Genomic DNA, 115,343 nt, shown 5'->3' on the forward strand with positions numbered 1-115,343 from the left:
GGGCAAGACCAGCGTGGTAATCCCCGTCGGGATTGCGATTGCGTTTGAGCTCACGGGAGATGACGCTGGCGTCGCGGTCGAGCTCGTCGGCGATCTCGACCTGGGTGAGGCCCTTGTCCAGACCCCGCATAATCACCAGGCGTTCATCGAAACTGAGCCGGTGTCCCCGCGCGCCCGGCCGGGTCAGATCACCTGGTTCGGCAAGGCCGGTATCAGAGCCCGTACCACTTCGTAATTGCATTGATCCAGCGTCATGCCACCAGCTCCATCCGGTCTGGATCGACACACCGACCTGACGGCCGGCTTCACGCAATGATTCCCCTGCACACACCCGATCAAAGAACTCTCGCCGCATCGAACGCGGATAAGCAACTGACACCTGCAACCTCCTCAAACGTGGAAATTGCATTGACCGTATGAATCTGCCGCCGGTTTTTCCGCCGCAGCGTTACGCTCGGCGCAATGCCAGGAGCGCGGGAGCGGAGGCGTGATGGGCGACGCGGCGGAAGGTCAAGCGGTCGAGCGTTACCTGCAATGCCTGACCGATCACGACTGGGACGGACTGGCCGGCACCCTCGCCGAGGACGGCCTGACCCGGGAGGGTCCGTTCTGCGACGTCGTCGAGGGCAAGGCGCACTACGTCGCCTACCTGCGCAAGGTATGCACCGCTCTGCAGGGCCACCGGTTGCAGGTGCGGCGGATCTCGCACGTCGACGCCCGAACCTCCTACGCCGAGCTGTCCGAGACGTTCGAGATCGATGGCGTCGCGACCACGTGGCCCGAATGCATCCTCTTCGAGCGGGACGACGACGGATTGATCGTTCACGTCAGCGTGTTCTTCAAGCAGCGCCAGGCCGACGCCGCCACGTAGCGGTCTATTCCCTCGCTTGCGGAATTGACCTAACGTGTCATGGATGGAGGCAGATGGAACTCCGGAGTCGGTGCCGGTCGAGAAATTGCACTCGGGCGACCCGATCACCGATTGTGGTCAGCGGTACATAGTTCTCGAATCGAAGGCGCTCAGCGACTGCGTGGTCCTCGAGCTCGAATCCCGGGTGGATCACCAACTGCAGGTCATCGAGAAATCGTTCCCCACCGGCTACCAGGTCGGCAGGGCGAACCACCGAATTTTATAGCCGACGAATTCTCGGCGGAACAAATGCGCGAGTAACCGTTCGACGGCTACCGCGCATTCGTGTTTTCGGGCCGCGCCAAACAGCCTGTGCCACTTAACTCTTCGGCGGCCGGATGTCGTTGGGGTTGTTCGGGTCGGGGTCACCGAACCAGCGTGAGGGCTCGTGCTCGCCGTACGCGTCGTGCCAGTCCCACCACTCGTAGGGAGCGGTCTGCGGATAGCCCTCCGGCGAATCCTCCCAGGTTTCCTGGCGTCCGAGCGCGGTCATGTCCAGGAAGCTCCAGGTGGTCCCCAGCGCCTCGTCGCCGCGGTTGTTGATGAAGTAGGTGCGAAACACCCGATCGCCGTCACGGATGAAGGCGTTGGTGCCGTGCCATTCGTCCACGCCGAAATCCGCGTCGAAGCCGTCGGTGATCGTGTACCAGGGCATCTTCCAGTCCATCCGCTCCTTGAGGCGCGCGATGTCGGCCTGCGGCGCGCGTGAGGCGAACACCAGCGTGGTGTCGCGGGCGTTCAGGTGGGCCAGGTTGCCGACGTGGTCGGCCATCATCGAGCAGCCCCGGCAGCCGCGCTCGGGCCAGCCGTCGATGTCGGGCCCGTAGAACGCGCGGTAGACGATGAGTTGGCGCCTGCCGCCGAACAGGCCCGCCAGGTTGACCGCGCCCTCGGGTCCCTCGAACCGGTAGTCGGAGTCCACCTCCATCCAGGGCATCCGGCGCCGCCGGGCCGCGAGCGCGTCACGGGCCCGGGTGAGCTTCTTCTCCTCTTCCAGCAGCTCTCGATGCGCGCTCGCCCATTCCTGGGCCGTCACGATCGGGGGTGTGTTCATCGCTGTGCGCCTTTCGAACTCGGGTGTTTTCAGGTCAGCGGCGCGAGGCCGGCGGAGGTGAGCAGGTAGGCGTCGTGGTCCGGGCCGGCGGTGGCGATCTCGAGCACCGACTTGCCCACCTGTTCGGCGGTGAGCGCGGGCCCGGCGGCCTGTAAGAAGGTGTCGACGTCGACGCCTTGGCGCTCGGCGTAGGCGGCGACGGCGGCCGCGCCGAGGCCGGTGGCCGGGGTCAACCGCGGCAGCACGGCGGTGAAGCCGATCCCGAGCCCGGCGCGTTGCGATTCGAGGGCGGCATAGCCGGCGAGGAACCGTACGGTCGCCTTGGCGCCCGCGTAGCCACCGGACAGCGGTGATCCGGCCAGGGCGGCGCCGCTGGACATCACGATCACCGAGCTGCCCGGCGCCAGCGGGCGCCGCAGCGCGTCACGAACCCAGTGAAACGCCTGCGCGACGTCGGAGTTCCAGTTGTCGCTGAACGACTCCCAGGTCTGATCCTGCAGCGGCGCCATCCGCGGCGCCGCCCCGGCGCACAGCACCAGGGTGCGCGGCCGGTGCCGGTCGATGAGCCGGCCGGCCGTCGCCGGATCGGCGGCGTCGGCCACCACCGGGGTGAAGGTGACGCCCAGTTGGGCGCGCACCTCCTCGAGCTGCGATCGGGTGCGCGCGACGCCGACGACCTCGGCGCCGGCGGTCGCCAACGCGGTGGCGATCGCGCGGCCGAATCCGCGGCCGGCCCCGGTCACGATCGCGGTGCTGCCGGCGAACCCGTCGGCGCCGGGGTTTGGGGTCTGGTTCATGTCGTGCTCGCTTCCTCGCGTGGACTGCGGCCGTGCCGCGACTTCACTGATTGAGATACGGGGGGGCGGCCGAATTCATCGCTGCCGGCCGATGAATTTCGGCGGCCGGATGTCTCTACAGGAGTAGGTTCACCACGCGGCCGAGAGGAGAGGGCATTGCCGGCGCAGGAGGAGTTCGTCGAGCGGGCGGCGCCGTTTCGTGCCGAGCTGATCGCGCATTGCTACCGCATGCTGGGCTCGGTGCACGACGCCGAAGACCTCGTGCAGGAGACGTATCTGCGGGGCTGGCGGGGCTATCAGGCCTTCGAGGAACGCGCGGCGTTGAAGACCTGGCTGTACCGGATCGCGACGACGGCCTGTCTGCGCGCGCTGGAAAACCGCGCCCGCCGCGTGCTGCCGGCCGGGCTGGGCGAGGGCTCGATGGACCCGGACGCCGACCTCGGTGCGGCGGGCGCGCACGCGTGGCTCGAACCCATCCCGGACGACATGATGTTCAAGAGCCCCGAGGAGGACTTCACCGCGAAGCAGAGCGTGCGGCTGGCCGTGATGACCGCCCTTCAGGAGCTTCCGGCGCGCCAGCGCGCGGTGCTGATCCTGCGCGACGTCGTGCAGTTCAGCGCCGCCGAGGTCGCCGAGCTTCTGGAGACCACGCCGGCCGCGGTCAACAGTTCGCTACAGCGCGCCCGGGCCCACCTCGCCGAGCTGTCCCCCAGCGAGGAACAGATGGCCGAGCCGGGCAACGCCCGGCGGCGCGAACTGCTCGACCGGTATTGCGCGGCATTCGAAAACGCGGACATGGCGGCGCTGACCGCGCTGCTGCAGGCGGACGTCAAACTCGAAATGCCGCCCCTGCCAGTGTGGTTCGCCGGCCGGGACACGGTGCTGAAGTTCCTTGCCGAGCGTGCCGTGGCGCAGCCCGGCGACATCGCGATGGTTCCGACCGCCGCGAACGCGCAACCCGCCGTCGCCGAGTACCGCCGCGCCGCCGATCACGTGTTGCGGGCCCATTCGATCCACGTCTTGACCCCCGGTCGCGACGGGATCGCCGGCATCACCGTCTTTCTCGACCCCGACTTGTTCAGCGCGTTTGGTTTGTCTTCAACCCGGTAATGTTTGTCCCAGGGACGTGATCGCAGCCCTTGCCATCTTGGGAAGCCCGACCTGCATCGACCCGCATCGTCATCGATGTCGTCGGACGGTTTACCTTCCCGCCCCACGTGTGGACAGGTCCTTCACACGCCAGGATCATTAGGCGCGGGAGACGTAGTTGAAGGGTGACGAGTGAAGATTCCCGGCGTTTCCGACGTCGTCGCCGGTGTGGCCGGCGGAGCCGCGCAGGTGGTGCGGGCAGGCGTGTCGACTGCGGCGGGGGCCGCCGGCGCGCTGCAGACGTTGGCCGGCCCGGTCGCCGAGCTCGCGGGCCCCGTCCTGCAATCGGTGGTTCAAACCACGGGCCGGGCAATCGGTGCCGACACGTCCACCGACAACGCCGCCGCCCCGATCACGCCGCCGGTGCGCTGGCGCAGCGGGCAACGCGTGCACCTGGACCTGGACCCGTTGCTGCCGTTCCCCCGCTGGGGCGAGTACGCGCCCGCCGTCGAGGAGCCGGTGCGCCGAATCCCGGGCGTGGCCGAGGCGCACGTCGAGGGTGCGTTGGGCCGGTTGGTGGTTGAACTGTCCGACGGCGCGGACCACGACGCCGTCTTGGACGAGGTGCGCTCGACCGTCGCATCCATCGCCGCCGATATCACCTGGTCGAAGTCGGAGGCGGCGACGCCGTCCGCGCCCTTCGCCGACCCGGGCAACCCCCTGGCGATTCTGGTGCCTCTCACCGCGGCGGCACTGGATCTGATCGCGATGGGCGCCGCGGTGACCGGATGGGTGACCCGGCTGCCCGCGGCGCCGCAGACCACCCGGGCCGCGGCCGCGCTCATCAACCATCAACCGCGCATGGTCTCGATCCTCGAGGAGCGGCTGGGCCGGGTGGGCACCGACATCGCGCTGGCCGCCACGACGGCCGCCGCCCATGGCCTGACGCAATCGTTCGGCACGCCGATGCTCGACCTGACCCAGCGCACCCTGCAGGTCTCCGAGGCGGCGGCGCACCGCCGGGTGTGGCGGGACCGGGAACCCCACCTGGCCTCGCCGCAACGGCCACAGGCCCCGGTGGTCCCGGTCATCTCGTCCGCCAAGTCGGAGGTGCCCCGGCACAGCTGGGCGGCCGCGGCGGCCGGCGAGGCTTCGCACGTCGTGGTCGGGGGAACCATCGACGCGGCGATGGACAAGGCGAAGGGCTCGATGGCCGGGCCGGTGGAGAGCTACGTCGATTCCGCGGCGAACGGCTCGCTGATCGCCGCGGTCAGCGCGCTGGTGGCCGGCGGCGGCACCGACGACGCGGCCGCGGCCATCGAAGCCGGGGTGCCGCGGGCCGCGCACATGGGCCGACAGGCGTTCGCGGCGATTTTGGGCCGCGGGCTCGCCAATTCCGGACAGCTGGTTCTCGACCCGGGCGCGCTGCGCCGCCTGGATCGGGTGAAGGTGGTCGTCATCGACGGCGCCGCCCTGCGCGGCGACCATCGCGCGGTCCTGCGGGTCCGCGGCGACGCGCCCGGCTGGGACGACGACCGGGTCTACGAGGTCGCCGACGCCCTGCTGCACGGCGAACAGGCGCCCGAGCCCGACCCGGACGAGTTGCCGGCGACCGGTGCACGACTGAAATGGGTTCGCAATCAAGGGCCTTCGGCCACGCCCGCGCAGGGCCTGGAAAGCGCCGACCTGATCGTCGACGGCGAATGCGTCGGGAGCGTCGACGTGGGCTGGGAGGTCGACCCGTACGCGATCCCGCTGTTCCAGACCGCGCACCGCACCGGCGCGCGGGTGGTGCTCCGCCACGTCGCGGGGACCGAAGACCTGACCGCCAGCGTCGGCGCGACGCACCCGCCCGGCACCCCGCTGTTGAACGTGGTCCGCGAGCTGCGGGCCGATCGCGGACCGGTGCTGCTGATCACCGCGCTGCACCGCGACTTCGCGTCGACCGACACCCTGGCCGCGCTCGCGATCGCCGATGTCGGTGTGGCGCTTGATGATCCGCGCGCCGCCACGGCGTGGACCGCGGACATCATCACCGGTACCGACCTGGCCGACGCGGTGCGGATCCTCTCGGCGATTCCGGTGGCCCGATCGGCCAGCGAGTCGGCGGTGCACCTGGCCCAGGGCGGCACCACGCTGGCCGGGCTGCTGCTGGTCACCGGTGAGCAGGAGAAGACCACCAACCCGGTGAGCTTTCGGCGCTGGCTCAACCCGGTCAACGCCGCGGCGGCCACGGCCCTGGTGGCCGGAACGTTCTCGGCCACCCGGGTGCTGCGGCTGCCCGACCCGACCCCCCAACCGCTGACCGCCTGGCACGCACTGGATCCCGAGATCGTCTATTCGCGGCTCGCCGGCGGCGCGCGGCCGCTGGCCGTCGAGACCGAACCCTCGTGGCGGCGCCGTCTCGACGACCTGTCCTACAGCCCGGGCCTGGCGCCCCTGCGCAAGCCGCTGCACAACATGGCCCGGCTGGCGTCGGCGACCCGGACCGAGCTCGCCGATCCGCTGACCCCGATCCTGGCCGTCGGGGCGGCCGCGTCGGCGATCGTCGGCAGCAACATCGACGCGCTGCTGGTCGCGGGAGTCATGACCGTCAACGCGATAACCGGTGGGGCGCAACGTCTGCGGGCCGAATCCGCGGCCGCCGAGCTGTTCGCCGAGCAGGACCAGATGGTGCGCCGGGTGGTCGTCCCCGCGGTCGCAACGACGCGCCGCCGGCTCGAGGCGGCCAAGCACGCCACCCGCACGGCGACGGTGTCCGCGAAGTCGCTGCGGCCCGGCGACGTCATCGATCTGGCCGCCCCCGAGGTGGTGCCGGCCGACGCCCGCCTGTTGGTGGCCGAGGACCTCGAGGTCGACGAGTCCCTGCTCACCGGCGAGTCGCTGCCGGTGGACAAGCAGGTGGACCCCGTCGCCGTCAACGACCCCGACCGGGCCAGCATGCTCTTCGAGGGCAGCACCATCGTGGCCGGCCACGCCCGGGCGATCGTGGTGGCCACCGGCGTCGGGACCGCCGCGCACCGCGCGATTTCGGCGGTCGCCGACGTCGAGACGGCGGCCGGAATCCAGGCGCGGCTGCGGGAACTCACCAGCAAGGTGCTGCCGCTGACGCTGGCCGGAGGTGCGACGGTGTCGGCGTTGGCGCTGCTGCGCCGCGCCCCGCTGCGCCAGGCGGTGGCCGACGGCGTCGCGATCGCGGTGGCCGCCGTGCCGGAGGGGCTGCCCCTGGTGGCCACCCTCTCCCAGCTCTCGGCCGCCCAGCGGCTGACGGCCCGCGGCGCGCTGGTCCGCGCGCCGCGCACCATCGAAGCGCTGGGCCGCGTCGACACCATCTGTTTCGACAAGACCGGCACGCTCACCGAGAACCGGCTACGCGTGGTGTGCGCCGTGCCGGTCGGGGTCGACCCGCACGACCCGCTGCCCCAACTGACCGATCCGCAATCGGCGGGGCTGCTGCGGGCCGCCGCGCGGGCGTCCGCCCAGCCGCAGGACGGCCAGGGCCATGCCCACGCCACCGACGAGGCTATCCTCACCGCCGCGAATTCGCTGAACGGCCATGGCGATTCGGACTGGACGATGATCGCCGAGGTGCCCTTCGAGTCCAGTCGCGGCTTCGCCGCCGCGATCGGCGCGCTGGGTAGCTCCAACGGGCATCCCGCCGACGCGCCGGTGCTGATCCTCAAGGGCGCGCCCGAGGTCATCCTGCCGCGCTGCCGGTTCGCCGACCCGCAGGCCGACCAGGAACGGGCCGAGGGCGTCGTCCGCGGTCTCGCCGAACAGGGCCTGCGGGTGCTCGCGGTGGCGCAGCGCGGTTGGAAGCACGAGACCGACGACGACGACACCGACGCCGACGCCGTGGACGCCGCGGCCGAGGACCTCGAGCTGCTCGGCTACGTGGGCTTGGCGGACACCGCCCGGGCGTCGGCGCGCCCGTTGATCGAGGCGCTCACCGACGCCGACCGCGACGTCGTGCTGATCACCGGCGACCACCCCATCACCGCGCGGGCGATCGCCCGGCAGCTGGGCCTGCCCGCGGACGCGCGGGTGATCACCGGCGCCGAACTCGCCGGGCTCGACGAGGACGCGTGCTCCAAGATGGTCGCCGACGTGCAGGTCTTCGCCCGCGTCAGCCCGGAGCAGAAGGTGCAGATCGTGGCCGCGCTGCAGCGCTGCGGGCGGGTGACCGCGATGGTCGGCGACGGCGCCAACGACGCCGCGGCGATCCGGATGGCCGACGTGGGGATCGGGGTGAGCGGGCGCGGTTCGTCGGCCGCCCGCGGCGCCGCGGACATCGTCTTGACCGACGAGGATCTGGGCGTGCTGATGGACGCCCTGGTCGAGGGCCGCAGCATGTGGGCGGGCGTCCGGGACGCCGTGACGATTCTGGTCGGCGGCAACGTCGGTGAAGTGCTGTTCACCATCATCGGCACCGCCTTCGGCGCCGGCCGTGCACCGGTGGGCACCCGCCAGCTGCTGCTGGTCAACCTGCTCACCGACATGTTCCCCGCGCTCGCGGTGGCGGTCACGTCGCAATACGTCGAGCCCGACGAAGCCGAGGAGGCGTCGCCCGAGGCGGCCGAGGAGGCGCGCCGGCAGCACCGGCGCGCGGTGCTGACCGGGCCCACGCCTTCCCTCGACGCGCCGCTGATGCGCCAGATCGTCACCCGCGGCGCGGTGACCGCGGCCGGGGCGACGGCGGCCTGGGCCATCGGGCGCTGGACGCCGGGCACCGAACGCCGCACGGCGACAATGGGTTTGACCGCCCTGGTGACGACGCAGCTGGCGCAGACGCTGCTGACCCGCCGGCACAGCCCGCTGGTGATCGCGACCGCGCTGGGCAGCGCCGGTGTGCTGGTCGGCATCGTGCAGACCCCGGTGCTCAGCCAGTTCTTCGGCTGCACGCCCCTGGGTCCGGTCGCCTGGTCGGGGGTGCTGGGTTCCACCGCGGGCGCCACCGTGATCTCGGCGCTGGCGCCCAACTGGCTGGCCAAGCAGGTCGCCGCGTTGGAGCCCGCCGAGGAGTGATCGCGCGGTCCGGCGACGGCGAGCGCCGTGGAGCGGCGCGAGTAAGGAGCCGGACGATCCTGTTCAGCCGGACAGCTCCCTGCGCAGCACCTTGCCGGTCGGGTTGCGCGGGATGCGGTCTACGACGTTGATGTCGCGGGGTTGTTCGAAGCGCGAGACGCGGCTCTTCAAGTACTCCCGGAGCTCCGGCACGTCGATGTCGCTGCCGGGCCGCGCCACCACGAACGCCACCAACCGTTGGCCGAACCGCTCGTCGGGGACGCCGATCACCACGTTGTCGGCGACGGCGGGGTGGCGGGCGAGCGCGTTTTCGACCGCGCGCGGATAGACGTTCTCGCCGCCCGAGATGATCATGTCGTCTTCGCGGCCGACGATGAACAGGCGGCCGGCGTTGTCGAGGTAGCCCATGTCGCCGGTGCTCGTCATGCCGTCGACGACGGCCTTGGCTTCCCCGGCGCCTTCGGTGTAGCCCTTGCCGGCCAGGTCGCCGCCGACGAAGATGCGTCCGGTCACCCGCGGCCCCACCGGTCGGTCGCTCTTGTTGAGGATCCGCACCGGGCAGCCCGCCACCGGCCGCCCGACGGTTTCGGGGGCCTCGCGCAGGTCCGCGGGCGTCGCAAGGGATCCGATGCCGACCTCGGTGGAGCCGTAGCCGTTGTAGAGGATCTCCCCGTAGGTGTCCATGAACCGCTGCCCCAGCGTGGGATCCATGCGGTCGCCGCTGGACATCACCACGCGCAGGTGCGGCACCGGGTTACGCGCCCGAACCCGCTCGGGCAGGTCGAGGATGCGCGCGAGGACGACGGGCACCGCGGTGAAGGCGTCGGCGCGGTGCAGCGACGCCTGGGCGAGCGCGGCCTCGGCGTCGAACTGGCGATGCGTGAGCACGGTGCCGCCGAGGGCGATCGTCAGCATCAGCATGCCGAGCCCCAGGCCGTGAAACATCGGCATTGCCACCGAGATTCGCGAACCGGTACGCAACCGGGTGCGGTCAAGGATGGTTACCCAGACCCCCACGGCGGAGCGCAGCTGCGGTGCGCGCGGCACCCCTTTGGGTTTGCCGGTGGTGCCCGACGTCAGCAGCACGATACGGCCGGGCGCGGCCACCCGCGGCCGCCGGGCGCCCTCCTCGGCGGTGACCGTGGCCGGGTCGACCGTGGCGACCGAGTCGTCGGCGGCCCGTATCCGCTCGGCGAATTCGTTGTCGGCGACCATCGTTGAGATGCGGTGGGCCTGCACGGCGGCCGCCAGCGCGTCGCTGCGGAACTCCGTACTGACCGGGACGACGTCGGCGCCCAGCAGCGCGGCGGCGAAGACACCGGCGACGAAGCCGCGCCCGTTGCGGCACATGACCCCGACCGCGCGGCCGGGCGCGACCCCGTCCGCGGCCAACCGCCGCGCCAGGGACTCGGTTTCGCGTTGCAGTTCGCGGTAGCTCAGGGCGCCGTCGTCGTCGACGATCGCCGTGCGGTCGGGCCAGCGGGCCGCCGTGACCGCCAGCAGCGTGTAGGGGTTCGTGCCGCCCCGGCGCGCCTCGCGAAGCAGCCGCACGCCCGCCGTCGGCGACGGCGGGGTGAGCAGGCCGGAGTGCACCAGGGCGCGGACGGCGGTGGTGGCGACGCGGTCAGTGGTCACGGTCGCCCCCGTCGGCATCGGTGAGGAATCGGCGGTGCCATAGCCGGGCGGCGTGGTCGGCCGGCCCGGCCAACAGCACCGAGGCAAACTCGGCCGGCAGCACCCAGGGCGGCTCCAGGGTGCGGGGCCGCTCGATGACAGCTTTCGCGATGACGTCGGCGGCGTCATCCGGTGACAGGCCGGGGAACCGGCCGAGGAGGGGCGTGGGCGCGATCATGCGGGTGCGGACCAGCGCGAAGTAGATGGTCGTGACGTCGACGCCGTCCGCGTGCAGCTCCGGAGCCACGCTGCGCAGCCAGCGGTCGAACGCCCCCTTCGATGCCTGATAGGCGCCCCACTGCGGGCCCGGCGCCACCCGCACGCCGACGCTGGACACGTTCACGATGTGCCCGCTGCCGTTGTCGCGCATCGCGGGCACGAGTCCCAGCAGCAGCCGGACGGGCCCCAGGTAGTTGATGTCGATGGTGCGCTGGAAGTCGTGCGGGCGGTCGTACTGGTGGTGCAGCGAGCGGCGCAGCGACTTGCCCGCGTTGCTCACCACGATGTCGAGCGGGCCGTGCTCCTCGGTGATCTGCTTGGCCAGGCCGCTCACCGCGGATTCGTCGGTGAGGTCGGTCGGGTAGGCGACCGCGTGCCCGCCGCCGGCGTTGATCGACGCCGTCAGGTCCCCGAGCCTCTCCTCGGACCGGGCGACCGCCAGCACGGTCGCGCCGGCGGCCGCCAGCCTGCGCGCGGTCGCCTCGCCGATGCCGTAGGAGGCGCCGGTCACCAACGCGGTCTTGCCGGAGGTGGCGGCACGCAGCTTGTCGGGATCCGACACCCGCGCCGGATTTGCCACGTGGTCGCCCGCCGCGGTGAGGACCGCGTTGAGGGCCTGGGCTACTGCGTTCAACATCGCTGCCGCATTCATTCGAGCCGCTGGCCGGGACGTGGCTGCTGCTCAACCGTGTCCCGACCCGTAACTACAAGTAGCAGACCACATTGCGGCCCGGGTCCGCGCTTCGGCCCGGCCGTGACGACCCGGTGGCACTCGCAGTGAGGGGCGGGACGCAAGGTGCCGGGCGCTCATGCCGGATGAGCGCCGCGCACAACCGATCTCGCTCCGACCGCAGCAGCGGCGGTTCTTTTATGAGAACACGGTAATTTCGGCGTTTCCTTTGTTTAGGCCGCGTGTCGAATGGGCACAATGGCGGCATGTTTGCGCGTCACATGGTTCGTTCCGTTGGTCCAGCAGTAGTTATCGCCGCGTCGGGCATGGCCGCCTCGGCCGTCTCCGGTTCCCTCATCCCCACCGCCGCGGCCCAATGTCCCGACGTGCAAGTGGTCTTCGCCCGCGGCACCGGCGAAGAACCCGGCGTCGGCCCCACCGGCCAAGCCTTCGTCGACGCCCTGCACCAACGCGTCGGCGACCGCTCCTTCGACGTCTACCCCGTCAACTACCCCGCCACCGACCAATGGGACACCGGCATCGACGGCATCCGCGACGCCGGCGCCCACGTCGTCTCCATGGCCCATGACTGCCCCAACACCAAAATGGTCCTCGGCGGCTACTCCCAAGGCGCCGCCGTCATGGGCTTTGTCACCTCCGCCGCCGTCCCCGAAGGCATCGACCCCGCCACCGTCCCCAAACCCCTGTCCCCCGACGTCGCCAACCACGTCTCCTCAGTCGTGCTCTTCGGCATGCCCAACGTGCGCGCCATGAACTTCCTCGGCGAACCCCCCGTCGTCATCGGACCCGCCTACCAAGACAAAACCCTCAAAGTCTGCGCCACCGAAGACCCCGTCTGCTCCGACGGCATGAACTTCGCCGCCCACAACACCTACGCCGACGACGGCTCCATCATCGACAAAGGCGTCGCCTTCGCCTCCAGCCACCTCGGCATGGGTAGCCCCGGCGCGATGTCGGTCGCGTCGCCGCACGGCGGTTTCGGAGAGTGAGCGGCTAACCCGCTGGCGGGGTTTTATCGCCCTGTGTCACACGGGGTCTCGGCCCGCGCCCCGCGGGCGTACAGGGGGCGGCGCTAGCTGCCGAACATGGCGGTGATCGTCTCGTTGAACCGCGGATAGATGTCGTCGTAGGTGCCGTCACGCTCGGCGTAGCGGAACATCTTGACGCGCTCCACCACGATCTCGTTGGCCTGTGGCTGCGTCTGCAGCAGCGTCATCGTCTCGGTGATGTACTCGTCGAGCGGCATCGCCCTGGGATCGAATCCCCGCTCGCCCTGCAGGGCGGTGCGCACGTGCGGCGGGATGATCTCGATCACCTGGACCGAGGTGTCGCGCAGCTGGAAGCGCAGCGATTCGGTGTAGGAGTGCAGCGCCGCCTTGGAGGCGCAGTAGGTGGGGGTAAGCGCGCTGGGCATGAACGCCAGGCCCGACGTGACGTTGAGGATGGTGGCGTGCGACTTGCGCAGCAGCGCCGGCAGCAACGACGCGGTCAGCCGCATGGGGCCCAGCAGATTGATGGCGACGGACTGCTCGGCCAGGCCGACATTGCCGCTGGTGAGGTCCTCGACCCGCTGGATGCCGGCGTTGTTGATCAGCACATTGAGGTCCGGGTAGTGGTCGGTCACCTCGGTGGCGAACCGCCGGATGTCGGCGGCGTCACCCTGATCGAGCGACAGGGTTTGGATGCCCGGGTTGGCCTCTGCGACGGCCCGTAGCTGGTCGCTGCGTCGGGCGGCGATGATCACCTGGTTGCCCAGCCGGTGAAAAGATTCGGCCAGACCGCGGCCGATTCCGCTACCACCGCCGGTGACCAGAACCGTATTGCCCGTCATTTGCATCGCGGTTCTCCTTCGGATTCGCTCGACCGGCACACCCGACCGACGCAGCGGAATGCCCCGTTGGGAAGCCGGCTAACCACGATGCCCTATCCACCCGCGCGATGTCACGGCCGGCACCCTGGGAGGGCGGGCCGCCGGAGGCGGGATTATGCCGCGGCGGCCCGGTTGTGCAACTTCCGCGGGTCGACGCCGGCGCGGGCCCACGCCCGGGCCGCCCAAGGGGTGTAGAGCGCCTTGACGGGGAGTCGGTTGATCAGCGGGTTGAGCGCCCGGATGACCCCGGCGAAGCGCTGGAATCGCTTCTCCTTCTTGGCATCCCAGTGCAGCTGGCACACCTCGCGCATCTGCGGCGGCAGCGTTCCGACGACGACCAGCCTGGTATAGGCGTTCAGCGGAGCCGACACCACGTTCCAGATCGGCTTGGGCATCCAGCGCGGGCCCGGGATGCCCTTGCGGATGTAGCCGGTGCCGTACAGCACGGTCTTGTGCGGGACGAACCGGTCCAGCATCTCGTCCCAGTAGGCCACGAAGTCGTCGTAGGTCTGCGGCTGGCCGCGGTCGCTGACGCCGTAGAGGCTGTACCAGACCTTGCCCTCGTTGAAGATCTGCTCCTTCTCGGCGTGTGACAGCCGCCGGATGAAGGTGTCGGTGTTGTAGATGACCTGGTCGACGAAGCTGGCGTGGGCCCAGTAGAATAGCTCCGGGTTCAACGCGTGATACCGCGAGCCGTCGCTGATCGTGCCCTTGATGGTCTTGTGGAAGTCCCGCACCTTTCGCCCCCACTCGTGGGGGTCCTCGGAGTAGACCGTGTTCATCAGCGGAGGCGCGGTCCGCTTGGCCCGGCCCAGCGTGTCGCTGAAGATCACGGAGTGGTCCAGCACGCCCTGCGCGAGCTGCTCGATGCAGTTCTCGACCCCGGCGGTGCGCTGGAATCCGAACAGCTGGGTTCGGTTGTCTCCGTAGAACTTCCAGATCAACGAATCGGGCCCCAGGCGCGGTGACGTGTCGTCGGTGGCCGACCAGTCGGGGCCGTCGGTGGGCATGGGCACGGCCTCGCGCACGCCGCTGTCGAAACGCGATCCCGCGCTCGGGGCGGCGAGTTCGTCGTTCTGGGCGGTCATGCCCACCTCCTCATGCACGCGCTGAGCCGGCCACGCGTTGTGAACCAGTGACACAAAGTCGTATCTTTGTTTCAGAGCCTAGCAGCCGTCCCGCGGCCTCGCACATCGCCGGTGGGCCGCGCCGCTTTCCTCGCGCCGAAAAGCGCCGATGAACCGTGCCGGAGAGTTGATACGATGCCGCCAATCATGCAGTCCGAACCGGGCTCGGCCTCTCACTCCGCTTCCGCCGAGGCGCTGACCGATCTCGATCGCACCATCCTGGACACCGCGCGCGGCGTGTTCGAGACCTACGGCGTGCGTCGGGCCAATATCGACGACGTCGCCACCCGGGCCGGGGTCAGCCGCAGCACCATCTATCGCCGTTTTCCGACCAAGGAGAAGCTGTTCGGGCAGGTAGTGCGGCGCGAGGCCGAGCTGTTCTTCAGCACGCTCGATCAGGCCACGGCGGGGTGTGATCCGCGGGAGGCCGTGGTCGAGGCGTTCGCGCTCGGGGTGCGCCTGGTGCAGGACTCGCCGCTGTATTCGCGGATCGCCGAAAGCGAGCCGGAGCTGTTCGGGATGTTCTCCCGGTCGCACGTGTTCCCGATCCGCCAGTTCGCCGACGGGATCGCCCATACCCTGCGGCGGTGCGGCGCCGAGATGTCCGGGACCGACCTGGACAACGTCGCCGACATCCTGCTGCGCGTCGCGCTCGGCATCATCGTCTTTCCCACCGACCGGCTCGACACCTCGGACCCGGCGGCAGTGCGCGAGTACGCCGCCCGCTATCTGGTTCCGATCATCGGCCCCTGAAGGCCGTTGCGGTGTCGGTGCCCTGAACTACGCTCGACCCGTGGCTGGGAGTTCTGCGGCTCCACGGACCCGGTATGCCAGTTGCGGCGAGATCGACATCGCCTATCAGGTCTTCGGCGATGGCCCGATCGACCTGCTCGTGCTGCCGGGCCCGTTCATCCCCATCGACTGCGTCGACAGCGAGCCGTCGATGTACCGCTTTCATCGGCGCCTGGCGTCCTTCTGCCGGGTGATCCGCTTCGACCAACGCGGGATCGGGCTGTCCTCCCGGGTCCCGTCGCTGGACATGATCGGCGCGGAATCCTGGGCCAACGACGCGATCGCGGTCATGAACGCGGTCGGATGCGAGCGCGCGACGATCTTGGCTCCGAGCTTCACGTCGCTGGCCGGGGTGGTTCTCGCCGCCGATTTCCCCGAGCGGGTGAACAGCCTGGTGATCGTGAACGGCCAGGCGCGCACGCTGCGCGCCCCCGACTACCCGTTCGGCTCCGATCTCGCCGAGGCCGACCCCTACACCACCGTCGCCATCGAGCCGGACGCCGTCGAGCGGGGCTTCGACATCCTCGGCATCATCGCCCCCAGCGTCGCGCACGACGACGCGTTCCGGTCGTGGTGGGACATGGCCGGCAACCGGGCGGCGTCGCCCAGCATGGCGCGCGCGTTCATCGGCAAGATCCGCGAGGGCGACGTGCGCGACCGGCTGGACCGGGTCGGCGTGCCGACGCTGATCCTGCACCGGGACAACCCGCGGTTCAGCCCCGTCGGGCACGCGCGCTACCTCGCCGAGCGCATCCCCGGGTCGCGCCTGGTCGAGCTCCCCGGCGAAGACGTCCTGTACTGGGTGGGCGACACCGGGCCGATGCTGGACGAGATCGAGGAGTTCATCACCGGGATCCGCGGCGCCTCTGACGCCGAGCGGCTGCTCACGACCATCGTGTTCACCGACATCGTCGGGTCGACCGAGCGCGCCGCCGAGCTCGGCGATTACCGCTGGCGCGACCTGCTGGACAACCACGACAGGATCGTGCGGCACGAACTGCAGCGCTTCGGCGGCCGCGAGGTCAACACCGCCGGGGACGGATTCGTCGCGACGTTCAGCAGCCCGAGCGCCGCGCTCGCCTGCGCCGACGCTCTCGTGGACGCGGTGCAAGTGCTGGGCATCGAGGTGCGGGTCGGCATCCACGCCGGCGATGTCGAGGTGCGCGGCGCCGGCAAGGACGACATCGCCGGCATGGCCGTGCACATCGGCGCGCGGGTGGCGGCCCTCGCCGGGCCGAGCGAGGTCTTGGTGTCCTCGACGCTGCGCGACATCGTCACCGGATCGCGGCACCGCTTCGGCGACCGGGGCGAGTCCGCCCTCAAGGGCGTGCCGGGCTACTGGCGCCTCTACGCCCTCGTCCGCGAGCACGCCGCCGTCCGCCGGTAACCCCGCGCGCGGCGTAGGCTGCCCAACGGGGGAATCTTCGCCAGCCCACTGTGCGATTTGGCGTCCAGCTCGGGGCTGCTGCCCGAAGGAGTTACGCATGACCGACGTGGACATCACGCTGCCTCCCGCGCTGCGGCGGGCACTGGACCTGCTCATCGATCCGCCGGCCGATCCCGACGTCAGTCACGGCTATCTCGACCTGCTCGGCTCCGGTTCGGCCGGCGACGACGGCGTGGGGAAGAACACCGGCCCGATCCAGGCCGCGTGGGCGTCACGAGTCGGGTCGATGCTCTACGACAACGCCCAGGCCTTCGCTCGCCAGTGGATCAGCGCCTGGCAGCTGCCGCTCGAGTGGTTGCAAATCCCGCCCGGCGGTATCGCGCTGGACGTCGGCTCGGGACCGGGCAACGTCACCGCGTCGCTGGCGCGGGCCGCCGGACCCGACGGGCTGGCCCTCGGCGTCGACATCTCCGAGCCGATGCTCGCCCGCGCCGTCCGCAATGAGGCCGGGCCCCAGGTCGGCTTCATCAAGGCCGATGCGCAGCGACTTCCGCTGCGCGACAACACCTTCGACGCGGCGGTGTCGACCGCCGTGCTGCAACTGGTTCCGGACCCGAAGGCCGCGCTCGCCGAGATCGCGCGGGTGCTGCGGCCCGGGGGCAGGGTGGCGATCATGGTCCCGACGGCCGGGCGGCTGGCCCGCTATTGGCAGCTGCTGCCCAACGTCGGGGCGCACGCGTTCGACGACGACGAGATCGGCGACACCTTGGAAGACAACGGATTTAGCAGCGTTCGGGTCAAGAACGTCGGCACCTTCCAGTGGGTGCGCGCCAAGCTGGGCTGACTTTTCCGGGCGGCTTGTTATTCGGCGCTCTGCGCCAGCGCGGCGAGCCGATCCATCGACTCGCGCAGCATGTCCGTCGTCGTCGCGCGGGCGCGCTCGAGGCGGGTGGCGTCGGTCAGCTCCGTCCAGTCGTACGTGTGGGTCACCGTGGTCAGCTCGGCGTTGACCGGGCTGAGCTCCCAGCGCCACAGGTGACCGGGCGGCTGCTTGCCGGGTTCGGCTGGGCGCCAAGCGATTTTGCTGCCCTCGACGAACTCGGTGACATGGTTCTCCCGCACCGCGCCGTTGGTCAGCGTGGTCTTGAACACGTCACCCACTGCGCGCACGCGCTGACCGGGCGCCGATGACGCCAGATTGCCGTTGCCGTCCCAGCTCGGCTGGCGCGACGGGTCGGCGATCAGTTCGAAGATCCGCGCGGCGTTGGCCGACATGACCCGGGTGGCGGTCACGATGCGTTCGGTATCGGACATACCGCTATCCAAACACGGAGCGCCGCCCGCCGCGCCGGGCCACGTCGAGCCGGGCGGTTCACGGCATCCGGGGCAGCGCCTCGACCGGTCCGGCCAGCGCCGCCTTCACGTAGCGGGTATCGTCGTCGGCCAGCACCTCCTTGTCGTCCGCCTCGATGCCGTCGACGATCGCGCGTGCCACCTGGCGCGGGTCGTTCTTGGGCGCGTCGAAGCCGGAGGTCATGTCGGTGTCGGTGAAGCTGAGATGCGCGGCAATGACCAGGGTGCCCTGCTTCTCCAGTTCGGCACGCAGGGAATTCGTCATCGACCACAGGGCGGCCTTGGAGTCGCCGTACCCACCGGATCCGGGCATCCAGGACAGGATCGAGGCGATGTCGACGAGGGCACCACCGCCGTTGTCGGCCAGGACGGGTGCGAATGCCTTGGCGACGCGCAGCGCGCCGAAGTAGTTCGTCTCGAAGACCGCTCGCACCTCTTCGATGTCGCTGTCGAGCAGGGTCCGGGCGCCGAGAACGCCGGCATTGTTGATGACGATTTCTGCGTCGGCCGCCGTCGTCGCCAGCGCGGCCACCGAGTCCGGCCGGGTAACGTCCAATTCGACGCCGATCACGCGGGGGTCCTCACTGGGCTTCGGCACCCGCGCCGTCGCGTAGATCTTCGCCGCGCCCCTGTCCAACAACTCGGCCACGATGGCCTTGCCGAGACCGCGCTGCCCGCCGGTGACCACCACGGCCGCTCCGTTGACGTTGACCATGATCCTGCTCCTTTGACTGAGGCAAAATTGCTTTGATTACGTCAAGCTAGTTGTCGGCAGCGACGCAGTCAAGTAGTATTTGCCTATGTCTTCATCGTGGATTGCGTCACAGCGATACGGCTGCGCCGCGGCGCCTGGAGGCCTGGGCTTGGTCCAGGACTTCCTCAACACGAGGGGCGTCGACGGGTACGGACCGGACCTGCTGGCCGACCCGGGCCAGGCGCGCGAGTGGGCGGACGCCGCGGTGCGGGCCTGGTCGTCCGCGCGCGGCGTGGACGTGTCGCCACCGGAGCTGGGTGAGGCGGATTTAGGCAGGCTTCGCGCGGTGCGGTCCACCATCGAGCGGATGGTGGACGGCGAACCGCCGAGGTCTCGGGGCGCCCACGGTGTCGTCGCGTCCTTCGGGCTGTCCGATGCCGGTGAGGTGCGGCTTGATCCCAGCGGCAACGGGTGGCGCTGGTTGGCCTCGGCGTTGTGGGGCGAAATCCTGCTGAGCCAGCACGCCGACACCTGGCGGCGGATCAAGCGCTGCCACAACCACCGGTGCGGGTCGACGTTCTACGACCGCTCGAAGAACAACAGCGGGGTCTGGCACGACGTCAAGACGTGCGGCAACGCCGTCAACCTGCGGGCGTCCCGGGCGCGCCGGCGCGAACGCGAAAAGGCAACGCGCTCAGCGGTTTCGCCACAGTAGGCGGTAACGGTAATAGAGGCCCCGCCGGATGGCGGCCCCGGGTAAGACGTCGGCGGCGACACGCCGGATCTCGTCGAGGCCCTCCCGGGGATCGGCAACGGGCACCCCGATGTCGCGGGTCTCCCGATGCAGTAACCCGCCGACGCGCGCCCCCGGCACGCACAGGCCGGCCCACACCCAGTCGGCGATGCTCTTGTTGGCGGACAGCCCGACGACGGCCAGTTGCCCGGCGGGCCGCAGCATTTGACGCGCTTTGTGCAGGGCATCGCGCAGCGGCAGGTGATGCAGACTGGCCACAAAGGTGATCAGGTCGTAGCGCCGCTCGGCCCCATCGAGGTCCTCGAACCGCCCATGTTCCACCGACGCGTTGTCGATGGACTGCAATCGCTGCGCCGCGCGCCACACCGAGACCGGGTCGGCATCGATGCCGACAACGCTGCGGGACACCGCGGCCAACCGCTGGGCCAGCAGCCCTTCGCCGCACCCGACGTCGAAGACATCGCCGTGCCGCCGCGCGGCGAGGCCGACCAGCCACGGGTGATAGGCGGAATTGTGGTTCCAGTAGTCGTCGTGCTTCGCGTATTCAGGCACCGTTGCCAGTCTGACCGACGGACGTCAGCAGCGTTCGACGCCCCTGGGCATGATGCGCGGGGCGGTGGCCCCCGGGCGCCGCTTGCTGCCGAGGACCGCGTACAGCGCGTCGCAGGCGCGCGCCTTCAGGGGCGCGCCCACGTCGAGGTTGGCGGAGCCCTGGCTGACCCAGGACGGAAGAGTGGTCACAGTTGATCCTTTGTTTTTCGGCCGTGCGCCGATTCATTCAATTGCACCACAGCCGTTTTGCGTGGACGCCGCGCCGAGGTAAACGTCACGAAAAGCCGCGCTGTGGGATAGCGCACATTCCCGGTATATCGAAAGGCACGCAACAGCAGAATTTATGGAAAGGCCCTGAACCGGCGCAGGTACCCGGACAATCGGCCCACCGGCACGGCCTTCGGCCAGTCGTCGGACCGGAAATAGGCATCGGTGCCGCCGTCGACGAATATGACCGTGCCGCACAGGAAGTCGGCGGCGTCCGACAACATGAAGCACATCCACTCTGCCATCTGCCCCGGGTCGCCGAAACCACCGACCGGGACCGGAAACGATTCGACGGCCTTGGCCTGCCGCGGGTCCGACAACTGTTCGGCCAGAAGCGGAGTCATGATCGCACCCGGCGCCAGGGCGTTGAGGCGCACGCCGGACCCGGCCCACTCGGGCAGCACCGCATGCCGCCGCACCCAACGGCTGACAGCGATTTTCGAGGCCGCGTACATCATGGTCGGCGCGGCCGGTCCGAACAGCCGCACCGAGCGCAACGCCTTGTCGGCGTCGTGCGCGAGCAGGGACCTCACGGCCCGGCGGGGCACCGCGGGCACGGTCGTCGTCGAATTACTGGCGACGACAACGGCTTTGGCGCGCCCGGAGGCCGCCAGCGCCGCCCGCCAGGCGGTCAGTAAGTCGACGACCCCGAAATAGTTGACCTGGGCGATCTGGCGAAGGCGATCCGGCCCGGGACTGGGCCCGAGTCCGGCCGCAAGCACGGCGCCGTCGAGCCTGCCGCCCGATGCCGCCAGGACGCGCTCGACGGCCTCGCTACGCCCGTGTGGCGTCGACAGATCGGCGACGACGTCGGCGTCCTTGATGTCGACTCCGATGACGGTGTGCCCGCCGTCCCGGAGGCGCTGCGCGGTCTCGCGCCCCATCCCGGACGCCGATCCGGTGATCGCGTAGGTCCCCATCGAGGTCCTCCTTCCCCAGGCAGTATGCCCAGCCCGCCGGACGCTTCCGAGGGGCGCCGCCCGCTGGGTGGACACCTGAGTTAAGTTGCGAAGATGCATGACCAAACGCCCTGCATCGACTTCGGCGAGCTCGAGTCGGTCTACGCGCCGCTGGCCGAATCGCTTCGCCGGCTCATCGATATCAGCATCCGCACCGAGGCCGGCGCCGCGGCGGTGGCGGCGGCCACGTCCAAGATCGACAGTGCGGCAGCGGAATTGAGCGGGGCGTTGAAGCCCGGGCCGTTCGGCGTGCACCGCAATCCCGATGGCCAGACCATCGCGTGGGGCAACGCGGTGGTGGGCCTGCGCAACCCGATCGCACCGCCGCTGGTCATCCATCACGAACCCGACGGACTGGTGTGGTCGGAGTTCGTGCTGGGCGCCGCCTACGAGGGCCCGCCGGACACCGTGCACGGCGGCGTGTGCGCGCTGGTGCTCGATCATGTGCTGGGCGCGACCGCGCACCAGCCCGACAAGCCCGCGTTCACCGGCACGCTCACGCTGCGGTACCGGCGCCCCACGGCGCTGGGACGGCCACTGCGGGCCCAGGCTCATGTCGAGCGTGTGGAGGGCGTCAAGACGTTCGCCGTCGGTCACCTGGCCGACGAGCACGGCGTCACCGTGGAGGCCGAGGGTATTTTCATTCATCCCAGGCCGGCCGCGGAATAGCGGACCGTGCCGCAGATTCAGGTCCTGGTCGCGGCCCGCTCGACGTCGAGCAGCTGCTCGCCGCGCCGTTCCGCGTCGTAGGCCCTGCGCCCACCGCGCAGGCCGAACAGGCGTTTGGAGATCAGCAGATAGATCACCGCGGCCACGTTGATGGTGAACGTCACCACCCGCGTCATCGTGATGCCCTTGGCCAGGTCGTGGATCTCCAGCGGTAGGAAGACCGAGGTGGCGATCACCGCGAAGTATTCGCCCCAGCGTTTCAGCAGCCACAGGCCGACGCCTTCGACGACCTCCAGCAGTGCATAGCCCGCCAGCATCAGGGTCAGCAACGCCAGGGTGGACGGCTTGGCCGCCAACGCCTTTTCCAGTTCGTGCACGATGGTCATCTGATCGACCTTGAAGCCGGCGGCGCGGAAGATCGGCAGGTCCCGGTCGAGGGTGGCCTGAATGGCGCCCCGCGCTCCGCGAAACTTCCACACCGCATAGGCCGCCAGGACGATCACGACCGCACGGAACAGGCGTTCCACCGCCAGGGCCCGAATGATGATGGCCTGGCGTAAGGCCTTGCCGCGCATGATCATCGGCGCGTCCTCGGCGTGACCGCGTCCGTGCGGCGGGCCGACGGTGAATTCACCGCACCGCAGACAGCGCCATGCCTCACCCAGACCGGTGGTGCCGCTCAGGCGCTGCGCGAGCGCGTGCTCGTCGGGCGCGTAGGTGACGTGTCCCGCGAGCGCGCAGGTAACCAGCTCCCACCGATTGAGGCCACGTTCTTTGGGCATGGCCGATCATCGACCGCGCGTGCCCGGACGCGCAAGGGGGCGCGCGTCAGAAGCGCGGCCCGCTGCGCGGTCGCCGGGCGGTGGGGCTCACGGCGCCGAGCAGTCCGGTGAGCGTGGCGACGGGAATCTCGTCGAGCCGTGCGACCGCCGCGATGATCTCGTCACCCAGCGCCCGCTCGCAAAAGGGCCCGGTGAGCCACCAAAATTTGTCCACCACGCGATCCCAGGACATCGGACGGGTGGGTGATCCCTCGTAATCGTCCTGCTCGCGGCTGAATTCGCGTCCGTCGTGCGTCCTGAGGTGCACCCGCGCCGCCGTGCGCTGCGGATAGTCCGCGGTCAAATCGTCGGCCGCCGTGACGTCCACCCGCGACAAGAGGTCCTGAACGTCGGCGCGCAGAACCCGTTCGGTCTCAAGCTGTTCGGGACCGACTCCCCCGTCGAGCAGGGCGACCGCGCTCAGGTATTTGAGGTTGTAGTCGGCCTGCTCCTTGGTGCGCGGGTGCTCCTTGTTGCCGTACGCACCGCCGCCGGCGATGTCGAATGCGCCCTGAAAGACCTCGAGGCTGACCCGCGCGACGTCCTCGCCGCGCAGACTGTTCTCGGCACGCAGCGCCAGGACCGCGTCGATCACCACCTGGCCGTGGATGAGCGAACAGTACTGCTTCAGATAGGTCTGCTCGACGCAGGACAGTGCCCGGTCGGCGGTGTGGAAATCGATTGGCTGACCGAATAATTGGACCAGCCCGTGAGGGCCGTCGAACAGCGACTTGGGACCGGTGACTCCGCGCGCCGCCAGCATCGTCGTGTAGACGGCGCGCATGCCGGTGCTGGCCGGGGAGATGCCCTTCCAGTGGGAAACCGGTTCGGCATGCACGCCCGCCAGCGACACATTGTCGGCGGCGGCGGCCGCGATGGCGTTGGTGGTCTGTTCGGCACTGAGCCCGAGCAGTTTCGCGGTGCCCGCCGCCACCGACATCGCCAGTTGCAGCGCATGGTTGAGTCCGCGCGCCATCACGGGAACCTGTGCGCTGAAACGGCATTGGACCTCGTAGGCGACCGCCAGTGCCAGCAGGAAGTCGGCGCCGCCCGCGCCGGTGTGCTCGGCCACCGCCAGCACGGCACCGAAGTTGTCGGCGGGATGGCACAGACCTCCCACCGTCAGATAGGTGTCGAGCAGATCGGGGTAGCGCACCAGCACCGCATTGAAGAACGCGGCCTGGTCCACCGATGCCCGGCCTCCGCCGACCAGCGTTGCCGTCGGGTCTCCGCTGAATTGGGCGGTGTGTTCACGGATCGCCCCGATGAGCTCCCCGTTCAACGAACCGACGGCGCACGCGACGCTGTCGAGCACATTGCGCGTCAGCAGCGCTCGGGGCCGCCCGGTCAGGTCAGACGCCTGTGCGCCGACGACGAATTGGGCCAGCTCGTCCACAAGATAGTTCTCTGCCACGACTTTTCGCCTCCGAGGCGAGGCTACCCGGCTGATGGTTGTGATCCGCTCAGTGCCGTCGTCTCGTCGGTCAGATGCGCCCCGATGTCCCGGATCTGCCGCGCGCTCAGCGGGCACAGTGGGTGCACGGCCACCATCAGGGAAACGCGTCCACTGTCGTCGAAGACCGGTGCGGCGATGGTCACCACGGGTTGCTTCCGCCGCCCCGGGTTGTCGTCGGAAAGGAACCCGATGGTGGTGAATTCGACGAGCAGCTGGTCCATGATGTGTCGCACGGGCGTCGGCATCTCACTGCTGTCCAAGGTGCCGACCACCTGGACGGCCTGGGCCAGTGCGGGCGTCGTCCAGTCGATGTCGAATCCCCGTTCCCGCGTCCGTGCGAGGACCTGTTGCAGGCGCTGCATGCGATCGGCATTGCTGCCCGCGCCGCGGCGGATCCAGGCGCGTTGTTCCTCGTCGGTGTCCCAGGCCGCCATCGCCACCCCGAAGGGTGGTGCGTAGGGGATGCGGTCGCCCGGTATGCCCGACGGCTGGGTGGCGGGTTCGCCCTCAAAGGCGGTGACCACCAGGGAGTCTCCGAACTTCTCGACCACCGAACAGGCGTAGCCGACTGCACGGGACAGGCGCAGCGCGGCCGAGCGCGCCGCGTGGGCCAGCGGGCGGGCGGTGTCCGTGCGGGCGGCCACCACGGCGAGCGCCGGCCCCAGCGCGAATGTCTTCGCGATCGGATCGCGACTGGCCCAGCCGCGGTCGCACAAGGTCTTGAGGATGGCGTGCGCCGTCGCCTGCGTGAGATCGAGCTCGCGCACCACGTCGGAGAACCGCAGCCGCGCGCTTCCGGACCGCGCAAGGAGCTCGACGACGTCGAGCACCCGCGCGGTCGGCGCTGACGTCGATCCGCGAATCGCTTGACTCCTCCGCTACGCGATTTTTACAGTTGTACGAACATTCGAGATCTTATGTCGATTATTCGAGAAAGCTACCGTATTGCGCGCAGTGGTGTTGCGAGACGGTCGGCTGCAGGTCCGCGAGACCGCGGACCCCATCCCCGGCCAGGGCGAGTTGTTGCTGCGCACGTTGAGCACCGCCATCTGCGCGTCCGACGTGCATTTCATGGACCACCCGGAACTCGCCATCGACGACCCGACCGGCCGCTCGCTGTATGACACCGAGCGCGACATCGTGCTCGGTCACGAATTCGTGGGTGAGGTCATCGGGCACGGTCCCGGTTGCACCGACCAATTCGCCGCCGGCACGCGGGTGACCGCCATGCCCGTGCGGCTGGTCGACGGCGGCGCGGGCGGAATGCGCATCATCGGCCAGCATCCCGAGGCGCAGGGCAGTTTCGGTGAGCTGTTGGTGGTTTCGGAGGTCGCGGCCAAGCGCGTCCCGGGTGACGTGCCCAGCGACGCCGTCGCCTTGACCGACGCGTTCGCGGTCGGCGAGTTCTACGTGCGGTCGGCGCGGTTGGGACAGGGTGAGGTCGCGATCGTCATCGGCGCGGGGGCGATCGGACTTTCGGCCGCCGCCGCGCTGGCCGCCCGCGGCGTCGAGCCCATCATCGTGGCGGACTACAAATCCGACCGGCGCGAGCTGGCCCGCGACCGCTTCGGTGCCCACGTCGTGGTCGACCCTTCCGAGAAGTCCCCGTTCGAGGCCTTCAACGAGGTCCGCGCGCAGCGCGGATTGCCCGGGCCGGCCGTCGTATTCGAATGCGTCGGCGCCCCGGGGCTGATCCAGAAGCTGGTCGAATCCGCCGAGATGGGCACCCGAATCTACTGTGCGGGTGGCTGGTACACCGGCGACACCCTCGACATCACCACCGCCACCCGCCAGGGCGTGACCATCCAGTTCGGCGGCGGCCCGCACCCGCAGGACTGGTACGGCACACTCGACGCGATCGCGTCGGGGCGGCTGGACCCGCTACCGAGCGTAGGGAAGATCATCGGCCTCGACGAGGTCCCCGACGCCCTCGAGCTGGCCCGCAGGTCCGACGGTCCGCCCCGGATCATCGTCCACCCGACTGGAGATCGCCCGTGAGCGAAAGAGAAGACCGGCAAGACATTTCGGACCTGCTGGTGCGTTACGCCACCGGCATCGACAGGCGCGACTGGCCGCTGTTTCGCACCGTGTTCACCGACGACTGCGAGCTCGACTACGGCGAGATCGGCCGCTGGAGCGGTGTGGACGAGGTCACCGACTTCATGGACAAGACGCACGCGATGGCGGGCCACACCCTGCATCGGCTATCCAACCAGGTCATCGCCGTCGAAGGCGACAATGCCACTGCCCGAACCTATGTCGACGCGGTGATCATGTTCGGTGACAACCAGGCCGGCGTCAACGCGTGGGGCTTTTACGACGACGAGATCGTGCGGACCGGCGAGGGATGGCGCATCGCGCGGCGCCGCTTCACTCAGGTGCGCGTCGCTACGTTCGGGGCCCCGTAGATGACGTTCGCGACGAAGTACGGGCCGTGGGCGTTGGTGGCCGGCGCGTCCGACGGTGTGGGGGCGGCGTTCGCCGAAGGACTGGCCGAACGCGGTGTCAACGTGGTGCTGCTCGCCCGGCGGCAAAGCGTTCTCGACCGCGTCGCGGCCGAGATCGAGAACACGACGTCGGCGCAAACCCGCACTGTCGCTATCGATCTCGCGCAGCCCGGCGCCGCGGCGGCGATCGCAGCCGCCACCGGCGACCTGGAGATCGGGATGCTGGTCTACTGCGCCGGCGCCGACCCGAAGTTCACACCGTTCCTTGCCAATTCGATCGAGGCCGCCGAGGCGATGGTGCAGCGCAACTGCATGGTGCCCATGCAGCTGTGCCACCACTTCGCGCCCGCGATGGTCCGGCGAGGCAGCGGCGGCATCGTCCTCTTCGGCTCCGGTGCCGGGTTGGCCGGTGGGCCCAACATGGTCGCCTACGGCGCCTCCAAGGCTTTCGACATGGTGTTCGCCGAGGCGCTCTGGGCCGAACTGCAACCCAAGGGCGTCGACGTCCTGGGGCTCATCCTCGGCAAGACCGATACGCCGGCCCTGCGCGCGCTCGAATACAGCCGCGGCCAGATCGGCTCGCCCGACGAGCCGCCGGCGGACGCGGCCCCCGTCTCCGAGGTCATCGCCGAGGCCTTCGAGAACCTGGGCAACGGCCCGACGCTGATGGTGGGCGACACCATGCGCGCCGCCGCGCAGCTGCTGGCGTCGCTGAGCCGCAATCAGGCCGTCGAGCTTTTCGCCCAGGCCGCCGCCGCGGCCATGGGGCCGGACCACTAGTGGGAACCCGAACCGTTCGCTGCGCGTCGAACCAGTCGTGGCGAGGTTTGCCAAAATTCGAAATCAGGGCTGCCTAACTTTCGCTTCCATAGGCCCCTGTACAGCAAATATGGGCGTGGGCACGTCACCGACTTTGCCTACCCACCGCGTTGCTGACGGTGTGGGCGACGGGTAGCTTGGGTAATCAGTTCGTCACGGCAACCGAGCCGAAGTACCACCACCCGATCGCCGCCTCCCGCGAAGGATGACGATGCTCGCCATAGACAGGCCCGCTGCCGACGTCACGATGACGGCCCAGTGGCGGCGCCGCACCCTGACGCGTTCCGGGCTGATCACCGGGGCATTCGTCGCCCCGGCCGTGGCCATCCGGATCGCCGGGCTGCACGTCGGCGCCGTGCCCGCGCTGCTGATCTTCGGCGCCGCGGTGGTGGCGGCCAGCTTCCTGCTGGCGTGGGCCGCCGAGGCCGCCCAGATCGATGTGTCCGGCGGCCTGGCGACGGCGCTGCTCGCCTTGATCGCGGTCCTGCCCGAATACGCGGTCGACCTGTACTACGCGTACGTCTCCGGCCACAACGCCGAATACACGCAGTACGCGGCCGCCAACATGACCGGGTCCAACCGGCTGCTGATGGGGCTGGGTTGGCCGGTCGTGGTGCTGGTCAGCATCGTGGTGGCGCGCAGGTCCGGATCAGGGAAACCCACCGGGCTGACGCTGGAGCCAGCAAACCGCGTCGAACTGGGATTCCTGTTGATCGCCGGCGTCATCGCGTTCGCGGTGCCGGTGGCCGGCGAGATTCATTTCGGGCTGGGGCTGGCGTTGCTGGCCTGGTTCGGGTTCTACCTGTACAAGCTGAGCCACGGCGAGGTCGAGGAGCCCGACCTGATCGGTACCGCCGCCGCGCTGGGCGAACTGCCCGACGTCCGTCGTCGCGTCGCCGTGGTCGGCCTCTTCGCCGCCTCGGGCGCGGTGATTCTGCTGTGCGCCAAGCCGTTTGCCGACAACCTGGTGGCCGCAGGTACCGAACTGGGCGTCAACCGGTTCCTGCTGGTTCAGTGGCTGGCCCCGCTGGCGTCGGAGGCCCCGGAGTTCATCATCGCGACCATCTTCGCCACCCGCGGCAAGGGCACGGCGGCCATCGCCACGCTGATCTCTTCCAAGGTCAACCAGTGGACCCTGCTGATCGGCTCGCTGCCCATCTCCCACCTGCTCGGTGGCGGCGGGTTCGCCCTGCACCTCGACTCCCGCCAGGTGGAGGAGATGCTGCTCACGGCGACCCAGACGATGATGGGCGTGGCGCTGATCCTGGCGCTGCGCTTCCACCGGGGCGCGGCGCTGGCGCTCTTGGGAATGTTCGTCGTGCAGTTCCCGATCGCCTCGACGCACGGCCGCCTGCTGCTCTGCGGCGTCTACGCGGCGGTGGCCGTCGTCGCGCTGATCCGCTACCGGCGCCACCTGCCCGCCACGGTCCGGGCGCCGTTCTTCGGGACGGCCGTCCGCCACACCGGCCACCCGTTACATCCAGTGCCAGACCCGTAACGTCCCGCGATCGCGCGCCGTATACCGTCCAGGTATGAATCGAGTGTCCGTAATCACAGGCGGCGCGGGTGGCATGGGCCTGGCCACCGCGAAGATCGTCGGGCGCGACCACACGGTGGTGCTCTGCGACGTCCGGCAGGACCGGCTGACGACCGCCGCCGCCACGCTGCAAGAGCTCGGGATCAACCCCACCGTCGTGAACTGCGACGTCACCGACCGGCGAGCCGTCGTGGACCTGCTCGGCACCGCCACGAACCTCGGATCGGTCGTCTCGGTCATCCACACCGCGGGCGTGAGCCCGAGCATGGGACCCGCCGATTACGTCATGCGGACCAATGCGGTCGGCACCGTCAACGTCGACGAGGAGTTCTACGCGGTCGCCGGCGAGGGCGCGGTGATCGTCAATGTGGCCTCGATGGCGGCGCACATGCTGCCCGCGGAGATCATTCCGACAGGCCAATTCCCGCTCGCGCTCGACGACGCCGACGCCTTCATGGGCGCCATGATGACCGCGTGCGACATCGCCCCCGAGGAGGCGCGGTCCGGTCTCGCGTACGCCCTGAGCAAGAGCTTCGTGAAGTGGTACAGCCAGTCACAGGCGGAGCGCTTCAACGCGCGCGGACTGCGCATCGTCTCGGTGTCCCCCGGTTCGATCGACACCGAGATGGGCAGGCTGGAGGAGCAGGCGGGGGCGGGCGCGATGGTGGCCGACGCCGCGGTCCCGCGGTGGGGCAAGCCGGAGGAAATGGCGGAGCTGCTCGCCTTCTGCGCCAGCGAGAAGGCCGGCTACCTCACCGGCACCGACATCCTCAACGACGGCGGGGTGATCGCCTCGATGACCGAGCGGGCGAGGGCGGCCGCCGCCAGCTCAGCCTGAAGGTGCTGGTGCACATCGTGTTTCACCATCGACCGGGTGCGCGTCATCCCGTGGTGGCGCGCCGCAGCGGTGGATCCAATCTCGGCGTCGCAGCCGCCAGGTCCGGCGGGCGTAGTCCAGCTCGGTATAGGGCCATTGGGTGACGATGCGGCCGGTGGGCGAACGGAAATAGCTGTCGCACTGCGTCCAGATGGTCCGCGCCAGGTCGGCGGAAAGCTGGTCGTTGTATCGCCTTTCGGCCTCGGGACGCACGTCGAGGTAGCCGCCACGGCGCGCCAGGCGGCTCACCGCGCTGGCGACCAGCCGCGCCGCGGACTCGAGGATGTAGACGATCGAGTTGCCGCCCTGGTTGGTGTTGGGGCCGTACAGCATGAAGAAGTTCGGGAATCCGCTGACCGCCACCCCCAGGTAGGCGCACGGATCGTCACCCCAGTGCTCGTGTAACCGGCGGCCACCCGTTCCGGTGACGTCGATGCCGGACAGGTAGCGGGACGTCTCGAAGCCGGTGGCGAGCACGATCGCGTCGCTGGCGATTTCGCGGCCCGACGCGGTGATCACCGACGTCTCGCCGACCCGCGCGATGGGCTCGGTGACCAATTCGACGTTGTCCCGCTGCAGGGCCCGGTAATAGTCGTCGCCCAACAACACTCGCTTACACCGGAACGGATAGTCCGGGGTCAGCGCTCGGCGCAACGGCTCGTCGTCGACGGTGCGGTCCAGGAACGACGTCGCGATCTGCGTGCGCGCGGCCACCACGGGATCGTCGGCGAACGTCGCGGTGTTGTCGTGCTGGAATTTCCAGATCTTCCACCGGGTGCGGCGCAGCGCGACCGGGCTGCGCCTGAACCGCGCCAATTCGCTTGCGCTGTACGGGCGGTCGTCCTTGGGCACCATCCACGGCGGGGTCCGCTGGAAGACCGTGACGTGTCCGGCGGTCTTCGCCAGCTCCGGCACCAACTGCACCCCGCTGGCGCCCGTCCCGATCACCGCCACGTCGCGCCCCGCCAGGTCGAGCTGGTGATCCCACTGCGCGGTATGCAGCACCGGTCCGGCGAACCCCGTCAGCCCGTCGATGTCGGGCAGCTTGGCCGAACCGAACAGCCCGACCGCGCACACGACGACGTCGGCGACCAACGTGGCGGACTCGCCGTTGCGGTCGACTCGGCACTCCCACGTCCCGGCGCCCGGGTTCCAGTGCAGGGACCGCACGGTCGTGTCGAGCATGAGGTGGCGTCGCAGATCGAAATCGTCGGCGACCGATTCGAGGTAGGCCAGGATCTCGGGCTGCCGGGCGTACGTGCGGGTCCAGGATGCGTTGGGCGCGAAGGAAAATGAGTACAGATGGCTCTGGATGTCGCAGGCGGCGCCGGGATAGGTGTTGCGGCGCCAGGTGCCGCCGACGCCGTCGGCGCCCTCGATGATCACCAGGTCGTCGATGCCGGCGCGGCGCAGCGCGACGGCGGCACCGAGACCGCCGAAGCCCGCGCCGATGATCGCCACCCGCGGCGATCGCCCGCGCCGCGTCGTCGCGCGCAGCCGCCCAACGGCATAGAGCCAGCGGGCTTTTCGGCTGGTCACGGGCCGCCCTGCGCGCGGCGTTCTTCGGCGTGCCCGCGTCGTGGCGCGTCGACGCCTATCTCCTGGCCAACGGTCTCGGTCACGGCCTCGGCTTCCTCTCCGTGGCCACGACTATATAGTCACTCGCTGCGGGCGGGATACGGCCGTGCGGTGACGCCGCCCGCGGACAGCGAGTCGCCCAGCGTCCACACGGCAACCCCGAGCAATACCAGGTCCTTGAGCAGAAACTGGCCGGGCAGCGCCGAGAGCACCGGCATGCCGTGGGCATGGGTTGCGATCACGCCGGGGGTGGTGAACAAGAAACTCACCGTGCCCAGGAACAGCACCACCGCCAGCGCGCTGCCCGCCGCCGAGACCCGCGGCCGCCATGGCCGCAGCGCGATGAGCAGGGCCGCAACGATTTCCATCGTTCCGAGCGCCCGCGCGACGAAGGTGACGCTGAAGACGTCGTAGAGCCAGCTCATCAGGGGGCTGTGCTCGATGAGCACGCGCGATTCCATCTTCACGTACTTGCCCACTCCGATCCACACCAGCACCACCACCAGGCCATAGCGGCCCACGAGTTGACCCCAGCGGCTCAGCGTGTTTGCGATCATCGAGCGGTGTCCTTTCGGGCGCGGTCATCCACCCAAGCCACGGTTGGCGCCGCGAAAACGTTCACTCGCGCAGTCGTTCGAGCCCGGAGACGATGAGCCGCAACCCAAAAGCGAACTCGTCGGCCAGCGGAACGGGAAGCTCGTCGGCGACGGTGACGGTCGCGGGATAACGCGACGGATCGAGCCGATGAAACGCCGCCGACAGCTCCGCTTCACCGCCCCCATCCGTCGCTCCGGGCAGTTGTAGCGCGAAACCCAAGACGTAACGGGCCAGCGTGGCGTAGGCATGGGCCGCGACCGCCGGCGCAAAGCCGTTGTCCAGCAGGATCACCAGGCAGCGCTCGCGATTGGCCAACGCGCTCGGCCCCGTCGGCGTGTATTCGATCAACAGCGGCGCGACATTGCCATGCCGGCGCAGCGCGTCAAACATGTGTTGCGCGAACGTGATACACGCCTGCTGCCACGGTAGGGCCGCCAGCGCCCGCGCATCGAGGTCGACTTCGCCCAGTATGTGGTCGATCACCTGCGACACCAGTTCGGATCGATTGGAAAAGTGGCGGTACAGCGTGGCGGTGCCCGATCCCAGGCGCTGGGCAAGCGACCGCATCGACAACGCGTCCGCCCCCTCCGCGTCGAGGAGTTCGACGGCCGCGCCCAGGATGCGGTCCATCGGCAGGGCCGGGCGGCCGCGGGACCGCCGCGGCCCCCGGTTGACATCGTCACGCATTACGGAGACACTGTATCCGTAATTATCGCGCGGATCAACTCCGTTGACAGCAAGGAAAATTCGTCATGCTCCTCCCCCTGGCGGCAGAGCCCTTCACCGCTCCGGCCGACCGCGACATGCTTCCCTCCGAACGACGGGAATTCGTGCGCACGCATCGCACGTGCGTGTTCGGCTACCGTCGCCGCCACGACGGCCCCGCCATGTCGGTCGTGTACTACATCCCCACCGACACCGACGACTTGCTCGTCTCCACGATGGCCGGCAGGGGCAAAGCCCGGATCGTTCAGCGCGACGGCAAGGTGAGCCTGTGCGTCCTCGACGAGCGGTGGCCCTTCGCCTACCTGCAGGTCTACGCCGACGCCGCCGTCGAGGACGACCGGGATCTGGCGATCGACGTGATGATGGCGGTCGCCGGCCGAATGTCCGGCCAGCCACTCGGTGACGAGGCGCGCCCGCACATCGAGGCGATGTGCGAACGCGAGAACCGCGTCGTCATTCGGTGCCGGCCCTACTCCACCTACGCGACGCCTCCACGCCATCTGCACCGCAACGACCAGGCCTCGGAACTGAGCCACTGGGTGTCCGGCGTGATGCCCTGGGACGCAGCCGATCCGGTGGCGAACTGATCACCCAGCGTAGCGATCCCGCAGTTTGGTCAGCGTCGCCTCGATGCCCGAGGCGTTCGCCTTGACGAAGCCCATCCGCTCGTAGTACTTCAGTTTGTTCTTCAGCGCACCGGCATCCCGGTAGTCGAACGTCTCGGTGACCTGCGTCAGGTTCGGTGACAGCGCCTCGAATTCCCACCGCCAGCGATGACCCAGCGGGTGGCGCCATTCGACCACCTCGTTCGGCGTCAGCGCGGTGATCGTGCTGGTGATGCGGTAGGGCACGCCGAACATCTTCATGCTCGTCGAAAACTTCGAGCCCTCAAGGAGTTGCGGCGGCATGGTGATGTTGTCGCGCACCGTGCCCGACCCGTCGAGTTCGTGGTGACGCCGCGGATCGGCGACGATGGCGTACAGCTCGGCCGCCGGCGCGGCCACTTCGACTCTGCGGCTCACCTGGCGGGGCCCCCGGTCAACAACGGTGACGGTCATTGCGAATCTCCTTTCCGCTAACCGGCAGCGTAATCCCGTTCAGTTCCGCGGCTCGGGGATGTTGGGGTCCCATACCGGTGACGGCTCGAAACGCGCCGGCCAGAAGCCGGATTTGGTCAACCGCGCCACCTCTTCGCGCAACACGATGCCGATCTTCGCCGCGAATTCGCGGGGCAGTTCCAGCGCCGCGGTGGCGGCCACGCCGAGTTGTTGGTCGATCGGGGGTTCGTGGATCGACGTCCACCGCAGCCGCCCCGCCTCCACATCGGCGCCGCACGCCGCCATCGGCAGCACCGCATAGCCGAGCCCCGCGGCGGCCAGATGCTTGGCCACCTCCACCGAATCGGTCGAAAAGCGGGCCGTGATCGCAACTTTGAGCCGCAGCGCGGTGTTCTCCAGGGTGTTTCGAATGCCGGTCAGCCCGCTGGGCATGACCAGCGGGAGCTTGGCGAGATCGGTGAAGCGGATCGGGCTGGCGGGCGAGAGCTCCGACGCGGGCCCCCCGACCAGCACGAGGTCCTCGGTCACCAGGTGCCGGTGGAAGAGCCGGTCATCGGAGACCGGGTTGATCACCGCGAGGTCGATCGCGCCCTTGAGGAGGCGCTCCACCAGGTCGTCGGTCTCGGCCACGGCGACGTGGAAATGGACATTCGGGAACGCGGCGCCCACGCTTGCCGCCAGCGGCGCGGCCAGGACGCCGGCGGCGGTCGGCACGATCCCGAACAGCAGCCCGCGCTCGATGCGCGCCAACGGCGATCCCGCATACCGGACCGCGAGCTCGAGCTGACGCAGCGGCGCGGCGGTCGAGGAGCGCAGCCGTTCGCCCTCCTCGGTGAGGTGCACGCCCCGGCGGGTCCGCTCGAACAGCGTGATGCCGAGGTCCTCCTCCAGCAGCCGGATCTGGCGACTCAGCGCCGGCTGGGCGATGCCCAACACCGCGGCCGCGCGGGTGATCGAGCCTTCCTCCGCGATCCGCAGGAAGTACTTGAGCCGGTGGGTGTCCATCGCCTCCACATCTACCAGCCATATAAATGCGGCATGACTGGTTTCCCGAATTGGTATTACCTGCTGGCCGTGAGGCCGTCATATCGTCAGCGAGGTGGGGCGGCGATGCCGTCCCGGTCTGGCTGAGGAGGGGTCGACGATGACGGTTCAGGACGACCAGGACTGGGTGCAGCTGCTCGGGTTGGACCGCCTACCGGAGCACATCGTCGGCAAGCGCGTGACCGAGCTGATGGACCTGTCCGGCAAGAAGGCCTTCGTCACCGGAGCCGGCGGCGACGGCCTGGGGCAGGCGATCGCCAACCGGCTGGCCGGCTGCGGCGCCGAGGTCGCGCTCATCGGCCGCACCTTCGAGAAGGTCGAACGCCGGGCCGAGGAAGTCGAGCGGCGCTGGGGCGTGCGGGCCATCCCGGTCAAGGCCGACATGTCCGACTGGGACCAGGTGCACGGCGCGGTGCGGCAGGCTCACCACGAGCTCGGCGGCCTCGACATCATGGTGAACAACCCGGTGATGGTGGCCGCGGGTCCGTTCGAGAAGCAGACGAAAGAGGACATCGACTACACGGTGCTGGGCAGCCTGACGATGATGATGTACGGGGCGCACGCCGCGCTGGCGTACATGCTCGACCAGGGTTCGGGGAAGATCATCAACATCGGGTCGGTCGGCGGCCGCATTCAGCAGCGCGGCCTGGTCGTCTACAACGCGTGCAAGGCCGGCGTCATCGGGTTCACGCGCAACCTCGCCCACGAGGTCGCGCTGCGCGGTGTCAACGTGTTGGGCGTGGCGCCGGGCATCATGATCAAACCGGAGATGCGGCAGTACCTGCTCGATCCTCAGGACGACAAGCAGCGCGCCGGCCGCGGCGCCATCCAGGAAGCGATCACCCACCAGGTCCAGCTGGGTCGCGCGTCGTTGCCCGAGGAGGCCGCCAACATGGTCGCATTCCTGGCCTCCGAGGCCGCCGACTACCTGTGCGGTCAGACCATCGACGTCGCCGGCGGGCAGTGGATGGGTTGAGCGCCGCCGCAAGGACTTTGATCGAGGAGACGCCGTGCTGACATCCGGTGAGCTGATGGAGGAGGCCGCGGCGCAGACCGGGCTCACCGACTTCGGCGACGACTCCTTCACCGAGGGCCTGAACGTCCTGTTGTCGGCGTTGCGCGACGAGGCCCACCTGAACGAGCGCGGGGAAGCCTTTCTGCGCCAACGCATCGCGGGCTATCTCTCGCAACGGCTGCAGGTCGAGGACTGGTTTCGGCGGCACCCGGAGATCGGCGACGTGCCCATCCGCGAACCGCTGGTCGGCCTGGGATTGCCCCGGACCGGATCCACCGCCCTGTCCATGCTGCTGGCCCAGGATCCCGAGGTGCGCTACCTGCGCCGGTGGGAGTCGACGCAACCGTGCCCCCCGCCCTCGACGGTGCACGGCGTCGATCCCCGCGTCCCGGCCGACCGGGGCGAGATGGTCGGCACCCGCCGCCACGTTCCCGGCGACACCCATGGGCCCATGGAGTGCCACGAGCTGATGGCGCTCGATTTCAAGTCGCACATCTTTCAGTCGTTCGCCGAAATCCCCTCGTACTCAACGTGGCTCGTGCACCACGCCGACCTCACCCCGACGTTTCGCTATCAGCGGCGGGTGATGCAGCTGCTGCAGTGGGGCGAGCCTGAGCGGTCGTGGCGGCTGAAGTGCCCGTCCCATGTGTTGTGGCTCGACGCGCTGGACGCGGTGTTCCCGGACGCCCGATTCGTGATGACCCATCGCGATCCCACCGACGTCCTGTTGTCGGTGGCCGACCTGTACGCCGACATCATCGGGTCGTTCAACACCCGGATCGACCGCCGCTACATCGGCCGGCTCAACGTCGAGCATTGGTCGCTGGGCATGGAGCGGGCGCTGCGGTTCCGCGCGGCCGGTACCGACGATCGGTTCTACGACATCGACTTTCGGGCCATGCAGGCCGACCCGGTCGGCGAGGTCGCCGGGCTGTACGCCTGGCTCGGGGCCCCGGTGTCCGACGAGTTCGAAGCGCGGATGCACAGTTGGTGGGAACACGCCGCCGCGCAGCGCGAGCCGAGCTCGCACGCCGACCCGGTGGAGTTCGGCATCGATCTCGACGAGGTTCGGCCCCGGTTCGCGCGCTATGTGGACAGCGCGCGGCGGTGGACGCGGCATCCAAAGGTGAGGAGCGAGGAAAGCAATGGCGGTTGATCTCACCGGCGGCATCGACCCGTCGCGCGAGTACGTGCTGGCGCAGCGCCCCGAGGATCCGGAGATGCGGGACTCGGTCAGTTTCTGGGTGGTCGACGACCGCGGCGAGATCGGCCTGCCCCGCGTGGGAATCGAGGCGGTGGGCGCCAATTGGGACTCCCACGACATTCAGATCAATGCCGCGTTTCCCGACGGGCGCGTCTACCGGCTACGCACCAACGGGCCGTCGCTGCCGGCTCGCGGCGCCGACGGGCGGCCCACCGTGCTCGGCGCCGGCGGCCTGGCATTCCAGTGCCTCGAACCCTTCGACACCTGGACGATGTCCTACGACGGGCCGGCCGTGCAGACCTCGTCGGTCGACCTGGTGGCGGGCAGGAAGGACGGCCCGACGACCAACATCGGCTTCCACGTCGAGGCGAGGATGGCCGTGCCCCCGTGGGTCCAGGGCGCGCTACAGGCCGACGCGGGCACGCAGCTCCAAACGACGTCTGTCGGGGCCATCATGGGCGGGCCCCGCTACGAGCAATTGTTCACCGCCACAGGGGAATTCCGATTTGGGGATGAACGCCACACCTTCACCGGGAGCGGCCTGCGGATCCGTCGCACCGGGGTGCGCAAGCTCGCCGGCTTCTGGGGACACTGCTGGCAGTCGGCCGTGTTCGGCAGCGGCCGCGCCTTCGGCTACATCGCCTATCCGCCGCGCCCCGACGGCCAGCCCACCTTCAACGAGGGATTCGTCTTCACCGGCGACGGCGGCCTGGTCCCGGCGCGGGCGGTGCGGGCGCCGTGGCTGACACGCCTGCGGCCACTCGGCGAGGATGCCTCGCTGGTGCTGGAGACCGCCGACGGGCTAGTCGAAATCGCCGGCGAGACAGTGTTTTCCACGCACGACGTGCACCACGACGACGACATGTACTCCATGCACGCCCTCAAAGAGGAGATGGCCGAGTTCCCCGCCGTCCAGCAGGCCGGCGTGCGCTACCGATGGGACGGCGAAGAAGCGTACGGCATGCTGGAACGCTCCAACCCGCTCGACAAGCTCGCGCGCGACTGAAAGGAACCCAGACCACACATGAGCCAGTCACTCTCGGGAAAGGTCGCGCTGATCACCGGCGCCGCGCGCGGGCAGGGCCGGGCACACGCCGTGCGTCTTGCGGCCGAGGGCGCCGACATCATCGCGGTCGATCTCGCCGGGCCGCTGCCGCCGAGCGTCCCCTACGACTCGCCGACGTCCGACGATCTGGCCGAAACCGCACGGCTGGTGAGCGAAGGCGGCCGGCGGGTCGTCACCGCCGAGGCCGACATCCGCGATCTTGACGCGCTGTCCGCCGCCGTGGACAAGGGGGTCGGCGAGCTGGGCCGGCTCGACGTCATCGTCGCCAACGCCGGGATCTGCAGCCCCGCGCCCTGGGATCAGATCACCGCGCAGGCGTTCCGAGACACCATCGACACCAACGTGATCGGCACCTGGAACACCGTGATGGCGGGGGTGCGGCACATCATTGACGGCGGCCGCGGCGGCTCGATCATCCTCATCGGTTCGGCGGCCGGCATCAAGATGCAGTCGTTCATGATCCATTACACCGCAAGCAAACACGCGGTCGTGGGGATGGCGCGGGCGTTCGCCGCCGAGCTCGGCCGGTACAACATCCGCGTCAACAGCCTCAACCCCGGCGCCGTCGCCACCCCGATGGGCACCGGCCGGATGCGGGAAGCGTTACAGGCCGCCGCCGACGACTACCCACACCTGCGGGGCATGCACAAACCGCTGCTGCCCGAGGGCATCGCGCAGCCCGAGGACATCGCCGACGCCGTGGCCTGGCTGGCCTCCGACCAATCCAGATTGGTGACCGCGACCCAGGTGTCGGTCGACATCGGCGTCGGGTACGTGTGATGCGCGGCCTGACCGGCAAGACATTTGTGGTCGCCGGGGGCGCCACCGGGATCGGCGCGGCCACCGCCGAACGCCTCGCCACCGAAGGCGCCCGTGTTGCCATCGGCGACAACAACATTGCGGGCGCCGCCGCCACCGCGCAGCGCATCGTGTCGGCCGGCGGCCGCGCGATCGCCGTCGAGTTCGACCTCGCCGACGAGCAGTCGGTGCGGCGCCTCGTCGAGACGACGCTCGACGAGTTCGGGGCCATCGACGGCCTGCACAACGTGGGCGCCGATCTGTCCGAGGGAAACCTGGGACGCGACACCACGATTCTCGACACCGACATGGACGTCTGGCAGCGCACGCTCGACGTCAACCTGCTCGGGTACGTCCGCACGATCCGCGCGGTCCTGCCGCACCTGCTCGCCCGGGGTGGGGGCAGCATCGTGAACACCTCGTCGGGCGCCGCGCTGGGCAGCGACCCCATGCACGTCGCCTACGGCGCCTCGAAGGCGGCGGTGAACCACCTGACCCGGCACGTGGCCGTCAACTGGGGCAAACACAACATCCGCAGCAACGGGGTCATGCCGGGCCTGGTGATGGGCGAGACCCAGGAGCGCCAAAACGACGTCGCGCTCCAGCAGGCCTTCCTGACGTTCGGCAAGACCAGCCGGCTGGGCAAGCCGGACGACCTCGCGGCGATCACCGCGTTCCTGCTGTCCGACGAGGCCGAGTGGATCACCGGCCAGGTGTGGTACATCGGCGGCGGGTCGCACCTGCGCCAATAGCCCGAACCCCCCGGCAGGCAGAATGGTGGGGTCAAGTCCGCGGCGGGATCGAGAAGGAGCGGCGTGCCCACCAGCGAATATCGGGTGAGCGGGATGAGCTGCGCGCACTGCGAGGCCGCCGTCCAGGGCGAGGTCGCCGGGATTCCCGGCGTCGACGGCGTGACGGTCAGCGCCGACACCGGCCGGCTCGTCGTCACCAGCGCGGTGCCCATCGACGCGGACGCCGTCCTCGCCGCGGTCGACGAGGCGGGCTTCCAGGCCGTCCAGGTCGCATGAGCACGCCCCCGCGAAACATCGACGAGGGCACCCTCCCCGAGGACACGCCGGCCGCCGCGCCCCCCATCGAGCTCGAGATCACCGGGATGACCTGCGCCTCCTGCGCCGCCCGGATCGAAAGAAAGCTCAACAAGCTCGCCGGCGTCTCGGCCACCGTCAACTATGCGACCGAGACGGCCGCCGTCAGCGCCCCCGCCGGGTACGACCCACGGATCCTGATCGCCGAGGTCGAAAAGGCCGGTTACGCGGCCGCCCTGCCGCGACGTTCGCCGGTGCGCGACGCCGAGCTGACTTCGCTGCGCCGGCGGCTGATCGCCGCCGCCGTGCTGGCCGGCCCGGTTATCGCCATGGCCATGGTTCCCGCGTGGCAGTTTCACCACTGGCACTGGGCGTCGCTGGCGCTGACGGCGCCGGTCGTCCTGTGGTGCGGGCTGCCCTTCCACGCGGCCGCCTGGGCCAACCTCAAACACGGCGTCGCCACCATGGACACCCTGGTCTCGATCGGGACCCTGGCCGCGTTCCTGTGGTCGCTCTACGCGCTGTTCCTCGGGACCGCCGCCCAGCCGGGCATGCAGCACGACTTCGAGCTCACGGTCGGGCGCGATGACGCCCCGTGCCACGTCTACTTCGAGGTGGCCGCCGGCGTCACGCTGTTCGTCCTGGCCGGCCGTTATTTCGAGAAGCGGGCCAAGCGGTCCGCCGGCGACGCGCTGCGCGCGCTGGTGGCGCTGGGCGCCAAGGACGTCGGGGTCTTGCGTGACGGCACCGAGACCCGGCTCCCGATCGAGCGGCTCGCGGTGGGTGACCAGTTCGTGGTGCGTCCCGGGGAACGGATCGCGACCGACGGGGTCGTCGTCACGGGTTCCTCGGCGGTCGACGCATCGATGCTGACCGGCGAGTCGGTGCCCGTCGAGGTCGGAGCGGGCGACGCCGTCACCGGCGGCACCGTCAACGCCGGGGGCCGGCTTGTCGTCCGGGCCACCGGGATTGGCGACGACACCCAGCTGGCGCAGATGGCCAAGCTCGTCGAACGGGCCCAATCGGGCAAGGCACGGGTGCAGCGCCTCGCGGACCGGGTCTCCGGCGTGTTCGTTCCCGTCGTCCTGGCGCTCGCGGTGGCGACCCTGGGCGGCTGGCTCGCGGCGGGCTTCTCGCCCACCACCGCGCTGACGGCCGCCGTCGCGGTGCTCATCATCGCCTGCCCGTGCGCGATGGGCCTCGCGACTCCGACCGCCCTACTGGTCGGCACCGGCCGCGCGGCCCAGCTCGGCGTCCTCATCCAGGGGCCCGAAGTGCTGGAGTCCACCCGCAGGATCGACACGATCGTGCTCGACAAGACCGGCACCGTCACCACCGGCCGAATGGCCCTGGTCGACGTGGTCGTCGGGGCGGGAACCGACCGCGCCACGCTGTTGCGCTACGCCGGTGCCCTGGAGGCCGCCTCCGAACATCCGGTCGCGCAGGCCATCGCCCGGGCCGCCGCGGCGCAGCTCGGCGCGCTCCCCACGCCCGCCGATTTCGCGGGTGTCCACGGCATGGGCGTGCACGGCACGGTCGACGGCCACGCCGTCGTCGTCGGGCGCGCGAGCCTGATGGACGAGCGCGGTGCGCGCCTCGACGCCGCGCTCGCCGCGGCCAAATCCCGCGCGGAGGGCGACGGCAAGACGGCCGTCGTCGTCGGCTGGGACGGCGCGGCGCGGGGGCTCCTGGTGCTCGCCGACACCGTCAAGCCGTCCAGCGGCGACGCCGTGCGCCAGTTGCAGCGACTCGGCCTGACCCCGGTGCTGCTCACCGGCGACAACCACACCGTCGCCGCCCGCATCGCCGCCGAACTCGGCATCGCCGAGGTGATCGCCGAGGCGATGCCCGACGACAAGGTCGCGGCCGTCAAGCGTCTGCAAGCCGAGGGCAAGGTGGTCGCCATGGTCGGCGACGGCGTCAACGACGCCGCCGCGCTGGCCGCCGCCGATCTGGGTCTGGCCATGGGCGCGGGCACCGATGTCGCGATCGAGGCGGCCGACCTCACCGTGATCCGCGACGACCTGCGGGCGGCCGTGGACGCGATCCGGCTCTCCCGCCGGACGCTGGCCACCATCAAGACCAACCTGGTGTGGGCGTTCGGCTACAACCTCGCCGCGATCCCCCTCGCCGCGCTCGGCATGCTCAACCCGATGCTGGCCGGCGCCGCCATGGCGCTCTCCAGCGTTCTCGTCGTCGGCAACAGCCTGCGGCTGCGCTCATTCACCAGCGTCGTCACGGACACGTGAACCCGGCGGAGCGTAGGCCGGCGGGCCGCGATCGTATGGGATAGTGAGTCCGGCCACCGGCCGCCGAGACGCCGCCCGGCCCCTTGACGATCACGACAATCACCGCACCCTCGCGCAGCGATCGATCTAGCAAAGGTCACGACCGTTGGAGCAGTTCTTCGGGCAACTGTCCCTGCTGCATGGCTGGTTTCCGCCCGCCGTTCAGGGCCTCGCGTTGCTCGTGCTGATCGTCGCGATCCAATGGCGCGCGCGAAGTTGGCTCAAGCGAGTGCTGCCCGTGGCGCTGATCGCGGCCGTCGCGGTGACCGCGCTATCGCGCTGGTACATCACCTCGCTCGGGGTGGCCGGTGATCCCGCGCCGACGACGCTGTGGTTGTGGATCGCGATGAGCGGGCTGGCCGCCGCGGTGTTCCTGGTGGGCTGGCGGGGCGTGCGCTGGTGGCGCCGCGGGCTGGCCGTGCTGTCGATACCGCTGTGCGTCCTGTGCGCGGGCATGGCGCTCAACGGCTGGGTGGGCTACTTCCCCACGGCGCTGGCCGCGTGGAACCAGCTGACCTCGGTGCCGTTGCCCGACCAGGTCGACCGCCTGCGCGTCACCGAGATGCAGATCGCGGGAACGAGGCCCACCAAGGGCGTCGTGGTGCCGGTCGACATCGACTCCTCGGGCTCCCATTTCGCCCACCGGCGGGAATTGGTCTATCTGCCACCGGCATGGTTCAACAGCAATCCCCCGCCCCGGCTACCGGCCGTCATGATGATCAGCTCGGCCTTCAACACCCCGGCGGATTGGCTGGGTCCGGGCGGCGCCTTCACCGCCATCGACAACTTCGCCGCCGCGCATCACGGTTTCTCGCCGGTGCTGGTGTTCGTCGATCCGACCGGGTCGTTCGACAACGACACCGAGTGCGTCAACGGCCCCCGCGGCAACGCCGCCGACCACCTTTCCAAAGACGTCATCCCGTTCACGGTGTCGAACTTCGGCGTCAGCGCCGATCGGGCCAACTGGGGCGTCGCCGGCTGGTCGATGGGCGGTACCTGCGCCGTCGACCTGGCCGTCATGCACCCGGAGCTGTTCAGCGCGTTCGTGGACATCGCGGGCGACCGCGGTCCCAACGTCGGCTCCAAGGACCAGTCCGTCGCGCGGCTGTTCGGCGGGGATCAGGCCGCGTGGGCCGCCTTCGACCCGGTCACCGTGATGACCAAGCACGGTCACTACGCCGGCCTGTCCGGATGGTTCGACGTGCCCGTCTCCTCGGGGCCCGGCAACGTCGCCGAACAGGCCAGTCCGACCCTCGTCGCGTCCAGCGATCCCGCCGCCAACCCCGAGGGCCAGGACGCCGCCGCGAGGTCGCTGTGTGCGGTCGGCGCCGCGCACGGCATCGCATGTGCGGTGGTCACCCAGGAGGGCAAGCACGACTGGCCGTTTGCCGCCCAGGCGTTTGCCACCGCCCTGCCGTGGCTGGCTTTTACGCTTGGAACTCCCGCCGCCGAACCCGTGCAATTGCCGCAACGCGGCGCCGGGGAACCGCATTGATCCTCGCTGGTCGGGTCGCCGTCAGCGGCCGCGATGTCCGCCGAGAGAATTCACAGCTGACCCTCCCGTAACGCAGCCGACTATTTGGGCCTTTGAATGGTACGGTTCGCTGCTGTGGCCTCGGTGTTTTGCGCGAACGGCGGTCCCTGCGGGGACCCGCCCGGTACGCAACGCGCCGCCATCCGTTTCCGAATGACCGGGCCAAATTCTCCTTTTCTGCGCCCATCCCTTTTGATCGACGTCGCCCCTTCGCAGCCATGAACCGCCGCCAGTTTCTTGGATCGCTCGCCGCGTCGGTGGTTGCCGGCGTCGGGACGGCGCGGCTCATCGTCGACCCGCAGCCGCGCACGTTCGCCCAGACGCCCGGCGTCGACATACCGACTTCGGGCCCGACCGCCCCGCAGGCCCTGCTGCCGCCCCCGCCGCTCAGCGCCCGCATCCCCCTACCCGGCGGCGGCGCATTGATGAAGCTCCCGGGCGAAGGCGACCTGCTCGCGCTGACCGTCGACGACGGCGTGAACAGCGAAGTGGTCCGCGCCTACACGCAGTTCGCCAGGGACACCGGCGTGCGGCTGACGTACTTCGTGAACGGGATCTACGACTCGTGGACCGAAAACTCCGAACTGCTCCGGCCGTTGGTCGACAGCGGGCAGATCCAACTTGGCAACCACACCTGGTCACACCCGGACCTGACCACACTGACCAAAGAGCAAGTCGCCGAACAGCTCACACGAAACGACACGTTCTTGAAGAAGACGTACGGCATCGGCGCGAAACCCTATTGGCGCCCGCCCTACGCCAAGCGCAACGCCGCCGTGGATGCCGTGGCCGCCGACCTCGGTTACAAGGTGCCCACCTTGTGGTCGGGTTCGCTGTCGGATTCGACGTTGATCACCGAGGACTACATCGTGCAGATGGCCGACCAGTACTTCACGCCGCAGGCCATCGTGATCGGGCACCTCAATCATCTGCCGGTGACGCACGTCTATCCGCAGCTCGTCGACATCATCCGCGACCGCAACCTGCGCACCGTCACGCTCAACGACGTGTTCCTCAAGACGCCCTGACGGCGGCTACCGCCGGCGCCGGGAGCGGACTCGTTGGCCGACAACGTTTTCGACGTCTCGCGTGGATCCCCCAGCCGGCGCTCGCGCAGAAGCCGCGCTCCGGTGAGCCGAGCCCCTGGGCGGAAGAGGCGGCCGGAATTCCGTTAACCGCGAGATCATCTCTAAAAAATTAGAGATTGCTCTTCCGCTGGCGGGCGGTCCATTGTTACCGTTCCGTAATGCATCGGGCCGGGGGAGTATTCACAGTACTGCTGATAATTGCTTCGGCTCTGGTGGGCACCGGAATTGCGCGCGCCGACGGCGGGGACGAGCCGCAGTACGCGGACTTTTATGCCGCGCCGGATCCGCTGCCGCCCGGTCAACCCGGCGACCTGATCCGCACCGAACCGTCGCGGCTGGTGCTGGAGCCCTCCGGCCAGCTGGGTGCGATCATGGCGACCGGCACGCGAATCATGTACCGCAGCACCGACACCCGGGGCAACCCGATCGCGGTGACGGGCACCTACTTCGAGCCCTACAACGACTGGCCGGGCGCCGGGCCGCGCCCGTTGATCAGTTACGCGCCGGGCACCCAGGGGCAGGGCAATCAGTGTGCGCCGTCGCGAATGTTCAACCAGGGCATCCACTATTCGGGTGGCTGGGACATCATGTTCAACTACGAGGAACTGTTCGTCGCCACCATGGTCGCGCGCGGCTTCGCCATTGTGATGACCGACTACGAGGGCCTGGGCACCGCGCCAATGCACACGTATGTGGGGCGGGTGGCCGAGGGACAGGCGGTGCTCGATGCCGCCCGCGCCGCCATGCGCCTACCCGGCACGTCGCTGGATCCGCATGGGCCCGTGGCGTTTTGGGGCTATTCGCAGGGCGGCGGCGCGACCGCGTCGGCGGCCGAGCTCGCCTCGCAATACGCCCCCGACCTTCACATCGTGGGCACCTACGCCGGGGCGCCACCCGCCGACCTCAAGGAGCTGTTGCCCTACGCCGACGGCAGCGCGCTGGTCGGTGTCGTCGGGTACGCGCTCAACAGCGTCATGGCCGCCTATCCCGAGTTCGCCGACATCATTCGCTCCAAGATGACGCCGCGCGGGTTGGCGATGCTGGAATCGGTGTCACGCCAATGCGTCGGACAGACGTTGCTGGACTTCATGTTTCGTCACATACAGCCCTACTTCACCGAGGACATCAATCAGCTGGTGAACGAGGAGCCGTTCAACAGCCTGTTCGAGGCGCAACGGCTCGGCCGCTTCAAACCGAACGCGCCGGTGATGATCGACAGCAATCGCTACGACCCGCTGGTGCCGTGGACCGCGGCCAACCAGCTCGGGCGCGACTGGTGTGCCCAGGACGCCGACGTCGAATTCCGCACCAACGAAGAGCCGCCGTTCCTCAACAAGCTCGTCATCAACCACGCGCTGCCGATGCTGGTCGACGGCGAACCGGCGATGCAATGGATCGCCGCCCGCTTCAACGGGGAGCCCACCACGCCGAACTGCGGTCAGTTCTAAAGCGCGGGCTAGGTCGGCGCCGATAAACTGGGGCGCATCGCTGCACGCAGAAAGCACAACGCGCCGGAGCGGCGCCGCCAACTCGCCGACGCCGCGATCGAATTGCTGGGCAGCAATGGGGTGCACGGGGTCAGTCACCCGAAAGTCGACGACCGCGCGGGCGTGCCGGCCGGCACCACATCGTTTTATTTCCGGACCCGCAGGGCGCTGGTGCACGCCATCGCCACCCGGCTGGCCGAGCTCGACGTCGCCGACTTTTCGATGATGGCCGAACTGGCCGAGGATCACGCCTCCCAGTTCACCGGCACCGCCGGCCTGGCCCGCATCGTCATGTACGTCAACAGCGAACCCTGGCTCACCCGCGCCAAGGCCCGCTACGAGCTGGCGCTGCTGGCCGGCCGGGACCCGGAACTGGCCGCGGCCCTTAGTGAGTCGGCGGACCGGCTCTACGCCCTGGCCCGCGACGTCGTCACCCAGTGGCACCCCGAGGGCAGCGCGCCGGATCCGGCATTGGTCGACGACCAGGCGATCGCCACCCTGGCGTTCATCAACGGGATCATGCTGACCTTCGTCGCGGGCCAGCCCGCCGTCGACGACCCCGAGCACCTCGACCGGCTCATCCAGGGCGTCATCGCCGGCGTCGCGCAGGTGCGCGGTGACTGACCGCCTCGTCAGCGCGCGTCGAACATCCCGTCGATGAGCCGGTGCAGCACTTCCCGGGTCTCGTCGCGCGTGCGGTCCGGGTCATCGGCGGTGGCGATGACCATCGCGGCCTCGTCGAGCGCGCCGATGAGCACGTGCGCCAGCGGCCGCACCGGCTGCTCGGCCAACTCGCCGGCCCGGATCGCCTCGGTGAGCATCTGCTCGGTCATGCCCAGGCTGTACCGCTGTGCCACGTCGCGGAATGCCGCCCAGCCGAGCACGCTCGGCGCGTCCAGCAGGATCAGTTGCCGCACTTCGGGATCGGCGGACACCTCGAGCCAGGCGTCGACCGCGCCCCGGACCGCGGCCGTCGGCGTCGCCGCCCCCGACTCGGCGACCACCACGGCCATCCGCGCCATCACATCCTGCTCGACGACCTCGACGACCTCACGGAACAGCGCCGCCTTGTCGGCGAATTGGTGATACATCGCGCCGCGGGTGACCCCGGCGGCCGAGGCGATTTCGGGCGTCCCCACGTCGGCGTATCCCCGCAGGCCCCAGAGTTTGCGGGCAGCCGCGATCAGCGCCTCGCGGGTGGCCGCGGAGCGCTCCTCCTGGGTGCGTCTCTTGCTTTCCATACAACCTGTTGGTAACTTACGAACAGACAGCCTGTTTGTAAGTGTATCTCTGACGTAGGAGTCCTCATATGTCGACGATCGACATTAGTGCCGGAACCATCCATTACGAAGCAACCGGACCCGAAAACGGCAGGCCCGTGGTCTTCGTGCACGGTTACATGATGGGCGGCCAACTGTGGCGCCAGGTCAGCGAACGGCTGGCCGCCCGCGGATTGCGGTGCATCGCCCCGACCTGGCCGCTGGGCGCGCACCCCGAGCCGCTGCGCCGCGACGCCGATCGCACCATCACCGGCGTGGCGGCCATGGTCGCCGAGGCGCTCGCCGCGCTCAACCTCGAGGACGTGGTGCTGGTCGGCAACGACACCGGCGGCGTCGTCACCCAGTTGGTGGCCGTGCACCACCGCGAGCGGCTGGGTGCGCTGGTGCTCACGAGTTGCGATGCGTTCGAACACTTTCCACCGCCGATCCTCAAACCGGTGATCCTGGCGGCCAAGTCGAAGACGACGTTCCGGGCCGTCGCCCAGGCCATGCGGGTGCCCACAGTGCGCAAGCGCGCGTTCGACGGCCTGGCGCACCGCAACATCGACGACCTCACCGAGCTCTGGGTGCGCCCGGCGCTGTCGCTGCCGGCGGTCGCCGAGGACCTACGCCAGTTCACCCTTTCCATGCGCCCCGAGGTGACGACGACGGTGGCGGCCAGGCTGTATGACTTCGACAAGCCGACGCTTGTCGCGTGGTCGGCAGACGACGTGTTCTTCGAGCAGGAGGACGGCGCCCGGCTGGCGGCGACCATCCCCAACGCCCGCCTCGAGGTCATCGCCGGGGCGCGGACGTTCTCCATGGTCGACCAGCCGGACCGCCTGGCCGATCTGCTGTCGACGGTCGCGGTGCGCGCGTAACGCCTTCTGCTTCGCGGTCGTGACGCCGCGGCGGAGATCCGAGCGGGATTTCGCCGTGGCGTTACGCTCGCGGGCATGGAACATGTCCTGCAGGGCCGGCGGATCCTGGTGACCGGCGCCGCCACCGGCATCGGCGCCGCCGCGGTGGGGGTCCTGATCGAGGCGGGCGCCGAGGTGGCCGCGACCTATCACCGGACGCCGCCGCCGGAAGGCCTCGCCGCCAAGTGGTTTCAGTGCGACGCGCGTGATCCCGACGGCGTCTCGGCGACGGTCACGGACGCGGCGCACCACCTGGGCGGGCTCGACGTGCTGGTGAACGCCGCGGGGCTCTGGCAGGCGGGCATCCCCGGCTATATCGGCGCCGACGACATCTCGTTCCTGCTGGACACCAACGTGAAGGCAACCATCCTCACCAACCAGGCCGCCTACGCCGTGATGAGGGACCAGCACCCCAAGGGCGGACGGATCATCAACTTCGGCTCGTCGGAAGCCGTTATGGGCAGCCCGATCTCGGCCGTCTACGCCGCGACCAAGGGCGCGGTGCAGGCGTGGACGCGGTCGGCCGCCAAGGCCTGGGCCGCCGACAACGTCACCGTCAACGCCCTGGCTCCCGCCGTGCAGACGCCGGGTGCCGACCGGCTGCGCGACTTCCTCGGCCCCGACGCCGCCGCCCTGATCGACCAGCAGATGAAGATGATGATCCCCCTGGGAGGGACGCTGGGGGACCCCACCCGCGACCTCGGGCCAATGCTGGTGTTTCTGGCCGGCCCCGGCTCGGGCTTCATCACGGGGCAACTCCTGGCGGTGGACGGCGGCCTGATGATGGTGGGTGGATAGGCGGCACGCCGACCGCCGCCGGCCGCTACTATAAGACGGACCGTCTCGTCTCGTAGGGCAGGCAGAGTGAGGGTGAATCGGACCGATGGCTGACGACACGATTCAAGCGCTGCTGCGCAAGCGCCTATCCGATTCATCGATCGCGGTGAAATACGGTGATGCGCAATGGAGTTGGCGTCAGTATCTGGAGGGCTCGACGGCGCGGGCCGCGGCCTTGCTGGCCGCCGCCGATCCGTCCCGGCCGGTGCACGTCGGCGCCCTGCTGGGAAACACCCCCGAGATGCTGAGCCAGATGGCGGCGGCCGGGCTCGGCGGCTACGTGCTGTGCGGCCTGAACACCACCCGCCGCGGCGAGGCCCTGGCCGCCGACATCCGCCGCGCGGACTGCCAGGTCGTGGTGACCGACGCCGAGCACCGCCCGCTGCTGGACGGCCTGGACCTGGCGGACACGCGCGTCCTCGACACCTCGACGCCTCAGTGGGTCGAGCTCATCGACTCCGCAGGCGAGCTGACGCCGCATCGGCAGGTCACCGCGATGGACGCCTTCATGATGATCTTCACGTCGGGAACGAGCGGAAATCCCAAGGCGGTGCAGGTATCTCACTTCATGGCAACGGTCGCCGGGCTCAGTCTGGCCGAGCGATTCACCCTCACCGACCAGGACACCTGTTACGTGTCGATGCCGCTGTTTCACTCCAACGCGGTGGTCGCGGGATGGGCGCCCGCGGTGTGCTCGGGCGCCGCGATCGTGCCTGCGAAATTCTCGGCGAGCAACTTCCTCGACGACATCCGCCGCCACGGCGCCACCTACATGAACTACGTCGGCAAGCCGCTGGCCTACATCCTGGCCACCGCCGAACGCGACGACGACGCCGACAATCCGCTGCGGGTGGCGTTCGGCAACGAGGCCAACGACAAGGACATCGAGGAGTTCGCGCGCCGGTTCGGTGTGCAGGTCGAGGACGGCTTCGGGTCGACCGAGAACGCCGTCATCGTGATCCGCGAACCCGGCACGCCCAAGGGCTCGATCGGGCGGGGCGCCGACGGGGTGGCCATCTACCACAGCGATACCGTCACCGAATGCGCGATCGCCCGGTTCGATGCCGACGGGGCACTCGTCAACGCCGACGAAGCGGTGGGCGAGCTGGTGAACACGGCCGGCTCGGGTTTCTTCACCGGCTACTACAACGACCCGGACGCCAACGCCGAGCGCATGCGCCACGGCATGTACTGGTCCGGAGACCTGGCCTACCGCGACTCCGACGGCTGGATCTACCTGGCCGGCCGCACCGCCGACTGGATGCGGGTCGACGGCGAGAACCTGGCCGCCGCGCCCATCGAACGGATCCTGTTGCGCCACAGCGCGATCAACCGGGTCGCGGTCTACGCCGTCGCGGACGGCCATGTCGGCGATCAAGTGATGGCGGCCGTCGTGCTCAACGACGGCCACACGCTGGCGCCCGACGAATTCGAAGCGTTCCTCGACGCCCAGCCCGACCTGTCCCCCAAGGCGCGCCCACGCTACGTCCGCATCGCCGCCGACCTGCCCAGCACCGCCACCCACAAGGTGCTCAAGCGCCAGTTGATCGCCCAGGGAACCGCGATCGGGCAGGGAGAAGTGTTGTGGGAGCGCGAATCCCGCGGGACAGCCTATGCGGTCACGGGCTCCGGGGCTCCCTACGGCGGATCTGCCCCTTCGACCGTCGCACCCGTTTGACCGGATCGCGGGTGGTGCCGGCGGCGATCTCGTCGCGCAGCTGGGTGATGTTGGAGATCTCCGCGTACAGCCCGCGGATCGCGTAGTCCAAAACGGCGAAGGAGTAGCGCTGTTCGGGGTCGTCGGTGATGCCGAGCTCGCGGGAACGCTGCCGCGACCACAGCGCCTCGTCGAGGCGGGCCCGGGTCGCGTCGAGATGGCGGTCCAGGGTGTCCAGGACGTGTTCGGGGTCCTCGCCGCGGGCCAGCCAGGTTTTGAGGATGACGGGATGTTTGATGACCACTTGGTCCTGCCCCGGGAAGTGCTGCACCCAGCGGCGCAGCGCGTCGAGCCCGGCCTCGGTGGTCTCGTACAGGGTGATGGCGCGCTTGCCGGACTGGGCGCCGGTCTCGCTGACCATTCCCCGGGCCAGCAGCCGGGTCAGTTCGCGCCGCACGTGGCTGACCGACGGGGACCAGTAGAAGTGGCCGACGGACAGTTCGGCGCGCATCTTGATCTCGCCGGCGGTGAGTTGCTCGTCGTTGGCCGCCAGCACGCCCAGGACCAGGTAGGCGGTGACCGGAAGTCCGTTGCTGGTACGGGGACTCACGAACTGTCGGTTCCTTCCGCGGTGAAGTACGGAAGCGTCACGCCGGGGCCGACGTCGTGGAATCGCACCCGCACGCGCAGGCCGACCTCGATGTCCTCCAGGGGCACACCGACGACATTGGTCAGCATCTGATAGCCCTCGTCGAGCGTGACGATCGCCGGCGCATACGGCGGTTCGAATTCGGGTGTCACCGGCCGATAAACCACCGTCCAGCTATAGATCTCGCCGCGGCCGCTGCCCTCCCGCCAGGCGATCTCCTGCGAAAGGCATTGGCGGCAATGCTCGGTCGGGGGGAAGTTAGCCAGGCCACACCCCGCGCAACGCTGATAGCGCAGCCGCCGCGACCGACAGCCCTCCCAGAACGGCACGCTGACCTGGCTGCTCGCGTGCGGGACGGGGCCGGTTTGGGGTCGCAATGGATCAGAGGTCACCGTGGCTCGTCTCCCAAAATCAGCACCGTCGTGAACAACGCCCCCGCTCCCCCGTTGCTACACAACGCGATATGCGCATCGGGGACTTGAAGATCGCCGGCCTGGCCACGCAACTGCTGAACGGCTCGGATGGCGCGCTGCATCATCTGCGGGTTGGAGCCCGCGTGGCTGAACGACATGGTCCCCCCGTCGGTGGTGATCGGATGGCTGCCGTCGATGGCGATGTGGCCATCGGCGACGAACGGCCCGCCCTCGCCGTCGCCGCAGAAGCCGAATGCCTCGAGCTGGCGGATGATTTCGAAGGAGAACGGGTCGTAGAGTTCCAGCACGTCGACGTCTTCGCGGCGCAGCCCGGCGTGGGTGAATGCGCACTCGGCCGCGCGCCGGCCCACCACACCGTTCACGTGATCGCCGCGCCGCCCGGCGAGGTCGTACGCCGGCGGGTGCTGGTAGGAGGGGCCGTGAAAGTCCGCGCCGCTGCCCAGGACGTAGATGGGTTGACTCTTGACGTCGATGGCGTCGACGTTGGCCACGACGAGCGCGCACCCGCCTTCGGACGTGGTCGCGCAGTCCAGGAGATGGAACGGGTCCGCGATGGGCCGCGACGCGGTGATGTCCTCGGGCGCGAACGGGCCCCGCTGGTAGTAGACGGCTTCGGGGTTGCGCGAACCGTTGTTGCGGATGGTCGCGGCGACGAGCGAGAGTTGTTCGCGCGTCGTGCCGTAGACGTGCATGTGGCGCCGGGCGATGAGCGCGAACTCGGCGGTGGTGAACATGCCCCAGGGCGCGACGAATTCGTTTTCGGGCCGGGTCCACGGCGCGGTGGCCTCGTGGTCGCGGTATTCGCCGGCCTGCGCCGCGACCAGCACCACCACGTCCGCCATGCCGTGCTCGATCGCGGTGACCGCCTCGGTGATCATGCCGACCCCGAAGGCCAGGCCCTGCCAGGCCGGGCCGATCCGCAGGTCGTAGATCAACGAGGTCGACTGCGGGCTCGCGCTGATGCCGTCGACGTCGTCGAGGGTCAGCCCGGCATCGTCGAGCGCGCCCAGGATCGCCTTGATCGCCAGGCCGCGCGACGTTTCGCCGTCCAGCCGACGTCCCTGCCGGGTGTTGTGCACCCCGACGATCGCCGCAGTGCGCCTCGTCGCGCTCACCGATGTTCCATTCCCGTTACCGCCGTTCAGTTTTCGTCCGCGACGACACCCAGGTAGGTGCCCCTGACCTCGTATCGTCTCCCGTCGCGGGTGATGGTGCCGATGATTGTGCCGGGCGCGGGGCTGTGATCGGTGCCGGCCACTTGCACGACGTCGATCCGCACGTCCACCGGTCGCGCCGTCTGCGGGTCGGTGATCTCGACGACCATCGCCACCGCGTGTTCGACCTCGTCCCACTCCACACTGGTGATGCGGTGGCGGGCGGTCAGCTCCATCACCACGGAATCCCGGCGCACCAGGAAGCGCACCGGCGCGCACAGCTCCCCGGCGCGGGGCGGCACGCACAGGCTGACCGCCATGTCACAGGCCCGCCGGCCGGTCGCTGATGGTGCCCGAGCGCCGCAGGTCGGCCAGGTCCGCTTCGCTGTGCCCGAGAAGGTCGGTGAGTACCTCCTTCGTGTGCTGACCGTAGAGTGGTGGCACCCGCCGGATCCAGCGCCTCGGCCGGTCGGGGAACGCGAAAGGCATTCCGGTGCATAGGAAAGAGCCGGCGACGGGATGGTCGACCGTCTCCCAGAAGCCGCGTGCGTGCAGGTGCGGGTCGGTCAGCAGCGCCGCGGCGGGGGTGACGCGCGCGGCGGCCACGCCGGCGGCGCGCAGCGCGGCGACCGCTTCGGTCACAGAGCGCGTCGCGGCCCAGGCGCAGATCAATTTGTCGATGTCGTCGGCCCGTTCGTCCCACGCGGTTTCGTCCATGTCAGGCTGGTCGAGCAAACCGGCCAGCGACGCCCGGGCGGCGGCGTCCAGCGCGGCGAGCGCGACCCATTCGTCGTCGCCGCGGCAGCGGTACACGCCCTGGGGGGTCGCGCCGGGGCCGCGGTTCCCATTGCGCCGCAGGGCGATTCCGTTGCGCGAGTACTCGACCAGCATTTCGGCGGCCACGTTGAGCGCCGCCTCGACCATGGTCGATTCGACCTGCATGCCGGCACCCTCGCGGTCGCGGATCGCCAGTGCGGCCACGGCGGCGAAGGCGGCGTGCAGGCCGGCGATCGGGTCGCACACTCCGCGCGGAATCACGGGCGGACCGTCGGCGTGGCCGGTCATCCACGCCATGCCGGTCGCCTGCTCCATCGTCTGCGCGAAGCCGACGCGATCGCGCCACGGGCCATCGAGGCCGAAGGCGGGCATCCGCACCATGATGGCGTGTGGGTTGGCGGCGCGGACCGCGTCCCATTCCAGGCCGAAGTTCGCCATCACCCGCGGCGAGAAGTTCTCGATGACCAGATCGCTGGCGGCGATGAGTTCCAGCGCGACGGATCGCCCGGCATCGGTGCCCAGATCGATGCTGACCCCGCGTTTGTTGTTGTTGCTGCACAAGAAGACCGGGCCCCACTCCCACCATTGATCCCAGTCGGGTGGGCGGCCCGCGGAGAACCGCATGCCGTCGGGCCGCCGGACGCCCTCGACCTTGATCACGTCGGCGCCCAGGGCGCCGAGCAGTTGCGTGGCGACCGGGCCGGCCCAGAACGCGGTGAAATCCGTGATCCGCACGTCGGACAGCGGAAGCGCGTCGGCCTCGTCGGTGCGGAGTCGCTCGGGTCTCGGCCGCCAGTGCAGCCGTGCGTTGTCGGCGCCGAGCGCCGGGGGCTGCCTGGGCGGCCTGATCGCCATCGCCTCGCTGCGATACGGCACCCGCGGCGCCAGCACCCCGTCCCGCGATTCGACGAACACGCCGCGTTCCACGAAATGGTCCAGTTTGGGCAGCATCTCGGGAGACGCTATGGGGGCGACCGGGATCCGGAAGGCCACGGCGACGTCGACGATCTCCTGGGTGGTGCGGCTTCTGGTCCAGGCGGTGACCATGTCCAGGAACTCGTCGCGGCGCGCGACCCGTCCGGCAAAGGACGCCAGCTCGGCGTCGCCGACGAGATCGGCGCGGTCGATCATCACCAGGAAATCCTGGAACTGCTGCGCAGTGATGGTGCAGAAGCCGACCATGCCGTCGGCGGTGGGAACGATCGAGGGCAGTTCCAAACTGCGTTCGTGTAGCAGCGAATCGGCGCCCAGCACGCTCGCCGACATCGCCGACAGGCCGCCCATGGCGATCACCATGGCCTCGTACGTCGAGACGTCGATGACCTGGCCGCGGCCGCTTCGGGCGGCGTGCCGCGCCGTGGCCGCGGCGGCCGCTGCGGCGAACGTGCCCGCCAGCCATTCCCCGAGCCGCCCGCCGGCTTGCACCGGCTCGTCGTCCGGCCAGCCCCGCCCGGCGATCGATCCGCACAGTGCCTGCAGGATGAATTCGTTGGCCGCGACCTGGTTTTCGGCGTAGGGGCCGGTGGTGCCGAACGGTGTCACGGCCACCACCACGGCCGAAGCGGCGGTGTGCGCGGTGATGCCGTCGAGCGTCCATCCGTCGGTCAGGTCGGTGAGCACGAGGTCGGCGCCGGCCAGCAGCGACGCGACCTCTGCCTGGCCGCGGTTGATCACCGACATCTTGCCCGCGGCCAGGTATCCGAACAGCGCCCCCGGTGGTCCACCCGCCGCCGACCAGGCGCGCAGCGAATCGCCCTGCAGGGATTCGATTTTCACCACCTCGGCCCCGGCGTCGGCGAACATCTTCCCGCAGTAGGACACGGCCAGTCCGTTGCACAACTCCAGCACGCGCCAACCCGCGAACGGCGCCGCACCCGCCACGTTCAGTTACCCAGGGTGGTGGCGCGTCCGGCGATGCCGGCCGCCTCGGCCGTCACGGGCGCGGCCGCTCCGGCCTGCAGGGCGAATTGCGTCATCCGGGTCCACGCGTCCCGGTCGCGCTGGCTGGCGCGGCGGCCGACGTGGGTGACGACGTCGACATCGGTGGCCTGCGCGCGCAGCCGGCCGGCCCGCGCCTGTTCCTTCGGGATGTGTTGGAACGGGTCGAATGAGTATGCGGCCATGGCATTTTCGTGGGTGATCTTGTCGATGACCCGGTCGTCGAGGTGGCCCATGGTGGCGATGATGTCCTCCGGCGCGAACGGCCAGTTGCTGTCGGAGTGCGGGAAGTCGGACTCCCAGCACAGCATGTCCTCGTTGAACCACTCCATGTTGTGGACGCCGACCTTGTCACTGATGAAGCAGGTGTAGAAATGCCGCTTGAACACATCGGTGGGACCACTGTAGCCGGGCGGGAACGTCGCCAGCGTCCACCCCGAGTGGCGGTTGTACACATGCTCGGCGCGCCAGAGGAAGTACGGTATCCAGCCGACGTCGCCCTCGGTGAGCGAGAACTTCAATTGCGGGAAGTACGCCCAGAATTCCGCCCAGATCAGTTCGGTGAAGGTGAACATGCTCATCATCGACGACGCCGTCATCTGCACGCTGGGCGGCGCGTCGGTCGACACCTGCGGGGAGCGGGAGGCGGAGCCGACGTGCGTGCACAGCACCGTCTTGTTCTCGCAGGCGGCCTCGAACAGCGGATACCAGTACTTGGTGTGAATGCTGGGCATCTGCAACGCTTCCGGATTCTCCGAGAACGTCACCGCGTGACAACCCTTGTCGGCCAGGCGTTTGACTTCCTTGGCGGCCTCGGCCACATCAAATAGCGGCAGGATGCCGCACGGGATGAACCGGCCCGGGTACGCCCCGCACCATTCGTCGACGTGCCAGTCGTTGTAGGCCTTGATCATCACCAGGTTGACCTCGCGGTCGGGACCCTGGTTGAGGACCTGGCCGGAGAATCCGGTGAAGTTCGGAAAGTTCAAGCCCGCCAGCTGCCCGCCGGCGTTCATGTCGCGGACCCGCTCGTCGACGTTGAAGCAGCCCGGCCGCATCTCGTCGTAGCGCGAGGCGTCGATGTTGTACATCTCGCGGGGCTTGCCGGCCACGGCGTTCAGGCCCATGTTTCGGCCGCGGACCTCGCCGTAGTACCACTGCTGGACGCCGTCGGGTTCGAGGACCACCCGCGGGGCGCGGTCCTTGTACTTGGCGGGAACGTGGGCGTCGAACATGTCGGCCGGCTCGGCGATGTGATCATCCACGCTGATCAGGATTAGATCGTCCTTGTTCATGCCGCGCTCCTCGGTCAATTTATAGTGACTAGTAGATAATGGTGCCGATCACAGTGTCAACGACGCGCGGTGCGTTGGTCATAGCGCGCCGCCCTCGCGTCTTGCGCTGCATCGCAACGAGACAAGGCGCTGACGGGCTTCGCGTCCTGTTCCCGGCGGCTCGGCTACGACGTTCCCGGCGCATGTGGACTAATAGTCCACGTGATGCGGCTCCACCACACGACATCCTGCGGTGCCGGTGGGTCTCGCATGCCACCATGGGGCATGACCGGGCCCGGAAGGTGACGGAAGTTGAGCAGCAATAAGGCGGCGCGTCCGACCACCGCGGACGTGGCCCGGTTGGCCAGCGTGTCGACCGCCACGGTCAGCTACGTGCTGAACAACGCGCAGGGCCGGCGGATCTCCCCCGAAACCCGCGACGCCGTCTACCGCGCCGCCAAACTCCTCGGTTATCGGCCAAACCTCGCCGCCCGCAACCTTGCGCGCGGCAAAAGCGGTGTGGTGCTCTACGTGGTGCCGCACGTGGCCGTGGGCGAGATGCCGATGCAGGCGGGCAGCCGCATGACCACGGCGCTGGCCCGCCAGGGCCTGCTTCAGGTCCAGGTTTTCGAGACCGACGACGATCATCATGTCGTCGATGCGATCGAGAACCTGGACCCGGTCGCGATCACCAGCCTGTTCCCGCTGAGCGCGGCCGCCCGCGAGGCGGTGGCCAAGGCCGGCATCCCGCACATCGAGATCGGGACGCTGCCCGCACTCAACAACCCGCATCTTTCGGTCGGCGAGATGCGCGTCGAGCACCTCGTCGAGCGCGGCCATCGTCGAATCGCCTTCGCGTACACCGGGGTTGACCGCTGGAGGCCGCTGGGCGACTACTGGTTCGAAGGCGTGTCGCGGGCCGCGCGGGCGCGCGACCTGCCACCCGTGCGAGTCGACCAGGTCACCCTGGACAACGCCGCCGACGTGGTCACCGGATGGGTGGGCGACGGGGTCACCGCCGTCTGCGCCCAAAGCGACGAGATCGCCTGCCTCGTCCTCTACGGCATCCATCGGGCGCGGCTGCGCTGTCCGAGCGACCTCGCGGTGATGGGTGTCGACGCGAGTCCCATGGGCATGGTCAGCACCCCACCGCTGACCACCGTTCAGTTCGACCCCTGCGCGGTCGCCGACGCCGCCCTCGCCGCCGTCTTCGAGCGGCTGGGGCAACCCGCCCCGCCCTCCCCCGAGCTGACGGACATCGCCCACCTGGTGGTGCGGGCGTCGACGTGAGCGTCAGTCGGCGGGCTCGTAACGCAGGAGCGTGACGTCGTGTTCCGGGTAGTCGCAGAACACCGGCTTCACCCGCATCCCCACCCGCAGGCGGGCCGGGTCGACCCGATCGCTGGGCAAGACCATCTCGGTGGAAAACCTTGGGCCCTCGTCCCATTCGACGATGGCGAGTAGCTGGGGCACGGCATCGGCGAAGTGCGGGCTGACCGGCCGGTGGGCCACGGTGTAGGAGTACAGCGTCCCCATCCCGGAGATCTCGCGCCATTCCAGGTCGTCGGCCAGGGTGCGCGGCGCGCGCACCCGCGGATAGAACACATACGCCTGCAGCGACGGCGAATACTGGATGACGATGCGGTGCCGCGCGAGCGCGTCCCAAAACGGCGCGCTGGTAGGGGTTTTGACGGGCATCGGCCGCTCGAAGGTGGTCATCGGTGATCAGTCTCCCTCGAGGATGAGCGCGGTCTGCTCGGATAGGATCCCGCCGTTGCCGGACACGAAGGCGCGGTGGCAGTCGGCGACCTGCGCCGCCCCGGCGCGGCCCATGATCTGGCGGGTGGCATCGCAGACGTGGTGCATGCCGCCGGCCAGACCCGCCTGGCCGAAGCCCAATTGGCCGCCGGCGGTGTTGAGCGGGAAATCGCCGCGGAACGTGAGGTCGTGGCCGGCGACGAACTCCATCCCCTTGCCCTTCTCGCAGAACCCGGCGTCTTCGAGGGAGAGCAGCACGGTGATGGTGTAGCAGTCGTAGATCGAAACCATGTCCATCTGCTCCCGGGTCAGGTCCGTCATGGCGAAGGCCGTGTCGGCGGCTGCGGCGATCGGGGTCTGCAGCAGGTCCTGGGCGTAGGTCGGCGTCTTGAACGGCACATGCTCGCCAAATCCCTTGACCCACACCGGCCGATTGCGGGAGCGCCTGGCGACGTCGGCGTTCGCGACCACGACGGCGGCGCCCCCCACACACGGCATCACGATCTCCAGCATGTGCAGCGGGTCGGCGATGACCGGGCTGGCCAGGACGTCATCGACGGTCAGTGGCTTGTCCTTCCAGATCGCGCCCTCGGTGTGGTTGGCGTTGGTGCGCTGGTCGACGACGATCTTGGCCATCGCCCGCTCGTCGTAGCCGTAGATCGCCGCGTAGCGTTGGGCAACCTGGCCATACGGTCCGTTCTGGCCGAGATTTCCGTAGGGGATCTCGAATTCGGCCTGGGGAGAGCCGTATTGGTTGCTCGACGACCCGAAATACAAGGCGTCGCCGAGCGATCTGGGTTTCTTCGGCGACATCGGGGTGATGTACCGGGCGGGCAGCGCGCACAGGACGGCGTCGCAGATGCCGAGTTCGACGGCGGCGGCGGCTCGCCACACCATGGCCGCGGCGCTGGCGCCACCCAGGTCCACGTGTTCGGCGAACCTCGCCCCCACTCCGAGGTATTCGGCGATGGTGGAGGGGACGAAGATCTCCGACTCGGCCAGGTGTGACGCCACGATGCCGTCGACAACCTCGAAGGGCAGTCCCGCATCGGCGAGCGCGGCGGCGCCGAGTTCGGCCCATTGCTCGATGACGAAGGGGGCGGGCGACGCCTTGGTCATGCGTTCGGGTGGCAGTTCGACGTACCCGACGATCGCGGCCTCGCCACGTAAACCCATGAGCTGTCCTACTTTCGGGGTAGTCCGAGGATCATCTGCGCGATGATGTTGAGCTGAATCTCCCTGGTTCCCCCGCCGATCAGCTCGGCCGGCAGATGCAGATAGGGCTCCACGACCGCGGTGTCGGGGTCGTCGACCATCGCGACCTGCCCGGTGAGCTGCAGCGTGGCCTGGAATGTGCGCCGCAGCAGCACATTCATCGCGACCTTGGCGATGCTGGATGCCGGGCCGGAGGCCTGACCGTCGAGCAGCCGAATGGTTTCGCGCACCCCGAGTGCCCTGATCGCGTTGGTGTAGGCGTCGAGCTCGCCGAGCTCACGCAACGCGTCGTCACGGTCCGGTCCGGGTTGAGCGGCGAGCCGGCGCAGCGCGACGGCCCGGTCGAACTTGACGTATCCGCTGATGGCCGAACGCTCTTCGGCCATCGTCGCGATCGCCAGGCTCCAGCCATCGGTGGGGCCACCCAGCAGCATCTCGTCGGGAATGAACACGTCGTTGAGGAACACCTCGTTGAAATGCGCCTGCCCGGTCGCCGTCTTGATCGGCTGGATCTCCACCCCGGGGGAACGCATATCGAGAATGAAGTAGCCGATGCCGCGGTGCTTGCTGGCTTCGGGGTCGGTGCGCGCAAGGAGCGCACCCAGGTCGGCGTATTGGGCCAACGACGTCCAGATCTTGTGGCCGTTGATCCGCCAGCCGCCATCGACCTTGGTCGCGCGGGTGGTCAGCGACGCGAGGTCGGAGCCGGCTCCCGGTTCGCTGAACAGCTGACACCACAGGATGTCGCCGCGTTGGGTCGCCGGGATCAGCCGCTCCTGCAAGTCTTTTGGCGCGGCAGCCAACACCGAGGGCAGGATCCATTCGGCGATGTTCAGCGAGGGTCGAACCAGGCCGGGTCGCTTGGCGAACTCCTCGTCGATGATGAGCTGTTTCAACGGATCCGCATCGACGCCCCACGGCGCCGGCCAGTGCGGCGCCATGAGGCCGGCGTCGGCGATCAGCGTGCGTTGCGGCCCGGTGGCGAGGTGCTCATAGTCGCCGTGCGGCGCGGGTTTGTCGTTGCACAACTGCAGAGCCGCATCGAGCGTCTCGGCCACCCAGGAACGGAATTCGGGCTCGGCGTCGCCGAGGTTCACCGACATGTCGCGCGTCTGGGTGCAGGTGAGCTCCCCCAGCCGCCGCGCCCAGCGGTTCGCCGGGCCGATGGATCCCGCCAGGCTGATGGCCCGCCGCCAGTACAGGTGCACGTCGTGCTCCCAGGTGAAACCGATGGCGCCGAGCATCGTCAACGCGTCGAGCACCAGGTCCGGGGCGGGCGAGATCGCGATCACGGCCGCCCCGGCGGCGGCCATCCTGTGCTGATCGAGTGATTCGTCGACGGCGCGCACCGCGTCCCAGGCCGCCGCGGTGGCCAATTCGCTGTTGACCAACAGCATTGCCGCGCTGTGTTGCAACGCCTGGAACGTGCCGATCACCTTGCCGAATTGTTCGCGGCTGCGCAGGTGGGCGGTGACGGCCTGCAGGCACCACTGGACGATGCCGGCCGTCGTGGCGGCGACGAGACCCAACAGCACACAGCGCGCGCGTTCCGCGTCGATCCCGGTGAGTGCCTCGTCGTCCGTCGCCGTGTAGTCGTCCAGACGCATGATCCCGGCATCGGCGACGAGGTCGGTGCCGCGGACGGGTTCGACTGTCACCGCGCGCTTTTGGGTGTCGACCGGCACCCAGACGACGTCGCCTTCCCGGGTCGGCGCGCCGACCAGGATGATCCGCGCCGCGCACACGCCCGGTGTTACCTCCGACGCCCCGCTGAGGGCCCACCGCCCGTCCACGGCCCGGGCGTGCAGGTCCCCGTCGCCCGGAAGCACGACGGCGGCGGTGACGCCGGCCGCGAGGTCACGCACCAGTGATTGCGCGCTCGGTGTCGGATCGGCGAGCAAGGCGACCGCACCCGCGGCCACCGTCGGCAGTAGCGGGCCGGGCAACAGCGACTTGCCCGCCGCCTCCAGCACGCACGCGGCGTCGATCAGCCGTCCGCCCTGGCCGCCGAGGTCCTCCGGCAGGTGCACGGCATGAAACCCGTTGCCGACCAGCGCATCCCACCATCCGGGTGGGCGGCCCGCCGCGAGCTCGTCGAAGCTGCCGCGTGTCGTGGCGATGGGGGCATTGCGGGCAGCGAACTGCCCGACGGCGTCGCAGAGCTCCTGTTGTTCCGGGCTCAGCCCCAGGGTCATGCGGGCGGCCGCATAGTGACTGACGATGGCCGCACTGATTGCTACCCTTTCGGCTCCGGATGCGAGTCTGACAAGACGGACCGTCTCGTCTTGTGGCAGACTACCGGGGGTAGTCAGGATATGTAAAGCGGGCCAGCGCCGCAGTGAGGACCACCAGATGCCAAGCGATCTCACCGAGGTGGGCACGCCGGCGAACACGCCCCGGCGTCGCAGCGAGAAGTCCCGCACGGCGATCGTCACGGCGACGCGCGAACTGCTCCTCGAGCGCGGGTTCGACGGCCTGTCCATCGAGGCCGTCGCCGCCCGCGCCGGCGTGGGCAAGCAGACCATCTACCGCTGGTGGCCCACCCGACCCGCGCTGGTCGCCGACGTCATGCTGGAAGACGCCGACACGCTGCTCGCGTCGGTCAACCACAGCGGCGATCTGGCAGCCGATCTGGTGAGGTGGGTCGGCAAGCTGTTCGCCAGCCTGACGACGCCGCGGGGTTCGGCCATGCTGCGCACCCTGACCGTCGCCTGCATGGAACACGAGGACACCGCCGTCAAGTTGCGCGCGGGATTCAGTGCGCCGCTGCACGATAGCGTGCGGGCCCGGTTGCTCGCCGACGGCATCGACGAGGCGGTCGCCGAATCGGCCGCGGACGCCATCGTCGGCGGCGTGGTGTATCCGATCCTGTCCGGCGCGCAGCCCTACTCCCGACGGCGGGCGGAACGGACCACCCGGCTCATCGTGAACGCACTCACCCGGGGCTGACCGCCGCCGCGCGGTCGACCGAGATTGCGGCCAGCCCCCGGCTCACCCGGTCGGGCAACGAGCCGCCGTGGCTCAGCCAGTCGTCGAGGGCGATGCGCACCGCCGCCATCGCCAGCGCGCCGATCAGGCGCGGCCGCGGATCGTGGGCGGCCAGCCCGGCCATCCGCGGCGCGACGAGCTCGGCGATCGCCACCTCGTAGCGGACATAGACGTGCAGCGTCCACGCGTCCAACGTCTCGGATGACCTTGTCAGCGTGGCCAATTCGCGCACCTGGTTCTCGATCTCGGCGAAGTTGCGGGCGAGTTCGCCGAACGCGCCGATGACCGCCTCGATCGCGTCGAGCTCCGGCGGCTGGGCCGCGAGGGCGGCGGTGATCCGGTCGAGCCAATGGCCATTCATGCCCTCGGCCACGGCGTCTTCTTTGGAGTTGAAGTACCGGAAGAAGGTCGCGCGGCCGATGTCGGCGGCGTCGGCGATGAGGTCCACGGTCGCCCCCGCCAGACCGCGACTGGCGACCAGGCGGGCGGCGGCGGTGGCGATGCGCTGACGCATGGCCGCTCGCTTCCGTTCGGCCAGCGACGTCACGGCCTCCGAAGCCGGCACCGAGGCGGACGTTGCAGACATGCCCCCACCCTGTTCTCCCAAATCGCCACCAAGAGCCTAAGACATAGTCTTAGCATGAGACGATGTCTCAGACTGGTGTTCCGTCCGTCCAGGCCGCCCCGAAGGCCCGCGCCGCGCTGGAGTTCTTCCAGCAGATGCTCACCGACGTCAGCAAGATCGTGGCCGAGGACGCCGAGTCCGAACGCGAACTCGCCGAAGGGTTGCGGGTGGTGGCGCGGGTGTCCTCGCTGTGCGCGCAAATGTCGGTCGAGGCCGACCCGGAACGGCCGTCGTTCTTCGATATGTGTTCGGACAACCGGATGGTGGGCGGCCCCAACCCCGACGGCAACTACTACCTGGCCATGATCCGCGGGGATCGCCGCTACCGGATCACCGGCTCCCGCGGCACCAGCGCCTACCTCGGCTTTCAGATCCTGGCCGGCACCGGGCTGACCCCGCGGCGGATGGCGGGCTACGTCAGCGACACCGACCTGAAGCTGGACTCGGGCGACTTCACGCTCGTCCTGTCCGCCGACGAACCGCCCGACCTGGCCGGCGCGCAGTGGGTGAAGATCCCGGCCGACGCGTCGTCGGTGGTCGTGCGGGAGTACATCGGTGACCGGACCGCCGAGAAACTCGCCGCGCTGCGCATCGAAGCGCTGGACCCGGGCCCGCTGACGGCGCTGACCGACGACGAACTCGCCGATCAGTTCACCGCGATGGCGTGGTCCCTGATGAAGCTCACGACCCTGCACCGCACCATCAAGCCCGAACTCCTGGAAGCCCCGAACACCTTGCTGACGGCCCAGGCCGCCGATCTGGGCGCGGCCGACACCACGCCCGACAACCTCTACATGATGGGAACCTTCCGGCTCGAGCCCGGCCAGGCCCTCGTACTCGACATCGCACCACCCGACACGCGGTACTGGAACGTCACCCTGGAAAGCATCTGGCACGAATGCCTGGAGCCGCGCCGCCGGCACAGTTCGGTGACCAACCGCGGTGTGCGACCCGGCGCCGACGGCCGCGTGCGAATCGCGGTCCCCGACGAGGATTTTGGGCTCGGTCATTGGCTCGACACCGGCGGCCGGCAGCGCGGGTTCATCGTCCTGCGCTGGCTGGACAACCCGAGCCCACCCGACGTGACGGTGTCGGTGCACCAGGGACGGCAGCGGTGATGACGCTGCAGGACCGGTTCGCCCCCGAACGGCTGATCGCCGCCGCCTGCGAGGAAGTCGGCAGCGACGACTTCGGCGCCGAGGGCTGGCGTCCCGGGCTGCACCGCGTCACCGACGGGTTGATCAACGATGCGCGGCTATCGGATATCGGCGTCGAGATCGCTCACCTCGACCTCATGCGCGCCCTGAAGAACCGGCTCGGCGTAATCGCTTGGCGCAAGCAACATCCCGAGGTCGCCGAGCAGAAGATCACCGCGCCGATATTCATCGTCGGCCAGCCACGCACCGGCACCACGATCCTCTACGACCTGCTCGCCCAGGATCCCGAGCTGCGCGCCCCACTGACCTGGGAGGTCGACGAGCCCTGCCCCGTCCCGCAGCCCGAGACCTATCACGACGATCCGCGTATCGCCCAGATTCAGGCCAGCATCGACATGTCCGAACAGATCATGCCGGGCTTCTTGGCTTTTCATCCGATGGGCGCCCTGGTCGGGCAGGAATGCGTGCGCATCACCGCGGCCGAGTTCGTCAGCATGATCTTCTCGGTGCAGTATCGGCTGCCGGGCTATTACCGCTGGCTGCTGTATGAAGCCGACCACGCGGGGGCGTATCGCTTCCATCGAATCTTCCTGCAGCACTTGCAGTCCGGTGTGCCCGGCCAGTGGTTGCTGAAGTCGCCCGCGCACCTGTGGCAGCTGGACGCGTTGCTGGCCGAATACCCGGACGCGCTCATCGTGCAGACACACCGCGATCCGGTCAACGTCATCTCGTCGATCGCCGCGCTCACCCATCACCTGCGCCGGATGTGCAGCGACGAATCCAGCATCACCGAGTGTGCGGCCCAGTCCTACGAGGAGATCGTCGTCGGCCTGGACCGGGAGATGGCGTTGCGCGACAGCGGCGCCGTGCCCGCGGGGCGCGTCATCGACGTGCGGTTCGCCGATTTCATGACCGACCCGTGGACCACGATCAAAGACATCTACCGGCGGCTGGACCGCGAGCTGCGGCCCGACACCGAGCAGAAGATGCGCGAGTTCCTCGCCTCCCATCCCTCCGACGGTGGGCACGGCCGTTACACCTGGTCGGACACGGGGCTCGATGTCGGTGAGGTCCGCGAGCGGGTGACCGCGTATCAGGACCGCTACGCGGTACCGGCCGAACCGCTGCGGTGAGGCGTCCGGACGGCATCGAACGCGCCTGCGGTGCATAGCCTCTCCGAGCGGTAGGCTCGCCGCAAGGCGATGGGAGCGGCGGTGGATGAAGATTGTCTGAAGCTCACCACCTATCTGGCGGAGCGCCGGCGGACCGGCGACGGCTTTGTCTCCGATGTGCTGCTCGGCCTTTATGAGCGGCACCGCATCGCTGCCGGCGTGGCGCTGCGCGGCATCAGCGGCTTCGGCACGATGCGCCATTTTCGTACCGATCAGTCGTTGACGCTGTCGGAAGATCCGCCCGTCGTGATCGTCGCGGTCGACACCAGAACGAAGATCGAGGCACTGCTCGACCCCGTGCTGACGATCAAACAACGCGGCCTGGTCACCCTGGAGCGTGCGCGGCTCCTGCACGAGGACATCGGATCCCCGCAGCTGCCCGAGGACCTGCACGACGCCGTCAAATTGACGATCTACGTCGGCCGCAAGCAACGCGTCAACGGGACGCCGGCCTACATCGCCCTCTGCGACTTGATGCACCGGCGCGGCCTGGCCGGCGCCACGGTGCTGTTGGGCGTGGACGGTGTCGCGCACGGAGAACGCCAGCGCGCCAACTTCTTTGGCCGCAACGCTGACGTTCCGATGATGATCGTCGTCGTCGGCTCCGGTGAGCGCATCGGCCGCGTGTTGCCCGAACTCGCCGGGCTGCTGCGCACGCCGTTGTTCACCCTCGAACGGGTCCGCGTCTGCAAGCGCGACGGACAGTTTTTGGAACGACCGCACGCCCTGCCCGGAACGGACGAACACGGCTTGCCGCTGTGGCAGAAGCTGACGATCTATACCTCCGAGTCGGCGCAGCGCGGCGGCGCGCCGATACACCGCGCGATCGTCCAGCGGCTACGCCAGGCCGGGACCGCGGACGGCGCCACCGTCCTGCGTGGCGTGTGGGGGTTTCACGGCGATCACCCGCCCCACGGCGACAAGCTGCTCTCGCTGACTCGCCGGGTACCCGTGGTGACCATCGTGATCGACACCCCGGCCAACGTCGCCGAATCCTTCGCTGTCATCGACGAATTGACGAGCGAAGAGGGACTGGTCACCAGTGAAATGGTGCCCGCGTTGGTGTCCGACGAAGGCGACAGCGGGCAGGGGCCGCCGCGCATGGCCCGGCACCGCTATTAGCGGCGATCGCGAGCACGGCGCAACAGCGGCGATCGCAAGCGCGGCGTCGCCGGGCGCAGCGGGTCGCCGCCATCGGAATCGGTCAGCCGGCGACCGAGGCGTCGTAGATCGACTGGATCGCCTTGTCCAGCGTGGTGTTGAACTGCTCGTCGGTCTGGTCGACCGAAAGCCCCTCGGTGAGCGCGCGGCTGAAGCTGGCGATCAGGCCGGTGTTCTTGGCGAGCAGCTCGTTGGCCTCCTCGCGCGAGTAGCCGCCGGAGAGGGCCACCACCCGCATGACCTTCGGGTGTTCGATCAGCGGACGGTAGTAGTTGGCCTCGGTGGGCAGGCTCAGCTTGAGCATCACGCGCTGCCCGTCGGGCACGCTGTCGAGCTGCTTGGTGATCTCGTCGCGCAGGATGCGCTCGGCCTCGGCCTTGTCCGAGATCGAGATGGTGACCTCGGGCTCGATGATCGGCACCAGGCCGTGCGCGAGCACCTGACGGGCGACCTCGAACTGCTGGGCGACCACGGCGGCGATGCCCTCGGCGTTGGCCCCGCCGATCACCGACCGCTCCTTGGTGCCGAACACGCCCTTGCCCACGGCCCGCTCCAGCAGCTCGTCAAGCCCCGGCATGGGCTTCATCAGCTGGACGTCGTTCGACGCGTCCGCCAGCCCTTTGTCGATCTTGAGGATCGGCACCACGCCCTTGGTCTCCCAGAGGTAGGTGGTCGACGGCTTGCCCTCGATGTCCCGGTCCATGGTCTGTTCGAACAGGATCGCCGCCAGCACCCGGTCACCGGTGAACGACGGGGCGGTGATGATCCGCGAACGCATCTCGTGGATGAGGTCGAACATCTCCTTGTCGGAGGAGTACGCGCTGTCCTCGATGCCGTACAGGCGCAGCGCCTTCGGCGTCGAGCCGCCGCTCTGGTCGAGCGCAGCGATGAATCCCTTGCCCGACGTCATCCGGTCCGCTTGCTGCTGGTTCGACATTGAACTCTTCACTCCCTCGTAATGGGCGCACCCGGCCGGGGAGGCCACGCACGCTCAAGCCTGAATCGTGCCGATCATATTCGGCCAGCCCCGACCGGAAGAGACAGGCCGTCGCGGGACCGCCGGGCGGCGGGACTCGTGCAGCATTTTGAGGCGGGATTGGTGCGTGTCCTACCATTGACCAAACACTTGTAGCTGTATCTGCACTGAGCGGCGCAGATCGACCGGGGTGATCTCCCGCGTAGGCAAGCGTGTTCCCCGAGGGGTTGAATCAGCAGCCCCCGGATATGGCAGTGGCTGTACCAGAGCTAGCGGTGTCCCGCACGGGACCGAATGTGAGTGATAGACCATGGGCGAACAATCCGGCGATGTCGTCGACCCAACCGCTTTTGAAGTGGGCAAACACCAGGTAGATCAGGCGGTCGTGCTGACCGTCTCGGGTGAAGTGGACATGCTGAGCTCGCCGCAGCTGGCCGACGCCATCCAGACCGCGCTGGCCACCAAACCCGCGGCGCTGATCGTCGACCTGTCCAAGGTCGGCTTCTTGGCCTCGGCCGGCATGACCGTGCTGGTGAGCGCGCAGGCCGAGGTCGAACCGCCGACGAAGTTCGCGGTCGTCGCCAACGGCTCGGCCACGAGCAGGCCGATCAAGCTGATGGGGATCGACAGCGTGCTCGCGCTGTACAGCAGCCTGGACGGCGCGCTGAGCGGTATCGCCGGGGAATGAGCCTCGACGCGAGTGCGAACACACCTGGGGGCGATGGGTCGGTTCGATCGACCGCATAACATGTCGAACCTCGATGACCGCACTCTTTTCGTCCGAACGGGCGTGGCGGCCGACGCACGCAGCGCCGCCCGGACCCGCGTCGAGTTCGGCGCCTGGTTGAACCGGTATTTCTCCCTGTGCGCCGATCGCTTCAGCGACCTGCTCCTCGCGGTGAACGAAGCGATCGCCAATGCCGCGGAGTTCGCGTACGTCGACGCGACGCAGCGAGGGACCGTGGATGTGCGGGCGGCCTACGACGCCGACTCCGACACCCTCGCCGTGACCGTCGATGACCGGGGCCGTTGGCGGCAGAAGGTGCCCGCACAGCGCAGCGCCCAGATGCGTGGCCGCGGTATCCCGTTGATGGAGGCCCTCGCAGACGAGGCGGCCATCGCCCGCACTCCGCAGGGCACCCGCGTCACCCTGGTCTGGACCGGCCTGACCCGGTCGGCCTGCACCGCCTGAACGCCTATCCGGACAGCACCTGCGCGATGCGGTCGTCGCGCGGCAGCACCGGCCCGTCGTCGAGGGGTTCGTCGATTCCGAGGTCGGCGAGCCCGGCTCTGGTCAGCAGCGAGGTGCCGTAGGCGGCGAGCACGAGTTTTTGATCGTCGCTGTGGCCGTCCTCGACGAGCATCGCGCCGATGAGGCAGATGACGGCCATCTTGTAGGCGTTGAACGCCCGGTACCAGGGCCGGTTGACAACGCTGATCCCGCTGGCCGATTCGTAGTGCGCCAGCAGGGCGTCGATGGACAGGGCCGCGGGGTGGCTGTTGATCCCGACCGGCTGCATCCACAGCATCTCCAGCCAGCCGATGTCGGTGAGCGGGTCACCGACGGTCGTCATCTCCCAATCGAAAACGGCGCTCACCTCGCCGGCGGTGAAGGCGAAGTTTCCCGGCTTCGCGTCGCCGTGCACCAGCGAAACCGTGGGGCACGGGTCCGGCTTGCCGGCGAGCAAGGCCCCATGAAGGCGCTCCAGGGCGGGCAGGCGGTCGCGCTTGACCCGGTGCATCTCCGCGGCCCAGTGGCCCAGTTCGCGCTCCAGGTGATCGGCGCCGTCGTCCAGGGTGGCCAGCCCGGTCCGGGTGAGGTCGACGGTGTGGATGGCGGCAAGTTGTTCGACCAGGCTCTGGCACATCCGGACCACCGTGTGGTCGGCCGCACCGGCGGGTGGCTCCATTTCGTACACGTCGCCGGCGACGTGTTCCATCACGAAGAACGGCCGGCCGAGGACCTCGCCGGTCGGTTCGAGCCACAGCGCCGGCGGGACCCGGACCGGCGTGCCGGCCAGGGCGCGCAGGATGGCGAACTGGCGCGCGAGGTCGTAGGGCTCCAGCAGCGCGGGTGGCCGGGGCCGCAGCCGCAACACCACGTCGCGGCGGTCGTCGCGGCCGGCGCGCCGGGTGACGACGCTGAGCGTCATCATCTCCGCCGAGTGCCCGAAGCTCACCCGGTCGATGCCCTCGAGGCGGACGTCGGCGGCGTCGGGCACCTGGGTGCGCACCCAGTCGGTCAACCGCCGTTCCCGATCGGCGTCCAGGGTCATCGCCGAACCCCGTCGCTGTCCTCCTGCAAGCGATCGACCGGGGTCTTGTCCTGGGTGAAGGCGGACATGTCCATCGCGGTCCAGTTGGGGTAGCGGGCATAGCCCTGCCCGCCGAGCAGCAATTCGAAGATGCCCCAACCGGTCTCGCCGTCCCGCTCGAATCGCATCAGCTGGTCGAGCGCCATCGATTTGCTCTCGGTCTCGGACAGCTGGTCGGGATCGCTACTGTCCCAAGCGAAATGGATGAAATAGGCGCCCCCACCGAGGTCTTCGTATTGGCAGTGCGCCATCGGCAGGCCGTAGTAGGCGTTGACCTGCTGATGGGGTGCCTCGGCGATCACGCGATGGGCGTGGCCGTCTTCGTCGGTGAACACGAGAGCGGCGCCGGTGGGTCGCTTGCGGTCTCCGTCGAATTCGACATCGTGCTCGATCTTGACGAATCGTTTCGACAGCCTCCCATCCGCGTAGGTGATGCCGCCGTCGACGTAATTGACTGTGCCGTCGGCTGATTCGATGATCCACGCTTCGATGGCATGGTCGTCGAAGCCGGCGTCGAGCCACAACCAGAAGTCGATCTTGTCCGAGACCCGCACGCCGAAGGTGCGGTCGCGGCCACCGTGAAAGCCGTCGACGCTGACACGTTCCCCATCGATCGTCACCCAGCCGCTCCATCTCCCGGGTTCTTTCATGTGGTACATGTCGGCGAGCAGCTCGCCGTTTTTGCCGCGCACCTTCATGGGCAACAGCTCCCACATCGGGGCGGTGGGTTCGTAGTAAAGCTCGCACTCGATTCCGGAGTTGTTGGGCTCGACGTCCAGCCGCCACTTCTTCAGCGGCTCGACGCAGGTCCAGCGCATCGGTCCGGCGCTCAGGTCGCCGCGGTCGTCGCCGGTGACGGGCCGCCCGGACAGCAGGTCCCAGTGCCGGCCGTCGGCGAGGCTGACCTTGACGTAGCCCAGCCCGGTGCCGGTGTTCGGGTTGTTGCCGTAGCCGCTGGCCAGCAGCAGGGTGCCGTCCGGCGACGCGGCGAAGAAGTAACAGCGATCCGACCACGTCGGATCGGCATTGTGCACCTGGTCGAACGTGCTGGGGAGCTGATGGGTGAACGATTCGTCGGCGGCGGAATACGCCATCATTCGGCCTTTCTGGCGAGGTTTGTCGTTGCGCTGCAAGGCGTTTCGGCGAAGGACTGCGGCCGGGGCGAATTGGCATCCGATACCGAAGCAGCACAACGCATCCCGTAACATCGCCGCCATGGAACCGAGCCGGCGGTGGGGCGACGACCGCGCGATCCTCGACGACGAGGAGGCCCGTAGACGGATCCTGGATGCCGCCGGGCGCTGCATCGTCCGGCGCGGCAACACCCAGTTCCGCATGGGCGAAGTCGCCGACGAGGCCGGGGTGTCGCGCTCGACGGTGTACCGCTACTTTCCCGGTCGCGACGACGTCCTGCTGGGACTGATGCTGGCGCGGATCGACACCGCGCTCGGCGAGTTGGTGCGCTCGCTGCCCGCGCCCGACGACCCCGTTCGGTCGGTCCCCGAGATGGTGCTGGCAAGGGTGGAATCGGTGGACGGCAACCCGCTGAACGAAGCGCTGTTCGCGGCCGAGAGCACCGCGGTGGCCTCGGCGCTCGAGAAGGGTTCCGAACCGATCGTCGAACTGCTGTTGCGGCATTACGGGCCGTTGCTCGACCGTTGGAAGGCGGCCGGGCTGCTCTACCCGGATGTCGATTTCCGCTCGATCGTCCAGTGGCTGCACGCCGCGACCCTGTTCCTGCTGGCGCCCTCGTGGCGCTACCGCCCCGCGGCCGACAAACGCGAATTCGTCGAACAGCTCGTGGTGAGGGCCCTGGTTCCACAGATCAGACAATAATCGTATATTGTCTGATGTCCAGACGTTCGATTGGTTTTCTCCGACGGCGTTGGTGTCGCTGGCGCGGCGCCGGCGTCGGGTTGAGAGCCGGGATGGATGGGCATGAAAAACCCTGTGGGACACGCGTTTTCCTTCGTCGGCCTGGCCGCGCACCTGGGCCGGGGCGCGGGTCGGGTGGCGACCGACGCGGTGGTGGGTGGCCGGTTCGGCTTGCCTCGGTCGGCCGACGAGATCACTCCCGCGGTCCTGTCCCGCGTCATGGGAACCACCGTCCGGTCGGTGCGCGTGCTGAGCAGGGACGCGGGCACGTCCTCGCGCGCGCGGCTGGTGCTGACCGGCAAGAACGTCCCGGAGTCGGTGTTCGTCAAGGTCGCGGCGCAGACCGCCGCCACCCGCCTGATGGGTGAGCTCGGCCGGCTCGGGCACACCGAGGTGCGTTTCTACCGCCAGCTCGCGCCGCAGGTCATCGGCGTTCCCTACTGCTACGGCGCGGCGTTCGACCCGTGGACGGGCCGGTACCTGCTGGTGCTGGAGGATCTCCCGGCAGAGTCGTGCGAGTTCCCCGACACCTTGCACCCGCTGTCGACCGACCAGGCCGGCCTCATCGTCGAACTGCTCGCCGAACTGCACGCCACGTTCTGGGGCCGGCTGCCGCGCGACGGGCGCGGGCCGCTGGGCTGGCTGTACACGCCGTCCGGCGACGTGACGTCGTTGTTGACCGGGTCGCTGATGCACACCTCGATCAAGCGCCTTGCCGAGCGCGCTTCTTCAGTCGACGTCCCCGTCGACGCGGGGGCGTTCATCGCCGACAACTACCGTGCCGTCGCCGCGCTCATCGACACTCCCCCGCACACCGTCATGCACGGCGACGCCCATCCCGGCAACATGTACTTCCACGGCGGCAAGGCCGGGCTGCTGGACTGGCAGGCGGTGCGGCGCGGGCACCCCAGCCGCGAGCTCGCCTACACCCTGATCACCAGCCTGACCCCGGAGGACCGGCGGGCCAGCCAACGCGAGCTGCTCGACGACTACCGGCGGGCGCTGGTGGCGGCGGGCGGCCCCGAGCTGGATCGCGACGACCTGTGGCTGCGGTTCCGCCAGGGCGCGCTGTACGCCTATGTCGCCCCGCTGATCACCACCGGGATGGGCGGCATGCAGGTCGACGACATCGCCATGGAAGGCCTGCGCCGGGGCGTCGCCGCGCTCGACGATCTGGAAACCGTCGCCGCGCTGAAGAGTTCTTTGTAGGGCTTGCGAATTCGGCCGAAGCTATTGCCTTCGCCACGCCACGAGTTACGCTACCTACCGTAGCGAAATGCTGTGCGCCTTCCGCTCAGCCCTCCGAGACAGCCCGCGGCGGCGAAGAGGAGTCTCATGTTCGACCTGAAGATCACCGGTGGAACCATTGTCGACGGCACGGGCGCCGAGCGCTACCGCGCCGACATCGGCATCAAGGACGGCAAGATCGTCGACATCGTCCGCCGCTCCGCCGACGGCCCCGAGATGAGCGGGGAGGCGGCCGAAACCATCGACGCCACAGGGCATGTGGTGGCCCCCGGCTTCGTCGACATCCACACGCACTACGACGGTCAGGTGACCTGGGACGGCCTGCTGGAGCCGTCCAGCGGCCACGGCGTCACGACGATCGTGACGGGCAACTGCGGCGTCGGCTTCGCCCCGGTGCGGCCCGGCACCGAGCAGTGGCTGATCGAACTGATGGAGGGCGTCGAAGACATCCCCGGCACCGCGCTGACCGAGGGCATCACCTGGGGCTGGGAAACCTACCCCGAGTACCTCGACGCGATCGACAAGCACAAGTTCTCCGTCGACGTGGGCAGCCAGGTCGCGCACGGCGCGATTCGCGCCTACGCGATGGGCGAGCGGGGGGCGCGCAACGAGCCCGCCACCCCCGACGACATCGAGGCAATGGGCCGGCTGGTCCGCGAGGCGATCGAGGCCGGCGCGCTCGGCTTCTCGACGTCACGCACGATGGGGCACCGCGCGATGGACGGCGAGCCCGTACCCGGCACGTTCGCCGCCGAGGAAGAGCTGTTCGGCCTCGGCCGCGCCATGGCGGCCGGCGGCCAGGCCGTGTTCGAGCTGGCCCCGCAGGGCGCCGCGGGTGAAGACATCATCGGCCCCAAGAAGGAGCTCGATTGGATGCGACGGCTGAGCGGCGAGATCGACCGCCCGGTGTCGTTCGCGCTGATCCAGGTGGACGCCGATCCGAACCTGTGGCGCGAGATGCTGGACCTGTCCGCGGACGCACACGCCGCGGGCGCGCGCCTGTATCCGCAGATCGCGGCGCGCCCGTTCGGCATGATGATCGGTTTCCAGGGCCACCACGGCTTCAGCCACCGGCCCACGTACCGCCGGTTGAAGGCCGAGTGCAGCCGCGAGGAGCTCGCACGGCGGCTCGCCGATCCCGCGGTGAAGGCGGCGATCCTGTCCGAGGACGACCTGCCGGTGGACCCGACCCTGTTGTTCGACGGGATGTTCGCTTTGGTGCAGCACTCGCTGGGGCGGCTCTACTCGCTGGGTAACCCGCCCGACTACGAGCCCACCCCGGACCGCACCGTCGCCGCGATCGCCCAGGCCCGCGGTGAGGACCCGCTGTCCACGCTGTACGACCTCATGCTCGAGTCCGACGCGACCAACATGCTGATGCTGCCGCTGTTCAACTACGCCGACGGAAACTGCGACGCGATCCGCGAGATGATGCTGCACCCCGCCGGCGTGCTCGGGCTGTCCGACGGCGGCGCGCACTGCGGGATGATCTGCGACGCTTCCTATCCGACGTTCCTGCTGACGCACTGGGCGCGGGACCGTAAGCGGGGCGAGAAATTGTCGCTGGAATACGTGATCCGCAAACAGTCCCGTGACACCGCGCATCTGTTCGGCCTCACCGACCGCGGCACCATCGAACCCGGCAAGAAGGCCGACATCAACGTCATCGACATGGACGCGCTGAGGCTGCACCCGGCGGCGATGGCGTTCGACCTGCCGGCCGGGGGAAACCGGATCCTGCAGGGCGCCAGCGGTTATGCGGCGACCATCGTCAGCGGGACCGTCACCCGCCGCAAGGACGTCGACACCGGGGCCCGCCCCGGACGCCTGGTTCGCGGAGCCCGCTGAGAGCTCCGAACCATGGCAACGGCCGCCCGCAACCCGACGCGCACCCGCTCGCACGTCCAGGAGGATGCGATCGGCGCGCCGCCGGAGAACCCGACGCTGGTGCCGGCCGAGCGGTACTACTCCCCGGCCTTCGCCGCACTCGAGGTGGAGCGGATGTGGCCGAGGGTGTGGCAGCTCGCGTGCATGGTCGACCACATCGCGGCGCCCGGTGACTATTTCGAGTACCGCTGCGGGCCGTACGGGGTGCTGATCGTCCGCGACGACGACGGGGAGATCCGCGCGTTCCAGAACGTGTGCCGGCATCGCGGCAATTCGTTGTGCACGGGCTCGGGTTCGGGCCTGCGCGAACTCAAGTGCGGCTATCACGGGTGGACCTGGGACCTGGCCGGCGCGCTGAAACGGGTGCCGAACCGCAAGGGCTTCGGCTCGCTGCGCATGTCCGACTTTCCGCTGATACCGGCCCGGGTAGAGACGTGGGCGGGACTCGTCTTCGTCAACCTCGACCTCGACGCGATGCCCCTGATCGAATACCTGGAGGCGGTGCCCGACGACATCGCCTGGTGCCGGCTGGAGGACTTCCGCTGCTACGCCACGCTCACGGTCGACGTCGACGCCAATTGGAAGACGATCGCGGACGGCTACAGCGAGACCTACCACATCCAGACCCTGCATCCCGAGCTACTGCGTTGCGTCGACGACATCCATGCGCCGCAACGGATTTGGGGCCATACCGGAAAGTCGGATCAGCCCTACGGCGTGCCGAGCCCTCGCCTGGGCGGCGCGCTGACCGACGAAGAGGTGTGGGACGCCTACGTCTACACGCAGGGAGCGCTGATGGGCGCGGCCGAGGGCACGCCCTTTCCCGCCGACGAACGCCGGCCCGGGCAGACGGTGGCCGAACTGATCGCCGAGCGAACCCGGGCCTTCGCCGCGGGCCGCGGCGTCGATCTCAACTGGGCCGACACCGACCGAATGACCCGATTGCACCAGTACAACGTGTTCCCCAACATGACCCTGTTAGCCAACGCCGACCACCTGACCGTCATGTGTTCGCGCCCGGGCGCCGACCCCGATAAGGGCGAGCTGGTGATGTTCTTGACGACCCGGATGCCGCCGGGCGCGCCGCGCGCCAAGCCGGCCGATGTGCGCATGGCCGCCGACGCGGCCGAGCCGGGCGTCGTGCTCACCCAGGACATCGCGGTGCTCCCCGGCCTGCAGCGCGGCATGCACCAACCCGGCTTCACTCACTTGGTGTTGTCCAGCGAGGAACGCCGCGTGATCAACATGCACCGCAACCTGGAGCGCTACCTCGACCTGCCGGCCGCCCAGCAAATGAGCGGCGGCGCGGCGAAATGATCTGTCGCAACATAGTTCGTGTACACAGGGCGAAAGTGCCCTCGAGCGATTTAGAATCCCGCTTGTGATGACCCCGTCTTACCCCTGGGGGGACGATCGAGGGCAACTTGCGCGGCAGCTACGGCTGCCGTATCACACACTCCGCCGCAGGCGGGAGCGACGCCTGTGCCACCGTTTCGCGCGGGTGGGCGTCCGCACGGCGCCGGAGCGGTTGCGGGCAATGCTGGAGGGCGCGCCGCTGGCCGCTCACGAAATGATCAACCTGAATTTTGCGTTGATCGCGATCCGGCTCGACCGCGAGTCTCGCGCCGCCAGGTACAAGCGGCTCCGGCAACGCGGCGCCCGATCGCTGATGTTCGCGGGCCTGGTCATGGTGGTGCTGAACTTCCTGGTGTGCATGGCCTACCTCCTGCTGAACCTCGCGGAGCCGACGGCGCCGCTGTAGCTCCTCAGCGCGGGGCGACGATGCCGTTGTCGTACGCATAGACGATCGCGGCCGCGCGATCGCGCAGGTCGAGCTTGCCGAAGATCCGCCCGATGTGGCTCTTGACGGTGACGCCGGAAATGCAGAGTTTGCCGGCGATTTCGGTATTGGACAGGCCCTGGCCGATCAATGTCAGGACGTCGAGCTCGCGGGTCGTCAGCTCGGCGATCGCCGCGCCGCGCGGGCCGGGAGCCGCCTTGCGGTAGGTGGTGAGCACCCGCGAGGTCACCGCGGGATCCAGGTAACTGTCTCCCCTGGCGACCGCGCGCACCGCGCGGATCAACTCCTCGGCCGAGGAGTCTTTGAGCACGAAACCGGCCGCCCCGGCGCGCAGCGCCCCCGACAGCAGCTCGTCCTCGTTGAAGGTGGTGAGCGCCAGCACCGGCGGCCTGCCGCCCAGCCTGCGGGTCGCCTCGATGCCGTCGACGCGGCGCATCCGCAGATCCATCACGACGACGTCGGGTCGATGCTCGGCCACCGCGGCGGGCACCTCGTCACCGTCGGCGCACTCCGCGACGATGACGAAACCGTCTTTGCGGCGCAGGATTCGGCGCAGACCCGAACGCACCAGGTCTTGGTCGTCCACGAGGAGGACGGTGATCTCGGGCGCCGGGTCGGTCACAGCTTGCACCATCGCGGGCGCCAGGTGGTGTCGCCTTCATGCAGCGGGATCTCGGCGCGCACCGACCACCCGTCCCGGGTCGGGCCGACGTCGAGGGCGCCGCCGAGCAGGTCGGCGCGCTGGCGCATGCCGCGCAAGCCACGCCCCTCCGCCGACTTCGCGGCCAGCACGGCGGCCGGGAGCAGATTGCTGACCGCGAGCCGTGCCGACACCGGCGAAATATCGAGCACCACACTGGCTTTCGACTCCGGCGCGTGCTTGGCGATGTTGGCCAGCGACTCCTGGGTGATGCGGTAGAGCGCGAGGCCCACCGCGGCCGAGACGTGGTCCGTGGGCCCTTCGACGCACAGCGTGACGGCCAGGCCCGCTTGCTGAAAGCCCGCGACGAGCGCCGGGACGTCGTCGATGCCGGGTTCGGGCGTGGTCTGCGCCGTTTTGGTCGGCCAGTTGTCGAGCAGGCCGACGGTGCGGCGGATGTCGGCCATCGCCTGCCGGCCGAGCTTCTCGGCCTGCTCCAGCGCATCGACCGCGTCATCGACGTCGCGATCCTGCTGCAGCGCGCGGCGCGCGCCGGTCACGTGCAACAGGGTGATGCTGAGCGAATGCGCGATGACGTCGTGCACTTCGCGCGCGATGCGGCGGCGTTCGTCGGCGGCGGCGTGCTCGGCCAACAAGTTCTGCGCCTCGATTTGTTCGGCCAGCAGCAACCGCTGGGCGCGCATCACGTAGCCGAGTAGCCAGCCCACCGCGATGAAACCCAGGTACAACGCGATCGCGTCGAGGCGGTGCAGCGCGGACGCCGTGAGCAACAGCGCGGCCGCCGACACGGCCGCCAGCAAGCCGGCCAGAACCGAGGCCAACGTCGCGACGACCAAGACCATCAGGATTAACAACGCCGGTGCGAAATCGGCCTGTATGGGCGTCGACGTGCCGAACAGCGTCAGCGCGGTGGCCGCCGACCAGGTCGCCCACAACGGCCCCGGCGTGATCTTCATGTTGAAAACGAAGAACGCCAGCTCGGTTGACAGGGCCAGGGCGAACGCGGACAGCGACACGGGCAGGTCGGCCGCGGGCCGCTGCAGCGTCCCGATCACGCCGCCCAGCACGAGGCTGACATCGACGGCGATCAGCGACGTCCACGTGATGCCGACGGGAAGCAGCTCGCTGCGTCGGCGAAGCTGCTCCCGCAGGTGATCGGCTGCGGCGCGCAACATCGTCCAATCCTAGAAGAGCTGGGCGCCCCGCCACATCCTGCTGGGGTCGGCGCCGGTCTCCGCCCGTGGTAGGAGACAAAGACTGCACTTCGGCACGACGCGCAGCCAAGGCCCGCATTCCTAACGTCGAGTCATGACATGGACACTGCTGCACGACCGCATGGCCTTCATGGCCGAAGTGATCAAGGCCGCCGACACGGACCCGCAGGCGGCACTTGCGTTGATCGACAACTCATCCGAGGTGCCCGAGCTGTTCGGCGACGAGGAAGGCCTGATGCTCTCGCTCGGCCAGCGCTGGATCACCATGCTGGTGGCCAAGCTGGACCAGGCGGCCTACGAGGGCGCATCGGCCGAACAGGTGCGGGCCGATCTCGAAGCCGCCGAGCCCGGCCTGCACGCGCTGGTGAAGATCGGCTCGCGCCGGTCGCTGCGGGTGCGGTCGCTGTCTCGCGGCGAACACGTGGCGGTGGGCCTCTTCGGCGGCCCGACGGGCGATCGGCAGACCGTTGCATGACCGCACCGGATTGCTTGCGCGACTGACCGGTCGGTACGCGGTTCTGGTCGTCGGTCTATGGGTGCTGGCGGCCGCCGCCGCCAATCTGGCGGTCCCCCAACTGGAGCGAGTCGTCGACTCCCACGCGCGCTCCTTCATGCCGCCCGAGGCACCGAGCGCGGTGGCCGCCGCCCGGGCGGCCCAGCTGTTCAACCAGACGCCCAGCAACAACTTCGTTTACGTTGTGCTGGAACGCGATCAGCGGCTGGCCCCGGGCGACCGCCAGTTCTATGATGCGCTGACGACGAAGCTGGGTTCCGATCACCGTCACGTGTATGCGGTGACCGATCTCTGGTCGCAACCCGCGACGGCCGCCGGCGCGCAGAGCTCCGACGGTCAAGCCGTCAGCGTGATGGTGCGGCTCGCAGGAATGCTCGGCACCTCCCAGGCACGCGACTCGGTGGATTCCGTGCGCGCCGCCATCCAGACCCTGTCGCCGCCGGCCGGCCTCGAAGTCCATGTCACGGGTCCCGGCGCCACGATCGTCGACGAGTTCTCCGCGATCGACCGGCAGATGCTCGGAATCACCGCAGCCACAATCGGTCTCATCCTGCTGCTGTTGCTGATGGTGTACCGCTCGCCGGTAGCCGCCGCGATTCCGCTGATCTCGGTCGGGCTGGCGCTGGCGCTGGCCCGCGCGATCGCCGCCGCGCTGGGCCGGGCCAATGTCGTTGAGGTGTCGCTGTTTTCGGTGGCGCTCATGGCGGCGATGACGTTGGGCGCCGGCACCGATTACGCGATCTTCCTGGTCGGGCGCTATCACGAAGGCCGCCGCCACGGCATCCCGCCGGAGCGGGCGCTGACGCAGGCCTACCGTTCCGTCGCGCCCGTCGTGATCGGATCGGCGCTGACCGTGTCGGTGGCGCTGGCATGCCTGGTGTTCGCTCATGTGGGCGCTTTCCGCAGCGCCGGATTGCCCTGCGCCATCGGGATTCTGGCGACGATGGTGGCCGCGCTGACCCTGACGCCCGCGCTGATGGGTCTGGCCGTGCGACGCGGGTATCTCGAACCGCGCCCATCGAGAACGGCGCGGCGCTGGCGCCGGGTCGGCACCGCCGTGGCCCGCTGGCCCGGGCCGATTCTGGTTGCCGCGCTGGGATTGACCCTGCTGGCCGCGCTGCCGCTGGCCGGGATGCGCGTCGGCTTCAACGAGCCCGCGGCCACGCCGTCGTCCACCGACTCCAACCGCGGCTATGCCAGCGCCGACCGGCATTTTTCGGCGAACGCGCTGTTGCCGGACGTCATCGCGATCCAGGCGGATCACGACCTGCGCAACCCGGCCGGTTTGATCGCGATCGAGCGGGTCACCCGCCACATCATGGCCGTACCGGGTGTGCGCGCGGTCCAGTCCGCGAGCCGCCCCGACGGCAAGGTGCCCGAACAGGCCACGCTCAGCTATCAGGCGGGCGTGCTGGGCCGTCAGTTCGGCGACACCATGGACTCGCTGACCCGTCGCCTGCAGCGGGTCTCCGAGCTGGACGGCGCGCTGGCGCAGACTCAGGCTGCGGTCGACGGTCTCGGCAATGGGTTGCGCGGAGGCAGTGCGGGGCTGGCCGACATGTCGGGGGCCGCCGAAGACATGCGCGCCGGGATGGACGGCTTGCAGCGCAATGTCACGACGGTGTCGGGCTATCTCGACCCGCTGCGCGACATCGTCGGGCGGACCCCCGACTGCGCCGCCAATCCGATCTGCTCGACGGTGGACCGGGTGCTGCAGCCCGTCGACAGCCTGGTGCAGACCTCCGCGCGGCTCGATGCCGGCGCGACGAAACTGACCAGCGGCTCCAGCACGGCCGCCACGGCGATGGCCGGCCTGCCGCAAAGTGTGTCGGCGATGAAAGGGGCTTTGGGGCAGGCACGTTCGGCCACCCATGACCTGCTCGGGCTCACCGACACGCTCGGCCCGCAGATGCGTCAGTTGACCGACTACATGAACGAGATCGCGACGCAATTTCAGGGCAGCGCCGCGGCGGATTTCTACATGCCGCAGCGAGCGCTGACCGATCCGCGCTACACCGCCGTGCTGGGCCATCTGATCTCCGAGAACGGGCGCGCCGCTTACCTTCTCGTCTACGGCGACGGGTCGGAGTGGGGCGCCGACGGCGCCAACCGGGCGGACCAGGTTCGCGCCGCCATCAAGGAGGCCACCAAGGAGGGAACCCTGACGCCGCTGGAGGTCGACCTCGCCGGCGTCGGGCCGGTGACCGCCGATCTGCAGCGCTTCGTCGCCAGTGACACCACCCTGCTGGTCGGCGCCGCGCTGGTGCTCATCTTCTTGATCGTCACCGCGATGCTGCGCAGCCCGGTCGCCGGACTCGTCGTCGTCGGCACCGTCGTGTTGTCCTACGCCTCGGCCGTCGGTGCCAGCGTGCTGATTTGGCAGCACCTGCTTCATCAGGATCTGCATTGGTCCGTCGCCCCGATCGCGTTCATCGCGCTGATCGCCGTCGGCGCGGATTACAACCTGTTGCTCGCCTTGCGCATCAAGCAGGAGGCGGCGGCGGGCCTGCGCACCGGCATCATTCGCGCTTTCGGCGGCACCGGCGGAGTGGTCACGGTCGCGGGCATCGTCTTCGGTCTGACCATGCTGGCCTTGCTGAGCAGCAGCGTGCTCAGCATCGCCCAGATCGGCACGACGATCGCGGTCGGGCTGTTGCTCGACACCCTGGTGGTGCGGGCGTTCGTCGTGCCGTCCATCGTGGCGCTGCTGGGCCGGTGGTTCTGGTGGCCGAGCCGTCCGCCCCGCCGCGCCATGGCCGAGGCGGTGAACACGCCTGAGCCGCAGCTGCTTACTGCGGCGGGGGTGTGAACGTCGACGGCAGCCCGACCAGCACGCCTTCGACGTCGCCGTCGGCGCTCACCAGCAGGCCGCGTCCCGGTGGGAGCGCCTGGGCGCGCACGTTGCGGTTGATCCGGTTCTGCGGGTCGTTGTCCATGTAGAGCTGGGCGACTTTCGCCGAGTTCTGGAACCTGATCCATGGATCCATTTGCAGCGTCGCCCAGTTCGCGCTGTTGCGGGTGGTGAACACGTGCAGGCCGATCTGGCGGGCACGTTCCATCAGCTTCCACAACGCGGCTCCCACCGGCGGTTTGGGCGGGTAACTCTGATCCGGGCGCAGGTCTCCGATGTCGTCGATGAGCACGAAGTGCCGCGGCCCTTCCCACGGCTTGAGCGCGCGCAGCTCCTCCTGGCTCAGACCCTTGGGAGGCAGCCGGGGCAGCAGCACCTGCTGCGCCAAGGCGGTGATCACCTCGTCGATCTCGTCCTGGTCGTACGCGTAGGCCCGCACGTAGCCCGGCCCGTGCAGATCGCGCAGGCCGTGCGGGGCGGTCTTGGGGTCGATCAGGGTCAGCTGCGCTTCCTCGGGGCTGAAGCGATTCATGATCGCCTCGCCAATTGAGACCAGCGACAACGTTTTTCCGCAGCCCTGCCGGCCCAGGATCATCACGCCCGGGCTTTCGCGCAGCTTGATCGGCACCGGCCCGAGTTCGTGGCGCTCTCCGATGGCAAACGAGATCGACAGATGGTCGCCGGTCGGGTGGGCGGCCTCGTATTCCAGGATCGCCTTGAGTTCCACCCGCTGCGGCAGCCGCTGCAGGGTTGCGTGCTTGGTGACGCCGGCGACGTCCGCGATGCGGGCTCCGACGTCCACGATGCTGACCATCGCGCCGGTCGCAGGGTCGGACAGGGCCGGCACGCCGACGCGCAGCTCGTGCAGGCTGTCGGTCAGACCGAAGCCGGGGCGGTTCAGTGTCCGGCGGGCCGCGTCGCGCGACTCGAGCGACGAGTGCCCCATCTGGCTTTCGCTCGGATCTGCCAAGCGCAATTGGATTCGCGCCGTGGCGTTTTGCAGCAGGCTTTGCCGTTGCCCGTGAATCCAGCCGCCGGCGCTGCACATGACGTGCACCCCGTACTCGGGACCCCGGCTGCTCAACGAGATGATGCGGTCACCCAGAACGGTGTCCTTCGAATACAGGTCGTCGTAGTCGTCCACCACCACGAAGACATCGCCGAACGGGTCGTTCGCGTCGGTGCCGCCCAGCCCGTCGCTGCCGGGCGCGAACCGGCGCTCGCGGAACCCGTCGAGGTCGATCTTGAGCCGCCGGAACGAATCTTCGCGGGCATCGATCAGCGCGTCCATGCTGCTCAAAATGCGTTCGATGCCCTCGGCGTCCTTCGGTGACACGATGTCGGTGACGTGCGGCAGCGACGCGGCTTGGGCGAGGGTCGCCCCGCCGATGCAGAAGAACGTGACGCGGGCGGGGCTGTACATCGTTGCCGCCGAACACATCAGCGTCATCAAGGTGGTCGTCTTGCCGCGCTGCTTGGCGCCGACCACGATCACGTTGCTGCGCAGCGCGTCGACCGCGTGCACCACCTGCTTGGACTCTTCGGGGATGTCCATGACACCCACCGGGAACATCAGGCCCGGGTTTTGCCCGTAGTCGACGTGCCAGGGCTTGCCCCGATACCCCGCGACCAGAACGTCGATCGGCTCCGGATCCTCCAGCGGCTCCAGCCACGGCCGGCGCGGCGAGCGGTGCGGCACGTTGTGCAACGACTCCCGCAGCACATCCACGATCTTCTTCCGTTTGAAACCGTCGTCGTAGTACAGGAATTCGTCGGGCTCGGCGTCCACGGCGGCGGCGGCTTCCAACGCCGTGGCGTCCGCGGCGTCCAACGGCTGGAACTGCCAGTTGTACAGCCGGGGCTTCGTCAGCGTCATGTCGACCGTCTCGGCGACTTCCTTGGTCTTCGGCACCACGAACGGGGCAGAGAGGTAGAAGCAGCGGAACGGCTCCAGATCGCGCGGCCCCACCTTCAGCAGGCCGAAGCCGTTCTCCTTCGACGGCAGGTGGTAGGCGGCGTCCGAGCCGATGACCTCGCGGCTGTCGTCGCCGGACTCGGCGCGCAGCGCGATGCGGAAGGCGATGTTGGACTTGACCTTTTGCAGCGAGGACAGGTCCAGGCGCTGGCCGCCCAGCATGAAAAACACGTTGGCGCCGCGGCCTTCCTGACCGATGTGGATGATGAGGTTGATCCACTTCTCGTGGTTGGCGAACAGCTCCAGGTACTCGTCGACGATGACGAGCAGCACCGGTACCGGGGGCAGGTCGCGTCCGGCCAGGCGGATCTCCTCGTAGTCGTTGGCGTCGCGGGCGCCCACCGAGGTGAAAAGCTCGTAGCGCTGTTTGATCTCACCGTCGATGACCCGGCGCATCCGTTCGGCCAGGTGGCGCTCATCCTTGCCGAGGTTGGACAGCGCGGCCACCACGTGGGGGATGCCCAGGATGTCCTGGGCCGCCGACTCGAACTTCATGTCGACGAAGATCACGTTGAACGTCTCCGGGGAGTGGGTCAGCGCGATGCCGTAAACCAGCGACAAGAAGAACTCCGACTTGCCCGACCCGCTGGTGCCGATCACCACCGAGTGGAAACCGAAGCCGCCGAAGTCCTTGGCGCGGATGGTGATGTTCTGTAGCTCGCCGTTGGGTTTGGCGCCGACCGGAACCTCGCACCAGCGCTCGTCGCCGCGGCCGCGCCGCTCGGCCCATAGCCGGTCGACGTCCAGGTCGCGCGGGTCGCTGATCCCCAGGGCGCGCAGCAATTCTGTTGCGCCGCTGACGGAATCGGCGATCTCGCTGCGGCTGGTCGGTGACCAGCGTGCCATCGCGCGCGCGTAGCGGTAGGCGCGGTGCACCGACAGCTGGTCGGCGTGCGCGAAGAACTTGTTGCGCACGCGCAGCAGGGGCGCGGGGCGGCCGTCTTCCCCGTCGGAGTCCGAACCGTTGCGGTGCAGGGCGACTTCGCCGTTGACCGATCCGTTGGGTGAGCTGTGCCGCTCGCTGAGCTCGAACACCTGGTCGGTGGCGAAGCCCACGCCGGTGCCTACGCGTGAGGCGATGCGCAGCAGGGTGATTCCCGCCTTGCCGACCTGGCCGACGACGCTCTCCCAGGCGTCGGGGCTGCCGGTGTTGTCATCGACGATCACCAGGTGCGGTCCCAAATCGACGGTGTCCGTGGCGGTTTCCAGCGCCGAGCCCATGGCGGTGGGGCTGGCCGCGGCCAGCGGAGTCCAGGCGCCGCGCTTGCCCTTCATGTGCAGCTCGGCGCCCAGGGTCTCTTCGAGTTCCTCCGGCGTGGCGAAGACCAGGCGCCGAAAACCGCACGCGTCGAACAGCTCGTCGTGCAGGTTGTGCGGCAGCCACACGATCCACGACCACACCTCGGGGTTGCGGGTCACCACCATCAGCTTGACGTCGCGCGGGTTGTGAAACACCGCCAGCGAGCACAACACGGAGCGCATCAGTGACCGCAGCCGGTCCAGGTCCTCGCCCACGAAGCTGAATCCCGGCGCCGACCGCAGGTTCACCACCTTGGCGATGTCGCGAATCTTGCGCTGCTCCAAGATGAAATCGCGCAGCGCCTGCCCGGTGACGGGTTCGAGCTCCTCGTCGGACGCGATGTCGGGCCAGGTCACCGACAGCACCGAGTCGGGCGCGTGTTGCACGCCCGTGCCGAGCCGCACCTCCAGGAAATCCGCGTCGGCGCGGCCGCGTTCCCACATGCGTGGGCCGCCGATGATGGCGCCCAGGCCGCGCGGGTCGGAGTGCACGGAGTTCTGCCATTCGCGTTGCGCGCACACGGCGGTCTGGATTTCGTCGCGGTTGCTGTCGAGGTCGCGAAGGTAGCGTCGGCGGCCCTTTTCCATTTCGCCCCAGGTGATCTTGCGGGCTCGGCCGAAGCGCCCGGAGAACGCCAGCATGCTGAAGGCGCCGATGCCCATCAGTGGGAAGAAGCCGGTGGTCAGGCTGCGGACGCCGGAGACATAGAGCATGACGATGGTGCCGATGAGCGCGACGATCAGCGCCGGCACGCCGATCATCACCCAGATGTTGCGGGGCTCGCGTTCCGGCAGCGCGATGGGCGCGCTGGGGGCCACCCGAACCGGTTTCGGCGGCTCGATCTTGACGCGGTTGATGGGGAACGCTTTCTTGGACATTCTCTAGCCTCCCGGCTTCGCCGATGTCGTCACCACAGCCACCTTGCCCAGCGCCGGCACGGTGTCGCGCGCCAAAAGCGCTGCCTCCCTGGACAGCGCGGGACCCGCAGCGAAAGTCCGCAGCAGCGGCCAGGGCGCCTGGACCGCCGAGCCCGGGTCAAGCCCGAGCGCCCGCAGCGTGGTCTCGTCGTTCGCGATCCCGAACTGAACCCCGTTGTCGGACACCCAGAACAGCGATTCGCGCGAGTCCGAGGTGACCACGCCGCTGGTCGATGTCACGAAGTTCGCCGCGCCCGGCAACACCAGCACCTGGTTGGCGACCACCGATGCCGGGTCGTTGTCGTCACGCACCAAATGGACGATGCGGTTGTCCAGGTAAGAGGGTGTCGGCAGACCGCGCCCGTTATAGACCACGACGCGCGCCCGCGGATCCGTCGACGCCTTCTCCCAGCCGACGCAGGTGGTCGGATCAGCCGCCGTGTCAATGAAATTCAGACGCTTGGTCGGGTAGTAGTCGACGGCCAGCGACGTCACCTCGGGGATGTTGACCAGCACGTCGGGGGTCACCACGCGCGGCGCCGTCGACCCGTAGGAGTTGGCGCTGCGCAACAGGTCGGCCACGAAGCTGGTGATCTTTTGCACGCCCTCGGGCAGCAGCACGTAGAACTGCTTGCCGCCGCTGGCGGTTTGGGCCTGCAGCACCGCGCCCACCTGTGATCCCGAGACCCATGTCGACGGGGTCCCCGCCAGGGGCACTTGCGGGACGCCGAGCGGTTCGGTCGCCGGCAGCGCGTCATACAGGGCCCGCGAAATCTCAACCGGCAGCGTCACTCCCGGGTCGAGCCCCAGACTCAGCGTGACCGCCCGGTTGACCGGATCGATCTGGGAGCGTTTGCCGCCCCAGATGACAAAGGTGTTGCCCTCGAACGTGACCAGCAGCCCCGCGTCGTCGCGCAGCGGAGTGGCGCGGTCGTAGGCGTCGAGCTGGCCGGCGATCGAGGTCACGACCGGTCTTTCCGGGCTGCGCGGGCGTCCCGCTGTGTCGCACACCGCCCAGGCCGAGGTGGCGCCCCGATGGACCGGCATCGCCGCCGGCGCGCCGGGGATACCGACCAGCGGCCCGGTCGGATACTTGGCTATCTCAGCGGGTTTCACCCACGTCGGCTGGTTCGCCGTTCCTGTCGCCAGTCGCGCGGACGTCAAATTCAGTGCCGGGTAGAGCCGACCGTCGATCTTGGCGTAGAGCGCCCCGGAGTCGCGGTCGCCGATGATCGCCGAATCACCCACGATGCCAGTGGGTTTCAGCACGTTCAGCAGAAGCATCCAGCCCGACGCGATGGCCACGAGGAGTACGGACAGCACCAGCGCGGCCGTCTGCTTGCGGTCGTCGTGTTTCATGCGGACCGAGAACCGGGTGGTCGCCGCCCGCAGCCGCCGGTTGTAGAACAGGTGCCCGGAGTTCTGGTCGCGATTAGACAAACTCAGCGGCATGCTCAGTACCCCTTGGGTGATCGGCGAGGATCGGCCTGCTGAATCCGATCGGCGAGATTCGACGCGTCGACCGCGACCCCGTAGCGGCCCATCGCGTAGTTGATGAACGCGCATGCCTGCGCGACGAGGTTGTGAATGTCGCGCGAGGTTCCCGGCTGGTGGTAGGCCGCGAACGTGGGCGCGATGAATTGAAAGGCGCCCTTGCTGGGGGTTCCCCGCGCCGCGTTGGAATCCCAGTTGTTGATCGCGTTTGCGTTGTAGTTGGACTCGCGGCGGGCGACCAAGTCCATGCCGCGTTCCCAGCGGGCGCGCGCCGCCGGATCATGAATGCCTTTGATATCCAGCGCTTTACGGATGGCCGCCAAGACTGTTTGGCGGCCGCTGGAGTGATTTCGATGCATCGACCGCCCGTGCGGGTAGTGCAGACGTCGCAGTCGCCGCGCGAGCAGCTTTGCGCGCCGTCGTGCTTTGGTGACATGGCGGTGTTGGGTCCGCAGCCGTGTCGCCGTGCGCGCCATGGCCTCCCGCCGGCCCATAGGCGTATCGGCGGCCGGGGTCACGTCCGATTCGGCGGCGTCGAGCACCGCGCGCGTCGCCGCCCGAGCGTGCGCGTGATCGGCGCGCGCCGCCGCGATGATGTCCCCCACCGTCCGGTCGGCGTGGCTTGAGTGGTTCAGGAGTTTTATCGAGGCGCCCGAGCGTGCGGACGCCGTTTTCGGTAGCCCCGCGGCGTGGCGCGCCATCGCGTGCGTCTGCTCAGCCACGTCACCGATGTGCGGGCTGATCGGGGCGCCCGGAAACAGATTATGGGCGCGGACCAACGCCGCGACCGCTTGCATTCTCAGGGGATCGGTCATCGACGTCCCCGCCCCAATCCACCTGTGCGCCGCCACGGCGCCGCATCCTTGCCGGACACTCGAGCTAGTACTCCCACACCCTCCTGGCCGCGGATTCCGCGGTCGCTGCAGACGTACCTCATAGCATGCACGTATCGACAGTTCTGCTGTCAATAACGGGCAACCCAATATGACTTGGGGCCGGCCGGCCGCGATTACGTAGCGACACTACTGCTGGGCGATCTACCCGACCACTCACCTGTGGGTCGGCTGGTGCTAGTCCTTCGGTTCGTCCTCGGACGGCATGATCACGATCCGGCGGTTGGGCCTGTTGGTGACCACCGTCGGCTTGGCCTCGCCGGATTTGCTGCCCGGCGCGCTCGGCGGGACCGTCAGGCGGCCCTTGACCGGCTGTCCGTTGGGCACGCCCGGGGCGGTCACCCGCTTTTCGACCGGCTTGTCCTTGTTGCCGCCTTCGCCACCGGCGCCCATAGCACCCGGCGGCATCATCGGCATTCCGGTCATTCCCGTCTGTCCGGGCATGGCGGGCATGCCGCCCGTTGGCGGCGCGATCGGTACTTTGGCGCCAGCCGGTGTGGTCGGCGGCGACGATGTCGGCACGGGTGGCGGGCCCAGCGAGCTGGCCGGAACCGTGCCGCCGCCGCCGAGGCCTGCGCCGCCACCGGAGCCGCCGCCCAGTCCGGCGCCGCCGGATCCGACACTGTCGACCAGGTGCGCACTGTCGGCGAGGGAGGCGGCGCCGTGCGCGCCCTGAACGGCGCTCATCAGCGGCTGAAGCGCGCTCTGGCCGGCCTGCATCGCCTGCTGGGGAAGCTGAGTCATCGGCCCCATGACTCCGCCCATTGCGCCGCCCATGGCGCCCGTCACGCTGGACAGCATTTGCTGAATCATCTGCATCTCTTGCTGCCCGTTTGCCTCATTGGCCGGGAACTTCGCCGCGGCATCGGCGGCGTGCGCGCGGCGGTCCGCGTCGGCCGCTTCGGCGTCGGCGGCGTCTTGCGGGACGCCGGCGTTGCCGGCTGCTCCGATTGCCCCTTGCATACCGCCGACCGGCGATGGGTCGCCCGGCGCAGCAGGACCCGGCCTCGGAATCGACGCCGGGGGTCCGCCGACTAGGCCGTTGGTAGAGAACGGGTCACTTCTGATTCCGCCGCCCACGTCTCACCTCCACCCCATTAGGCAGTTTCGACTGCTCGTACCGTCATTTTGGCACAAGACGCCGCGAACGGTATTCACCCAACGATCGAGATGCGCTATGAGCCACCTCGGTGGCTGATCGCCTCAAACCAGGCCAGGTGGTAATTCGCAAGGTATTCGTGGCCGTCGATCAGCGCCTCAATCGCCGCTAAAAGCATCCAATCCCCGACGGCCGCTGGATCGTGATGAGGATATGCAGTCATGACCGAGTGCTGAATGTCGGAGACGCATTCGCGCAACATTTCGATTTCGCTTTCCAGCACACCTGTCTTTCGCACCGCGGGCGCCGCGACGGCCTGCGCAATTCGCGGCAGACCGTCGCGTCGGCGCACCGCTTCGACCAGGGTTGGGCCGAGCTCGTCGACCGGCGGCGCGGCCGACCGAGCCGGCCGATCGCCGCTGAGCGCGGGTTCGTCGGAACCGGGCTCTGCGACATAGGTGTTGGCGTGGTGGGCGGCCGCAACCGTGATAGCGCCGAGCAGGTCGACGACGTTGGCGTCATGGCGCCGCGCCGACGGCTCGAGCAGGGTTACGTGGGCGGGCAACCGGATGTGGGGCGGAATCCACCCGCCTGCGAGGTCGGTGACGAGCAGCGTGGTGGTGCCGTCGTCGCGGAGCCCGGCCGCCCACGACAGGCGCGGCTCCTGGCGGGCGACCGCATCGACGAGCCGCTGGAGGCGCTGTTGTTCGGCAGCCCTTGCGGATGTCGCGCCGGCGGTCGCGCCCGTTGCCGCGGACGCTGCCGATGCGCTGGCCATCGCTGACGAGCCCGTGCCGGCCTGCGCGGCGGCTGCCCCGGATGCCGTGCGCTCCACCGGCGAGACCAGCGGTCCGCCCGCCGACGGGGACGACGCCGGCGACGGTGCTACCGGCGCGCCCGAGATCGGACCAGCCGGGGCGGACGGCACGGACGGCGGTGCCACGACGGGCGGACGTAGGTCAGAGCCGTAGGCGGGCAACGATCCTGATGGGATGGAGGACCCGCCAACTGGCGCCGCGGACGACGACCACGAACTACCGGTCATGACCGCAGGCGTTACCGAAGTGGCTCCGCCAGTTGTCATTGGCGCGGGCGCCGCGGGTGGCTGCGCGTCGACGGGAGGCGTTCCCGCGACGAACGCTCCGGCGCTAGGCACGGTCGGCGCAACTGCCGGTACACCCTGCGCGGTTTGCGGCGCCCCGCCGTCGAAGGCATTTAGCGGACCACCCGAAAGCGCTTGCCCACCAGGGCCTGTCGCTTGGCCGGTCGCGAAGCCGGACGTGAAGGATTGGGCCAGGTTGGGCTGACCGCCTTGGCCGACGCCGGCCGGCGACATGGACATACCGCCGCTTTGTACGCCTGGCATCCCTGACGAAACGGTTCCGCCGCCGCCGGGCATGTGAACACCCGAGGATTGCATGACGCCCGGACCCGGCGACGCTCCTGCCGGCCCCTGCGTATTACCGATTCCTGTGGCCATGGATCCTACCGGCGCCCTGCCCCCCGGCGAAGAACCGGCGGGAGCCTGTCCGCCGCCTATCCCCGATCCCCCGGGTGTAGCGGCTGGTGGTCCCCCGCCCGATGGCGCACCGCCTCCTGGCGCCTGCGCGCTGCCCAAACCTCCTGGGTTGACTGACGTATTCAAGTCGTGCGAGCTGATCGGGCTCGGCGGCGAGGCGTCGCCGACATTGAAGCCGTTCGCGCGTGCCCAACTGCGAGCATCACCACCTACGCCGTCAATATCGAGAATTTTTTGCATCGCCGCCATCATCTTGTCCACCGAGTCCCGGCTGGCGTTTCCTGCATCGGCGTTGCATCGCACCTGCACAGCTTGTACTTCCGCTAATTTCTCCGGAAGCGGTCTTTTCGATGCGAGGATGTCATTGATTTCCTTATTACCTGCATTCGCTATATCCGACAACCGGCTTCGGACGTAGTCCGTAGCGTCAGCAGCCGAATTAAACGCGGATGCCTTTGTTTGGTACTTCTCAGCGAGGTCGAGGTGGAACTTTTCACCCTGCTGAAATCGCTCTATAAGGTCGTCTGCCGTATGGCCCTGATTGTGAGCCGCGAATAATGTCCACTGGGTCCGGAGGGTCTGCGAATAAAGCTGTTGCTCGACGCAAGCCTCGCTCCAATATTGCGCACCGGCCCGCAGAGCTGTCGATGGCGCGGGCCACCAAGGTCCGATTAGTGCTGCTGTCCACGTACCGGGTGGAAGGTCAACCCACACCGCGCACCTTCGGCCTCTCACGCAGGCGAGAGGGCAGGCCACCCACCATCTGCCCTCCCGATTGTTCGCAACATGGTCGTAGCTTTAACCGAATGCCCGTGCCTCTTCGGTTTCAATAGTGAGGTAGGCGGGGGGCCGGCAGCAATTCACCGCGCGGCGACGTCCGTATGTGCCGGCTTCGGTAGACAGTCATATCTACGCGTCACCAACCCCTGCCCGCGTCGGCGTACTCTGACCAAGCTAGCCCTTTGCGTGGGTTGACGTTGGTTGGGTTCATACGTCCATTTGGACGCATTGGAACCCAAAGGTGCTCGGGGCGATGGCATCCCGTCGCGGACCCGGCGCGAGCTCGGCAGTCGAGCAGTCATGGCGCCTCGCTCTTTAGCAGCCCTAGCCGCCGCATACGCTTTTCATCGCAGCATCCCTAGCGTTGGCATCATCTAATGCTGGCTGCCACCGTGAGTTGTCGTTCAAGCTAGCGACGGCTGCGATGTTGTTATAGGCATCGGCTAGCGCTAGGGCAGTCGCGCGGTCATTAGCTGATAACGCGGGAGCCGCATTTACTGCGCGTTCTAGCATCATCGCGCCATTCACCTCTGCAATACCTGCGCGTTCGGGACTCGGCCCATGCGTCTCTATCTCCACTGCGCGTGACGCCAACTTGTATGCATCACATAACTTCTGGTGCGCTACCACCGTTTGCTCCGCAGTGTACGAAGGTGTCGTAGAAGAAGTTGCGGAGGTCGTCGAAGAGTTTCCCACTGGCCGCGTCAGCGCGACAACTAGTGCTGCTGCGCCCAGCAGTGCGGCAATCGCGGCCAGGATAATCGCCGACCATGCCCGCGGGCGTGGTGCCGGCTGAGTGGGGAACGCTGGTGGCCAGTGCATTGGATTCGGTGGCGGGCCCGCGGCTGGCCCCCCACCCGAAGCTGGAGGCAAATCCCCCGCCATACGTCCTCCTCATAATCCCACTCCCCTCCGAGACTGTTTCCCGGAGACTGCTCCAATAGTTGAGCAGCTAACTGACTAATGATCAATCACCCTGGCTTGCTAGGACGTAGGTCGCCCGCACCCGCATACCTTCTTCATAGCGGCATCCTTCATGCCAACATCATTCAGAGCTGCACTCTATTCGCGCTCGCTGAAGGCATCGCTACTACTTTTCGCGGTAAGCGTGCGATACGCCGTGGCTAGTTCACGTGAGTGTTCGTCGTGGAGGCACATAACCTGCGACCGGGCCGTAGCCACAATTAGTGCGACGACAGCCACTATTGTCGCAGCCGCCCGCTATAACAAACGCCCCCACACGATTGCCGGCCAGAACCGGGAGCGTGTTGGTGGCGGAGGCGGATAGCCCGGTACCCACTGCCCGAAGGACCGACCCGCAACCGGATTAGAGCGCTGCTCTTCCGCCACGGCACTTTCCTCAGGCGTTCAGTGCCGACGGGCCCGAACTCGGCCGCACCGCCTTCAGCTCTTCAGCGTTGTTCTGATCCATATTGGTGAACCCGTTAGCCGCGTGGTGTGCCTTCGTTCCGACACTGGTGAGCGTCTCGCTATGGCCCTGCAGGTATTTCACGTGCTGCCCGTGCGCGGTAGTCATGGCGTTGTGGAAGGAGTTGGCCGCTTCGAAGTCACCGAACATCCCCGATTCCAGGGTTCCGCCGGCGAGGTGATCTGCCCCTTCTTGGGCGTGCCCACCAGCGCGGTGGGACTGGTTGCCTCCCGAGTGCAATTGCTCCGTATTGACGAACATTGGCACTCCTTCCGAACTTCGACCGGTACGGCCTCTGATGGCCTAAAGGCCTTTTGACCAGCCTAAACGCAGGCTGGTCAGTGGTCAATTCACCGGGTGTCGGTCCGGCGAATCGCAGCCTCCATCGCCCTAAAAGCCATGCCCGTTGGTGACGGCCCGCCCGGGGCGATCCCATTCCGGGTCGACGGCGATGGGCATCTGAATATCGACGCGGGGTAGCGAGACCGTCCCCCACGGCAGGTGGACCTGGCGAGGAATCGCAATCCGTGCCTGGGCTCGATCGGCCGCCAGCATGCCTTCGGCCGCCAACCGATCGCCGTGCCCGGTGACGATTTGCGTCATGTTGTGCAGCGCTTCGCTGCCCACGTCGTAATAGTGCGCGTGGTCGGTGAACCATGGCGTGAGGCTGTGCGAGCCGGCGACTTCGGCACGGAAGCGCACCGCTCCGAAAGCTTCGTGGGCCGGGTCGGCGCCCAGCCCGGCCCACGGGCCCAGCGGTCCCCCGAGCGTCTTGTTCAGCCCGTTCGGCAGCCCGCTGCCGGACTCCCCGATCCAACTGATCGCATCGGTCGACGCGGCGCCCACATACAAGCTGCCGCCCTCGAGACGAAAGTCCGCGGCGCGGTGCGCCAAATCGGTTCCCGGGCAACCGGTTAGCACGGCATCATTGGCGCGCATACCGCTGTTGACAAAGGCATCGGCCACGGTCGTGGATCCGTAGGAATGCCCGAGGACGGTGACATGACTCGGTGTCGACCCTTCATGGGTTGCTGCCAGGCCGTTGACATCGGCGGCCAGCAGCGCCCCCGCCTGCCGTGCCCTCCATGGAGTGCCGACCTGCTCCAGTTCGGCCGGCTCGGTGAGGGTTCGCTGCCAATGCGGATGGTCGAATTCCGGTGCGTCATAGCCCATCCACGCCAACACCGCGGTGGTGTGGAAAGGGTCGGCCTTCAACGACTGCTGGTAGAGGTTGATGGCGTCGTCGGGGCCGTCGGACATCCACCCTCCTCTGACGCTGCTATTGGTCCCCGGAATCATGACGGCCGTGTTCCGGGACTTGTCCGGGTTGCCGATCGCAATCGCCGCCCTGCCCTTGCCGCCGAACGCCAGCGGGTCGTAGGCCCACAACATGATCGGGAGCCCGTGCTGGGGCGCGGATCCCTCGTCGCGGCTAAGGAAATCGTTGGTCTTCACCGCGTTCTGGTACCTGGTGATGTCGGTGACGCATAGGCCATACTCTGCGGGGTTGGCGAACACATCGGCATCCCGGTTGTTGAGCGCGTTGTCTCGAAGCGCGTCCGGGACTATCCCGCGCTGACGGGCGGCATTTTCGACCCTGCGCAGATCGTCGTTCATCGCCGCCTGGTTCACCGAGTTCCGCACGTCGGCCGGGATCCCGTTGAGGTTGCCCAACTCGGGCGGATGCTGATCGGTCAAAAGCCGCTTCTGGTTAGCGCTCAACGAGTCCCACCACCGTTTGACCCGAGCCGCGCTGGTGTCCGACGGCGGGATCAGGAGCTCGTCGACGCCGCTGACCTCGGCCGGGTCGGCGCCGTCGGTTCGCAGTCCGTCCAGCGCCGCCCGAAGTGCCGCCGCATACCGATCGCGAATCTGGCCGAGCGCGAACACGATCGCCCTCGTCTCGGCGACGGCTTCCCCGCGCAGACCGTCGACGCCGCAGTGGTTCCCGTCGGAAAGTGCTTCGCAAACCTCGTCGTCGATGTCTTCGAGGTCGTATTCCAGCGCGACGATGTACCCCGCGGCCGCCCGTTGGACTTCGGCTAGCGTTGCGGCAATCACCTCCAAATCGATTGCGATCTTTGGTAATTGCGCGGCTTGCAGACCGAGCGACCGGGACACCCGTTTCACTTCATCGGAGTCATTGATCGGGTGCTCGCCGTTGCGGCGGTTCCACGCCGCGTCGAACCGCCGGCGGGCTGCGTCGAACGCGGCGGCGGCCTCGCTAGTGCTGGTCCCGGCGGCACGGAAGGCTCGCGCTAGATCGGAGATCCGTGCGGGGCGGCCGGCCTGCAGGCCGGCGTTGAGCGACCACGGATCACCGCCGGCCTCGGCGACGAGAAACGGGATGCTGATGTGGCGGAGTTCCATCGCGACGGCCATTGAAGCGAAATCGCTACGCCAGCAACCTCATAGGGAGCTCGCGCCGTCGGCGAGACCGTCGCCGTCGCTGTCGGTCAGCCGGACGTTCCACTTGCCGTCGCCGTCGGTGTCGACGTATCCGGTCACACCGGTGTCGTCGGAGCGCAGCACCCGGTCGGCCAGTCCGTCGCCGTCGGTATCGAGGAGCCGATCATCGGGACGCCCGTGGCCGTCGAGATCGACCAGCGGTCCGCCGGTGTGCTCGACGCCGTCGAGGCCGAACCAGCGCAGTTGCCCGCCACGGTCCATCGCCACCGCCCACGTCCCGGATCCGTCGTCGGTGAAGTAGGCCTCGGGCGTGCCGTCGTTGTCGACGTCGAGCACGGCGTGATCGACGACGCCGTCGCCGTCGAGATCGGCGAGCGCGTCGTCGCGCAGCCCGTCATGGTCGAAGTCCATCCCGATCGATTCGAAGCGGCCGTCACCGTCGAGGTCGAGGTCGGGTTGGCCGTGCCAGATCGCCGCCGCGCCATTATCACCAGCCAAGCAGTAGTCCACGACTAGTCGGACGCAACCCCGCCGCTAAGCGTTCCCCCGAGATCGCCACCACGCCAACAGTTCCGCGGTGGCCTCGTCGGTGTTCAACGGGCCGCGTTCCAGGCGCAGCTCCTTCAAGAACCGCCATGCCTCGCCGACCTGGGGGCCCGCGGGGATGCCGAGCAGTTCCATGATCTGGTTGCCGTCCAGGTCGGGGCGCACCCGCGCCAAATCCTCCTGGGCGGCCAGCTCGGCGATACGCGTCTCGAGCCGGTCGTAGCTGGCCTGCAGCCGCGCGGCCCGCCGCTTGTTGCGGGTCGTGCAGTCGGCGCGGACCAGTTTGTGCAGCCGTGGCAGCAGCGGGCCGGCGTCGGTGACGTAGCGGCGCACCGCGGAATCGGTCCACTTCCCATCGCCGTAGCCGTGGAACCGCAGATGCAAATACACCAGCTGCGAGATGTCCTCGACCATCTGCTTGGAATACTTCAAGGCGCGCAACCGCTTTCGGACCATCTTGGCGCCGACAACCTCGTGGTGGTGGAAGCTCACCCCGCCGTTGGCTTCGTGGCGCCGGGTGGCCGGCTTGCCGATGTCGTGCAGCAGCGCGGCCCAGCGCAGCACCAGGTCCGGTCCGTCGTCTTCGAGGGCGATCGCCTGGCGCAGCACGGTCAGCGAGTGCTGGTAGACGTCCTTGTGCTGGTGGTGTTCGTCGATGGCCATCTGCATGCCACCGATCTCGGGGAGTACCACCTCACCCATGCCGGTTTGGACCAGCAGATCGATCCCGGCCGTCGGGTCGTCGCCGAGCACCAGTTTGTCCAACTCGGCGGCTACCCGTTCGGCGCTGATCCGGCCCAGCTGCGAAGCCATCTGTTCGATCGCTGCGCGCACCCGCGGCGCGACGGTGAAGCCGAGCTGGGAGACGAACCGCGCCGCCCTCAGCATCCGCAACGGATCGTCGCCGAAGGACACCTCGGGTGCGGCCGGGGTGTCCAGCACCCTCTCGCGCAGCGCCGCCAAACCGCCTAGCGGATCGAGGAATTCGCCCGGACCCTCCGGCGTGATGCGCACGGCCATCGCGTTGGCCGTGAAGTCGCGGCGCACCAGATCGTCCTCGAGGCGATCGCCGTACTGCACGTCGGGGTTTCGCGACACCTGGTCGTAGGTGTCGGCGCGGAACGTGGTGATCTCCAAGCGATGGTCGCCCTTGCCGACCCCGACCGTGCCGAATTGGATGCCGGTGTCCCACAGGTTGTCGGCCCATCGCCGCAGGATGTTTTGCACCTGCTCGGGGCGCGCGTCGGTGGTGAAGTCGAGGTCGGGACTCAACCTGCCCAGCAAGGCATCCCGCACCGAACCGCCGACGAGGTAGAGCTGGTGGCCCGCGCCCTCGAACGCGGAGCCCAGCTCGGCCAGCATGGGCGCATGCCGATTGAGCGCGACCGCGGCGGCGGTCAGCAGTTCGGCATCCTGGGCGGCGTCAGGCACGTTCGATCAGCCTAGTCGGCAGGAGACGAAAAGCCTGTGTGAGGAGCCTCGCACCCGCCGACGGCGTGGCTGGTGCGCGCCGAAGGTGAGTTGACCTGGCGCTTCGCGGTAGTAGCGTTACGCCCGACAAGAAGGGTGAACGGCGGGGTGATGCAGTGCATCTCCGGTACATAAGCAAGGGCGCACTGATCATGTTCGCGGGTGGCGACCCGTGGAAGGTCAATGGCACATTGCAGAGCGGCCGCCCAGCCCAGATCGCGAGTCTTGCGAAAGCGTTTCACGACGCCGGCCGGTCCACGGCCGAAGCCGAAGCCGCGTTCCGTCAGGCACAGGACCACTTCGAGACGGCGTGGACGCACGAGAACGGTGAGAATCCAATCAACGACGCCGCTGAAGTGCGGCGCGCCAGAACGTCGCTCGGAGTGCAGGCCGCTCAGTTGCCCAAGATCGGGATCGATCTAGAAAACATCGCGGTCATGCTGGCCGAAGCCCAGCGATCGGGAAAGGGTGAGATTTCGGGGCTCGAAGGAGCGCTGCAGGGCCTGGACGATCAGATCGGTGAGGCCGTCGAGCTCGAGAAAACTCCAGACTTAACCGCCTCGGATAGGAGGCTGCTCGACCACTACATCACCGGGCTCGAACAGCATGCGATCGACGACACTAAGGCGTCCTTAAGCAAGCTCAACGATATTCGCAATCAGTATTCGCGGCATCTACAGACCTCGATGAGCAATCTACGAACGCAGGACGGTTACGACCCCGCGCTAATCCAGGGCGTGGACGCCCACCTACCGGAGACGCCTGCAAAGCAGCAGCAAGACGAGCAACGCTTGCACAATCAGATTGCGGCGTTCAAGCAGGCATTCGGGCGCGAGCCCACCTCAGATGCAGATTGGGCGACGGCCGCAGCCCTTGACCCGCAGACCTACGACCCGAAGTTCAAAGGTGCCAAATCGCAGATCGAGGTGGTGAAGATTCGGCCAGTGCCCGGCCAGGGAGTGGTGCGCGTATCGCAGTGGATCGAGCAGCGGGACGTAAGAAGCTTTCCGCCTTGGAAACGAGATCTTGGGAACAACCGCGGTCCCAATTCTAATTTCGACCCAGAGGACACCAAGGTGACCGCATATATCGACTACGAAAACGGCATCGTCGTCTTGAGGCAGAACCCTTCGGTTGAGGAAACCTCGGCCGGTGGGCCGGGTCCGGTGAAGGTCGGCGCGCCTACCGGCAGCGTCACTCAACTGGCCGATGGGTCGGTTCGGATTAAATACGACGCCGGCAATCCTTTCGCGCCAGGCATCTCCGCCGATCCCAAAGGGCCGCTTATGGACCACACGGTGACGGTCAACGGTGACTTGGTCTTCACACCAGGACCCGGCGGTGTGGAGGTAAATGGCACGCGCTCCAATTACCCCTCCCTCGAGGTGTATCAAGACCGACCAGGTGGTACGACCCAGACGGTGCTTATCGACCCGGCGCGATCCGGCAGCTCAGATGGGCCCCTTTTAAATTTGCCCCGACACCATGACGTCGGCCCGCTCGGCGGTGAGGCATTTGCACCGTTCGACAGCGGCGGATGGAACCCAAAGTACGATGTGCTCACCGCTTTACCCCCGACGGAGTTCGGCCCGGTGACGGGCGCGCCGTCGGTTCCTCCGCTGCCGGCCGGTGGCGCAGTTACGGCCTGATCGCAAAGTGAGGACGGTTAGCTATGCGGTCTTCAACTCGCAAGCCATTCTTTGCTGCCGCTGCTTGGCGTACCGCGACCGTATCTGCACCTTTTGTCGTGCAAGGTGTCTTGGCGTTACTGATACTCACCTCATGGCTATTGGGTAAGGGGCCGTTCAAAACGCACAGTGCGTACGCAGGCGAACGCGCTTGGATGGTGACTGCCACGCTTATTGCGACGGTGGTGTCATTGTCGATCAGCGGCGCACTGGTTTGGTCGCCATCGTCGCGAAGTCGCGGTATTTCGCTTAGCCTCGCCAGCTGTTCCGCCCTTGTACTCATCGGCGGGGTGTTTTACGCCTACCTAACGATGCGTTGAATGGGGTGCTGGTGGACCGAACGACTTTTGACCCGACAAATGGCCGTTACGGGCCGGTCAGTTTTCTCGTCACCCTGGCGCATATCCTCGTGATCGACTTTGCCACTTGGCTTTTCATGCCCTGGCTAATCTTGGTTCTTCTTGCGGTACCCGTTCTACTCGTGTATGTGGGGCTTGGTGCTGTTGTTGCACGGGCTGGCGGCACGACGGGCCAGATCGGCCGTGGAATGTTTTGGGGTAGCCTCTCCGCGCCGTTGTCAGTACTCATCTTTGTTCCAATCTGGCTCATCGCCCAAGCGATCGGCCCGATCTGACGCGGCGGAGGCACTATGGCCTTCGCGCCATCGCGCACCCACCCAGCGGCGAGTATGTCCAGGAGAGCATGCCGTGCCAGCTACTATCGCTTGGGTGTCGGACGGCGAACAAGGCAAACCACGTCGGCGCCGGGGACGGCGCCGCGGTCGTGGCGCTGCGGCTTCGTCCGAGAAGCAGACCAACGGTCAAGTAAACGGCGATTCGACAGCCACCAAACCGCGCCGATCGCGCGGGTCCCGCCGCGGGCCGGAGCGATTGCGCACGGTCCACGAGACATCCGCGGGCGGGCTGGTCATCGACGGGCTCGACGGACCGCGCGACTCGCAGGTCGCCGCCCTGATCGGCCGCATCGACCGGCGCGGACGGATGTTGTGGTCGCTGCCCAAGGGCCACATCGAACTCGGTGAGACGGCCGAACAGACAGCAATTAGAGAAGTAGCCGAAGAAACCGGCATCAAGGGCAGCGTGCTGGCCGCGCTCGGGCGCATCGACTACTGGTTCGTCACCGACGGCCGCCGCGTGCACAAGACCGTGCACCACTACTTAATGCGCTTCTCCGGCGGCGAGCTCTCCGACGAGGACCTCGAAGTCGCCGAGGTGGCCTGGGTGCCCATGCAAGAACTGCCATCGCGGCTGGCCTACGCCGACGAACGCCGCCTGGCCCGCGTCGCCGACGAACTGATCGACAAGCTGCAAAGCGACGGCCCGTCCGCGCTCCCCCCGCTGCCGCCCAGCGCGCCGCGGCGCCGCCCGCAGACGCATTCGCGGACCCGGCATTCTGACAAACCGGCCACGGGCCGGAAGAACGGCCACGGACCGGGGCCGTGACGGCGCCGCTTCTCCGTCGGGCCCGCTTGCTGCGCATCGCGGCCGTGCTCGGCATCGTGGCCGGACTCGCGGTACTCGCCGGGCCGGTGGTTCCACCCGCGGCCGCGGGCGAGCCGGGGGTGACGCCGTTCGTGCGAGTTCGCATCGACCAGGTCACCCCGGACGTGGTCACCACGACCAGTCCACCCGTCGTGACGGTCAGCGGCATGGTGATCAACATCGGCGACCGCCCCGTTCGCGACGTGATGGTCCGGCTCGAGCACTCCGGCGCGGTCACCACGTCCGCGGGCTTGCGCACCACTCTGGACGGCGACACCGACCGGTACGAGGCGGCCGCCGATTTCCTCACCGTGGCGCCCGAACTGCAGCGCGGGCAAAAGGTCGGCTTCACCCTGTCGGCCCCGCTACGCGCGCTGACCAAACCGTCGCTGGGAGCCGAAAAGCCCGGCATCTATCCGGTTTTGGTCAACGTCAACGGCACGCCCGACTACGGCGCTCCCGCCCGGCTGGACAACGCGCGCTTCCTGCTGCCGGTGGTCGGGGTGCCGCCCGACCGCGCCGACGACGTGGGCTCCGCCGTCGCGCCCGATACCTCCAAACCCGTGGGAATCACCATGCTGTGGCCGCTGGCCGATCGGCCACGGCTGGCCCCCGGCGTGCCCGGGGGAACCATCCCGGTCCGGCTGGTCGACGACGACCTGGCCACCTCACTGGCCAGCGGCGGCCGACTCGACATCCTCCTGTCGGCGGCCGAGGTCGCGACCAGCCACGACGTCGACCCCGACGGCGCCGTCGGCCGCGCGCTGTGTTTGGCGATCGACCCCGACCTGCTGGTCACCGTCAACGCGATGACCGCGGGTTACGTCGTGTCCAATTCCCCCGACGGCCCGGCTCAAATTCCGGGCACCCCGACCCATCCCGGCACGGGACAGGCCACCGCGACCGAATGGCTGAACCGCCTGCGCGCGCTCGCGCGCCGGACCTGCGTGGCCCCGCTGCCCTACGCACAAACCGACCTGGACGCCTTGCAGCGCGTCAACGATCCCGGCCTCACCGCCACCGCCACCACGACCGGCAACAGCATCGTCGACAAAATCCTGGACGTCTCTTCAACCCGCGGCGCCACGCTGGTGCCCGATGCCCCGCTGACCAACCGCGCGGTCAAGCTGCTCGGCGCCAACGAGAGCACGGTCGCGATCACCGCTGCCGACCTGTCGGCCGCCGACGCGCAGGGCTCCTCGGAGACCGCCGTCGACACCGCGCCCCGGCGATTGTCCCCACAGGTCGCGGTCGCGCCGTTCGATCCGGCCGTCGGGGCCGCGCTGGCGGGCGCGGGATCCAGCCCCGAGGTGCCCACCTACCTGGACCCGTCCCTGACGGTCCGGCTGGCGCACGATTCGGTGACCGCGCGCCGCCAGGACGCCTTGGGCTCGATCTTCTGGCACGCGCTCCGGCCCGACGACGCGCCGCGCACCCAGATCCTGGTCCCGCCGGCCACGTGGAACCTGCAGGCCGACGACGCGCAGGTCATGCTCACCGCGCTGAGCACCTCCATCCGCTCCGGTCTGGCGGTGCCGCGCCCCCTGCCGGCGGTAATCGCCGACGCCTCGTCGCACACCGAACCCCCCGAGGAAGCCGGCGCCTACGCCTCCGCGCGCGGGCAGTTCAACGACGACGTCACCGCCGCGATCGCCGGCCAGGTCGGCCGGCTGTCGGGATTGACGTCCGCACTGATGACCGACGACCGCACCGGGCTGACCGGCGTCCAATACACGGCGCCGCTGCGCGAGGACATGCTGCGCGCGCTGAGTCAGTCCGAACCCCCCGACTCCCGCAACGGGTTGGCGCAAGAGCGCCTGGCCGTGGTCGGTAAGACCATCAACGACCTGTTCGGCGCCGTCACGATCGTCAACCCGGGCGGCTCGTACACGCTGGCCACCGAGCACAGCCCGCTGCCGTTGGCGCTGCACAACGGCCTGAGTGTTCCGATCCGGGTGCGGGTGCACGTGGATGCCCCGCCGGGGATGAACGTCACCGACGTCGGGCAGATCGAACTGCCGCCCGGTTACCTCCCGCTGCGGATTCCGATCGAGGTGAACTTCACCCAACGCGTCGCTGTCGACGTGACCTTGCGGACGTCGGACGGTCTGAGGCTGGGCGAGCCGGTGCGGCTGTCTGTGCATTCCAACGCCTACGGCAAGGTCCTGTTCGCGATCACGCTGTCGGCTGCGGCGGTGCTGGTGCTGCTGGCGGGCCGGCGGCTGTGGCACCGCTTCCGCGGCCAGCCCGATCCCGCCGACCTGGATCGCCCCGACCCACCCCACGCCCGGCACGCGGCCGAATCCGGCGCCACGCACGACGATGCCGACCAACGGGTCGAACAAGAGCACCGAGTATGACCCCCGCCTACCGGCAGGCCCCCTCGCACCACCACCGCCCGCCACAGCCGCCGCGCCGTTCCCCGATGCAGGGCTCGCCGCCGACCGGGCCGCTGCCGCCCGTGCCCGCCGGGATCGATCGTCGACGCCCGGAACTGTCGGACGCCGCGCTGGTGTCGCGGTCCTGGGCGATGGCCTTCGCGACATTGATCAGCCGGCTCACCGGCTTCGCCCGGGTGGTGCTGCTCGCCGCGATCCTGGGCGCCGCGTTGTCCAGCGCGTTCTCGGTGGCCAATCAACTGCCCAACCTGGTGGCGGCGCTCGTCCTGGAGGCGACGTTCACCGCGATCTTCGTGCCGGTGCTCGCGCGCGCCGAGCAGGGCGACCCCGACGGCGGGGCTGCGTTCGTGCGGCGCCTGGTCACGCTGACGACGGCGCTGCTGGTCTTCGCCACCGCGGTCTCGGTGCTGGCCGCCCCGCTGCTGGTGCGGCTGATGCTGGGTCGCGACCCGCAAGTCAACGAGCCCCTGACCGTCGCCTTCGCCTACCTGCTTCTCCCGCAGGTCCTCGCCTACGGACTCACCTCGGTGTTCATGGCGATCCTCAACACCCGCAACGTGTTTGGGCCCACCGCGTGGGCGCCCGTCGTCAACAACGTCGTGGCGCTGGCCACCCTGGCGATCTATGCGGCCGTCCCCGGTGAGCTGTCGGTCGATCCCGTGCGGATGGGCAACGCCAAGCTGCTGGTGCTCGCCATCGGCACCACGCTCGGCGTCTTCGCGCAAACCGGGATGCTGCTGGTCGCGCTGCGCCGGCAACGCATCGACCTGCGCCCGCTGTGGGGCATCGACGCACGCCTCAAACGATTCGGCACCATGGCAGCCGCGATGGTGCTCTACGTGCTGATCAGCCAGCTCGGCCTGGTGGTCGGCAACCAGATCGCCAGCACCGCGGCGGCATCCGGGCCCGCGATCTACAACTACACGTGGATGGTCCTGATGCTGCCGTTCGGCATGATCGGGGTGACGGTGCTGACGGTGGTGATGCCGCGGCTGAGCCGCAACGCGGCCGCCGACGACACCAAAGCCGTGCTCGCCGACCTGTCGCTGGCCACCCGGCTGACGTTGATCACGCTGATCCCGATCGTGGCCTTCATGACCGTCGGCGGCCCCGCGATGGGCAGCGCGCTGTTCGCCTACGGTCATTTCGGCAACGTCGACGCCGGATACCTGGGCGCCGCGATCGCGCTCTCGGCGTTCACGCTCATCCCCTACGGCCTGGTGCTCTTGCAGCTGAGGGTGTTCTACGCGCGCGAACAGCCCTGGACGCCGATCGTGATCATCCTCGTCATCACCGCGGTCAAGATCCTCGGCTCGGTGCTGGCGCCCCACCTCACCGACGACCCCAAGCTGGTAGCCGGTTTCCTGGGGATGGCCAACGGTGTCGGCTTTCTCGCCGGCGCTCTCGTCGGCTACCTGTTGCTGCGACGCGCGCTGTTGCCCGCGGGCGGCCACCTGATCGGCGTCGCCGAGGTGCGCACGATCCTGGTGACCCTCACCGCATCCATGCTGGCCGGCCTGACCGCGCACGTCGCGGATCGGCTGTTCGGGCTCGACGGGCTGACCGAGCACGGCGGCGCCGGCTCTCTGGTCCGCCTCTTCGTGCTGGGGCTCATCATGCTGCCGATCACGGCCACGGTCATGCTCCGCGCGCAGGTCCCCGAAGCGCAGGCCGCGTTGGACGCCCTGCGGTTCCGCATCACCGGCCGGGGGCCGCGGCCCCGCAGACCGAAGCCAGCGGATCGATCGTCTCACCGGCGCCCGGTCACGTACCCTGAGCAGAGGAATTCGTCCCCGCCTGGGGTCAATGCGGTCCAGGAGCCGATCCGGCGCAGGCCTCCGGAGCGGGCAAACCGAGCCCGGCTAGCGAAAGGACCGGAGGTGACCGACCGACCGATGGAGAGCCCCGCATCCAGCGCCGGCCCCGGCACAGGGTCAGGGACTTCGCGGCCGGTCGCCGACGACTTCCAGCCCGGCATCCCCGCCGACGAGCCGCAACGCTCGACGTCCCGCCCGCCCGAACCCGCCAACGGCGACATCGGTGGCGAAACCCGGCGCGGCCCGGCCTCTTTCGACGCGCCCCGCGAGCGCGCCGCGGACTCGCCGGGCGACGACGTCCACCTGGTTCCCGGCGCCCGGATCGCCGGCGGCCGGTACCGGTTGCTGGTGTTCCACGGCGGCGCGCCGCCGCTGCAGTTCTGGCAGGCGCTGGACACCGCGCTGGACCGGCAGGTGGCGCTGACGTTCGTCGACCCGGACGGCGCGCTGCCCGACGAGGTGCTGCAGGAGATCCTGTCCCGCACGCTGCGGCTTAGCCGCATCGACAAACCCGGCATCGCCCGCGTGCTCGACGTGGTGCACACCGGCTCCGGCGGCCTCGTGGTCTCCGAGTGGATCCGGGGCGGCTCGCTGCAGGAGGTCGCCGACACCGCGCCCTCACCGGTGGGCGCGGTGCGGGCCATGCAATCGCTGGCCGCCGCCGCCGACGCGGCACATCGCGCCGGCGTCGCGCTGTCGATCGACCACCCCAGCCGCGTGCGGGTCAGCATCGAAGGCGACGTCGTGCTGGCCTACCCGGCGACCATGCCCGACGCCAACCCCCAAGACGACATCCGCGGCATCGGCGCCGCGCTCTATGCCCTCCTGGTCAATCGGTGGCCCTTGCGGGAGAGCGGGGTGCGCAGCGGGCTCGCGCCGGCCGAACGCGACTCCTCGGGCAATCCCGTCGAACCCATGGCCGTCGACCGCGACATCCCGTTCCAGATCTCCGCGGTCGCCGTCCGGGCGGTCCAGGAGGACGGCGGAATACGCAGCGCCTCAACGCTTTTGAACCTCCTTCAGCAGGCCACCGCGGTCGCCGACCGCACCGAGGTGCTCGGCCCGATCGACGATTCCCCCTCGCCGTCGACGGCGCTCATCTCGCCCGGTCAGGAGCAGGCGACCTTCGCGCGCCGGCGGCGCAACCTGCTCATCGGCGCGGGCGCCGGCCTGGCCGTCATCGTGGTGGCCCTGCTGGTGCTGGCGTCGGTGGTGAGCAAGATCTTCGGCAACGTCGGCGGTGGCCTCAACAAGGACGAACTCGGGCTGAACGGCCCCTCGTCGTCCGCGTCGGCGTCATCGTCGACCACCGCGTCCGCGGCCGCCGGCAGCGTCGTGAAACCCACCCGGGCGAGCGTCTACTCCCCCGACGGCGAGGTCGACAACCCGGGCACGGCCGGACAGGCGATCGACGGCGACCCTTCCACCGCCTGGGCCACCGAGGTCTACACCGACGCCGTGCCCTTCCCCAGTTTCAAGCAGGGCGAGGGCCTGATCCTGCAACTGCCCAATCCCACCGTCGTCGGCCAGGTCACCATCGACACGCCCAGCTCGGGGACCAAGGTCGAGATCCGGGCGGCCTCCTCGTCGGCCCCGGCCTCCCTCAACGACACCAAGCTGCTGGCTCAGGCCTTCACGCTCAAGCCCGGCCACAACGTCATCCCGGTCAGAGCCGGTTCGCCGACGTCGAACCTGCTGGTCTGGATCTCCACGCTGGGAACCACGAACGGCAAGAGCCAGGCCGGCTTTTTCGAGATCACGGTCCAGGCCGCGTCCTGATCCGCGCGCGTTCCACACACTCACACCACCGCTCCCGAGTGAAGTGCCGCCCGATACGGGATTAGTTAATGTCCGCCCGTGGGCTTCGGGGGAAACGTCAAGCGGGACCGCAGTGACGCCGAGCTGCTGGCAGCCCATGTGGCCGGTGACCGCTACGCCTTCAGCGAGCTCTTCCTGCGTCACCAGCGCCACCTGCACCGGCTTGCCCGGCTCACCACTCGCACCCCCGAGGATGCCGAAGACGCGCTGCAAGACGCCATGCTATCCGCGCACCGCGGCGCCGGCGCGTTCCGGCACGACGCCGCCGTCGGCAGCTGGCTGCACCGCATCGTGGTCAACGCCTGCCTGGACCGGCTGCGCCGCACCAAGGCCCACCCGACCGTTCCGCTGGAGGACGTCTACCCGGTCGCGGATCGGACCGCCCAGGTCGAGACGACGATGGCGGTGCAGCGCGCCTTGATGCGCCTTCCCGTCGAGCAACGGGCCGCGGTGGTGGCCGTCGATATGCAGGGCTACTCGGTGGCCGACACCGCCAGGCTGCTCGGCGTCGCCGAGGGCACGATCAAGAGCCGGTGTGCTCGCGGCCGCGGCCGCCTCGCCGAACTACTCGGCTACCTCAACGCCGGTGCCCACGCCGCACCGGAGGGCGCTACCGGCCAGGCCTGACAGGTCGCCGCGCGGGCCTATCCGTGGCCATCCGCCGGCGCATGACGGACACTGGGTCCGATGGATGCGGCGGACAACGACGGGGCGGATCACCGCAGCGCGGAATCGGACCCGCCGCTGACCGTCGAACTGCTCGCCGATCTGCAGGCCGGCGCGCTCGACGACGAGGCCGCCGCCCGGGTCCGCCGGCAGGTCCGCGCCGATCCGCAGGCCGCGGGCGTGCTCGCCGCGCTGAACCGTGTCCGCCGCGATCTCGCCGCCGTGGGCGCCGACCCGGCCTGCGCACCGGACCCGCCCCCGGGCGTCGCCGCCCGGATCTCGGCGGCCCTGCGATCCGCGGAGCCCCCACCCGGACGGGCCGCCCACTCCGCACGCCCGCGTCTACGGCCGGCGCGCCTCATCGCGGCGGTCGCCGGTCTGTGCGCCGCGCTGGCCGCGATCGGCTTCGGCACGGTCGCGCTCCTGCACGCTCCCGAACCCGCCCCGAGCACCCCGGGTGACGTCCAGCACATCACGGTGTCGACGCCGCCGATGGAGGTCCCGCTCTCCGCGGACGAAATCCTCGGCCTGCTCGACCGCGCACCCGACTTCGGCTCCTCCGGAGGCACGCTCAGCGACCCCGCCCGGCGCGCCTCCTGCCTCACCGGCCTCGGCTATCCGGCGGCCACACAGGTGCTGGGCGCGCGCCCGGTCGAGGTCAACGCGCGCCCCGGCGTCGTTCTGGTGATACCCGGCGACAGCCCGCACGTCCTGGCCGTCTACGTCGTTTCACCAAATTGCAGCGCCGCCGATACCGGGCTGTTGGCCAATACCCAGGTGCCGCGCCCCTAATGTGGTGCCATGGGCGGTGCCCCCGCTGTTGCGAACTCCCGGGAACAGCCGTACCTACGCTGGCGTTTATACGGGTCCAGAGACGATCGCTCGAAAGGTTTTCATGACCGCCGACACTGTGCATGACGTGATCATTATTGGTTCGGGTCCTGCTGGGTATACCGCGGCGTTGTATGCGGCGCGGGCGCAGTTGGCGCCGGTGGTGTTTGAGGGGACGTCGTTTGGTGGGGCGTTGATGACGACGACCGAGGTGGAGAATTATCCGGGTTTTCGTGACGGGATCATGGGTCCGGAGTTGATGGATCAGATGCGTGAGCAGGCGTTGCGGTTTGGTGCTGATCTGCGGATGGAAGACGTCGAATCGGTGTCGCTGGAGGGCGCGGTGAAGTCGGTGACCACCAGCGAGGGTGAGACCGTGCGCGGGCGGGCGGTGATTTTGGCGATGGGTGCGGCGGCCCGCTATTTGGGGGTGCCCGGTGAGCAGGAGTTGTTGGGGCGTGGGGTGTCTTCGTGTGCGACCTGTGATGGGTTCTTTTTCAAGGATCAAGACATCGCGGTGATCGGTGGTGGGGATTCGGCGATGGAGGAGGCCACGTTTTTGACCCGGTTTGCCCGCAGTGTGACGGTGGTGCATCGCCGTGAGGAGTTTCGGGCGTCGCGGATCATGTTGGAGCGCGCGAGGGCCAACGACAAGATCACTTTCCTGACCAATAAGGCGGTCGAGGCGGTGGAGGGCACCGACACGGTGACGGGGTTGCGGTTGCGTGACACGGTGAGCGGTGCGTCCTCGACGTTGGCGGTGAGCGGGGTGTTCGTGGCGATCGGGCATGACCCGCGTTCGGAGTTGGTGCGCGAGGTGCTCGACACCGACCCCGACGGGTACGTGTTGGTCCAGGGCCGCACCACCGGTACCTCGATCGAGGGGGTGTTCGCCGCCGGGGATCTGGTGGATCGCACCTACCGCCAGGCCGTCACCGCCGCGGGCAGCGGCTGTTCGGCCGCCATCGATGCCGAACGCTGGCTCGCCGACCACGAAGAGTCCAGCGCCGCCGCCCAGGGCGACGCAACCGAATTTCCGGGCAGTACCGACACATTGATTGGAGCACCACAATGACCGATGCCGAAAAGGCCGGGGCCACAATAGAAGTCTCGGACGCATCATTTTCAACCGAGGTGCTGTCCAGCAATAAGCCTGTGCTAGTGGACTTTTGGGCCACATGGTGCGGACCCTGCAAAATGGTGGCGCCGGTCCTCGAGGAGATCGCCGGCGAGCGCAGCGATCACCTCACCGTCGCCAAGCTCGACGTGGACGCCAACCCCGAAACCGCCCAGAACTTCCAGGTCGTCTCCATCCCCACCATGATCTTGTTCAAGGACGGCCAGCCGGTGAAGCGGATCGTCGGCGCCAAGGGCAAGGCGGCGCTGCTGCGCGAGCTTTCTGACGCGGTCCCCGGCCTCAGCTAATCGATTCGATCGTCGCACCACGCCCCGGCGCATAGCCTGGGGTTTTCTGGAATTCGCGAACCGTCTGCGACAATACGGTTAGCTGTTGCCCATCTATGAGCGTGTCAGTTTGTCCCGGAGGGCCCTTGGTATGTCGAGTCCGCGCCGCGAATACGGCGACGCGCTGCGCTGTGGTGACCGCAGCGCCGCTGTGACCGAGATCCGGGCCACCCTCGCCTCATTGGGGATGCTGGACGGCTCCGACGACGAGGATCTCACTACCGGCCGGCACGTGGCCCTGGAACTCTTCGACGCCGAACTTGACCAGGCAGTTCGCGCTTTCCAACAGCATCGCGGGCTGCTCGTGGACGGCATTGTCGGCGAGGCCACCTACCGCGCGCTCAAGGAGGCGTCGTACCGACTGGGCGCGCGCACGTTGTATCACCAATTCGGCGCGCCCCTCTTCGGTGACGACGTCGCCACGCTGCAGGCACGGCTGCAGGATCTCGGCTTTTACACCGGCCTGGTCGACGGCTATTTCGGGTTGCAGACACACAACGCTTTGATGTCGTATCAGCGTGAGTACGGGCTGTCGGCCGACGGTATCTGCGGCCCGGAAACGTTGCGCTCCTTGTACTTTCTGAGTTCACGGGTCACCGGCGGATCGCCCCACGCGCTTCGCGAAGAAGAACTGGTGCGCCGTTCGGGTCCCAAGCTGTCGGGCAAGCGCATCATCATCGATCCGGGCCGCGGCGGTGCGGATCACGGCCTGATCGTGCACGGTGCGTCCGGTCCGGTCAGCGAAGCGGATGTGTTGTGGGACTTGGCGAGTCGACTTGAGGGCCGGATGACCGCCATCGGGATGGAGACCTTTCTGTCCCGTCCGGTCAACAGCAGCCCCTCGGACGCCGAGCGTGCGGCCACCGCCAACAATGTCGGCGCCGACCTGATGATCAGCCTGCGCTGCGAAAGTCAGCTCAGCGCCGCGGCCAACGGGGTGGCGTCCTTTCACTTCGGCAACTCCCATGGTTCGGTGTCCACCATCGGACGCAATCTGGCCGACTTCATTCAGCGAGAAGTGGTGGCACGCACCGGTTTACGGGATTGTCGCACGCACGGCCGGACGTGGGATCTGCTGCGTCTGACCCGCATGCCGACGGTCCAGGTCGACATCGGATACATCACCAACCCGCGCGACCGCGCCATGCTGGTCTCTACCCAGACCCGCGATGCCATCGCCGAGGGAATCCTCGCCGCGGTCAAGCGGCTCTACCTGCTGGGCAAGAACGACCGGCCCACGGGCACATTCACTTTCGCCGAGCTACTGGCCCACGAATTGTCGGTGGAGCGCACCAGCCAGCTGGGCGGTTCGTAGCCCCTCAACCACCCAGGGTGGTCCCAACGCATTCCCCGCCGTGGAGCCGGCCCCGACCGGCTGCTCCAGATGCGCGCTTTCCAGCAGACGTTCCAGGGCCGCCTCGACTTCGGCCTTCCATCCCAGGCCCTTGTCGAGCTCGAGCCGCAGTCGCGGGAAATACGTATGTGGCGCCACCACAACGAATCCCGCGTCTTTCAAGAATTCCGCGTCCATCACACAGCGCTCTACCGAGCAATCGCCGACGGCCTCCAACACCGCCTGCACATCGGGACCCACCAGTCGCGGATCCTGTAATTCCGACGCCGCCGGGGTGCGGCCGAACGCCTCGAGCGCCCGCACGCCGCGTCGCACCAACTCGTCGATGACCCGGGCGATCAAGCCGTGCGGCAGGTCGTCGGCGGCGGGGCCGGGTTCGATGCCCATCGACGTCAACATCACCGCGTCCGCGGACACCGGGCCGGTCGGAAATCGTTGAGCCCTCGGCACCGCCCGTGGCGGCGCGTAGAACACATAGCCCAGGCACGGCGGCTCGGCCTGGCTTCGCTCGTCGGGGATCGCGGTCGCCACCTGACCGCATGAACCCCACTCCAGCATGACCATGGACAGCCACGCTTCTTTTTCGAATTCGGGATCGGTGAGGTGATCCTGGTTGCCGAGGGTCGCCGGATCGACTTCCCAGAACACGCACCGGCGCGCGTGCTTGGGAAGCTGCTCGAAGGCCTCGAGCCGCAGCGGCATGATTCGAGCGGACACTAGCCTCCTGCTCCTGTGCGGTACGGCAGCCATCTGCACCGACAACCCCTCCAGGATAGGAGAGGTAGTCGTGATCGGGCCAGCTTTAGCCCGGCCACACGCGTCGGGGCGCCCGAACCGCCGCCATAACGCGGTCGCGGGCGGTCGATCATCGAAAGTCGTTGCTACCCATGCTGTTTCGCCAAACCTCGGCATCGGGGCGCGGAAATTTCTCGCCGCGTCGGCCCCAGTGTCACAGTGACGTAATTACACCGTGTCCTAGCTCAGGCCTTCGGCGGGGACATGACCTCGATGATTCGCTGTAGGTCGTCCACCGACCCGAACTCGACGACGATCTTGCCCTTACGTTTGCCCAGGCTGACCGTCACTCGGGTATCGAAGGCGGTCGAGAGCCGGTCGGCGACATCTTGCAGGCCGGGCATCTGGATCGGCTTGCGCCGCGGGGGCGTCGGCGCGGTCGTGCCGGACCGGTTGGCCAGCGTGACCGCCTCCTCCGTGGCCCGCACCGACAATCCCTCCGCGACGATGCGGGTGGCCAGTTCCTCTTGGGCCTCGGGACCGGCCTCCAGGGACAGCAGTGCGCGGGCATGACCGGCGGACAGGACCCCGGCGGCCACACGCCGCTGCACCGCGATCGGCAGCTTGAGCAACCGGATCATGTTGGTGATCAACGGCCGCGACCGCCCGATGCGGGCCGCCAGTTCATCGTGGGTGACCCCGAACTCGTCGAGCAGCTGCTGGTAGGCGGCCGCCTCTTCCAAGGGGTTCAGCTGCACGCGGTGGATGTTTTCCAACAGGGCGTCGCGCAGCAGATCGTCGTCGCCGGTCTCGCGCACGATCGCGGGGATGGTCGCCAGCCCGGCCTCCTGGGCCGCCCGCCAGCGCCGCTCCCCCATCACGATCTGGTAGCGCGCACCGCTGGCCGAATCCTTGACGGCCCGCACCACGATCGGCTGCAAGAGCCCGAACTCGCGGATGGAGTGCACCAGTTCCGCCAGCGCTTCCTCGTCGAAGACCTGACGGGGCTGACGGGGGTTGCGCTCGATATCGGCCGGCGCGATCTCGCGGTAGACCGCCCCCATGGAAGCGGTTGCCGACGCGTCCTGCGGCGCCGGTCCGCCGATCAAGACGTCGGCGGCCGCGTCCCCCATCCGGGGGCCGAGGGTCGCCGGACCGGAATCACCTTCCGCGGGACCGGTCGGAATTAGCGAAGCCAGGCCCCGGCCGAGGCCACCCTTTTTGCGTAACGGCTGCGTCATGGTCGTCCCTTCACGGATGGTGGTCAATCGCGCTCGGCGAGTTCGCGGCTCGCGTCGAGGTAGCTCATCGCCCCGCGGGAACCGGGGTCGTAATCGATGATGGTCATGCTGTAGCCCGGCGCCTCGGAAACCTTCACGCTGCGCGGAATCACCGTCCGCAGCACCTTGGCCCCGAAGTAGCGGCGCACCTCCTCGGCGACCTGGTCCGCCAGCTTGGTGCGGCCGTCGTACATGGTCAGCACCACGGTGCTCACCTCGAGCTTCGGGTTGAGGTGGGCCTTGACCATCTCGATGTTGCGCATCAGCTGCGAGACGCCCTCGAGGGCGTAGTACTCGCACTGGATAGGGATCATGACTTCCGGTGCGGCGACGAGCGCGTTGATGGTCAGCAGGCCGAGCGACGGCGGGCAATCGATGAAGACGCAATCGAAGTCGAGGCTGTCGAGGTCGGCCAAAGCGGTACGCAACCGATTCTCGCGCGCAACCATGCTCACCAATTCGATCTCGGCGCCCGCCAGGTCGATGGTCGCGGGGATGCAGAACAGCCGGTCGTTGTGCGGGCTCTGCCGCAGGGCATCGTGGACGGAGACCTCACCCAACAACACCTCGTACGACGACGGCGTCCCCGACTTCCGGTCGGTGATGCCCAGCGCCGTGCTCGCGTTGCCCTGGGGGTCGAGGTCGATGACGAGGGTCTTGAGGCCTTGGAGCGCGAGGGCCGCGGCGAGGTTGACCGCCGTGGTCGTCTTGCCCACGCCGCCCTTCTGGTTCGCGACGGTGAAGACGCGGCGCCGGGCCGGCCGGCGCAGCGGCGGATACGTGGTGTGCAGGACCCGCATCGCCCGTTCGGCGGCCGCGCCGATCGGGGTGTCGTATTCGGCGCTTGTTTCACGTGAAACATTCGGCTGTGCGGCCGGTGCGGCCGCCGGCTCGGCCGGGGGCGCCGGCGCGGGAGCCGTCTTCGGGGCGGCCTCGGGCGGCTGTGCCGTCACCGGCCTGTCTTCTGGAAAAGTCATCGCGTTCGGGCCTTCCCGGTCCGTGCCGACTTGCGGTGCGGCGGCTGCCCGCGTCGCGCTGAAACCACGGTTGCGGGGGGACGCAAATAGTTCGCGCCACATGTCACCACCCTGACATCAGCGGCGCCCGATGCTGCCATCACACGCCGGAATTGTTCAACTTCCTCGGACGCCCGCTCCCCCTTGATGGCCAGCATCCGACCGTCTGGGCGTAGCAACGGCATGCTCCACTTCGTCAGTTTGTCCAACGCCGCAACCGCTCGTGATACCGCCGCATCCCTCGACCCGAACCGGT

At 68.7% G+C, this 115,343-nt stretch carries 103 protein-coding genes (1 of these 103 running past the window's edge); 54 read left to right on the forward strand and 49 right to left on the reverse strand.

All coding sequences use genetic code 11. From position 1 onward, the window contains the following. Window positions 1-379 (reverse strand): helix-turn-helix domain-containing protein (locus W7U_RS26305; protein ID WP_170320638.1); only part of this gene is annotated, 379 nt, incomplete at its 3' end. 111 nt (window positions 380-490) lie between these two features. Here W7U_RS26305 and W7U_RS20895 point away from each other — a divergent pair. Together W7U_RS20895 and W7U_RS20900 are read left to right on the forward strand one after the other, a co-directional pair. Continuing rightward, complete coding sequence (locus tag W7U_RS20895; protein ID WP_008262266.1) at window positions 491-871, forward strand: nuclear transport factor 2 family protein; 381 nt, start codon at window positions 491-493, stop codon at window positions 869-871. Between the two features lie 43 nt (window positions 872-914). Further along, window positions 915-1,136 (forward strand): hypothetical protein, encoded by a 222-nt coding sequence (locus tag W7U_RS20900; RefSeq protein WP_009957137.1) that lies wholly within the window; start codon window positions 915-917, stop codon window positions 1,134-1,136. Window positions 1,137-1,229: 93 nt separating this feature from the next. Here W7U_RS20900 and W7U_RS20905 read toward each other — a convergent pair whose 3' ends face one another. Both W7U_RS20905 and W7U_RS20910 read right to left on the reverse strand, forming a co-directional pair. Then, window positions 1,230-1,964, reverse strand: coding sequence for a DUF899 domain-containing protein (locus W7U_RS20905; protein ID WP_008262270.1), 735 nt, complete (start codon window positions 1,962-1,964; stop codon window positions 1,230-1,232). 29 nt (window positions 1,965-1,993) lie between these two features. Continuing rightward, on the reverse strand, window positions 1,994-2,761 hold the full coding sequence (locus tag W7U_RS20910) for an SDR family oxidoreductase (protein WP_008262275.1): 768 nt from the start codon (window positions 2,759-2,761) through the stop codon (window positions 1,994-1,996). Between the two features lie 156 nt (window positions 2,762-2,917). Here W7U_RS20910 and W7U_RS20915 point away from each other — a divergent pair, with 156 nt between their 5' ends. Next, entirely contained in the window at window positions 2,918-3,871 is a 954-nt protein-coding gene (locus W7U_RS20915) for a sigma-70 family RNA polymerase sigma factor (protein ID WP_008262277.1), read from the forward strand. Window positions 3,872-4,042: 171 nt separating this feature from the next. Beyond that, window positions 4,043-8,875: a cation-translocating P-type ATPase gene (locus tag W7U_RS20920; RefSeq protein ID WP_008262279.1), complete on the forward strand. Its 4,833-nt coding sequence runs from the start codon at window positions 4,043-4,045 to the stop codon at window positions 8,873-8,875. Window positions 8,876-8,938: 63 nt separating this feature from the next. On the opposite strand, the gene W7U_RS20925 is transcribed toward W7U_RS20920, so the two are convergent. Together W7U_RS20925 and W7U_RS20930 are read right to left on the reverse strand one after the other, a co-directional pair. Next, complete coding sequence (locus W7U_RS20925; RefSeq protein ID WP_036429856.1) at window positions 8,939-10,510, reverse strand: AMP-binding protein; 1,572 nt, start codon at window positions 10,508-10,510, stop codon at window positions 8,939-8,941. Continuing rightward, window positions 10,500-11,405 (reverse strand): SDR family NAD(P)-dependent oxidoreductase, encoded by a 906-nt coding sequence (locus tag W7U_RS20930; RefSeq protein ID WP_008262282.1) that lies wholly within the window; start codon window positions 11,403-11,405, stop codon window positions 10,500-10,502. The genes W7U_RS20925 and W7U_RS20930 overlap by 11 nt, the downstream gene beginning before the upstream one ends. A gap of 299 nt (window positions 11,406-11,704) precedes the next feature. Between W7U_RS20930 and W7U_RS20935 the strand changes: the two genes are divergently transcribed. After that, window positions 11,705-12,448 carry a cutinase family protein gene (locus tag W7U_RS20935; RefSeq protein ID WP_036429697.1) on the forward strand — a complete coding sequence of 248 codons (744 nt, stop codon included), beginning with the start codon at window positions 11,705-11,707 and terminating at the stop codon, window positions 12,446-12,448. An 83-nt stretch (window positions 12,449-12,531) separates the two neighbouring features. Here W7U_RS20935 and W7U_RS20940 read toward each other — a convergent pair whose 3' ends face one another. Together W7U_RS20940 and W7U_RS20945 are read right to left on the reverse strand one after the other, a co-directional pair. Continuing rightward, window positions 12,532-13,296, reverse strand: coding sequence for an SDR family NAD(P)-dependent oxidoreductase (locus W7U_RS20940; RefSeq protein ID WP_008262286.1), 765 nt, complete (start codon window positions 13,294-13,296; stop codon window positions 12,532-12,534). A 146-nt stretch (window positions 13,297-13,442) separates the two neighbouring features. Continuing rightward, the gene (locus W7U_RS20945) at window positions 13,443-14,417 is read right to left on the reverse strand and encodes an oxygenase MpaB family protein (protein WP_050989431.1); all 975 of its coding nucleotides are present in this window, start codon (window positions 14,415-14,417) and stop codon (window positions 13,443-13,445) included. A 186-nt stretch (window positions 14,418-14,603) separates the two neighbouring features. On the opposite strand from W7U_RS20945, the gene W7U_RS20950 reads away from it, so the two are divergent. The 3 genes from W7U_RS20950 to W7U_RS20960 all read left to right on the forward strand — a co-directional run bounded on the left by W7U_RS20950 (window position 14,604) and on the right by W7U_RS20960 (window position 17,479). After that, on the forward strand, window positions 14,604-15,209 hold the full coding sequence (locus W7U_RS20950) for a TetR/AcrR family transcriptional regulator (protein ID WP_008262290.1): 606 nt from the start codon (window positions 14,604-14,606) through the stop codon (window positions 15,207-15,209). Window positions 15,210-15,249: 40 nt separating this feature from the next. Further along, the gene (locus W7U_RS20955; RefSeq protein WP_008262300.1) at window positions 15,250-16,635 is read left to right on the forward strand and encodes an adenylate/guanylate cyclase domain-containing protein; all 1,386 of its coding nucleotides are present in this window, start codon (window positions 15,250-15,252) and stop codon (window positions 16,633-16,635) included. Window positions 16,636-16,732: 97 nt separating this feature from the next. Further along, window positions 16,733-17,479, forward strand: coding sequence for a methyltransferase domain-containing protein (locus tag W7U_RS20960; protein WP_008262302.1), 747 nt, complete (start codon window positions 16,733-16,735; stop codon window positions 17,477-17,479). Between the two features lie 17 nt (window positions 17,480-17,496). Here the strand turns inward: W7U_RS20960 and W7U_RS20965 are convergent, their stop codons facing one another. Then, window positions 17,497-17,949 carry an SRPBCC family protein gene (locus W7U_RS20965; RefSeq protein ID WP_008262303.1) on the reverse strand — a complete coding sequence of 151 codons (453 nt, stop codon included), beginning with the start codon at window positions 17,947-17,949 and terminating at the stop codon, window positions 17,497-17,499. Between the two features lie 58 nt (window positions 17,950-18,007). Next, window positions 18,008-18,703, reverse strand: coding sequence for an SDR family oxidoreductase (locus tag W7U_RS20970; RefSeq protein ID WP_008262306.1), 696 nt, complete (start codon window positions 18,701-18,703; stop codon window positions 18,008-18,010). Between the two features lie 148 nt (window positions 18,704-18,851). On the opposite strand from W7U_RS20970, the gene W7U_RS20975 reads away from it, so the two are divergent. Beyond that, window positions 18,852-19,397: a CGNR zinc finger domain-containing protein gene (locus W7U_RS20975; RefSeq protein WP_008262309.1), complete on the forward strand. Its 546-nt coding sequence runs from the start codon at window positions 18,852-18,854 to the stop codon at window positions 19,395-19,397. On the opposite strand, the gene W7U_RS20980 is transcribed toward W7U_RS20975, so the two are convergent. The 3 genes from W7U_RS20980 to W7U_RS20985 all read right to left on the reverse strand — a co-directional run bounded on the left by W7U_RS20980 (window position 19,377) and on the right by W7U_RS20985 (window position 21,175). Then, window positions 19,377-19,988 (reverse strand): class I SAM-dependent methyltransferase, encoded by a 612-nt coding sequence (locus W7U_RS20980; RefSeq protein ID WP_008262314.1) that lies wholly within the window; start codon window positions 19,986-19,988, stop codon window positions 19,377-19,379. The genes W7U_RS20975 and W7U_RS20980 overlap by 21 nt on opposite strands. Before the next feature lie 24 nt (window positions 19,989-20,012). Next, window positions 20,013-20,177 carry a hypothetical protein gene (locus tag W7U_RS26555; protein ID WP_008262315.1) on the reverse strand — a complete coding sequence of 55 codons (165 nt, stop codon included), beginning with the start codon at window positions 20,175-20,177 and terminating at the stop codon, window positions 20,013-20,015. Between the two features lie 152 nt (window positions 20,178-20,329). Next, window positions 20,330-21,175 carry an SDR family oxidoreductase gene (locus tag W7U_RS20985; RefSeq protein WP_008262316.1) on the reverse strand — a complete coding sequence of 282 codons (846 nt, stop codon included), beginning with the start codon at window positions 21,173-21,175 and terminating at the stop codon, window positions 20,330-20,332. A gap of 93 nt (window positions 21,176-21,268) precedes the next feature. Here W7U_RS20985 and W7U_RS20990 point away from each other — a divergent pair, with 93 nt between their 5' ends. Continuing rightward, the gene (locus tag W7U_RS20990; protein WP_008262317.1) at window positions 21,269-21,883 is read left to right on the forward strand and encodes a PaaI family thioesterase; all 615 of its coding nucleotides are present in this window, start codon (window positions 21,269-21,271) and stop codon (window positions 21,881-21,883) included. A gap of 17 nt (window positions 21,884-21,900) precedes the next feature. Here the strand turns inward: W7U_RS20990 and W7U_RS20995 are convergent, their stop codons facing one another. The 3 genes from W7U_RS20995 to W7U_RS21005 are packed head-to-tail and all read right to left on the reverse strand — an operon-like array spanning window position 21,901 to window position 24,990. Further along, window positions 21,901-22,665: a DUF2127 domain-containing protein gene (locus W7U_RS20995; RefSeq protein ID WP_008262319.1), complete on the reverse strand. Its 765-nt coding sequence runs from the start codon at window positions 22,663-22,665 to the stop codon at window positions 21,901-21,903. A gap of 46 nt (window positions 22,666-22,711) precedes the next feature. Beyond that, window positions 22,712-24,100 carry an MmgE/PrpD family protein gene (locus W7U_RS21000; RefSeq protein ID WP_008262321.1) on the reverse strand — a complete coding sequence of 463 codons (1,389 nt, stop codon included), beginning with the start codon at window positions 24,098-24,100 and terminating at the stop codon, window positions 22,712-22,714. A 41-nt stretch (window positions 24,101-24,141) separates the two neighbouring features. Further along, a complete protein-coding gene (locus W7U_RS21005) occupies window positions 24,142-24,990 on the reverse strand; it encodes a helix-turn-helix domain-containing protein (RefSeq protein ID WP_008262323.1) in 849 nt (282 codons plus the stop codon). A gap of 124 nt (window positions 24,991-25,114) precedes the next feature. Here W7U_RS21005 and W7U_RS21010 point away from each other — a divergent pair, with 124 nt between their 5' ends. From W7U_RS21010 to W7U_RS21030, 5 genes are all read left to right on the forward strand, one after another. Further along, window positions 25,115-26,158, forward strand: coding sequence for a zinc-binding dehydrogenase (locus W7U_RS21010; protein ID WP_008262325.1), 1,044 nt, complete (start codon window positions 25,115-25,117; stop codon window positions 26,156-26,158). Then, window positions 26,155-26,568 (forward strand): nuclear transport factor 2 family protein, encoded by a 414-nt coding sequence (locus tag W7U_RS21015; RefSeq protein ID WP_008262331.1) that lies wholly within the window; start codon window positions 26,155-26,157, stop codon window positions 26,566-26,568. Before W7U_RS21010 ends, W7U_RS21015 begins: the two co-directional genes overlap by 4 nt. Beyond that, entirely contained in the window at window positions 26,569-27,387 is an 819-nt protein-coding gene (locus W7U_RS21020; protein ID WP_008262333.1) for an SDR family NAD(P)-dependent oxidoreductase, read from the forward strand. A 244-nt stretch (window positions 27,388-27,631) separates the two neighbouring features. Beyond that, window positions 27,632-28,924 (forward strand): sodium/hydrogen exchanger, encoded by a 1,293-nt coding sequence (locus W7U_RS21025; RefSeq protein ID WP_014383517.1) that lies wholly within the window; start codon window positions 27,632-27,634, stop codon window positions 28,922-28,924. A gap of 34 nt (window positions 28,925-28,958) precedes the next feature. After that, window positions 28,959-29,801 carry an SDR family oxidoreductase gene (locus W7U_RS21030; protein WP_008262335.1) on the forward strand — a complete coding sequence of 281 codons (843 nt, stop codon included), beginning with the start codon at window positions 28,959-28,961 and terminating at the stop codon, window positions 29,799-29,801. Here W7U_RS21030 and W7U_RS21035 read toward each other — a convergent pair. From W7U_RS21035 to W7U_RS21045, 3 genes are all read right to left on the reverse strand, one after another. Further along, entirely contained in the window at window positions 29,793-31,379 is a 1,587-nt protein-coding gene (locus W7U_RS21035) for an NAD(P)/FAD-dependent oxidoreductase (protein WP_008262336.1), read from the reverse strand. The genes W7U_RS21030 and W7U_RS21035 overlap by 9 nt on opposite strands. A gap of 119 nt (window positions 31,380-31,498) precedes the next feature. Next, window positions 31,499-31,975 carry a DUF417 family protein gene (locus tag W7U_RS21040; RefSeq protein WP_008262337.1) on the reverse strand — a complete coding sequence of 159 codons (477 nt, stop codon included), beginning with the start codon at window positions 31,973-31,975 and terminating at the stop codon, window positions 31,499-31,501. 61 nt (window positions 31,976-32,036) lie between these two features. Then, window positions 32,037-32,645: a TetR/AcrR family transcriptional regulator gene (locus W7U_RS21045; RefSeq protein WP_014386108.1), complete on the reverse strand. Its 609-nt coding sequence runs from the start codon at window positions 32,643-32,645 to the stop codon at window positions 32,037-32,039. 122 nt (window positions 32,646-32,767) lie between these two features. On the opposite strand from W7U_RS21045, the gene W7U_RS21050 reads away from it, so the two are divergent. Next, a complete protein-coding gene (locus tag W7U_RS21050) occupies window positions 32,768-33,328 on the forward strand; it encodes a pyridoxamine 5'-phosphate oxidase family protein (RefSeq protein WP_008262339.1) in 561 nt (186 codons plus the stop codon). On the opposite strand, the gene W7U_RS21055 is transcribed toward W7U_RS21050, so the two are convergent. Together W7U_RS21055 and W7U_RS21060 are read right to left on the reverse strand one after the other, a co-directional pair. Next, on the reverse strand, window positions 33,329-33,799 hold the full coding sequence (locus tag W7U_RS21055) for an SRPBCC family protein (RefSeq protein ID WP_008262340.1): 471 nt from the start codon (window positions 33,797-33,799) through the stop codon (window positions 33,329-33,331). It abuts the gene before it with no gap. Window positions 33,800-33,838: 39 nt separating this feature from the next. Next, window positions 33,839-34,804, reverse strand: a complete 966-nt coding sequence (locus W7U_RS21060; protein ID WP_008262342.1) for a LysR family transcriptional regulator — start codon at window positions 34,802-34,804, stop codon at window positions 33,839-33,841. A 139-nt stretch (window positions 34,805-34,943) separates the two neighbouring features. On the opposite strand from W7U_RS21060, the gene W7U_RS21065 reads away from it, so the two are divergent. From W7U_RS21065 to W7U_RS21115, 11 genes are all read left to right on the forward strand, one after another. Beyond that, the gene (locus tag W7U_RS21065) at window positions 34,944-35,819 is read left to right on the forward strand and encodes an SDR family NAD(P)-dependent oxidoreductase (RefSeq protein ID WP_008262344.1); all 876 of its coding nucleotides are present in this window, start codon (window positions 34,944-34,946) and stop codon (window positions 35,817-35,819) included. 34 nt (window positions 35,820-35,853) lie between these two features. After that, on the forward strand, window positions 35,854-37,014 hold the full coding sequence (locus W7U_RS21070) for a sulfotransferase (RefSeq protein WP_008262346.1): 1,161 nt from the start codon (window positions 35,854-35,856) through the stop codon (window positions 37,012-37,014). Beyond that, window positions 37,004-38,068: a hypothetical protein gene (locus W7U_RS21075; protein WP_008262347.1), complete on the forward strand. Its 1,065-nt coding sequence runs from the start codon at window positions 37,004-37,006 to the stop codon at window positions 38,066-38,068. The genes W7U_RS21070 and W7U_RS21075 overlap by 11 nt, the downstream gene beginning before the upstream one ends. Window positions 38,069-38,086: 18 nt before the next feature. Then, on the forward strand, window positions 38,087-38,908 hold the full coding sequence (locus tag W7U_RS21080) for a mycofactocin-coupled SDR family oxidoreductase (RefSeq protein ID WP_008262349.1): 822 nt from the start codon (window positions 38,087-38,089) through the stop codon (window positions 38,906-38,908). Next, window positions 38,908-39,678, forward strand: a complete 771-nt coding sequence (locus W7U_RS21085) for an SDR family oxidoreductase (RefSeq protein WP_008262352.1) — start codon at window positions 38,908-38,910, stop codon at window positions 39,676-39,678. The genes W7U_RS21080 and W7U_RS21085 overlap by 1 nt, the downstream gene beginning before the upstream one ends. Before the next feature lie 63 nt (window positions 39,679-39,741). After that, a complete protein-coding gene (locus W7U_RS21090) occupies window positions 39,742-39,954 on the forward strand; it encodes a heavy metal-associated domain-containing protein (protein WP_008262354.1) in 213 nt (70 codons plus the stop codon). Then, entirely contained in the window at window positions 39,951-42,221 is a 2,271-nt protein-coding gene (locus W7U_RS21095; RefSeq protein ID WP_008262364.1) for a heavy metal translocating P-type ATPase, read from the forward strand. Before W7U_RS21090 ends, W7U_RS21095 begins: the two co-directional genes overlap by 4 nt. Before the next feature lie 145 nt (window positions 42,222-42,366). Next, window positions 42,367-43,755, forward strand: a complete 1,389-nt coding sequence (locus W7U_RS21100; protein ID WP_008262365.1) for an alpha/beta hydrolase-fold protein — start codon at window positions 42,367-42,369, stop codon at window positions 43,753-43,755. Between the two features lie 257 nt (window positions 43,756-44,012). Continuing rightward, window positions 44,013-44,822 carry a polysaccharide deacetylase family protein gene (locus W7U_RS21105; protein WP_008262367.1) on the forward strand — a complete coding sequence of 270 codons (810 nt, stop codon included), beginning with the start codon at window positions 44,013-44,015 and terminating at the stop codon, window positions 44,820-44,822. 218 nt (window positions 44,823-45,040) lie between these two features. Continuing rightward, entirely contained in the window at window positions 45,041-46,330 is a 1,290-nt protein-coding gene (locus tag W7U_RS21110) for a lipase family protein (RefSeq protein ID WP_170320639.1), read from the forward strand. Window positions 46,331-46,357: 27 nt separating this feature from the next. Then, on the forward strand, window positions 46,358-46,993 hold the full coding sequence (locus W7U_RS21115; protein ID WP_257786931.1) for a TetR family transcriptional regulator: 636 nt from the start codon (window positions 46,358-46,360) through the stop codon (window positions 46,991-46,993). Window positions 46,994-47,001: 8 nt separating this feature from the next. Here the strand turns inward: W7U_RS21115 and W7U_RS21120 are convergent, their stop codons facing one another. Next, window positions 47,002-47,610: a TetR/AcrR family transcriptional regulator gene (locus tag W7U_RS21120; RefSeq protein ID WP_008262373.1), complete on the reverse strand. Its 609-nt coding sequence runs from the start codon at window positions 47,608-47,610 to the stop codon at window positions 47,002-47,004. Window positions 47,611-47,678: 68 nt separating this feature from the next. Between W7U_RS21120 and W7U_RS21125 the strand changes: the two genes are divergently transcribed. The 3 genes from W7U_RS21125 (at window position 47,679) to fadD1 (ending at window position 51,063) form a co-directional block, all read left to right on the forward strand. After that, window positions 47,679-48,509, forward strand: coding sequence for an alpha/beta hydrolase (locus tag W7U_RS21125; protein ID WP_008262375.1), 831 nt, complete (start codon window positions 47,679-47,681; stop codon window positions 48,507-48,509). Window positions 48,510-48,584: 75 nt separating this feature from the next. After that, a complete protein-coding gene (locus W7U_RS21130; protein WP_008262377.1) occupies window positions 48,585-49,346 on the forward strand; it encodes an SDR family oxidoreductase in 762 nt (253 codons plus the stop codon). A gap of 85 nt (window positions 49,347-49,431) precedes the next feature. Then, window positions 49,432-51,063: a fatty-acid--CoA ligase FadD1 gene (gene fadD1 / locus W7U_RS21135; RefSeq protein ID WP_008262379.1), complete on the forward strand. Its 1,632-nt coding sequence runs from the start codon at window positions 49,432-49,434 to the stop codon at window positions 51,061-51,063. Here fadD1 and W7U_RS21140 read toward each other — a convergent pair. The 6 genes from W7U_RS21140 to W7U_RS21165 are packed head-to-tail and all read right to left on the reverse strand — an operon-like array spanning window position 51,005 to window position 57,289. After that, the gene (locus tag W7U_RS21140; protein ID WP_008262381.1) at window positions 51,005-51,652 is read right to left on the reverse strand and encodes a MarR family transcriptional regulator; all 648 of its coding nucleotides are present in this window, start codon (window positions 51,650-51,652) and stop codon (window positions 51,005-51,007) included. The two genes, fadD1 and W7U_RS21140, sit on opposite strands and share 59 nt — an antisense overlap. After that, window positions 51,649-52,083: an OB-fold domain-containing protein gene (locus tag W7U_RS21145; protein ID WP_008262383.1), complete on the reverse strand. Its 435-nt coding sequence runs from the start codon at window positions 52,081-52,083 to the stop codon at window positions 51,649-51,651. Before W7U_RS21145 ends, W7U_RS21140 begins: the two co-directional genes overlap by 4 nt. Next, on the reverse strand, window positions 52,080-53,240 hold the full coding sequence (locus tag W7U_RS21150; protein WP_008262386.1) for a thiolase family protein: 1,161 nt from the start codon (window positions 53,238-53,240) through the stop codon (window positions 52,080-52,082). The genes W7U_RS21145 and W7U_RS21150 overlap by 4 nt, the downstream gene beginning before the upstream one ends. Window positions 53,241-53,266: 26 nt before the next feature. Next, window positions 53,267-53,599 (reverse strand): hypothetical protein, encoded by a 333-nt coding sequence (locus W7U_RS21155; RefSeq protein WP_008262388.1) that lies wholly within the window; start codon window positions 53,597-53,599, stop codon window positions 53,267-53,269. A gap of 1 nt (window position 53,600) precedes the next feature. Further along, on the reverse strand, window positions 53,601-55,937 hold the full coding sequence (locus tag W7U_RS21160; protein ID WP_008262391.1) for a CoA transferase: 2,337 nt from the start codon (window positions 55,935-55,937) through the stop codon (window positions 53,601-53,603). Window positions 55,938-55,939: 2 nt separating this feature from the next. Further along, window positions 55,940-57,289 carry an amidohydrolase family protein gene (locus tag W7U_RS21165; RefSeq protein ID WP_008262392.1) on the reverse strand — a complete coding sequence of 450 codons (1,350 nt, stop codon included), beginning with the start codon at window positions 57,287-57,289 and terminating at the stop codon, window positions 55,940-55,942. A 291-nt stretch (window positions 57,290-57,580) separates the two neighbouring features. On the opposite strand from W7U_RS21165, the gene W7U_RS21170 reads away from it, so the two are divergent. Beyond that, a complete protein-coding gene (locus W7U_RS21170; protein WP_008262393.1) occupies window positions 57,581-58,558 on the forward strand; it encodes a LacI family DNA-binding transcriptional regulator in 978 nt (325 codons plus the stop codon). A 3-nt stretch (window positions 58,559-58,561) separates the two neighbouring features. Here W7U_RS21170 and W7U_RS21175 read toward each other — a convergent pair whose 3' ends face one another. From W7U_RS21175 to W7U_RS21185, 3 genes are read right to left on the reverse strand one after another with little or no spacing between them, the layout of a single operon-like run. Then, a complete protein-coding gene (locus W7U_RS21175) occupies window positions 58,562-58,987 on the reverse strand; it encodes an OB-fold domain-containing protein (RefSeq protein WP_008262394.1) in 426 nt (141 codons plus the stop codon). 6 nt (window positions 58,988-58,993) lie between these two features. Further along, window positions 58,994-60,202, reverse strand: coding sequence for a thiolase family protein (locus W7U_RS21180; protein WP_008262395.1), 1,209 nt, complete (start codon window positions 60,200-60,202; stop codon window positions 58,994-58,996). A gap of 8 nt (window positions 60,203-60,210) precedes the next feature. Beyond that, window positions 60,211-62,436 (reverse strand): acyl-CoA dehydrogenase, encoded by a 2,226-nt coding sequence (locus W7U_RS21185; RefSeq protein ID WP_008262396.1) that lies wholly within the window; start codon window positions 62,434-62,436, stop codon window positions 60,211-60,213. 157 nt (window positions 62,437-62,593) lie between these two features. Between W7U_RS21185 and W7U_RS21190 the strand changes: the two genes are divergently transcribed. Further along, a complete protein-coding gene (locus W7U_RS21190; RefSeq protein WP_008262397.1) occupies window positions 62,594-63,190 on the forward strand; it encodes a TetR/AcrR family transcriptional regulator in 597 nt (198 codons plus the stop codon). On the opposite strand, the gene W7U_RS21195 is transcribed toward W7U_RS21190, so the two are convergent. Beyond that, a complete protein-coding gene (locus tag W7U_RS21195) occupies window positions 63,177-63,815 on the reverse strand; it encodes a TetR family transcriptional regulator (RefSeq protein WP_051070701.1) in 639 nt (212 codons plus the stop codon). The two genes, W7U_RS21190 and W7U_RS21195, sit on opposite strands and share 14 nt — an antisense overlap. 62 nt (window positions 63,816-63,877) lie before the next feature. Between W7U_RS21195 and W7U_RS21200 the strand changes: the two genes are divergently transcribed. From W7U_RS21200 to W7U_RS21210, 3 genes are all read left to right on the forward strand, one after another. Continuing rightward, on the forward strand, window positions 63,878-64,972 hold the full coding sequence (locus W7U_RS21200) for a DUF1214 domain-containing protein (protein ID WP_008262401.1): 1,095 nt from the start codon (window positions 63,878-63,880) through the stop codon (window positions 64,970-64,972). Then, window positions 64,972-66,144 (forward strand): sulfotransferase, encoded by a 1,173-nt coding sequence (locus tag W7U_RS21205; protein WP_008262404.1) that lies wholly within the window; start codon window positions 64,972-64,974, stop codon window positions 66,142-66,144. Before W7U_RS21200 ends, W7U_RS21205 begins: the two co-directional genes overlap by 1 nt. Window positions 66,145-66,225: 81 nt before the next feature. After that, window positions 66,226-67,305 carry a DUF190 domain-containing protein gene (locus tag W7U_RS21210; protein ID WP_170320640.1) on the forward strand — a complete coding sequence of 360 codons (1,080 nt, stop codon included), beginning with the start codon at window positions 66,226-66,228 and terminating at the stop codon, window positions 67,303-67,305. Window positions 67,306-67,387: 82 nt separating this feature from the next. On the opposite strand, the gene W7U_RS21215 is transcribed toward W7U_RS21210, so the two are convergent. Then, window positions 67,388-68,281, reverse strand: a complete 894-nt coding sequence (locus W7U_RS21215; protein WP_008262409.1) for a fructose bisphosphate aldolase — start codon at window positions 68,279-68,281, stop codon at window positions 67,388-67,390. A gap of 349 nt (window positions 68,282-68,630) precedes the next feature. Between W7U_RS21215 and W7U_RS21220 the strand changes: the two genes are divergently transcribed. Then, window positions 68,631-69,008, forward strand: coding sequence for an STAS domain-containing protein (locus tag W7U_RS21220; RefSeq protein WP_008262411.1), 378 nt, complete (start codon window positions 68,631-68,633; stop codon window positions 69,006-69,008). Between the two features lie 60 nt (window positions 69,009-69,068). Beyond that, entirely contained in the window at window positions 69,069-69,512 is a 444-nt protein-coding gene (locus W7U_RS21225; RefSeq protein WP_008262413.1) for an ATP-binding protein, read from the forward strand. A 4-nt stretch (window positions 69,513-69,516) separates the two neighbouring features. Here W7U_RS21225 and W7U_RS21230 read toward each other — a convergent pair whose 3' ends face one another. Both W7U_RS21230 and W7U_RS21235 read right to left on the reverse strand, forming a co-directional pair. After that, window positions 69,517-70,596 (reverse strand): phosphotransferase family protein, encoded by a 1,080-nt coding sequence (locus W7U_RS21230; protein WP_008262415.1) that lies wholly within the window; start codon window positions 70,594-70,596, stop codon window positions 69,517-69,519. Beyond that, the gene (locus W7U_RS21235; RefSeq protein WP_170320645.1) at window positions 70,593-71,729 is read right to left on the reverse strand and encodes a hypothetical protein; all 1,137 of its coding nucleotides are present in this window, start codon (window positions 71,727-71,729) and stop codon (window positions 70,593-70,595) included. Before W7U_RS21235 ends, W7U_RS21230 begins: the two co-directional genes overlap by 4 nt. A 121-nt stretch (window positions 71,730-71,850) precedes the next feature. On the opposite strand from W7U_RS21235, the gene W7U_RS21240 reads away from it, so the two are divergent. The 5 genes from W7U_RS21240 (at window position 71,851) to W7U_RS21260 (ending at window position 77,407) form a co-directional block, all read left to right on the forward strand. Continuing rightward, entirely contained in the window at window positions 71,851-72,471 is a 621-nt protein-coding gene (locus W7U_RS21240) for a TetR/AcrR family transcriptional regulator (protein WP_008262421.1), read from the forward strand. Window positions 72,472-72,573: 102 nt separating this feature from the next. Continuing rightward, window positions 72,574-73,719: a phosphotransferase gene (locus W7U_RS21245; protein WP_014712596.1), complete on the forward strand. Its 1,146-nt coding sequence runs from the start codon at window positions 72,574-72,576 to the stop codon at window positions 73,717-73,719. A 126-nt stretch (window positions 73,720-73,845) separates the two neighbouring features. After that, window positions 73,846-75,606: an amidohydrolase family protein gene (locus W7U_RS21250; RefSeq protein ID WP_008262425.1), complete on the forward strand. Its 1,761-nt coding sequence runs from the start codon at window positions 73,846-73,848 to the stop codon at window positions 75,604-75,606. 12 nt (window positions 75,607-75,618) lie between these two features. Next, a complete protein-coding gene (locus tag W7U_RS21255) occupies window positions 75,619-76,962 on the forward strand; it encodes an aromatic ring-hydroxylating dioxygenase subunit alpha (protein WP_008262426.1) in 1,344 nt (447 codons plus the stop codon). A gap of 184 nt (window positions 76,963-77,146) precedes the next feature. After that, a complete protein-coding gene (locus W7U_RS21260) occupies window positions 77,147-77,407 on the forward strand; it encodes a hypothetical protein (RefSeq protein ID WP_014381536.1) in 261 nt (86 codons plus the stop codon). Between the two features lie 4 nt (window positions 77,408-77,411). Here the strand turns inward: W7U_RS21260 and W7U_RS21265 are convergent, their stop codons facing one another. Beyond that, the gene (locus tag W7U_RS21265) at window positions 77,412-78,068 is read right to left on the reverse strand and encodes a response regulator transcription factor (protein ID WP_008262428.1); all 657 of its coding nucleotides are present in this window, start codon (window positions 78,066-78,068) and stop codon (window positions 77,412-77,414) included. Further along, window positions 78,065-79,282 carry a histidine kinase gene (locus tag W7U_RS21270; protein ID WP_008262429.1) on the reverse strand — a complete coding sequence of 406 codons (1,218 nt, stop codon included), beginning with the start codon at window positions 79,280-79,282 and terminating at the stop codon, window positions 78,065-78,067. The genes W7U_RS21265 and W7U_RS21270 overlap by 4 nt, the downstream gene beginning before the upstream one ends. Window positions 79,283-79,415: 133 nt before the next feature. Between W7U_RS21270 and W7U_RS21275 the strand changes: the two genes are divergently transcribed. Both W7U_RS21275 and W7U_RS21280 read left to right on the forward strand, forming a co-directional pair. Further along, the gene (locus W7U_RS21275; protein ID WP_008262430.1) at window positions 79,416-79,796 is read left to right on the forward strand and encodes a hypothetical protein; all 381 of its coding nucleotides are present in this window, start codon (window positions 79,416-79,418) and stop codon (window positions 79,794-79,796) included. Further along, entirely contained in the window at window positions 79,789-82,644 is a 2,856-nt protein-coding gene (locus W7U_RS21280; RefSeq protein WP_008262431.1) for an RND family transporter, read from the forward strand. Before W7U_RS21275 ends, W7U_RS21280 begins: the two co-directional genes overlap by 8 nt. On the opposite strand, the gene W7U_RS21285 is transcribed toward W7U_RS21280, so the two are convergent. The 9 genes from W7U_RS21285 to W7U_RS21325 all read right to left on the reverse strand — a co-directional run bounded on the left by W7U_RS21285 (window position 82,625) and on the right by W7U_RS21325 (window position 98,478). Next, window positions 82,625-86,839: a type VII secretion protein EccC gene (locus W7U_RS21285; RefSeq protein WP_008262432.1), complete on the reverse strand. Its 4,215-nt coding sequence runs from the start codon at window positions 86,837-86,839 to the stop codon at window positions 82,625-82,627. The genes W7U_RS21280 and W7U_RS21285 overlap by 20 nt on opposite strands. Window positions 86,840-86,842: 3 nt before the next feature. Next, on the reverse strand, window positions 86,843-88,330 hold the full coding sequence (gene eccB, locus W7U_RS21290; protein ID WP_008262433.1) for a type VII secretion protein EccB: 1,488 nt from the start codon (window positions 88,328-88,330) through the stop codon (window positions 86,843-86,845). A gap of 2 nt (window positions 88,331-88,332) precedes the next feature. Then, complete coding sequence (locus W7U_RS21295) at window positions 88,333-89,169, reverse strand: transglycosylase (protein ID WP_008262435.1); 837 nt, start codon at window positions 89,167-89,169, stop codon at window positions 88,333-88,335. Window positions 89,170-89,442: 273 nt separating this feature from the next. Then, the gene (locus tag W7U_RS21300) at window positions 89,443-90,228 is read right to left on the reverse strand and encodes a hypothetical protein (protein WP_008262436.1); all 786 of its coding nucleotides are present in this window, start codon (window positions 90,226-90,228) and stop codon (window positions 89,443-89,445) included. 212 nt (window positions 90,229-90,440) lie between these two features. Continuing rightward, window positions 90,441-91,307 carry a DUF5631 domain-containing protein gene (locus W7U_RS26835; RefSeq protein WP_232536731.1) on the reverse strand — a complete coding sequence of 289 codons (867 nt, stop codon included), beginning with the start codon at window positions 91,305-91,307 and terminating at the stop codon, window positions 90,441-90,443. Between the two features lie 2,716 nt (window positions 91,308-94,023). Further along, entirely contained in the window at window positions 94,024-94,353 is a 330-nt protein-coding gene (locus W7U_RS21310; RefSeq protein ID WP_008262442.1) for a DUF2563 family protein, read from the reverse strand. A gap of 129 nt (window positions 94,354-94,482) precedes the next feature. After that, window positions 94,483-96,462 carry an alpha/beta hydrolase gene (locus tag W7U_RS21315; protein WP_036429859.1) on the reverse strand — a complete coding sequence of 660 codons (1,980 nt, stop codon included), beginning with the start codon at window positions 96,460-96,462 and terminating at the stop codon, window positions 94,483-94,485. Window positions 96,463-96,501: 39 nt separating this feature from the next. Next, entirely contained in the window at window positions 96,502-97,011 is a 510-nt protein-coding gene (locus W7U_RS21320) for a hypothetical protein (RefSeq protein WP_008262446.1), read from the reverse strand. A 24-nt stretch (window positions 97,012-97,035) separates the two neighbouring features. Continuing rightward, a complete protein-coding gene (locus W7U_RS21325; protein WP_008262448.1) occupies window positions 97,036-98,478 on the reverse strand; it encodes a CCA tRNA nucleotidyltransferase in 1,443 nt (480 codons plus the stop codon). Between the two features lie 155 nt (window positions 98,479-98,633). Here W7U_RS21325 and W7U_RS21330 point away from each other — a divergent pair, with 155 nt between their 5' ends. The 10 genes from W7U_RS21330 to W7U_RS21375 all read left to right on the forward strand — a co-directional run bounded on the left by W7U_RS21330 (window position 98,634) and on the right by W7U_RS21375 (window position 112,017). Beyond that, window positions 98,634-100,166, forward strand: a complete 1,533-nt coding sequence (locus W7U_RS21330) for a hypothetical protein (RefSeq protein ID WP_008262451.1) — start codon at window positions 98,634-98,636, stop codon at window positions 100,164-100,166. Window positions 100,167-100,530: 364 nt separating this feature from the next. Next, a complete protein-coding gene (locus W7U_RS21335) occupies window positions 100,531-100,839 on the forward strand; it encodes a hypothetical protein (protein ID WP_008262452.1) in 309 nt (102 codons plus the stop codon). A 94-nt stretch (window positions 100,840-100,933) separates the two neighbouring features. Beyond that, window positions 100,934-101,668, forward strand: a complete 735-nt coding sequence (locus W7U_RS21340) for an NUDIX hydrolase (protein ID WP_014386139.1) — start codon at window positions 100,934-100,936, stop codon at window positions 101,666-101,668. Further along, a complete protein-coding gene (locus W7U_RS21345; protein WP_008262457.1) occupies window positions 101,665-104,067 on the forward strand; it encodes a hypothetical protein in 2,403 nt (800 codons plus the stop codon). Before W7U_RS21340 ends, W7U_RS21345 begins: the two co-directional genes overlap by 4 nt. A 65-nt stretch (window positions 104,068-104,132) precedes the next feature. Further along, window positions 104,133-107,702, forward strand: a complete 3,570-nt coding sequence (locus W7U_RS21350; protein ID WP_036429862.1) for a murein biosynthesis integral membrane protein MurJ — start codon at window positions 104,133-104,135, stop codon at window positions 107,700-107,702. 78 nt (window positions 107,703-107,780) lie between these two features. After that, window positions 107,781-108,368: an RNA polymerase sigma factor SigM gene (gene sigM / locus W7U_RS21355; protein WP_008262466.1), complete on the forward strand. Its 588-nt coding sequence runs from the start codon at window positions 107,781-107,783 to the stop codon at window positions 108,366-108,368. Between the two features lie 60 nt (window positions 108,369-108,428). Further along, window positions 108,429-109,199: a hypothetical protein gene (locus W7U_RS21360; protein WP_008262468.1), complete on the forward strand. Its 771-nt coding sequence runs from the start codon at window positions 108,429-108,431 to the stop codon at window positions 109,197-109,199. 103 nt (window positions 109,200-109,302) lie between these two features. Continuing rightward, complete coding sequence (gene trxB, locus W7U_RS21365; protein WP_008262469.1) at window positions 109,303-110,313, forward strand: thioredoxin-disulfide reductase; 1,011 nt, start codon at window positions 109,303-109,305, stop codon at window positions 110,311-110,313. Further along, a complete protein-coding gene (gene trxA, locus W7U_RS21370; RefSeq protein WP_008262471.1) occupies window positions 110,310-110,663 on the forward strand; it encodes a thioredoxin in 354 nt (117 codons plus the stop codon). Before trxB ends, trxA begins: the two co-directional genes overlap by 4 nt. Window positions 110,664-110,793: 130 nt before the next feature. Then, window positions 110,794-112,017: an N-acetylmuramoyl-L-alanine amidase gene (locus W7U_RS21375; RefSeq protein WP_008262474.1), complete on the forward strand. Its 1,224-nt coding sequence runs from the start codon at window positions 110,794-110,796 to the stop codon at window positions 112,015-112,017. Here the strand turns inward: W7U_RS21375 and W7U_RS21380 are convergent. The 4 genes from W7U_RS21380 to rsmG form a co-directional block, all read right to left on the reverse strand. Further along, window positions 111,964-112,773 carry an acetyltransferase gene (locus W7U_RS21380; RefSeq protein WP_230487539.1) on the reverse strand — a complete coding sequence of 270 codons (810 nt, stop codon included), beginning with the start codon at window positions 112,771-112,773 and terminating at the stop codon, window positions 111,964-111,966. The two genes, W7U_RS21375 and W7U_RS21380, sit on opposite strands and share 54 nt — an antisense overlap. Before the next feature lie 263 nt (window positions 112,774-113,036). Beyond that, complete coding sequence (locus W7U_RS21385) at window positions 113,037-114,032, reverse strand: ParB/RepB/Spo0J family partition protein (RefSeq protein WP_008262478.1); 996 nt, start codon at window positions 114,030-114,032, stop codon at window positions 113,037-113,039. A gap of 23 nt (window positions 114,033-114,055) precedes the next feature. Then, the gene (locus tag W7U_RS21390) at window positions 114,056-115,024 is read right to left on the reverse strand and encodes a ParA family protein (RefSeq protein WP_008262483.1); all 969 of its coding nucleotides are present in this window, start codon (window positions 115,022-115,024) and stop codon (window positions 114,056-114,058) included. Window positions 115,025-115,044: 20 nt separating this feature from the next. Continuing rightward, window positions 115,045-115,343, reverse strand: the final stretch of a protein-coding gene (rsmG, locus tag W7U_RS21395) for a 16S rRNA (guanine(527)-N(7))-methyltransferase RsmG (RefSeq protein ID WP_008262484.1). The gene runs 442 nt beyond the window's last position; only the last 299 of its 741 coding nucleotides appear in the window; the start codon falls outside the window, past its right edge; it ends in the stop codon at window positions 115,045-115,047.

It is taken from the genome of Mycobacterium sp. H4Y (genome assembly GCF_000364405.1).
In the GTDB taxonomy this organism is placed as follows: Bacteria; Actinomycetota; Actinomycetes; order Mycobacteriales; family Mycobacteriaceae; genus Mycobacterium; species Mycobacterium intracellulare.

Excerpts from the sequence above, each read along its gene's own strand:
- W7U_RS21240 (WP_008262421.1), top strand. The coding sequence starts at position 71,851 with ATGGAACCGAGCCGGCGGTGGGGCGACGACCGCGCGATCCTCGACGAC.
- W7U_RS20970 (WP_008262306.1), bottom strand. The coding sequence starts at position 18,703 with ATGGTCAACGTCAACGGAGCGGCCGTGGTGGTCACCGGCGGGCAGCGC.
- W7U_RS21095 (WP_008262364.1), top strand. The coding sequence starts at position 39,951 with ATGAGCACGCCCCCGCGAAACATCGACGAGGGCACCCTCCCCGAGGAC.
- W7U_RS21295 (WP_008262435.1), bottom strand. The coding sequence starts at position 89,169 with ATGCAAGCGGTCGCGGCGTTGGTCCGCGCCCATAATCTGTTTCCGGGC.
- W7U_RS21385 (WP_008262478.1), bottom strand. The coding sequence starts at position 114,032 with ATGACGCAGCCGTTACGCAAAAAGGGTGGCCTCGGCCGGGGCCTGGCT.
- W7U_RS20995 (WP_008262319.1), bottom strand. The coding sequence starts at position 22,665 with ATGCCCAAAGAACGTGGCCTCAATCGGTGGGAGCTGGTTACCTGCGCG.
- W7U_RS21275 (WP_008262430.1), top strand. The coding sequence starts at position 79,416 with ATGACATGGACACTGCTGCACGACCGCATGGCCTTCATGGCCGAAGTG.
- W7U_RS21030 (WP_008262335.1), top strand. The coding sequence starts at position 28,959 with ATGAATCGAGTGTCCGTAATCACAGGCGGCGCGGGTGGCATGGGCCTG.
- W7U_RS20940 (WP_008262286.1), bottom strand. The coding sequence starts at position 13,296 with ATGCAAATGACGGGCAATACGGTTCTGGTCACCGGCGGTGGTAGCGGA.
- W7U_RS21065 (WP_008262344.1), top strand. The coding sequence starts at position 34,944 with ATGACGGTTCAGGACGACCAGGACTGGGTGCAGCTGCTCGGGTTGGAC.
- W7U_RS21180 (WP_008262395.1), bottom strand. The coding sequence starts at position 60,202 with ATGGGTTTACGTGGCGAGGCCGCGATCGTCGGGTACGTCGAACTGCCA.
- trxA (WP_008262471.1), top strand. The coding sequence starts at position 110,310 with ATGACCGATGCCGAAAAGGCCGGGGCCACAATAGAAGTCTCGGACGCA.
- W7U_RS21315 (WP_036429859.1), bottom strand. The coding sequence starts at position 96,462 with ATGGAACTCCGCCACATCAGCATCCCGTTTCTCGTCGCCGAGGCCGGC.
- W7U_RS21085 (WP_008262352.1), top strand. The coding sequence starts at position 38,908 with ATGCGCGGCCTGACCGGCAAGACATTTGTGGTCGCCGGGGGCGCCACC.
- W7U_RS20935 (WP_036429697.1), top strand. The coding sequence starts at position 11,705 with ATGTTTGCGCGTCACATGGTTCGTTCCGTTGGTCCAGCAGTAGTTATC.
- W7U_RS21130 (WP_008262377.1), top strand. The coding sequence starts at position 48,585 with ATGGAACATGTCCTGCAGGGCCGGCGGATCCTGGTGACCGGCGCCGCC.
- W7U_RS21225 (WP_008262413.1), top strand. The coding sequence starts at position 69,069 with ATGTCGAACCTCGATGACCGCACTCTTTTCGTCCGAACGGGCGTGGCG.
- W7U_RS21125 (WP_008262375.1), top strand. The coding sequence starts at position 47,679 with ATGTCGACGATCGACATTAGTGCCGGAACCATCCATTACGAAGCAACC.
- W7U_RS21075 (WP_008262347.1), top strand. The coding sequence starts at position 37,004 with ATGGCGGTTGATCTCACCGGCGGCATCGACCCGTCGCGCGAGTACGTG.
- W7U_RS21055 (WP_008262340.1), bottom strand. The coding sequence starts at position 33,799 with ATGACCGTCACCGTTGTTGACCGGGGGCCCCGCCAGGTGAGCCGCAGA.
- W7U_RS21025 (WP_014383517.1), top strand. The coding sequence starts at position 27,632 with ATGACGATGCTCGCCATAGACAGGCCCGCTGCCGACGTCACGATGACG.
- W7U_RS20960 (WP_008262302.1), top strand. The coding sequence starts at position 16,733 with ATGACCGACGTGGACATCACGCTGCCTCCCGCGCTGCGGCGGGCACTG.
- W7U_RS21110 (WP_170320639.1), top strand. The coding sequence starts at position 45,041 with ATGCATCGGGCCGGGGGAGTATTCACAGTACTGCTGATAATTGCTTCG.
- W7U_RS20965 (WP_008262303.1), bottom strand. The coding sequence starts at position 17,949 with ATGTCCGATACCGAACGCATCGTGACCGCCACCCGGGTCATGTCGGCC.
- W7U_RS21020 (WP_008262333.1), top strand. The coding sequence starts at position 26,569 with ATGACGTTCGCGACGAAGTACGGGCCGTGGGCGTTGGTGGCCGGCGCG.
- W7U_RS21200 (WP_008262401.1), top strand. The coding sequence starts at position 63,878 with ATGTCTCAGACTGGTGTTCCGTCCGTCCAGGCCGCCCCGAAGGCCCGC.
- W7U_RS20900 (WP_009957137.1), top strand. The coding sequence starts at position 915 with ATGGAGGCAGATGGAACTCCGGAGTCGGTGCCGGTCGAGAAATTGCAC.
- W7U_RS21185 (WP_008262396.1), bottom strand. The coding sequence starts at position 62,436 with ATGACCCTGGGGCTGAGCCCGGAACAACAGGAGCTCTGCGACGCCGTC.
- W7U_RS20985 (WP_008262316.1), bottom strand. The coding sequence starts at position 21,175 with ATGGGGACCTACGCGATCACCGGATCGGCGTCCGGGATGGGGCGCGAG.
- W7U_RS21360 (WP_008262468.1), top strand. The coding sequence starts at position 108,429 with ATGGATGCGGCGGACAACGACGGGGCGGATCACCGCAGCGCGGAATCG.
- W7U_RS21155 (WP_008262388.1), bottom strand. The coding sequence starts at position 53,599 with ATGGCGGTCAGCCTGTGCGTGCCGCCCCGCGCCGGGGAGCTGTGCGCG.
- W7U_RS20895 (WP_008262266.1), top strand. The coding sequence starts at position 491 with ATGGGCGACGCGGCGGAAGGTCAAGCGGTCGAGCGTTACCTGCAATGC.
- W7U_RS21350 (WP_036429862.1), top strand. The coding sequence starts at position 104,133 with ATGCAGGGCTCGCCGCCGACCGGGCCGCTGCCGCCCGTGCCCGCCGGG.
- W7U_RS21190 (WP_008262397.1), top strand. The coding sequence starts at position 62,594 with ATGCCAAGCGATCTCACCGAGGTGGGCACGCCGGCGAACACGCCCCGG.
- W7U_RS21165 (WP_008262392.1), bottom strand. The coding sequence starts at position 57,289 with ATGAACAAGGACGATCTAATCCTGATCAGCGTGGATGATCACATCGCC.
- W7U_RS21105 (WP_008262367.1), top strand. The coding sequence starts at position 44,013 with ATGAACCGCCGCCAGTTTCTTGGATCGCTCGCCGCGTCGGTGGTTGCC.
- W7U_RS21080 (WP_008262349.1), top strand. The coding sequence starts at position 38,087 with ATGAGCCAGTCACTCTCGGGAAAGGTCGCGCTGATCACCGGCGCCGCG.
- W7U_RS21215 (WP_008262409.1), bottom strand. The coding sequence starts at position 68,281 with ATGTCGAACCAGCAGCAAGCGGACCGGATGACGTCGGGCAAGGGATTC.
- W7U_RS21255 (WP_008262426.1), top strand. The coding sequence starts at position 75,619 with ATGGCAACGGCCGCCCGCAACCCGACGCGCACCCGCTCGCACGTCCAG.
- eccB (WP_008262433.1), bottom strand. The coding sequence starts at position 88,330 with ATGCCGCTGAGTTTGTCTAATCGCGACCAGAACTCCGGGCACCTGTTC.
- W7U_RS20905 (WP_008262270.1), bottom strand. The coding sequence starts at position 1,964 with ATGAACACACCCCCGATCGTGACGGCCCAGGAATGGGCGAGCGCGCAT.
- W7U_RS21300 (WP_008262436.1), bottom strand. The coding sequence starts at position 90,228 with ATGCAAGGGGCAATCGGAGCAGCCGGCAACGCCGGCGTCCCGCAAGAC.
- W7U_RS21310 (WP_008262442.1), bottom strand. The coding sequence starts at position 94,353 with ATGTTCGTCAATACGGAGCAATTGCACTCGGGAGGCAACCAGTCCCAC.
- W7U_RS20930 (WP_008262282.1), bottom strand. The coding sequence starts at position 11,405 with ATGTTGAACGCAGTAGCCCAGGCCCTCAACGCGGTCCTCACCGCGGCG.
- W7U_RS21045 (WP_014386108.1), bottom strand. The coding sequence starts at position 32,645 with ATGGACCGCATCCTGGGCGCGGCCGTCGAACTCCTCGACGCGGAGGGG.
- W7U_RS20910 (WP_008262275.1), bottom strand. The coding sequence starts at position 2,761 with ATGAACCAGACCCCAAACCCCGGCGCCGACGGGTTCGCCGGCAGCACC.
- W7U_RS21230 (WP_008262415.1), bottom strand. The coding sequence starts at position 70,596 with ATGACCCTGGACGCCGATCGGGAACGGCGGTTGACCGACTGGGTGCGC.
- W7U_RS20990 (WP_008262317.1), top strand. The coding sequence starts at position 21,269 with ATGCATGACCAAACGCCCTGCATCGACTTCGGCGAGCTCGAGTCGGTC.
- W7U_RS21050 (WP_008262339.1), top strand. The coding sequence starts at position 32,768 with ATGCTCCTCCCCCTGGCGGCAGAGCCCTTCACCGCTCCGGCCGACCGC.
- W7U_RS21175 (WP_008262394.1), bottom strand. The coding sequence starts at position 58,987 with ATGACCACCTTCGAGCGGCCGATGCCCGTCAAAACCCCTACCAGCGCG.
- trxB (WP_008262469.1), top strand. The coding sequence starts at position 109,303 with ATGACCGCCGACACTGTGCATGACGTGATCATTATTGGTTCGGGTCCT.
- W7U_RS21235 (WP_170320645.1), bottom strand. The coding sequence starts at position 71,729 with ATGGCGTATTCCGCCGCCGACGAATCGTTCACCCATCAGCTCCCCAGC.
- W7U_RS21270 (WP_008262429.1), bottom strand. The coding sequence starts at position 79,282 with ATGTTGCGCGCCGCAGCCGATCACCTGCGGGAGCAGCTTCGCCGACGC.
- W7U_RS20945 (WP_050989431.1), bottom strand. The coding sequence starts at position 14,417 with ATGACCGCCCAGAACGACGAACTCGCCGCCCCGAGCGCGGGATCGCGT.
- W7U_RS21040 (WP_008262337.1), bottom strand. The coding sequence starts at position 31,975 with ATGATCGCAAACACGCTGAGCCGCTGGGGTCAACTCGTGGGCCGCTAT.
- W7U_RS21245 (WP_014712596.1), top strand. The coding sequence starts at position 72,574 with ATGAAAAACCCTGTGGGACACGCGTTTTCCTTCGTCGGCCTGGCCGCG.
- W7U_RS20950 (WP_008262290.1), top strand. The coding sequence starts at position 14,604 with ATGCAGTCCGAACCGGGCTCGGCCTCTCACTCCGCTTCCGCCGAGGCG.
- fadD1 (WP_008262379.1), top strand. The coding sequence starts at position 49,432 with ATGGCTGACGACACGATTCAAGCGCTGCTGCGCAAGCGCCTATCCGAT.
- W7U_RS21285 (WP_008262432.1), bottom strand. The coding sequence starts at position 86,839 with ATGTCCAAGAAAGCGTTCCCCATCAACCGCGTCAAGATCGAGCCGCCG.
- W7U_RS21375 (WP_008262474.1), top strand. The coding sequence starts at position 110,794 with ATGTCGAGTCCGCGCCGCGAATACGGCGACGCGCTGCGCTGTGGTGAC.
- W7U_RS21060 (WP_008262342.1), bottom strand. The coding sequence starts at position 34,804 with ATGGACACCCACCGGCTCAAGTACTTCCTGCGGATCGCGGAGGAAGGC.
- W7U_RS21120 (WP_008262373.1), bottom strand. The coding sequence starts at position 47,610 with ATGGAAAGCAAGAGACGCACCCAGGAGGAGCGCTCCGCGGCCACCCGC.
- W7U_RS21220 (WP_008262411.1), top strand. The coding sequence starts at position 68,631 with ATGGGCGAACAATCCGGCGATGTCGTCGACCCAACCGCTTTTGAAGTG.
- W7U_RS21195 (WP_051070701.1), bottom strand. The coding sequence starts at position 63,815 with ATGTCTGCAACGTCCGCCTCGGTGCCGGCTTCGGAGGCCGTGACGTCG.
- W7U_RS21205 (WP_008262404.1), top strand. The coding sequence starts at position 64,972 with ATGACGCTGCAGGACCGGTTCGCCCCCGAACGGCTGATCGCCGCCGCC.
- W7U_RS21250 (WP_008262425.1), top strand. The coding sequence starts at position 73,846 with ATGTTCGACCTGAAGATCACCGGTGGAACCATTGTCGACGGCACGGGC.